Source organism: Halotalea alkalilenta (genome assembly GCF_001648175.1).
Classification (GTDB): Bacteria; Pseudomonadota; Gammaproteobacteria; order Pseudomonadales; family Halomonadaceae; genus Halotalea; species Halotalea alkalilenta_A.
In genome coordinates, this window is record NZ_CP015243.1 from 2,843,212 (window position 1) to 2,956,550 (window position 113,339).

Consider the following 113,339-nt stretch of genomic DNA (forward strand, 5'->3'; position numbering starts at 1 on the left):
GAACTCGCCCACCTCCCTTTCCGGGAGCAGGCCGATCGGATGTGCGAGATCAACGTGCGCATGCAGGTGCAGAATCTGGCCCGCACCAAACTTATCCAGCGCGCCTGGCTGAATGGCCAGCCATTGTCGGTTCACGGCTGGTGCTATAGCCTCCAGAATGGATTGGTCACCGATCTCGAGTGCACCATTTCCGGTTTCGACAAGGTTTCGCAGCTCTACCGGCTGGACTAGACGCCGCGTACGCCGCTCGCCCGACATTCTCGCCGTCTCTTCAATGGCGAGAATCGGGCGGACGGGAGAACTCTCATGCGCCTGGGCTGTCTTACTTGAGCCGGTACCCCACCCGGGGTTTCGCTTCCTCTAACACGACGGTCGCCGCTCCGATGGCTAGGACACTTTTCAACGCTGATTTCACTCCGCCGCGTTGGCTCAAGCACCGACACCTGCAGACGTTGGCACCCTACCTGCTGATGCGGGGCACCCCTCGTCACGAGACCGAGCTGCTCGATCTGCCGGACGGCGACTTCCTCGAGCTCGCCTGGACCGTGCCGGCGCCGAGCGATGCGCGTGCGCCGATCCTCGTCGTGCTGCATGAAGAGGAGGGATCGATCCGTCGCTCGCCTTGCGCCCAGGCACTGCTGTCGATGGCGGCCAGGCGCGGCTGGCGCGGGGTGCTGATGCACTTTCGCGGCTGCGGCAAGGTACCCAGCCGCCATCCCCGCGGTCACCATGCCGGGGATACCGCCGATGCCTACTGGTTCATGAGCATGCTCGGCAAGCGCTACCCGCACGCCCCCAAGGTCGCCGTCGGTCTCTCGGTCGGCGGCAACGTACTGCTCAAGCTGGTCGCCGAACAAGGCGGCGACGGCCTGGATCTTTCCGGCGCGATCGCGGTCAGCGCTCCGCTCGATCTGGCTAGCCGCTCGGATGCGCTCAACATCGGCCACGCCCGTGGCCACCAGCGCCGCCTGCTCAAGCGGATGCGCCGCAAGATCGAGGCCAAGCAGGCGCTCGACCGTTTCCCGCTCGGTATCACCCAGCAGCAGCTCGAACGCCTCGATACCCTGTGGGCGTTCGATAACGAAATCACCGCCCCGCTCTATGGTTTCAGCTCGGCGACCGACTTCTATCGCCGTGCCTCGGCCGGGCCGCTGCTCGACCGCATCGAGCTGCCGACGCTGATCCTCCATGCCGAAGACGACCCCTTCGTCCCTGCGGATATTTTCATGCGCCTGCCGCTGCCCTCCGCCAACGTGCGCATCGAACTCGCCAAGCACGGCGGGCATCTCGGCTTCATCGAACAGCACAAGGGCCTGCCGCGCTCGTGGATGGTGCGTCGCATCGCCGCCCAGCTCGATGCCTGGTCCAGGCTGCCCGAGCTGAAGATGGCCAGACACAGCCTCTGAGCGGCATGCGCCCGGCTGTTGTGAACGAAGCCGTCTCAAACGAAGACGCCCGGATATCTCTGATATCCGGGCGTCTTCGTGATTACCCACCGCGCGGCGGTCGAATCATCGATCAGGCGATCGCGCAGCTCACTCCGGTACCCTTGAGACCGCAATAGCCGGCGGGGTTCTTGCTCAGATACTGCTGGTGGTACTCCTCGGCGTAGTAGAACACCTCCAGCGGACGAACCTCGGTGGTCACCCCGCCCTTGCCGGCCACCGCCAGCGCCGAGGCGTAGGCATCGCGGGAAGCCTCGACGATCTCGCGCTGGGCTTCGTCGAGATAGTAGATCGTCGAGCGATACTGGGAGCCTATGTCGTTGCCCTGTCTCATCCCCTGGGTCGGATCGTGGGCTTCCCAGAAGTGCTTGAGCAAGCGCTCGAGTTCGATCACCTGGGGATCGAACACCACCCGCACCACCTCGGCGTGGCCGGTGAGGCCGCTGCATACTTCTTCATAGCTGGGATTGGGAGTGAAGCCCCCAGCGTAGCCCACCGCAGTGACATAGACTCCCGGCAGCTGCCAGAACAGTCGTTCCGCGCCCCAGAAGCAGCCCAGACCCAGCACCATCTCGGTGTGTCCCGCGGGCCAGGGCGGAATCATCGAGCGCCCGCTTATCTGGTGGATCGCACTGATTTCGACCGCTCGATCGCGCCCCGGCAGGGCACGATCGGCGGATGGCATGACGGTATTGGACATCGGCATTCTCCTTGACTCGGCGCCTATCGCCATCCTACTCGCTCTGTGGATCCGGCGTACGTCCAAAGCTGAATGTATAGAGCAGATCAAGCGCCTGGTAGCCTCCAGACACCGCCTGCAGGTAAAGGTTCTGCATCAGGCGATAGCGCAGCGTCAGCTCGGCCAGTGAAGTGAACATTCCCACCCCATAGCTGACCCGCAGATCCGGGAAGATGTAGCCGCTGACCACCACCTGGCTGGTGTCACCGCTGCCTGCGGTATCGAGCGACAGATCCTGGATACCGAAGGTTTCGCCCAGCGAACCGATCGCGCGCCCGCTCTGCGATACCGACAGGCCGATCAGCGCCGAAGCCAGCGCATTGTCGTCACCCTCCGCGTCCGGCGCGCGCCCCCTGAGCAGGTAGGAGAGCGCGGTGGTTTCGTTCATCGACGGATCGGAGAAGATGCTCAGCTGCGGCGCATCGGCATTGCCGGTGACGCGGATACCCGCGGTGACGTCGTCCTCGATGGTATCGGGGCTGCGAATCGCTTCGAAATCGAGCCTCGGCAGGCTCGGCGGCCCACTGAAGATCACCTCACCGCGGTTGATCAGCAGGTTCTGGCCGAAAGAGGCGAAGCGCCCTTCCTGCAGCGAGATGCTGCCGAACAGCTGCAGCGCGCCGCCACTCTGGCGTACGTTGATCGCCCCGGCGAGACGTGAGTTGAGCCCATAGGCCGAAAGCCGCACGTCGTCGCCCATCACCACCTGGACATTCAAATTGAGATCGATGCCCGCTTCTTCGAGCGCCGAGGCGTCGGCCCACTGATACTCCTCGCCTTCGGCCTGGGCCGCCAATGCCCGATCGATGCTGGCGTCGATCCGCTCGGCCTCTTCGCGAGTGACGATGACTTCGTCGCTCGACGGCGCCTGCGCCGACGCGGGCAGCTGGGCGACCTCGATCCTCGCCCAGGGAATCGTCACCCGGCCGCTGATGTCGAGTCGCTGGGGCGTCGCCAACACATCGATGCTGGGCGCGACCCGCACTCGGCCATAGCCGAGTGCGGCGACTTCGAGCGGCGAATCGGCGCCGCGCAGTGCAAGCGTCGCCCGCCAGTCGCCAGTCGTCGGCCAGTTGGCCTCTCCGCCGAGCGTCCAGCGAGCCTGGTTGGAGGAGATATAGCCATCGAGCACCCCATGGTCCCCCTCCAGGCGCAGCGCGACCCTGGCGTCGTCGAGCGTGACCGGAAGCTGCTCGCCACCGGCGCGTACGCCCGAAACCACCAGCTGGCCGTTGAACCGGGGCTGTTCGAGATCGCCGGAGATGGTGACATCGCCGTCGAGGCGACCTTCAAGCGTATCCAAACCGGCGACCAGCGCCCGATAGGGGGAGAAATCGAGCCCCTCGACCTGCAACCGCCCGCCGAGCTGCCGGCTATCCAGCGGGTCGATGACCCGTGCCTCGAGCCTCAGCTGGCCGGCATCCCTAAGGCGAGCGTCGAGGGTGAGATCCGCCTGCGCCGGGCTCGCCTCCAGGCCGACCCCGAGGCTGAGCGCGGGGATCGAGAACGACTCTCCCGCGGCATCCTCGCCGCTTATCTGCAAATCGCCATCGAGTCGGGCATCCACGTTCCAGCGCTGGCCACCGTTGGACCATTGCGCGCGAACGTCGCCGCCGGCCTCTCCCGCGACCTGCCAGGGCTCAGGCATCCAGGGGTTGGCCGCCTCGAGAGGCAGCTCGCTGAGGCGCAGCGCCGCGGAGCCACTCGCGGCGCTGGCGGTCATCCGCTCGGTGAGGCAGAGCCGGCCTCCCTCCCGCCGCGACAGGCAGAAGGGTTCGACCGTCGCCGAAGCGGCATCGAGATTGGCGACGAAACCCAGCGGAGAATCGAGGCTCAGCTCGCCGCCCTGTTCAAGATCGGCCTCGAGCGACGACAGCTGGCCGCGGTAGCGATTGTTCGCCTGGTCGAGCCCACCGCGCAGGGCGAGTGAGGCGCTGTTCACCAGCGCGTCCTGCCCACCGCTCAGCTCGAGCGAGAGACGGTGATCGCTCAGCCGCCCCTCCAGGGACAGGCCAAGGCGCGCCAGCGCCTGGCCGCCGGCCAGCGCATCGCTGGCATCCAGGCGCAGCTCGAAACGCGGATCCTCGAGCCCGTCGCTGCGTCCTTCCAACGCCAGCCGGGCGATATGGTTGTCGCCATAGCGCAGCTGTTCGCCATTCAAAGTGACCGAACCCTGCGGCTGCTCGAGCGTCCCGCTGACACGGAGCTGGCCTGCGAGCCGGCCGCCGAGCTCGGGCAGCAGCCCGCCCAGGTTCGGTGCGTCGATATGGGCGTTGAGTGCCAGACGCTGGTCGACCACCCCGCTGGCGGTAACCCGATTGGGGCCCTGGCGCAGGTCGAGGCGCTCGATGTTCCAGCGCATCGAACTATCGCCGTCGAGCCGGCCGGCGAGCGACAGCGGCTGGTTCATCAGTTGACCATCGATGGCGAGATTCGGCACCTGCAGCGCCCAGCGCTGATCCGCCTGCTGCTGGAAGGCGAGTCGCGCGCTGCCGTTGAGCAACCCGTTGACTGCTGGCGTGAAGCGCTCGGGGCGCAGCTGATGCAGGGTTAGCTCGGTATCCAGGCTGATCGTCGGCGCCCAGCGCACCTCGCCCTGGCTCTCGATCCGCCCGCCGCCGCTGACCACCTGGAGCACCGACCAACCGAAGCGTTCGAAATCGCCTTCGCCGACCAGACTGAGATCGAGCGGCTGAAGCTCATCGCCCGAAGCGCGACCGGAAATGTCGAGCCGGTAGCCGGCAAGCGATCCATCGAGATCGAGCGCCAGTTCCTCGACCTGGTAACGGGTGACCGGGGCACCGCTTTCATCCTCGCCCGGCATCCCTGGCAGCGGCCAGTCGAGCCGCGGCGAGCGCAGCGCAAGTTCGAACGGCAGCTGCTGATCGAGCAGGTCCGCGCCGGCGTCAAGCCGCGCCGCCACCGGCCCGTCGGCGTTCATATCCACCTCGAGCGCCGCGAGCGAACCGCGCAGACGCAGTTCGACCGATTCGCCCTGCAGCGGTGCCAGTTCGGAGCGGGCGGAGAGATCGAGCGAGAGCGGATAATCGCCGCTCATCTCGAGCTCGAAGGCGAGCTCGGCCTCGAGCTCCGGCCCCTGCAGCGCAAGCCGTTCAAGCCTTACCGATGAGCCCTCGGCATGCAGTGCCAGGTCGATGCGATCGAGCACCAGCGCAGGCTCCCCCTCGAGACGGAAGTCGGTGACCTCGAGCAAGGGCGCCTGTACATCCACGGGCAGCTCGATCCGAGCCAGCGTGATCCGCGCCTGGGGGTCATCGAGCGGCGTGGCGCTCAACGCGGCGAGCGGATTGGCGATCGGCGCGCCGTCGGCCCCGAGCACGCTGCCGGGCGCCACCGCCGGCGCCGCGACCACCGCCAGGGCGGCGGCGATATCGACGTCGGATTCAAGGCTCGGCGCCTCGATCGCGGCGGGCTCCTCGGCCGCATCAAACAGCCGCAGCCGGGGCGAGACGAGCCGGGTCTCGCCGAGGGAGAAGCGGCTGCCCTCGAAGCTCGCCGAGCTTTCGAAGTGCTGCCAGGCAAGCTCAAGTCCTGCCTCGGTCTCGAGCGAAAAGTCATCGAGCACGAGTTCGCGCAGCTCGATCGGCAGCGGCGTGGAAATCCTCTCCAGCGGCGCGCTTTCGCTCTCGCTCTGCTCGGCGCCGGCGGCGGGCAGGCGCACATGCAGGCCATCGCTCGCGAGCCGCTCGATACACAGCCGCCCCCGAAGCAGGCAGTCGCTCGACCAAGAGAGCTCGAGGCGGCGCGCCTCGAGCTGCACGCCAGCGGCATCGAGCGCGACATCGTGAAGGACCAAGGTATCCAGCGGCGCGCCTTCGACCGAACTATAGGAAATCAGCCCTCGCGACTGCGCCTGGCCGAGCAGCCAGGCGGTGCCCCAGGGTGACAGCGCCAGACCGGCCAGCAGCATCACCAGCGCGACCAACCACAGCGCCAGCCAGAACAGCAGGCGGGGAAACAGCATCAGAACTCGGGTCCGATGGCGAAGTGAATGCGCCACGAATTGTCCTCATCGTCGAACGGGTGGGCGATGTCGAAACGGATCGGGCCGACCGGAGAAATCCAGCGCACGCCAAGCCCGGCGGCAGTCTTGAGCGAGGAGTCGCTCCAGCTGTCGAAAGCGTCACCGAAATCGTAGAACGCGGCACTCCACCAGTCTCCGGTGACGCGACGCTGGTACTCGAGCGTGCCGGTGAACATCTGCTGGCCGCCGAGCAGCTCGCCATCGTCGTTGCGCGGCGCCAAGGTTTCATAGGAGTAGCCACGCACGCTGGTATCGCCACCGGCGAAGAAGCGCAGCGAAGGCGGCATACGCGGAAAATCGTCGGTCTCGATCGCCCCGACGTTGCCGCGCACGAAGAAACGGTTGTCGTTGCCGATACTCTCGATCCACTGGGTGGTGAACACACTGCGCAGGAAGGTGATATCTGAGCCGAGCTGGTCGCTCGAGCCCTCGATCAGCAGGTCCTGGCGGTTACCGTGCATCGGGAAGCGCTGGTCGTCGACCGCCGTGCGCCCCCAGCTCACCCCGGGAGTGATCAGGAAGACGTTGTCGCTCTGGTCCGCCTGGGTGAAGTTCTCCTGGCTGACCCGCACATAGACCCGCTGGCTCCAGCCGTTGTCGAACTGCCATACCCGGGCCGGGGTGAAGAACAGCCGCCTGCTGCGGGTATCGTTGTCATCGAGGTTCTCGAACCCGTAGCCGAACTCGTAGCTGTCGCGCAGCGGATCGTCGAGGGGAATCTTGTACATGCCGCCCAGGGTCTGACGCGGCGAAGAGAGATAGAGTCGGTTCTCCCAGCTGTGCCCCAGGTCGTTGCGCCACGGCTGACGCCAGGTGAGCTGCAACCGCGGCCCCACATCGGTGGCGAAGCCGATACCGGTCTCGAAGCGATGGCGGTCGGCGGCGATCAACGAGACATCGACCGGCACCTCGGGCGCAGCGGCACTCGCCTCTTGTTCTCCACCGCCACCTTGGCTGGTATCGTCGGGCGAAGGCGCCTGGGCGCCCGCAGGGGCGCTGGGCTGGGCTTCGCGCTCGAGACGCGGCCTGACCGAGACACTGCGAAACCAGCCCGCCTGGCCGAGTCGACTGTTGTAGAGCGCAAGATCATCGGTCAGGTAGGGATCACCAGGCTGGAAAGGACGCATCGCCTCGAGCCGCTCCTGGCGGATCTGGCTGCCGCTGTAGGAGACCTCGCCGAAGTGGTAGCGCCGGCCACTGTCCATCACCAGGTAGACGTTGGCGCTGTGATCCCAGGGCCTGACTTCGAGACGGTGCACGCGATACTGGGAATTGAAGTAGCCACGCTGCAGCGCCAAGGTGTCGAGCTGGGTCTTGAGCGTCTCGTAGTGGGCGTGCAACAGAGGGCGCCCCTCGTCCTTGAGCAGCTCGCTGGCATCGAGCAGGCGCTGGAAACTGTCGTCCTGGCCGCCCTCGCCTTCGACCCGGACGTAGACGTTGCGCACGATCACCCGCTCGCCGGGCACGATATCGACCACCACGCTGTCGCGATCGCGAAAATCCACGCTGATCTGCGGCTCGTAGTAGCCGAATGCCCGCAGTGCATCGCTGACCCGGCTCATCACCTCGGAGTCGTAGATATCCAGGCGCGCGTTGGCCGGGATATCCAATGCGTCGAGATAGGCCTCGACGTTATCCGCAGCCGGCCCTCCGAGCCCTCTCACCTCGGCGTCGAGTGCCTGGGCGGCCTGGGGCGCCACCAAGGCTCCGAGCAGCCAAGGAGAAAGCCTGAGGGCCCAGGAGGATCTAGTCATCTCGCACATCCCTTTGCTGGCGGCGCCAACTCCATCATCAACGCGCCTCATTCAATTCTCGTTCCAACCCCGCCACGCGGGCGGCGAAGCCGTCCAGCCTCGACTCGATCGCGCTCAACCGGGCATCGAGCGCCCGGTCGCTCTGGTCGAGTGCGTCCATCGACTGGGTGAGCGAAGCGACCAATTCGCTGCGCTGCTGGTCACTGGTGGTCAACCCCGAAAGCTGCGCACTCACCAGCGACAGTGCATCGACCCTGGTTTCAAGCGCGCTCAAACGCTGCGGTTCGAACTCCGGCAGCGCGGCGAGCTCGCGACGGTTCTCCTCGAGCATCGTTGATAGTTCGTCCAGGCGTTGGCGCATTGTATCGAGCTGCTCGGCGTCGTGCTGCCGCTGTGTCGCTACCTCGGCGCTGCGCTGGGCGCTTTCGAGCAGCCCCTGGCGCTCATGCCAGTACACGGCGGCGAGTGCCGCGACGCCGAGGACGGCGATCAGCGACAGCAGCACCGCGGGCCAAGCCACCGCCTTGGCGGGCGGACGATAGCCGGACCTCGGCCTGGCGAGCAGTTCGTCCTCTCCGGGAACGATACTGAAGGTATCGCGGTCGTGCAGAGAAGGTTCGGGCATGGCGCATCCATCTCGTGTTCGGTCCAAGGCGTCGCCAGGGGAGGCCCGCAGCCTCTCCCATGCGCATCAACGGAAGCAAAAACAATACGCTACGATGGTTCAAGAGACCATCGGCAAGGGCCGATTTCGGTTGATTGGCGAATACGCGCATCGCGCTCGCCGAGGCGAAGGCTGGTATCGAGCCGGCGGTTATGTTCGAGCCGCGAGGGGGTTACACTGCCCCATCACGACGCCGCGATACGACAGGCGGGCGTTGTCCGGGCTGTCGCCAAGGACGATGCACCAAAGGCTATGGATCCTTACATGGAGCGGGACATGACGCAGCAATCCACCACGGCCACAGGGCCTCAAGCTTCGCCGCAGCGCAACTTCGATCAGGCCGAGATCGACAAGTTCGAGGCTCTGGCCCACCGGTGGTGGGATCGCGATGGCGAGTTCAAACCACTGCACGACATCAATCCGCTTCGCCTTGCGTTCATCGATGAACAGTGCAACGGCCTGGCCGGGCGGCGCACGATCGACGTCGGCTGCGGCGGTGGCATCCTCAGCGAGGCGATGGCGCGTCGTGGCGCCCAGGTGACGGGGATCGATCTTGGCGAAGCTCCGCTGTCGGTCGCCGAGCTGCACCTCAAGGAGAGCGGCCTGGAGGTGGATTACCAGATGATCAGCGTCGAGGAGATCGCCCAGCGGGAAGAGGCGAGCTACGACGTGGTCACCTGCATGGAGATGCTCGAGCATGTGCCGGACCCGAGCTCGGTGGTACGCGCCTGCGCGCGACTGGTGAAGCCAGGCGGGCACGTGTTCTTCAGCACCATCAATCGCAACCCGAAGTCCTACCTGTTCGCGATCATTGGTGCCGAGTATCTGCTGCGCCTGCTGCCGACCGGCACCCACGACTATCAGCGCTTCATCCGCCCTTCCGAACTCTCACGCTGGGCACGCCAGGCGGGACTCTCGATCGAACGGCTGCGTGGACTGCACTACAACCCTGTGACGCGCCGCTATTGGTTGAACGATGACGTACAGGTCAACTACATGATTCACTGCCAGCGTCCGGCCATCGACGCATGAACGCGGCACGCCCGCGCCCCGGAGCGGTGCTGTTCGACCTCGATGGCACCTTGGTCGATACCGCACCGGATTTGATCGCTGCCACCAATCGATTGCGCCTGGAGCACGATTTGCCACCGCTGCCCTATGCCCAGGTACGCGCGGTGGTATCCAACGGCGGCGCGGCACTGGTCGAGCTGGCACTGGCGCAGCGGCAAGAGATCGATCGGGACGCCGGGCTGCAACGCCTGCTCGCCCTCTATCAAACCAACGTCGCCACGGAGAGCCGGGCGTTTCCCGGGCTGGTCGAGCTGGTCGCAGCGCTGGACGCCCAGGGTGTGGGCTGGGGAGTGGTGACCAACAAGCAGCGGCGCTTCGCGGTGCCGCTGCTGTCGCAGCTGGCGCTGAACCCACGCGTGCTGGTCTGTGCAGACGATCTGTCCGCATGCAAGCCGGACCCCGCGCCGCTGTTCGAGGCCGCAAGGCGCCTGGCGGTGGATCCCGATCGCTGCTGGTACGTCGGCGATCACCTGCGCGACATGCAGGCAGCGGTCAACGCCGGCATGCTGCCGGTAGCCGCGCTCTACGGCTATCTCGGAGCTGACGAACGCCCGGAGAGCTGGCCGGCGAAGCTGCGCTTCACCGACTCAGAGTCATTGGCCGCGGCGATTCTCGCAGCCTGCGGTGAGGCTGCCTGACCACGACACTCAGCCGCTGGTCCGGGAGAGAAAATCCTGGGCCAGCTTGGCCGCATTGCTTTGCGGATGCTCCGCGACTACCTGCCTGAGCAACCGCTGGCTCTCGCTGCCCTGCCCCTGGCGCGCCTTGACCAAGCCGAGCTTGTAGATCGCATCGGCGACCTTGCTACTGCTCGGATAGTCATCGATCACACTCTGGAAGGCGTCGGCGGCATCATCGAGCCGAGACTGCGCGGAATAGAGCTCGCCCAGCCAGTAAAGCGAATTGGGCTTGAGATTGGAGTCGGGATACTCCTGGTTGAAGCGCTCGAACGCCGAGGTCGCTTCACTGAACTGCCGATTCTGTACCAGCGCGAAGGCCTGCTGATAGCTCTGCTCAGCCTGGTCCCCACCGCTGCTGCCCGCTCCCGTGCCGGCTCCCGCGGTCGCCATCGCCGATCCGCGCGCCGCCTGCGCGATCGGGTCATCCGAATCGCTGGACACACCGGAACCCTGAGCCGCGCCCGCCGGAGGCTCACCGCCCTCGAGCTGGGTAAGCCGCTGGTCGAGGTCCATATAGCGCTGCTGGCCGAGCTGGCGCTCCTGCTCCAGCTGATGCTGAAGTTCCTCGATCTGGCCTACCAAGCGATTGATCGCTTCCTGCTGGGTCTGCAGCTGGTTGAATAGCGTCAGACTGCCCGAAGCGGAAGGCTGTGTGGTGGCCGCCTGATTGTAGAAGGAACCGCTACTCTGGGCCCATACGGAAAGCGGGAGCACCAGGGCTCCCGCGCCGCACAGTTTTTTCAAACTGTGTTTCATGCATTACCTCGAGTCTTAGTAGTCGAAGACAACGCGGCGGTTCTGCGCGTAGGCTTCCTCGGTGCGGCCCGACGCTGCCGGACGCTCTTCGCCGTAGCTGACCACTTCGAGCTGGGACGCGTTGACGCCCTGGACGGTCAGGTACTGGCGGACAGCGTTGGCACGGCGCTCGCCGAGACCAAGGTTGTATTCGCGGGTACCGCGCTCATCGGTGTGGCCTTCAAGCACGACCTGAGTGCTCGGATTGGCGCGCAGGTAGGCAGCGTGCTGGTTCAGAACCGATTCGAACTCGGCGCGAATGGTATCGCGGTCGAAGTCGAAGTAGACGGTACGAACGGACGGGATCTGGCCCTGCTGACCCTGGCCGTAACCCTGGCCAGCGGCACCGGTGCTGGAAGAAGTGCCGGAAGTCTGGGCACCGGAAGTCATACCACCCTGATCCCCATCCTGGGTACCGCCGCTGCTGGAACAGCCCGCGATCACAACGACCGAGAACGCAGCAGCCAGCGTCTTGGCGTAAGAGGAAAACTGCATGGTAATCTCCTTGCTCTTAAGAGTGCGAATGACGAATTTCATTCTAGTCGTTTAGTTTAGAAACGGCGACCAGGCCGGTTCCCTGACGTTTCCTTCCGGAGAAGGGATGACGAAAGAGGCCCGTCCGTCCGCCGAAACAGCACCAAGAACCCCTCGGGTTCCCTGCTGAGTGGCATATACCACCATTGTGCCATTAGGCGCAATAGCGGGCGCTTCATCCCAGCCAGTATCGGTCAAGACAGTGACACGATTGGTGGCTAGGTCCTGCTTGGCGACCTGATAACCCCTGTCGGTACGGGTCACCATGAACACCGTCTCGCCATCCGGCGAATAGTGTCCACCAGCATTATAGTTCCCAGTGAAGGTTAGTCGCTGTGCCTGTCCTGCTGCAAAATCGTAACGATAGAGTTGTGGCTGGCCGCTGCGATCCGAGGTGAAGATCAGGCTCGAACCGTCGGGACTATAGTCCGGTTCGGTGTTGATCGCCGAGTTATTGGTCAGGCGCTCCAGGTTACGAGTGGCCAGATCCATCACATAGATGTCCGGCGTGCCGTCCTTGGACAACGACATCGCCATCTTGCGTCCATCCGGCGACCAGGCCGGCGCACCATTGATGCCGGTGAACGAGGTCAGCTGCAGGCGTCGTCCGGTGGCAAGGTCCTGCACGTAGATGGCCGGGCGCCCCGACTCGAACGAGACGTAGGCCAGCTTGCCGCCGTCCGGCGACCAGGTCGGTGAGAGGACCGGCTGATTGGAGGTCAGTACCTGCTGCGGATTGTAGCCATCCTGGTCAGCGACATAGAGCGCGAAGCTGATGTTCGGATCTATCCCCTGGGAGGTGATGTAGGCGATTCGGGTCTGGAACGCGCCGCGGATACCGGTGATCTTCTCGAAGATCTGGTCGGCGACATAGTGCGCGCGCGAGCGCAGCTGGTCGGGGCCTGAAGTGACCACCTCGCCGAGCTCGCGGGCATTACCGAAGATGTCATGCAATTCGTATGTGATTCGATAGCCATTGCCGTTGGGCTCCACCCGGCCGACCACCAGGTAGTTGGCACGCGAAGCCTGCCAGGCCTGGTAGTCGATCTGGTCGCCGGGGGCCGGGTTGCCGACCTGCCGGTCGCGCGGCAGCGGCGAGAACTGCCCGCTGTTGCGCAGATCGTTCTCGATGATCTGGCTAACGTCCTGCGGCAGCTGCTGGCCGTTGGCGGTGAATGGCGCGATCGCAATCGGGATCGCCTGGTCGCTGCTGCGCGTGATCTGAATGTTGAGCTCGGCGCGAGCATAAGCGCTCGCCACCAGCATCATCAGCATACCCGTGAGGGCGACTAATCGTCTCATCACCGTACATCCTCTGGATTGAACGTCAGGACAAAGCTACGGAACTGCTGCTGCGCGGCACTGGGCAGCTGGCTCAATTCGCGGAAAGGTGCGGCACGTTGCACCGCTTGGATCGCCGAGTTGTCGAAAGACGCATTGCCGCTGCTGCTTTGCAAGGTAGCACCGACCAGCTCACCAGTGGCCGGCAACAGCCGCACCCGCACCGTGGCGACCAGGCCGGGGGGGAACCGGACGGTTTGATCCAGCTCTGCTCTACCGCATGGCGAATGATGTTCATCATGCTGTTCGAGGCTTCAGCGGACTGCCGTGCGTTAGCGATCGACTGCTCCTCGCTGCCGATCGCTTGGGCGAGATCGGACTCGCTCGCCGCGGCAGCGGCCTCGGCAAGACGACGCTGTTCGGCCTGTTCCCGCGCGGCGCGCTCTCTGGCGGCCCGCTCCTGCGCGGCCTTCTCGGCGGCGGCCCGTTCCGCTGCGGCTCGTTCCCTTTCCGCCTGCGCGGCGGCGGCCCGCTCCGCCTCGGCTCGCTCCCTTTCCGCCTGTGCGGCGGCGGCCCGCTCCGCCTCGGCTCGTTCCCTCGCCGCCTGCTCAGCGGCGGCCTGCTCCGCCGCGGCCTGCTCTCTCGCCGCCTGCTCGCGCGCGGCGCGCTGGGCCTCAGCCTGCTGACGCTGCGCCTCCTCGCGCTGAGCGGCTTGAGCTGCGGCTTCGGCTGCGGCCTGCTGGCGCTCGGCTTCCTGCTGACGCTCAGCGGCTGCGGCGGCAGCCTGTTCGGCAGCCTCACGCTGAGCCTGCTCGGCGGCCTCGCGCTCGGCCTGCTCTTGCGCCGTCTGAGCCGCGGCCTCCTGCTGGGCTTCGCGCTGGGTATCGTCTTGCTGCGGCGCGCTCTGCCGGGGCGCGCCCTGCTGGGAGTCCCTGAGCTGCTGGGCCTGATCGGTCGCGGTCTCGGTCGAGATCAGCGTGGCACGGACGATGGAGCTCGACTGGTTCTCCGGGGTCGAGCTCGGCCAGCGGATCAAGAGTGCTGCGACCAAGCCGAGGTGCAGGAGCACGGCAAGGATCACAGGCAGCTTGAACTTGGCTTCTTGGGATTGCCTGGACATCAATTCTTCCTCGAGGTCGCTCGAACGACCGAACATGCTCGACGCCTGGTACCTGCGGCAGGTTCCATCATGATCAAACCTTGGCGCTCGCGGCGCTGCGGGCTACCACGCTGCGATGAAGAATGGTGTGGAATTCCTCGGCGAAGTCGCGGTAGGCCGCGATCAGCCGCTCGCTGGACGAGGTGAAACGGTTGTAGGCGATCACCGCCGGGATCGCCGCGAACAGCCCCATCGCTGTGGCGATCAGCGCCTCGGCGATCCACGGCGCCACGGTGGCAAGGGTTGCCTGTTCGGCATCGGAGAGGGTCTGGAATGAGCCCATGATGCCCCATACGGTACCGAAGAGACCGATATAGGGACTCGAAGAGCTGATCGAGGCAAGGATGGGCAGGTGGTGAGTCAACCTCGCCTCCTCGCGGGAAAGCGCGACACGCATTGCGCGCTCGACCTCGAGCAACATCGAAGCCGCCTGCTTGGGGGTGGGCGGCGGCTGGTCCTCGCTGCCGCGCAGCCGGGCGCGAAGGCGATTGAACGACTTGAATCCCGCCTGGAACACATGGGCTGCGCCCTCCGTCGTCTCCGGCTGCTCGCGATTCAGGTCGTTGAGGTCGATCCCCGACCAGAAGCGGGCCTCGAAGCCAGCGAAATCGCGCTCCGCCCGGCGCATGCTGATCGCGCGCTGAAAGATCAGCACCCACGACACCAGTGAAAACACCAGCAGCACCAGCATGACCAGCTTGACGACGAGGCTGGCATTGATCACCAGCGCGACGATCGACATCGAATCTTCCACGTCCATCCTCTCAATCCACCGCGCGCGATATCCTTCGCGCACGCTCGTCACATTTCACCCTCGCGGCACGCCCGAACGGGCCTCAGCCGCAGGGCGCCTCTTCCAACACCGCACGCAGCGGCTCAGGCCAGCGACTCGGCTTGAGCGTACGCACATCAATACAGGCGATATCGACCTCAGCGACGCCAAGCAGTTCATCCACACGGCAAATGCGCTGGGTGAAAGTCAGGCTGCAGCGTCCGAACGCACTCACCTCGACCCCGACATAGAGCTGGTCATCGAGCCGGGCCGGACGCAAGTAGCGACACTCCAGCCGCCGCACCACCAGTTGGAGCCCCTGCCCGAACAGCGACTGCTGAGTGAAGCCATGCAGCCTCAGCCACTCGGTCCGCGCCCGCTCCATGAATTTCAGGTAGTTGGCATGGTAGACGATCGCGCCGGCGTCGGTATCTTCGATATAGACCGTCACCGGCCAGGAAAACGCACTCATGCCGCCCCACCATCACTAAACACGCCCTGGTCATCGGGTTCGATACCGAAATGGCGATAGGCGCCTCGAGTCACCATCCGCCCTCGGGCGGTACGAAGCATGAAGCCCTGTTGAATCAGATAGGGCTCGAGCACATCCTCGATCGTGTCGCGCTCCTCGCCGATCGCCGCGGCCAGGCTATCCACCCCCACCGGGCCGCCGTCGAACTTTTCGATCATCATCAGCAGCAGACGGCGATCCATGTGGTCCAGTCCATGCTGGTCGACGTGCAGCATATCGAGCGCGCGCGAAGCGATGGCGAGATCGATGCGCCCATCGCCCTTGACCTGAGCGTAGTCGCGCACCCGGCGCAGCAGCCGGTTGGCGATTCGCGGGGTACCGCGGGAACGACGGGCGATCTCGAGCGCCCCTTCGGGGTCGGCTTCAAGGCCCAGCAGTCGAGCCGAACGCGCAACGATCGAGGTGAGATCCTCGACGCCGTAGAACTCGAGCCGCTGGACGATACCGAAGCGATCGCGCAGCGGCGAGGTCAAGAGTCCCGCCCGCGTGGTGGCGCCCACCAGGGTGAAGCGCGGCAGGTCCAGCTTGATCGAGCGCGCGGCGGGCCCCTCGCCGATCATGATGTCGAGCTGGAAGTCCTCCATCGCCGGATAGAGCACCTCTTCGACGGTCGATGAGAGACGGTGGATCTCGTCGATGAACAGCACGTCGCCAGGCTCGAGGCTGGTGAGCATCGCGGCGAGATCGCCCGGCCGCTCGAGCACCGGGCCGGAGGTCGACTTGATGTCGACCTCCATCTCGGCGGCGATGATGTTGGCCAGCGTGGTCTTGCCAAGCCCGGGTGGCCCGAAGACCAAGGTGTGATCGAGGCTTTCGCCGCGCCCGCGGGCGGCATCGACGAAGATACCCAACTGCTCGCGCACCGCGGGCTGGCCAATGTAGTCGGCGAGCCTGCGCGGGCGGATCGCATAGTCGACACGCGGCTCGCGTCCCTGCGCCTCGGCCGAGATCAGGCGATCGGGCTCGATCATCGACGTGCCTCGGTGCGGCCGCTACCTATCCGCTGGGCCAAAGCGCTCTTGATCAACGCTTCGGTGGAAAGCGAATGGTCGAGTTCGGCGAGCATCCTGGTCGCCTCGACCGGCTTGTAGCCGAGCGCGATCAATGCCGCTTCTGCATCGACGTAGTTGCCACGGGCGCCAGGGGGATGGAGTTCGCAAGCCTCGCCGTCGAGCAGCCGCTCGAGCGCGCCGAGATCCGGCTGCGCCTCGCGGGTGAGCTCGGGCCAGCGAGTCAATCGATCGCGCATCTCGACGATCAGCCGCTCGGCGGTCTTCTTGCCGACCCCCGGCAGCCGCGTCAGCGCTTGGGCATCCTCGTCCATCAAACAGCGCACGAACTGCCCCCGCTCCATGCCGGAGAGAATCGCCAGCGCCATGCGTGGGCCGACCCCGGCGATGCGGATCAGTTCGCGAAACATCCGCCGCTCGAGTTCGTCGCGAAAGCCATAGAGCAGGTGGGCGTCCTCACGAACGATCAGGTGGGTATAAAGGCGTGCCTGTTCGCCTAGCGCCGGCAGCGAAAGGATGGTGTTCATCGAGGCCTCGAGCTCGTAGCCCACCCCGCCCACGTCGATCACGACCCAGGGAGGCTGCTTTTCGATCAAAATGCCGTGAAGCCGTCCTATCATCCATCCCTCGAGGTACACCCGTTCGCGGTCGCGCTGACGCGCGCCGCGAGTGATAAGAAATTCCGCTGAGTCATCATATCAGGCAGGAAGTGAGAGACCAGGGTCCGATATTGCGCTAGCCGGGACGAAAGGCTCGCCAACCGCGCCCCACATGCCTGCGCGTAACCGAGGCTTCGGCGCGTTTTATCAGTCCTCGGCGGCTATAGCAATGGGTCAGCGCGATAGCGAGGGCGTCCGCCGCATCGGGCTGCGGCAGGCCGTCGAGATGCAGGGTCGAGGCCACCATGCGCTGTACCGCCGCCTTGTCGGCACCGCCGTGGCCGGTAACGGTCTGCTTCACCAGGGTAGCGGCGTACTCGAACACCGGCAGGCCATGATTGGCTGCGCAGACGATCGCACTGCCGCGCGCCTGACCGAGCTTGAGCGCGGAGTCGGCGTTCTTGGCGACGAAGACCCGCTCAATGGCGAATTCCGCCGGGCAGTGAAGTGCGATCAGCTCGCCAATGCCCGCGTAGACCTGGGCCAGCCGCTGGGCGAGCTGATCGGCATCGATACGAATGAAACCGCTGGCGACGTAGCGTGGCGCGCCGACGCCGGCATCGATCACGCCGAACCCGGTGCGCCGCGACCCAGGGTCGATACCGAGCAGGATCACTCGAGCGCCTCGAGCACAGCGTCGCTGAAATCGGCATTGGTGTAGACGTTCTGGACGTCGTCGAGCTCCTCGAGCATGTCGATCAGCTTGATCACCCGCCGGCCCAGCTCCGGATCGTCGATGGTGGTGTAGGTGTCGGGAAACATCCCAACCTCGCTGCTTTCGGGAACGAGCCCCGCCTCGACCAGCGTGTCCTTGACCGCACCGAAGGCCGCCGGCGTAGTGACCACCAGCAGCGTGCCATCCTCCTGCTCGACCACGTCGTCGGCACCCGCCTCCAGTGCGGTCTCGATCACCGCCTCCTCGTCGCTGCCGGCGGCGAAGCCGAGCTGTCCACGCTGGCTGAAGAGGAAGGCGACCGACCCGGAAGTGCCGAGATTGCCGCCTTGCTTGGTGAACGCGTGGCGCACGTCGGAAGCGGTGCGATTGCGATTGTCGGTCATGCACTCGAGCATCACCGCCACCCCTTCGGGGCCGTAGCCCTCGTAGACCAGCTCTTCCATCTGGTCAGTGTCGCCATCGCCTACGCCGCGGTCGATCGCCCGCTGCACGGTGTCCTTCGCCATGTTGCCGCCCAGCGCCTTGTCTATCGCGATACGCAGCCTGGGATTGGCGCCCGGATCACTGCCGCCCTGGCGGGCTGCGACGGTGAGTTCGCGAATCAGCTTGGTGAAGATCTTGCCACGCTTGGCGTCCTGCGCCGCCTTGCGGTGCTTGGTGTTAGCCCATTTGCTATGGCCAGCCACTGATGACCTCCGCTCGCGTCGCGCGCGAACCTTCGATTACCGCATGAATTGCTGCCGGACCCGGCGAGCGCCGGGTCCGGGCACATCACTCGCCGTTCTTCTGGCGAAGACGCAGGTTCAGCTCCTTGAGCTGCTGGGCGCTGACTTCCCCCGGCGCCTCGGTGAGCAGGCAGGCCGCGCTCTGGGTCTTGGGGAACGCGATCACGTCACGGATCGTGCGCGCGCCGACCATCAGCATCACCAGGCGGTCGAGGCCAAAGGCCAAGCCACCGTGGGGCGGGGCACCGAACTGCAGCGCATCGAGCAGGAAGCCGAACTTCTCGCTGGCCTCCTGCTCAGCGATCCCAAGCACCTCGAACACCGCTTTCTGCATCTGCTGATCGTGGATACGGATCGACCCACCGCCCAGCTCGGTACCGTTGAGCACCATGTCATAGGCACGCGACAAAGCGCTGGCGGGATCGGCCTTGAGCGCCTCAGGACTGCACGAGGGCGCGGTGAACGGGTGGTGGCAGGCGGAGAGCCGGCCAGCGTCGTCGACTTCGAACATCGGGAAGTCGACCACCCAGAGCGGCGCCCAGCGCCGGGTGTAGAGGTTCAGGTCCTCGCCGAGCTTGACCCGCAGCGCGCCGATCGCATCGTTGACGATACGGGTCTTGTCGGCACCGAAGAAGACGACGTCGCCGTCCTTGGCCCCTACGCGGTCGAGCAGCTCCTCGATCACGTTCTCCATGAACTTGACGATCGGCGACTGCAGCCCCTCGAGCCCCTTGGCGCGCTCGTTGACCTTGATCCAGGCCAGGCCCTTGGCGCCGTAGACACCGACGAAGCGGGTGTAGTCGTCGATCTGCTTGCGCGAAAGCGCGGCACCGCCCTCGACCTTGAGCGCGGCGACGCGGCCGTCGGCGGCGTTGGCCGGTGCCGAGAAGACCTTGAAATCGACGTCCGCCATCAGGTCCGAGACATCGACCAGCTCGAGCGGAATGCGCAGATCCGGCTTGTCCGAACCGAAGCGGTGCATCGCCTCGGAATAGGGCATCCTCGGGAACTCGGGCAGCTCGACCTCGAGCACGTCGCGGAACAGCCCACGCACCATCGCCTCGGTGATCGACATGATGTCGTTCTCTTCGACGAAGGAGGCCTCGATGTCGATCTGGGTGAACTCGGGCTGGCGGTCGGCGCGCAGGTCTTCGTCACGGAAGCACTTGGCGATCTGATAGTAGCGATCGAGCCCGGCGACCATCAGCAGCTGCTTGAACAGCTGCGGCGACTGCGGCAGGGCAAAGAAGTGCCCTGGATGGGTGCGGCTCGGCACCAGATAGTCGCGCGCGCCCTCGGGCGTGGCCCGGGTAAGGATCGGCGTCTCGATATCGAGGAAGCCGTGCTCCTCGAGATAGGCGCGCACGCTGTGGGTGATCCTGGAGCGCAGTCTCAGCCGTTCGACCATCTCAGGGCGACGCAGGTCGACGTAGCGGTACTTGAGCCGCACTTCCTCGCCGACCTTGCCATGCTCGTCGAGCTGGAACGGCGGGGTCTGCGCGGAGTTGAGCAGCTCGACCCGGCTTGCCAGCACCTCGATCATGCCGGTCGGCATATCGGCGTTCTGGGTACCCTCGGGGCGCAACCGGACTCGACCCACGATCTTCAGCACGTACTCGCTGCGCGCACGGTCGGCGCTGGCGAAGGCTTCAGGCGTATCGGGATCGACGACGATCTGGGCGATGCCGTCGCGGTCGCGCAGATCGAGGAAAATGACGCCGCCGTGGTCGCGGCGGCGGTGGACCCACCCACAGAGGGTGACGTGCTGCTCGACCAGGCTCTCGTTCAGCTGGCCGCAATAATGGCTGCGCATTTCAGTTCCCATTGCGTGATACGTGTCTTTCGCGCCCCGCCGGCGGCGGCGGGGCGTCGGGGGTAGCGCTCAACCGTCCGCGCTGCCCTTGCTCGGCGGCGCGCTGCCGGCACCAGCATCGCCGGCCAGGTTGCGCTTGGAGGAGGACTTGAAGTCGGTCTCGTACCAACCACCGCCTGCGAGTCGGAAGCCCGCCGCGGAAACCACGCGTTCGAGGCTTTCCGCCTTGCAGGCGGGGCACAGGGTCAGCGGCTGGGCGCTCATGCGCTGCAGCTTTTCAAGGTGATGGCCGCAAGCGCGGCATTGATATTCATAGATCGGCATGATCGTTCCACCTGATACACCTCGCCGGCGACGCTCGCGCCACGAGGATGAATGAATGCATTACGGGTTGCACACATTGAGCACGCCATTATAGCGTGCAGCGACGGCCAACGGGCAAGATCAAGCGGAGGAGCGAGGCTGATGCGTGCAGTACTACTGGATGCCACCACCCTGGGCATGGACATCGACCTCGAGCCGCTGCGCGAGTGCGTCGACACCCTCGAAGTCCACCCGACCAGCACCCCTGACGAAGTCGCCGAGCGGCTGCGCGGTGTGCGCATCGCGCTGACCAACAAGGCGCCGATCGACCAGCGGGCGATCGAGGCCGCCCCGGATCTCGAACTGATCTGCGTGCTCGCCACCGGCATCAACAACATCGACCTGGACGCTGCACGGCGCGCAGGAATAGAAGTGCGCAATGTCAGCGCCTATGGCACCGCCAGCGTCGCCCAGCACACCATGGCGCTGGTCCTCGGCCTCGCTACCCAGCTCAATCTGGTGCAGCGCGACCTGGCCCTCGGCGCCTGGCAGCGCAGCCCGCACTTCTCACTGTTCGATCGTCCGATCGTCCAGCTCGCCGGCAAGCGCCTGACCATCGTCGGCCAGGGCGAACTGGGCAGCGAAGTGGCTCGCCTCGCGCAAGCATTCGGCATGCATGTGACCTTCGCCGCGCGCCCCGGCAGCGCGAACGATCCCCGCCCCCCACTCGACACCCTGCTGCCGGAAAGCGACGTGATCAGCCTGCACTGCCCGCTCAACGACCAGACCCGCGGGCTGATCGACAGCCATCGCCTGGCCCTGCTCAAGCCCGGCGCGCTATTGATCAACTGCGCCCGGGGCGGCGTGATCGACGAACTCGCCGCGCTAGAGGCCCTGCGTCGCGGCACCCTGGGGGGATTGGCGGTCGACACCCTGCCCGAGGAGCCACCGCGCGCGGGGCATGCCCTGCTCGATGCGCTGAGCGAGGAGCTCAACCTGCTGGTCACCCCTCACAGCGCCTGGGCGGCACCGGAGGCAAGGGCACGGATCATCGAGCTCACCGCCGACAACATCCGCACCCACTTCGCGCGCTGAGCGCCTGCGCTACAGCCAGCGCCGCCAGCGGAAGAACAGATAGGTGCCGAGCGCCGAGCAGATCATCAACAGCATCGCCAGCAGATAGCCATACTGGTAGTGCAGCTCCGGCATCACGTCGAAATTCATGCCGTAGATGCTGGCGATCAGCGTCGGCGGCAGGAACACCACCGCGGCGACCGAGAAGATCTTGATGATCTTGCTCTGGGCCACATTGGTGAAGCCGATCGCCGCGTCGAGCAGGAAGTTGATCTTCTCGAAGATGAAGGTGGTATGGGGGTTGAGTGAATCGATGTCGCGCAGGATCTCGTTGACGTCGTCGCCGTGGCCATGGACGTCGAGCTGCGCCGGCAGGTGGCGGGCGAGGTTGCGCAGCGAGCGCTGGGTGTCGAGCAGCGACAGCCTCACCACATCGTTGTGGTTCTCCTGCTGGAGAATGTCGCGCAAGGTCTCCTCCAGCGCATCCGGCTCCATCGCCTGGCGGCCGAGTCGCTCGAGCTCGCCATAGATGTGCTCGATCTGGTCGGCCAGCACCTCGACTTTCATCTCGAGCAGCGCGATCAGGATCTCCGCCGGCGTCTGCGGGCGGATGCGCTGGTGGCGCAGGTAGCCACGAAACAGGCGCAGGATGCCGATCTCCTCGTCGCGCAGGCTCATCAGGTAGCGCTCACCGAGGTGGAAGGAGACGTTCAGCCCCTTCGCTTCGCGCTTCTGGCGGAAAGGAAACAGAGAAGTCAGCCGGATGCCCTCTCCATCGATCTGGAAGCGAGAGGAGTACTCGAGTTCGTCGAGCTCATCGACCGTCGGCAGCTCGCCATCGTAGAGCGACTGCACCCAGGCGTACTCCTCGTCGCTCGGATCACAAACGTCGACCCACAGACAGTTGTCCGGCAGGGGGCCCGGCGCGACTTCCTCGTCGACCGTCAGCCCCTCGCCGGTCAGGGTGAACAGTGTGATCATATGACGCTCCTTGTTTATCCCATCCTTCCTTGAAACCGCCCGCTTTCTCGCTGGGGCCGGCGCCAGCATGCCCTCAGCACGCCCATGAGGCAACGTCCTCGCCAGTGCGGTTGACGGCATCGAGGGCTACGACTAATGTTGGCACGCCTCGACCACCGGGCGACACACGAGACCCTCTATCTCATGGACTCACATAGGCGTAGCTCAGACCTATACGTCGATCGCTGCCTAGCTTCATCATCCGCCCCGGATCCCGCCGCCGCCCGCTAGTACGAGCGCCTGCGCGCGAGACGGCGCGCAGGAGAAAGTTCGATGAGCTTCACCGACCTGATGCCGGAAGTGCGCAAAGCGCTCGCCGCCGGCGATCACGCTGCCCTCGAGCGGCTACTCGAAGAGGCGCACAGCGCCGACCTTGCCGAGATCCTCGCCCAGGAGAACGATCCGTTTGGCCTTGCGCTGCTGGCGCGGCTGCCGATCGAAAAGCGCGCTGACGTTTTCTCCTATCTTCCCGCCGACAAGCAGCTCGATCTCGCCGAGCGCCTCGACGACGACGAGCTGGCGCGGCTTTTCACCGAGATGGACCCGGACGACAGCGCCGACGTGTTCAATCTTTTCGAACCGGTGCGGCGCGAACGCATCCTGCGCCGCATGGCGCGGCGCGAGCGCGAGGAAATGCGCCGCTTGTCGAGCTACGAGGAAGGCACCGCCGGGGCGATCATGACCACCGACTACGTCGCGGTGCCGGAGGAGCTCAATATCTCCCAAGCGCTCGACCGGGTGCGCCAGACCGCCCCCGATGCGGAAACCATCTACCAGATATTCATCCTCGACCGGGAACTTCGCCTCACCGGAACGCTGTCGCTGCGCCAGCTGATACTGGCCGACCCCCTGGCACCGCTCAAGTCGCTGATGATCACCGATGTGATCAAGGTCGAAGCCGACACCGAGCAGGAAGAGGTCGCCAAGCTGATCTCCCGTTACGACTTGCTCGCGGTGCCAGTGGTCAACCAGCAGGAGATGCTGGTCGGCATCGTCACCTACGACGATGCGATGGACGTGGTCGAACGGGAGACCACCGATGACTTCCACAAGTCGGGCAGCGTCGGCTCGCTGGACCGCGGCATCGGCCGCACCAGCCTCGTTACCCTCTATCGCAAACGAGTGTTCTGGCTGGTCCTGCTGGTATTCGGCAACCTCTTCTCCGGTGCCGGCATCGCCCACTTCGAAGAGACCATCGCCGCGCAAGTGGCGCTGGTGTTCTTCCTGCCGCTGCTGATCGGCAGCGGCGGCAATGCGGGCTCCCAGGCCGCCACCCTGATGGTGCGCGGCCTGGGTACCGGCGAGATCAACATCCGCGACTGGACCAGGCTGCTTGGCCGCGAACTGCTGGTCGCGGGAACCCTGGGCCTCACCATGGCGATCGCGATCTCGCCGATCAGCATGGTGCGCGGCGGCGCGGGCGTGGCCGAGGCGGTGGCGATCAGCATGGTGGTGATCGTGATCGCAGGCAGCCTGCTTGGAATGTCGCTGCCTTTTCTGCTCGACCGCCTCGGCGTCGACCCGGCCACCGCGAGTGCGCCGCTGGTGGCCACGCTCTGCGACGCCTGTGGCGTACTAATCTATTTCTCGATCGCAACACTGATAATCGGTACTGGTTCGTGACAAAAATGTTGCATTTTTATTACAAATAGATGATGGACCGCAGTAACCGCTCGGCTAAGATGGGGCGAAGCTCACACACGACTTCGCCCCTTTCTCTACCTCGGGTTCCATCCATGGGTTAGATCGGGCGCAAAACGATAAGAGACTCAGGTAACCGGCCATGGAAGCGCTCAACCTCACCTTGTTCGACTTGATCAACGCCACACCCAGCTCTCCCGCCGCCTCGATGCTGCTCGCTCACTTGCTCGCGGTCTACGCGATCTTTCTGGTGCCAGCGCTTTTGGTGGTCGGCTGGCTGCGGCGGGACCAGCGCCAGCATCAGTTGATGCTCTGCGCACTGCTCGCCTGCGGCGTGGCGCTGTCGATCAACTTCGTGATCGGCTCGCTATGGCACCACCCTCGTCCCTTCGTGATGCCTGTGGGCCACACTTTCCTCCAGCACGCACCGGATGCCTCCTTTCCCAGCGACCACATGACGATCATCATGACCGTCGCCTTCAGCCTGCTGCTGCGCCGCGAAGTCCGCCTGCTCGGCCTCGCCTTCGCGATACTGGGTCTCGGGATCGCCTGGTCGCGAATCTATCTTGGCGTCCACTTTCCGCTCGACATGCTCGGCGGCACCGCAGTGGCTCTGGCCAGTGCCTGCCTGGCACGAGTCACCAGCCCAATCTACATGCCGACCCTCTATCGCGTGGCCCGTGGCATTCATCGCCGGCTGTTCGCCACGCTGATCGAACGCGGCTGGGTGTCGCGCTGACATCGTCCCAGCGCGTGGGTAGTTGAGCCCAGCGGGCCAGAAAGCCCTGCATTTACAAAACGTCCCAAGATGATAAAAACATTTAACTAGACTTCAGTTCCATAATCGCTAGTCTGCCGGGCACGCGCAGGCATCGTGAGGGGCACCCTTCGCCTGGCCCAGGTTCAGCTAGCTTAGCGATAATGGGGATGTCTGCGCTCTTGCTGAATCGTTCCTTCAGGCAACGAATCAGCATTTTCCCGGCGGTGAGCCGGCAGATGCCGAGCACAAAAAAACCCAACCGGTGAGGGTTGGGCAGGAAACACTACGAATTCTGGTGACAAGGCTAGATGGAAGCCCGTAAACGATTGCTCAGCCCTTGCGGCTATGCAGCTTGGCCCATCCGAGGCACATCGCCAGCCTCATCACACCCCACCCTACTCTCTATTTGAGCCGGCGGTGGGTTTATTTCCAGCGCCCACGCCCCGAGCGAAATAAAGGCATCACAACCACCTTTGAACTCCGATCATCCAAGGCGAGGCTACTTGCCCTTGGGGGTGGCGGCCGGTTTGAGTTTCTTGAACAGCATGACGACCGCGACGATGATGCCGCCGACGACGATACCGGCGATGAAATTGAACAGCATGGGCATGATGGGCATTATTATTACGCTGATGCTGGGAATACCCAGATCGGTTTCAGCCGCCGCTTCGACGCCATGCTGGATGAAGGGTACGCCGTGCACCAGAATACCGCCGCCGACCAAAAACATCGCAATGGTGCCCACGATGGAAAGCAGCTTCATGAAATACGGGGCCAGCCATAGGATGCCGTTGCCGACGCTCCTGACCAGCTGACTCGACTGCTTGGTGAGGTACAGGCCAAAATCATCCACTTTGACGATGCCGGCGACCAATCCGTACACCAACACCGTAATCCCTATGGCGACGATGGAAAGAACGATGACCTGCGGCACGAACTCACTGCCGGCCACGCTCCCTAGCGTGATAGCGATGATTTCCGCCGACAATATGAAATCGGTCATTATCGCGCCTTTTATTTTATCTTTTTCAAACGCTAAACGATCACTATCATTTTCAATTCGGGCGGCCGCCCTCACCTGCTCCGCCCTATCTTCATTCTTGTGCAAAAAGCGGTGCAGCAGTTTCTCCGCACCTTCATAACAAAGGAAAGCGCCTCCCAACATGAGCAGCGGCGTGATCAACCAAGGCGCCATGGCACTGATCAATAGCGCGACAGGAACCAAGATCAATTTATTGAGAAAGGAACCCTTCGCCACCGCCCATACGATGGGCAGCTCGCGATTCGCGGGAACGCCGGTCAATTGCTGGGCATTCAGCGCCATGTCGTCGCCGACGACACCCGCTGTTTTCTTCGCGGCCACTTTGGTCAATACTGAAACATCGTCGAGCAACGTGGCGATGTCATCCAACAGTGTCAATAAGCTCCCGCCGGCCATCGTTCCATCCCTCATGAAAGCGCAATTAATTAAATGATAATATTGGAACATCTCTAAGGCGTGCGGCTGCCTGTGCGAAGATAGCTCACCATGATAGAAAGGGAAACTTTTTCATCTCACCACGCGCAAACCTGGCATCCAGAGCGCCTCTCAAGCAGCGGTCGACACGTGGCCGTTGATGACCAACAGCGGTTTTCTACTGACGCCGGTCGACAGCTGGATGATCAGGCGTCGTAGCTAAGCCGGTAAGATGCGCCTTCGCGCACGATCCGACCGGTAGCGGGCGCATTGAAATGCATCCCGCTGACGATGAGTCTTTCGGTGGCGACACGATCGAGCAATTGCTTTCGAGTCGAAGCGGCGCGGGCCGGCTCACCATCAAAAGCGATGGTCACTTGCGGGCGTTCGACTTGAATATGCGGGAAATGCACGATGTCTCCCCATATGAGCAGCGCATCTCCATCGTCATTCAGTAGAAAGCCGGTATGTCCAGGCGTATGCCCTGGCAGCGGCACGGCCTGGATGCCGGGTAGGATATCTTCATGATGGAATGGGACCAGCCTGCCGTCGTAGGCGGAAAATGCATTCTTGGCTAATTCGAAATAAGGTTTGAACGCATCTGGCGCTGCGGCGTGAATAGGCTCGTCGGTCCAGAATGCCAGCTCGTCGCGATGAACGAATAACCTTTGCACATTCTTGAAATGGGGCGTTGCCAGTGGCCCTGCCAACCCGCCGATGTGATCGGCATGAGCATGCGTCAAAAGCACCGTATCTATCTGCAACGGATCGATCGCGGCCGCCGCGAGTGCATCCTGGAGCCGCCCTCCCCAACCATTCAGCCCCCCCGGCTCCGCCATCGACCAGTATTGTCTGATCCCCCTTCAGCACGATGTAGGCATTTATATTTATACGCGGAATTGGATCGATCGCGTTATTTCTGAGAATATTCTCGGCATGATCGCTATCGATTTCGTCGAGTAATTCAAATGATACATCCAAATGACCGTCGCTCAGCATGATGACTGTCATGCCGCCAACCTTCTTACGCAATATGGATGGAGCCCCTGGGTCAATCATATGCGCCTCCGAAAATATCAAGGATTAAAGCCATGTGCAGTGTGGCCGACGGTCATGCGTTTCCCCGAGCCGAGGAACATCGATTCAGACCCTTGCTGCCCGCGCTAGTTCACCGCCCCGCTCTCTCCTTGCCTTACCCCTGCCTTCCATGCCTACCGCACCGGCCGGCCGGCCGGCGAAGCCTTACCTGAAAGACGGCGTGGCAACCGCCTTCCGAGCAGGCTAACCGATTGAAAGATGGATACTATGTAGTCAATGATCTCTCTCAATGATCTCTCAGCACCCAGCAGAGGCCCATCCATGATCTACAACTTCGGCTCGGTCAACGTCGACAACGTCTATCGCGTGCCCCATCTGGTGCGCCCCGGCGAGACCCTCGCCAGCACCCACTACGTCCAAGTGCTCGGCGGCAAGGGTGCCAACCAGAGCCTCGCCGCGGCCCGGGCCGGGGCCAAGGTCGAACACCTGGGCGCGATCGGCGCGGCGGACGGCTGGATCCTGGCGCTGCTCGACTCAGCGGGAATCGGCACCCGGCATCTGGCCACACTCGATGACATACCTAGCGGACATACCGTGATCCAGGTGGACGACCAGGCCGAGAACAGCATCGTTTTGTTTCCCGGTGCCAATCGGGCGGTGCCAAATGAACATCTCGAAGCGGCGATCACTGCGGCCCAGCCGGGCGATTGGCTGCTGGCGCAGAACGAGTGCGGCGATCTTTCCCGGGTGATCGAGCTCGCCCTGGCTAAGCGGCTGCGCATCGCGCTCAACCCGGCACCGATGGAAGCAATGATCGCAGGGCTACCGCTCGAGCGGATCGATATGCTGTTCGTCAATCGCGGCGAGGCGCAGATGCTGCTCGCAGCACTTGGCGACCAGGTCGAGGAGCACGATCACCAACGCATGCTCGATCTGCTGGCGGCGCGCTACCCGGGGCTCGAACTGGTACTGACCCTGGGTGGTGACGGCGTTCGATACGCCAATGGCGAACTCCGGCTGGCCCGCCCCGCGTTCCTGGTCGAGGCGCGCGATACCACCGCCGCGGGCGACACCTTCGTTGGCTACTTCCTCGCCGCCCGTCAGCAGGGAGAACGGCCCGAGGCGGCGCTAGCGCTGGCGAGCGCCGCCTCGGCGCTTTGCGTACAGCGCGAAGGCGCCTCGAGCAGTATTCCGGAGCGTGACGAGGTGGACGCGTTCATCGCAGCCCAGGCTTGAGCCGGCGATGTTGGCCGGACGAGGGCCTGCGGCGCGGTTTCCATTTGCCCGCTACAGCGCTTTTCGGCACCATCCGGCGGTCCATCTCCATTGATAGCCGCGAGGAGCGCAGCCGATGAGTATTCCCGTGATCTTCGACACCGACCCAGGTGTCGACGACGCCCAAGCGATTGCCCTGATCATGGCCGACCCCGAGATCGAAGTGGTCGGCTTCACCACGACCTTCGGCAATGTCGATATCGCGACGGCGACACGTAACGCCCTGCTGCTCAGCGAACTCGCCGGCCAATCGATCCCGGTGGCCCAGGGCGCCGCTGCACCGCTGGTCAAGACGCCTCATCCCGTGCCGGATTGGATCCACGGCGCCGACGGCCTCGGCAACCAGCAGCTCCCACCGGTCAACGGCAAGCCGGTCGAGCTCAGCGCCGCTGAATTCATCGTCGCAGAGACCCGTCGCCGCCCGGGCGAGATCACCTTGGTCGCGGTCGGCCCGCTCGGTAACCTCGCCACCGCCCTGCAGCTCGATCCGAGCCTGGTCGATCGAGTCAAACGCGTGGTGGTGATGGGCGGTTCGATCCACAAGGGCGGCAACGTCACCCCTGCGGCAGAGGCCAACATTTTCTCCGATCCCCACGCCGCCGCCCGGGTCCTGACCGCAAAATGGCCACTGACCTTGGTCGGGCTCGACGTCACGCACAAGACGGTGATCGAGCCTGCGCGGATGGCGCGGATCGCACGCGCCCAGGGCGCGCTTGGCGAAGTACTGGAGAAGAGCTACGCGTTCTATGCCGAGTTCTATCGCGGTGCGCTGGGTATCGATGGTTGCTGTCCGCACGATAGCGTGGCGGTGGCCTGGCTGCGGCATCCGGAGCTCTTCACCAGCCAGCGCGGCTATCTCAGCGTGGTCACCGAAGGCCCAGCGGAAGGCCTGACCCTGTTCGCTCCCGAGGGGCGCAAGTATCCAGACCAACGCTGGCAGCAGGGCGGCTTGGTCGATGTCTGTCTCGACCTCGATGGCGTCGCCGCGGTCGATTGGATGGAATCCGTGCTTACCGCCTGAACCAGGCCGACAGCGGCGAGCCGATTGGCGCAGGCAGGCGATCTTGCCTAATCTTAAGAAGACCTGCGCCATTGGCTATCGAAGGAGAGTGTTTTGCCTCACCTCACGTCGGGGGGTCATCCTCCCGTCCCCGCCGCCCGCTCGGAATGTGCATTGCTGCTCGATTTCGACGGTACCCTCACCCCCTTGGTCGATCGTCCCGAAGCCGTCGAACTCGCACCGCACGTGAAGGAGCTGCTGATCGAGCTGCAGCGTCTGCTTACCGGAGCGATCGCGGTGGTGAGCGGTCGGCCGCTCGAACAGCTCGGGCGGTTCCTGCATCCTTTCGCGCCGGTGATGCTGGGCCAGCATGGCGCGCAATGGCAGGACCGGGATGGTCACCATCACACCCTCCCCTTCGATGCCGAGGCGCTGAACGGTGCCCGCGTGCGCCTGGCCGCGCTGAGCGCCCGCCACCCCGGACTGCAGCTCGAAGACAAGGGCGCGAGTCTGGCGCTGCACTATCGCAACGTCGCCGCAGAGCGGCTCGATCGAGCACTCATTGATGCGCATGCCGCCATCGAGGCGGAAGCCAGTCGTCTCGGCAGTCACGTGGTTCACCACGGCAAGTGCGTATTCGACCTGCGCTTGGCGGGCAGCGACAAAGGCCAGGCGGTGGACCGAGTGATGGGTGAGGCGCCCTTCCATGGCCGCAGGCCGGTGTTCATCGGCGATGACCTCACCGATGAAGACGGCTTCCGCGCGGCCGAAGCACGCTCAGGGATCACCATCAAGGTCGGCGAAGGAGAGAGCCGGGCCCGCTACCGCCTGCAGGATCCCGCCGCCGTCCACGCCTGGCTCGCAGCCTGTCTCCATACTTGGCGGGAAACGACGCACTGAGACTCGTTCGATACTTTCCACCGACTCCAGGAGATATCCACCGATGAGCGATTTGATCGTCATCTCCAATCGGGTACCGCCGCCCGAGAGCGGCGAAGGCAACCAAGGCGGCCTCGCGGTCGGCCTGCTCAATGCACTGAAAAGTGGCAACGGCCTTTGGATGGGCTGGGGCGGGGAGATCGTCGAGGAAGGCGAACCCGAGCCGCCGCCCGCCGAGTACTCGTTCGGCGGGGTCGATTTCGCCACTTATCCGCTCAGCCGTGACGATTACGACAGCTACTACACCGGTTTCTCCAATGAAGTGCTCTGGCCACTGTTCCACTACCGCGTCGACAAGATGGCCTACGACCGCCGCAAGCGCAGCGGCTACTTCAGGGTCAACAGGATGTTCGCCGAACGGATCAGCAAGCGGATCACCAAACGGGCGCGGGTATGGGTGCATGACTACCATCTGATCGCGCTGGGCACCTACCTGCGCAAGCTGGCCCCCGACGTACCCATCGGCTTCTTCCTGCACACCCCCTTTCCCCCGTGGCAGGTGCTGCGGGTGCTGCCGGACTATGAAGAACTGCTCGAGGCCTTCACCGGCTACGACTTGATCGGCATGCAGACCGATGGAGATCGCGACAACCTGGTCCAGGCCCTGCGCCATGGGCTCGGCGCGGAAGTGGAAGGAGACCGCGTGCGCTACGGTGATCGCTGCGTCGACATCCGCACCTTCCCGATCTCGATCGACGTCGACGAAGTCGCAGCGCTCGCCGCCTCCGGGCGCGAGTCGCTGCCGAGCAGGCGGCTGTCACGCTCGTTGCTCGAGCGCCCGATGATCATCGGCGTCGACCGGCTCGACTACAGCAAGGGGATCCACCAGCGCTTCGCCGCCTTCGAGCGCACGCTCGAGCTCTACCCGCATCATCGCGACAAGGTGACCTACATGCAGATCGCGCCGCCGTCGCGGGTGGACGTCGACGAATACGTCGAGCTGCGCGCGGATCTCGAAGGGGTCGCAGGCCATATCAATGGGCGCTTCTCCGAGTTCGACTGGACGCCGCTGCGCTATCTCAATCGCGGCTATTCCCGCGAGGTGATCATGGGCTTCATGCGCCAGGCGCGGGTGGGATTGGTCACACCGCTGCGCGATGGGATGAATCTGGTGGCCAAGGAGTTCGTCGCCTCGCAAGCGGAGCAGGACCCTGGCGTGCTGATCATCTCCCATCTGGCCGGCGCTACCGCCGAGCTCGGCGATGGCGCACTGGTGTGCAATCCCAACGATATCGATGGCATGGCCGAGATGATCCATCGCGCGCTGACCATGCCGCTGGCGGAGCGCCAGGAGCGTTGGCGACGGATGATGGATACCCTACGCGGCTATGACATCCACCGCTGGGGCAACGATTTCATGCATGCGCTGGAGCGCCTGCCCAGCGCCAACGATGAAAGCTGAGTGGCAGATGACGCGCCTCGAGAAAACGGTATAACTATCGAATCAAGCCTTTAGCATGTCCCGTGGAAGCTTCTGCAACCGGCGCCATAGCTGCTCTACGCCCGGTTTATGCACCAGCGAACAGCGGTAGAGGCGAATCTCCAGCGGGATATCCCATCGCTCGTCTCCGGCGCGCACCAGCCGCTCGTTGGCGAGCTCTTCACGAATGCAGAAGTCGGGGATCCATGCGACCCCGGCTCCCTGCAGCGCCATCGCCTTCAGCCCCTCCGCCATCGCAGTCTCATACACCGTACGCAAGCGCAAACGCAGAGGATCGTTTTTCAGCATCAGCTTGATGCTGCGACCGAGCAGCGCATCCTGGGTATAGGCGAGAAACGGCAGCGAATTCTCGTCACCGTCGAGATCGAAGCGCGCCCGCCCGCCGTCTTCGGGCACGGAGACCGGCATCAGCTTGACCTGACCGATCGAGAACGACGGAAACGCCTCGTCGTCGAGCTGCATGTTGGCGTCAGGGTCGTAGTAGGCGAGCATCAGGTCGCAGTTACCCTCGCGCAGCAGATGGATCGCATCGCCCACGTTCATCGCCAGGAGTCGGGTCGGCAGCTCCCCCACACCCTTTTGCAGTCTTGAAATCCACTTCGGGAAGAACGCCAGCGCCAGCGAGTGGGCGGCGGCGACATCGAGCTTTTCGTTGGCCATCTCAAGGCCACGAAGATGCCCAAGGCACTCGCTGAGCTGCTCGACCAGGTTGCGCGCGGTGATCACGAACAGCTGCCCCTCCGGCGTCAGGCTCACCGGCGTGGTCGAACGATCGACCAGCACGGTACCGACGGCCTGCTCGAGTGAACGGATCCGGCGGCTGAACGCGGGCTGGGTGACGTGACGCTTGCGCGCCGCGGCAGAGAAGCTGCGCAGGGTTGCCAGCGCAACGAAATCCTCCAGCCACTTGGTTTCTAGGTTCATCTCAATCGACTCGAGTCATGGCGCGCAAGGCGCGATTGCTTCCATTCACTGGATCGGAGAAGCCAGGTAGGCCGCGCGCGACACCAGTTTTCGCCACAGCGGTCGATGGGTGATCTCACCGAGCGACACACGCCGGCAGTGGGCGAAATCTTCCGCCAGCATGGCTTCGACCTCGGCGGCGAAGCGATGGTCGATGACGTATCCGGTGATCTCGAAATTGAGCCGGAACGAACGGTTGTCGAGGTTCACGGTGCCGACCGCAGCGGTATGGTCATCGATCAGCATCACCTTCTGATGGAGAAACCCCGGCTGGTAGCGATGGATCTCTACCCCCGCCTGGATCATCTCGCCGAGAAACGAGAACGCCGAAAGATACACCAGCAGGTGATCCGGGCGCTCCGGAATCATGATCCGTACGTCGACCCCGCGCAATGCGGCGAGCTTGAGGGCGTCCTGCACGCTTTGGTCAGGCACGAAATAGGGGCTGGTGATCCAGAAGCGCCGCTTAGCGGTGTGGATCGCGTTCTGGATCAAAAGCCCAGCGGTCTCCAGTGGGTCGGCCGGCCCCGAGGGCACCACCACCACGTGCTGATCGCTCCCCTCGGCCGCCCGCGGGCGCCAGTCCAGGGCGAGGATCTCGTTGGTGGCCCAGTACCAATCCTCCCAGAACGCCTCCTGCAGCCCGAGTGCGCTGGGCCCTTCGAGCCGCAGGTGAGTATCGCGCCAGGCACCGACACTCGGCTTCTCACCGAGATACTCGCAACCGACGTTGAGCCCGCCCACCCAGCCCTCGCGGCCATCGACCACCAGCACCTTGCGGTGATTGCGGAAATTGACCTGGAGGCGGTGCGGCCAGCCCTTGGACGAGCCGAATGGCGTGACTTCCACCCCCGCATCGCGCAGCTCGGAAAGATAGCGCTCAGGAAGCTTGTGGCTGCCGATCTCGTCGAAGATGAAGCAGATCCGCACGCCGCGCTCGGCGCAGGCGATCAGCCGGCGCTTGAGCTCCTGCCCCAGGCGGTCGTTGCGAACGATGAAGAACTGGATCAGCACGTAGTCGGTAGCACGAGCGAGGCCATCGAACATGCTCTTGAACGAGGCATGCCCATCGATCAAAAGCTCGGCGCGATTACCCGAGGTCAGTGGCATCATCGCCAGCCGTTCGACCGCCCTCACCCGGCCATTGTGCGCCTCGAGATGCGGTAAAAACGGCTCGACCCGCTTGCCGAACCCCTCCAGCACACGGCGCAGCTCGCTGTCACGCTCTTCGCGCGCGCTGACGTAGCCATAGAAGCGTGGACGACCGAAAATCCAGAACGCCGGGACCGCGACGTAGGGAAAAGTGACCAGCGAGATCATCCAGGCAATCGCACCCTGCGAGGTACGGCTCGACATCAGTGCCGTGACGGCGGAAAACACCCCAAGCACGTGGATGATGACGATCAGCGTGCCGCCAATTATCGCTGTCATCGAGCTCCTCGACCGACCAATGGAGGGACGCCTGCGAATCAGACGGTTAGCGTGAGCTAGAGGATAACCGAGGGCTCCTTACGATTCATCCCACCACACCCCGGTATAGCGGCAAACAGCAGCCAATCGAGCGGTTCTTCAGGCCAGACAAGAAAGATAACGGTATAAAATCGCTTCAGTCCAAGCCCCGGACCAGAATCCGAAAGGTAGCCGTGCAAAACGCCCGGCAGCACTCCACCGCCGGCGCTCCGGCTAGCGCTGGCAATGCGGACAGCAATACAGCCGGCGCGAGGCCACCAGCCGTCGCCCGATCGGCGTGCCGCAGGCGTGGCACGGCTCCCCCGCCCGGCCGAACACCGCATGACGCCAGTGCCGGCGGGTCAGGCCCTGCGCGATCATCGGCTCACGCCAGGCCGCGAGGTTGGTCACCCCCGCGCGGCGATAGGCGCGGCGGGTAACGCTCAGAATGCGCTCGGCGAGCATCGCGCACTGCGCGTCGTCGAGCTCACGCGGGCGCCACTCGGGCAGGAGGCCGGCGAAGAACAGCGCCTCCGAGCGCAGATAGTTGCCGATGCCGGCGAGAAAGCCCTGATCGAGCAGCAGCACACCGAGCTGGCGCGACGAAAACTCGCGCAGGCGCAGCCGAGCCACCACATCGGCGACGTCGACCCCGGGGTCGAGCGGTTCAGGACCGAGCCGCGAAAGGAACGGATGGTGCGCCAGTTCCTCCTCTCGCCAGAGCGAGATATCCGAGGCACTGAATAGCCAGGCATCGTGACGGGCGGTGGAAAGCCGCAGCCGAGGGGAACGCGCGGTGACGGGCATCTCGCCGCGCCGGCCGATACGCCAGACACCGTAGAGCTGGTTGTGCGAATAGATCACCGAGCCCTCGTCGAAGCGGCTCAGCAGCGCCTTGCCCCGGCTCGTCACCGAGGTGAGCCGACGCCCTTCCAGCCGCGAGACCTGGGCCTGCAGATGAGGAAAAGCGAACCAAGCCCGCTCGATCACCCGGCCGCCGAGCAGGCGGTCGAGGCGATCGGCGAGACGACGGATCTCGGGACCTTCGGGCATCTCCCGGCTCAGCCCAGCGCGAGCTGACGTTCGTTGAGCAGGTGGAGCCGATCGCGCAGCTCGGCGGCGCGCTCGAACTCGAGATTCTGCGCGGCAAGGCGCATCTGCTCTTCGAGCCGGGCTGCCTCGCGCGCAAGCTCCTGCGGCCCCATCAGCGCCAGTGCCTGGTCGTCGGGGCCGGCCTTGGACGCGCTCGCGCCGCGCTCGTCGCGACGCTTGCTCCTGCGCGTGCCGGGTGCCTGGGCCCCCTCCATGATATCGGCGACGCTCTTGGTCACCGTCCGCGGCGTGATGCCGTGCTCGGCGTTGAATTCGACCTGCTTGGCGCGCCGGCGATCGGTCTCGTCGATCGCCCGACGCATCGAGTCGGTGATCCGGTCGCCATAGAGAATCGCCTTGCCGTTGGCGTTGCGCGCCGCCCGGCCGATGGTCTGGATCAGCGAGCGGGTAGAGCGCAGGAAGCCCTCCTTGTCGGCATCGAGAATCGCCACCAGCGAGACCTCGGGAATGTCGAGCCCCTCGCGCAGCAGGTTGATCCCGACCAGCACGTCGAACTTGCCAAGACGCAGATCGCGAATGATCTCGACGCGCTCGACGGTATCGATATCGGAGTGCAGGTAGCGCACCCGAATGCCGTGCTCATCGAGGTACTCGGTCAGGTCCTCGGCCATGCGCTTGGTCAGGGTGGTGACCAGCACCCGCTCGCCGACCTCGACGCGCAGGCGGATCTCGGAGAGCAGGTCGTCGACCTGAGTCGAAGCCGGACGCACCTCCACCACCGGGTCGAGCAGCCCGGTGGGGCGCACCACCTGCTCGACCACCTGGCCTGCGTGCTCTTCCTCGTAGTTACCCGGCGTCGCCGAGACGAACACCGTCTGCGGCACGATGCCCTCCCACTCCTCGAAGGTCATCGGCCGGTTGTCGAGCGCCGACGGCAGGCGGAAACCGTACTCGACCAGGGTCTCCTTGCGCGAACGGTCGCCGCGATACATGCCACCGACCTGCGGCACGCTGACGTGGGACTCATCGATGAACAGCAGGGCGTCGTCCGGCAGGTAGTCGAAGAAGGTCGGCGGCGCCTGCCCAGGCGCGCGCCCAGAGAGATAGCGCGAGTAGTTCTCGATCCCGTTGCAGTAGCCGAGTTCGAGCATCATCTCGATATCGTAGAGGGTACGCTGCTCGAGACGCTGCGCCTCGACCAGCTTGTCGTTGCTGCGCAGATGATCGAGGCGCTCCTTGAGCTCCGCCTTGATCGACTCGATCGCACCGAGAATGGTCTCGCGCGGGGTGACGTAGTGCGATTTAGGATAGATCGTCATCCGCGGCACCTTGCCGCGCACCTCGCCGGTCAAGGGGTCGAACAGGCTGATCGTATCGATCTCGTCATCGAACAGTTCGATGCGTACCGCCTCGTCCTCGGCATCGGCGGGGAAAACGTCGATCACGTCCCCGCGCACGCGATAGGTACCGCGGCGGAAATCGGCGTCGTTTCTGGTGTATTGCAGCTCGGCGAGCCGGCGCAGGAAGGAGCGCTGGTCGATCAGTTCGCCCCGGTTGAAGTGCATCCGCATCTTCATGTACTGCTCGGGATCACCCAGGCCGTAGATCGCCGACACCGAGACCACGATCAGGGCATCGCGCCGCTCGAGCAGCGCCTTGGTCGCCGACAGCCGCATCTGCTCGATGTGGTCGTTGATCGAGGCGTCCTTCTCGATGAAGGTATCCGACGAGGGAACGTAGGCCTCCGGCTGGTAGTAGTCGTAGTAGGAGACGAAATACTCGATCGCGTTATCGGGGAAGAACGCCTTGAACTCGCCGTAGAGCTGCGCCGCCAGGGTCTTGTTCGGCGCCAGCACGATGGTTGGGCGCTGCAGCCGCTCGACCACGTTGGCCATGGTGAAGGTCTTGCCCGAGCCGGTCACCCCGAGCAGGGTCTGGTGCGCCAGCCCCGCCTCGAGGCCGGCCACCAGCGAATCGATCGCAGCAGGCTGGTCGCCAGCGGGTTGGTAGCGGGATTCGATGCGAAACGGCTTGCTCATGGCACCTGGCTCCTGGGGTGACGCTGAAAGGGCGCAATCACTGTATATATGGCCAGAAACGTTACGATGCAAGGGCGAGCGCCACGACTGCCCGGCAAACGTTCAGCCCTTGACCTTGAAACCGGCGCGCTCTACCGCCTTGACCAGCTGGCCGCGATTGACCTGTCCTTCCACCTCGGCCCACTCGCGCGCGACCTCGACGTTGTCGACGCCGTCGAGTTCGATCAGCGCGGTGGTGAGACGATTGACGTCCTCGACGCTCTTGAGACCCTCGAGATTGAGAGAGACGGCCATGGGTGACTCCTTGATCAAGCGGTTGATGATTCGATTGGCGCCACCATTCTAGCCCCCGCCCCCGAGCCCGGCGATTGAAAAACGCACCATCAACCCGGATATTGGCCCGAATGAACGGACGACCCTGCCAGCAGGTCACAGCTGATGGTCGAACCACTTTCCACTCGCGTCCAGCACGCGAGCCCAGCGGAGATCCACCCGCCATGAGCGATTTCATCCTCGGCGCCCCTGCCCCCTTGAACGTCCATCTCTCACGGCTGGCCGTGGTCGAGGTGGCGGGCAAGGACGCCGAGCGCTTCCTCCAGGGCCAGATCAGTGCCCAAGTGGGCCACGCGGACGATCGCTTCGCCCCTTATGGCGTGTTCTGCACCCCCAAGGGACGAGTGATCGCCAACGTCCAGCTGCTGCGTGCCGAGCCCGAGCGCTACTGGCTGATCACGCCTACCAGCCTGAGCGAGACTCTGCGCGCGCACTTGGCCAAGTACGCGGTGTTCTTCAAGACCGAGATTCGCCAGCGTGACGATATCGGTCTCTACGGGCTCGCCGGGGAAGACAAGCGCATCAACGAATGGCTCGAGGTCGCAACGCTGCCGCGCCGGACCGGCGAGGTACAGCGCGACGACCAGCGCTGGCTGATTCGCGCCCCCGGAGAAGGACGGGTCCTGGCGCTGGGCACCGCGCCAAGCGGCGCCGAGGCGGCTACCCGAGCGATCGAGTCACGCTGGTGGCTGGAGGAGATCCGCCACGGTGTGGCTTGGCTCGAGGCGAGCCAGAGCGACGCCTGGCTTCCGCAAATGATCAACTGGGAAGCGCTCGGCGGGATCAGCTTCAAGAAGGGCTGCTATACCGGCCAGGAAGTAGTCGCCCGCGCCCACTATCGCGGCCAGGTGAAAAAACGCCTGGCACGGCTCGCAGTCGAGGGCGATGCAACGATCGCGGTAGGCGACCCGGTGCTCGATCGCGAGAGCGGCAAATCGGTCGGCACGGTGGTAGCCGTGGAGCCGAACGAGCAAGGTGGCAGCGAAATGCTCGCGGTGGTGACGCTACGAGAAGCGCCTATTGCGCTGAGCGTCGGCAGTGCCGAGGCCGCACGGCTCGAGTTGCCCTACGCAGTGGAACGGCTCGATCCGGAAACCCTGGTGGCGGAGGATTAACACCGGGGGTGCCCGATGCACCCGGCTGCATGGCTTTGGGCTCCCGGCCGGCCAGCAGGGCATGAGCTACGCGCATCAGCCGGCCGGGTGATCGCAAGGGCACGGCTGCGCCGGGGACAATACCCATACAAAAATTATTGACATTATTCCCGCTTCGCTCAAAATGTTTCGAATTGTTACATTTTGACGCACTATGTCACTCACTCATCATGGTGAAGTTGCACGCACCGCGAACAGCCCGCTGGGCACGAGCCGAATCCCAACGCCCTAGACCGCAGCGGATTCGGCCAGCCTCAGCTGCCTTGCAGGCAACCGCGCGTTGAACATTGGAAGTCACTGCCCGGCCATGGAATGGGTCGGCGCCGGCCCGGCGTGCGTCGAGACCATTGCGCTTGAGCGTTAATCCATGACCAGCGAAGCCCCCCGCTCCACTGATCCGATGCCCTCGGCAACCATCGGCGCCGGAGATGAACATTTGCCGGCGTCCGCCGAGGATAGAGCCCGCATCATCAGACGACTGCTCTCGCCTGCGAGGATGCATGGGCCGAACACATTCGGCGGCGTCTTCAAGGAGATCCTGATGAAGACCCTGGCGCACAGGGTGAGAACGCAAAGAAGCGGCCCGTTCAACAACCTCTCAGGCAGGAAAGCACTGGACATCCTGGTCGCGGAAAAGCTCCAGATACCGCTGCAGGAGGCAAAATCGATGTCCAACGACGCGCTGTTCCTGATCCTCCACGATGAACTGCTGTCGGTGGCGATCGAGGATGCCTACTTCCAGATCGCAATCGGCAGCGAGCCCCCATCGCCTTGCGCCCCATAGCCGACGGCCTTTCCACACCAGCGTGGAAGAACCTCAGCCCATTCAGGCCCTGGAGCGGAACAGCGCCCGCACATTGGCGCTGGTGGTCTCACCGAGCCGCGCAGGCTCTAAACCCCTCAGTCGCGCCACCTCGGCGGCCACCAGAGGGAGGTTGGAGGGGGTATTGCGCTGTTCGCGACCGCGCAGTGGCGCCGGCAGCATGTCTGGAGAATCGGTCTCGAGCACGAAGCCATCCTCTGGCAGTGCCGCCACCACGCGCTTGAGCTTTTGCGCACGATCGAAGGTCACCGCACCGCCGATGCCGAGCAAAAAGCCCGCGTCGAGGAAGCGCTCGGCCTGTTGAAGACTGCCCGCGAAGGCATGGATAAGACCTCCCGGCAGCCGTGGATGACGGCTGAGCCGCTGGGCGACCTGGTCATTGAGCCGAACGCAGTGCACTACCACCGGCAGCCGCAGGCGCTCGGCGATCGATAGCTGCGCGTCGAACAGCGCCCACTGGGAATCATCGCACGATCTCGCATCGACTCCGCACTCACCGAGTGCGACGACCCCAGCCGGCCGCGTCGAGAGCAGCCGCTCGAGCGCATCCAGATCGTTGTCTTCGCCCTCGCACCGATGCTCGAACCAGGGGTGCAGGCCGAGGCATACCGATACCTCCGCGTGCCGCTGCGCCAGGGCCAGCAGCGGCGCCCAGCTGGCGCGGTCGGTGGCGGCACAAACGAAAGCGCGGACCCCGTGGGTCCGCGCCGCCTCGATGACCGCCTCACGATCCGAATCGAATGCGTCGGCGGCAAGATGGCAATGGGCATCGATCAGCATCGAAGCGCAGGCCTCAGCTGGCTGGCTGAGCGACCTCGAGCTCGGAGGTGCACGCCGAGCAACGAGTCGCCTTCAGCGGCACGCTGGAGAGGCAGTACGGGCACTCCTTGGTGGTCGGCGCGGCCGCGGCCTCTTCCTTCTGGGTCATACGCTGCAGCTTGGTGATGTTGCGGATCAGCATGAAGCAAACCAGCGCGACCAGCAGGAAGGAGATGGTGGCGTTGAGGAACAGCCCGAAGTTGATCGTCACCGCACCGGCCGCCTGGGCATCGGCGAGCGTGGCGTAGGGCCCTGCGGTGGCGCCATCGCGCAGGGTGACGAACAGGTCGGTGAAGTTGAGCCCCCCGGTGATCAGACCGAGTATCGGGGTGAACACGTCCCGGACCAGGCTATTGACGATCGAGGTGAACGCCGCCCCGATGATGATCCCGATCGCCATGTCGACCACATTGCCCTTGACCGCGAAATCGCGAAAATCCTTGAGAAAGCCTGCCATCATCGTCTGACTCCTTGAATGTTATCTATCTCGGCGCCCAAAAGAACCGGGCGCCTCTGTCTTGTTGGATTATTACCGCTCTTGCGCGGCAACTTTTTGACATTAGTCGCCTTTGGTTCCCGTCGCTAGGGCACTGGGCCGGCCGGAAACGGCGCGTCCGCGCTTGGAACGGACGCGTTCATGCCAGCGCGAAGTCAGTGTTCACGGGTGGCGCGGAACTCGATATCGGGCCAGCGCTCCTGCATCAATTGCAGGTTGACCCGGGTCGGCGCCAGATAAGTGAGAAAGCCCCCGCCGTCGATGGCCAGGTTCTCGGTCGACTTGCGCTTGAGTTCGTCGAGCTTGCGCTCATCGCCATGCAGCCAACGCGCGGTCTGGACGTTGACCGCTTCATACAGGCAGTCGACTTTGTATTCGTCATGCAGCCGATGAGCGACCACATCGAACTGCAGCATGCCCACCGCGCCGACGATCAGATCGTTATTGTTGATCGGCATGAAAACCTGCGTAGCGCCCTCCTCGGAGAGCTGCTGGAGCCCTTTCTGCAGCGCCTTGGCCTTGAGCGGATCCTTCAGCCGTACACGCCGGAAGAGCTCCGGGGCGAAGTGAGGAATCCCGGTGAAGCGCATCATTTCGCCCGCGGTGAAGGTATCGCCGATCTGGATCGTGCCGTGGTTGTGCAACCCGATGATGTCACCCGGCCAGGCTTCATCGACCTGGCTGCGGTCGGCCGCCATGAAGGTCAGCGCATCGGCGATCTTGACGTCCTTGCCGAGCCTCACATGGTGCATCTTCATGTTCTTCTCGTACCTGCCCGAACAGACCCTGAGAAACGCCACCCGGTCACGATGGCGCGGGTCCATGTTGGCCTGGATCTTGAACACGAAGCCGGTGAAACGCCCATCGTCGGGCGTCACCGCACGCTGGTCGGTCTGGTAGGTCTGCGGCGGCGGCGCGTACTCGACGAAGCCATCGAGCATCTCGCGCACGCCGAAGTTGCCCATCGCCGTGCCGAAGAACACCGGGGTCAGCTCACCGCGCCGATAGGCCTCGAGGTCGAACTGGTGCGAAGCCCCCCGCACCAGCTCGATCTCCTCGCGCAGCTCTCGAGCGACCTGGGCGCCAAGCACCGAGTCGACCTCGGCACTGTCGAGCCCATCGATGTGAACGTCGTCGGGGATCCGGTGGCCCTGCCCGGACTTGTAGAAAGACAGGCGATCCTCGAGCAAGTGGTAGACGCCCTTGAAGGCCTTGCCCATGCCGATCGGCCAGGTCACCGGCGCGCATTGGATGCCGAGCACGGTCTCGATCTCGTCCATCACCTCCACCGGGTCACGGGTTTCACGATCCATCTTGTTGATGAAGGTGAGAATCGGCGTGTCGCGCAGCCGACACACCTCCATCAGCTTGATCGTGCGCTCCTCGACGCCCTTGGCGCAGTCGACCACCATCAGGGCGGAGTCGACCGCGGTCAGGGTCCGATAGGTATCCTCGGAGAAGTCCTCGTGGCCGGGGGTGTCGAGCAGGTTGACGATCCGACCGCGGTAGGGGAACTGCATCACCGAGGTGGTCACCGAGATGCCGCGCTCCTGCTCCATCTTCATCCAGTCGGAGGTGGCGTGGCGCGCCTCGCGCTTGCTCTTGACCGCACCCGCGACCTGGATCGCATTGCCGAACAGCAAAAGCTTCTCGGTCAACGTGGTCTTGCCAGCGTCAGGGTGGGAGATGATGGCAAAGGTCCTTCTTAGCCCCGCTTCTTGGGCCTGCTGCGCAACTGACATCTAGGGATCCATTCGATTTCGTGCGTGCCTGCACGCAGATGGGAAAGTGCTATCGGCACCGTACTCCGCCGCCGAAGTCTGTGCGCGCATGATATCGCATCACTGCGTGATCTCGTACTCATCCGGCCCTTGCCCCCCCGGCGACGAGGCCCAAGTACCCCTGTGAGGCTGGACAACACGAGTCGGACTGACCAAGAATCGCGCTTGTCGGTACATCGTTCGGACACTCGTTTCGAAACACCGCGGCGGCGCCCTCCCCAGGGCACCGCCAACTCCTCTTGACCAGCACATCGCTTGGGCGGACACCGTGAGCGCAACACGTGACTATTTGATCGAAAGGGCACGCCGACTCATCGAACAGGAGGAGAAACTCGACCGTCGCGAGCTCGAGGCAGCGCGCCAGTGGGTACTGGCCGTACATCGGCTCTATGCGCGCCTCGGTAGCTGGCTCGATGAGATCAACGCCTCGAGGCTCGCCCACTCCACCGCCGCCGCCGAACTCACCGTCGAGCTCAGCAGCGAAGAGCAAGCGGTGCCGATCGAACAGTTCCGGGTCCATGCCGGCAGCCTGACGGTGACCCTCGATCCAACCCTGTTCGTCGGCGAGCAGCGGGTGATTCGCGCCGGCACCGAAGAACAGGCGCTGCTGCTGGTACGCACCGCCGCGGGCGCGTGGGAGATCGCCAGCCTCAAGGCCTCGGGGCGCCTTTCGAGCCGTCGCGACCCACTCGATCAAGAAAGTTTCTATGCCAGCTTGATCACGCTGCTGGGACTCTGAACGCGACAGGAGGAAAAACCGCCTTTTTCGATATGTAGTAAATTTACAACAACTAGACTTTGGTCTAACATGACCTTGCATTCGAATCGCCCCTCCTCACCCGATGCGAGGCCACTGCCATGCAAAGCGCCCATGAAGTGATGCTCAAGGAAGACCAGCGCATGCGACTGCGTCGTGCCCGTGAAGCCCACGAGCGCAACTTCCCGCAGCAGAAAGTAGCTTGACCCTCGCGCCCCGCGGCGCGCTTCTTCCCCAAGCACGGGCCATCGATCGATCGGTGGCCCGTGCTCGTTTCCAGTCGTGGCCGCTCTCCTCCGGGCCATCGTCCAAGGCGCTCGAGCCAACCCGACGCGACAATGCAACCAACGTGACTAGCCGTTAAGATAGCGGTCCCTTTTCCGGTTTGAGCGGTATCCATGGATCCCACCCAGCCCCCGCTGTCACTGTCGACACCGAGCCAGAACCTGATTCGCCTGACGATCATGCGCGGGATCACCTGGACGGGCTTTTTGATCGCGGTGATCACCGGGATCGAACTGTTGGACTTCAAGCTCGACGTACTGCTGGTGATCTCGACGATTCTCTCGATGGCGGCGTTCAATGTCGCCACCTGGTGGCGCCTGGGCCGCAATCGTCCAGTCACCGCGCGCGAGTACACCTACCACCTGCTGATCGAGATCGCGGGCCTCACCCTGGTGTTCTATCTCACCGGCGGTGCGACCAACCCAGTCGTCACCTACCTGCTGGTGCCGGTCACCATCGCCGCCGCCACCCTGCGCTGGCGCGATGCCCTGCTGATCGCAAGCGTCGCGGTGCTCGCCTACCTGCTGTTGATGTTCTTCTATCTGCCGGTACCGGAGCTCTCCCGCGAGGTGCGCGGGCTGCCGTTCAACCTGCATATCATCGGCATGGGCCTCAACTTCCTGCTCTGCACGGTGCTGGTGACCTTCTTCATCTCGAAGATGGCGCTGGCGCTGCGCCGACGCGACCTGACGCTGTCGCGTACCCGCGAAGCCGCACTGCGCAACGAGCAGGTGATCGCGGTAGCCAGCCAGGCGGCGGGCACGGCCCATGAACTCGGTACTCCGCTGTCGACCATTGCGGTGGTGCTCAGCGAGATGCGCGCGGAGCTCAAGGAGCACCCCGCCCTGCTGCAGGACATCGACCTGATCAAGCGCCAGGTCGAGACCTGCAAGGCGCATCTGCGCGCGCTCGCCGCCAGCGCCGAACGCAAGGCCGACGGCATCGAGCAACTCGATGCCGCGGCCTGGTTCGGAGCAGTGATAAACCGCTGGCTGGTGATGCGCCATGACGTCAGCTACCACTTCGAGGTGGAAAAAGGGCGGCCACCGCAGATCGAGGTCGACACCACGCTCGACCAAGCGGTGATGAACCTGCTCAACAATGCCGCCGACGCCAATCCCGACAACATCGAGCTGCGCCTCTACTGGGACGACGAGCGGGTGTACTTCGAGATTCGCGACTACGGCCCTGGCGTACCGCTGGAGATCGCCGACCAACTCGGCGAGACCTTCGTTTCGACCAAGTCCAAGGGCATGGGGATCGGACTGTTTCTGACCCACTCGACCCTCGATCGTTTTGGCGGCGGCGTGAGCCTGTACAATCACCACGGAGGCGGCACCCTCACAGAGGTGAGCCTGCCCATCGCCGGTGGCATCCAGTAGGTTGGGTCCGCAATACGCGCACGAAAATGCGCACGACCCCACCCTGGACCTGTCCGGGAAAACAAAAACGAGCGTAGACGAAACGGGCCAGACGGCCGGAAGGCGGAAGGCGGAAGCTGCGAACCGAGTTCGCGGGCGCCCCCATCCGTTCCGGCTTTTTCCAAGGGCCCCGGAAAGCACGCTACTTTCGCGGGAAGACCGGCCTGCGCCGGTCACGACAAGAGAACGAGCGCCATGGATCAGCCGATCACCTTTCTGATCGTCGACGACGACGAACTCTTCTGCCAAGTAATGGAGCGAGCGATGAAGCGCCGCGGTTTCGAGGTGATGGTCGCCCAGACCGCCACCGACGCGATGCAGCTCGCCCATCGACACGCCCCGGACTATGCCACCGTCGACTTGAAGCTCGAAGAGAGCTCGGGGCTCAAGCTGCTGCCCGAACTGCTCTCGATCAACCCGAACTGCAAGGCGGTGATTCTGACCGGATACTCGAGCATCTCGACCGCGGTCGAGGCGATCAAGCTCGGTGCCACCAACTACCTGTGCAAGCCGGTGGATGCCGACGAGGTACTGCACGCGCTGCACCACACCTCCCCGGATCCGGACACCGAGATCGCCGAGCACCCGCCCTCGGTCAATCGCCTGACCTGGGAACACATCCAACGCGTGCTCCATGAACACGACGGCAACATCTCGGCCACAGCGCGCAGCCTCGGCATGCATCGCCGCACCCTGCAACGCAAGCTGCAGAAACGCCCCGTCAAACGCTGACCCCCGGAGAGTTTGCATGTCATCATCATTGAGGCTCGAAGAGCGTCTCGACTTCACCCTCGCCCTCGCCCGCCAGGCCGGCGAAACGATCGTCGCCGCCCGCCGCGAGGCAAGCTTCGCCAAGAGCCTCAAACGCGGCGTGGAGCTCGTCACCGACACCGATGTGGCGGTCGACCGGCAGATCGCCGCGGCGCTCGACCAACGCTTCCCCAATGAGAGCCGACTGACCGAGGAGCTGACCCCGGACTCCCGCCAGGTCGATCTCGAGGCGGCGCTTTGGATCGTCGACCCCATCGACGGCACGGTGAACTTCGCCCACGGCCACCACCACGTCGCGGTGTCGATCGCCTGGGCGCTGGATGGCGAGATCCAGCTCGGCGTGGTCCACGCGCCCTTCCTCGATGAAACCTTCAGCGCAATCCGCGGCCGAGGGGCATGGCTCAACGGCGCACCGATCGCTGCCAGCTCCGCCGACGCCTTCGATGAAGCACTCATCGCCACCGGTTTTTCCTATACCCGCGCAGACAGGGCTAAGCAGGTGGCACGCCTTGCGCGCGTACTCGACGCCGGACGCGACGTGCGGCGCAACGGCTCGGCGGCGCTGGATCTGTGCGGTGTCGCCTGTGGCCGCCTTGACGCCTACTACGAAAGCGTCTCGCCCTGGGACTTCGCCGCCGGTCGGCTGATCGCCGCAGAGGCCGGTGCCTTGATCGGCCATCTCGGCCCGGTGCCGGCAGGCATTCCCGCCGAACTGCATGGCGAGGACCTGATCTGCTGCGCACCAAAGCTCGAGGCGCAACTGCGTGCGCTGCTGGCGCAGGCCGATCGCGACTTCGCCGCGGCCTGAGCGGCCGTTGCAAGCGATTGCCGCGCCAGCGACGACGCCAGGCCCGCTCGCCCGCGGCCTGCCGACTGTGCGACAATCGCGCCATGATCAGCACAGCCTTTTCGCGCCCATGCCGCGCATCGACCGCCTGACCGCGCCCTTGAGGGGCGCGGTCAGTGCGCTTCTTCTGTGCCTCACCACCCTCTTCTGGGGCGTGCCGCTGTGCCTGCTCGCGGCGGCGAAGCCGCTGGCATTGAGCCCCGCGCTGCGCCGGGCGGTCACCCACGGCCTCGATGAAACCGCTCAGCGCTGGCTCTCGACCAACCTCGTCTGGATACGCTGGTGGCTCAACCCGCGGATCGAGGCGACGATTCCAGCGGGAGTCTCGATCGACGCCTGGTGGCTGGTGATCAGCAACCATCGCAGCTGGACCGATATCTTCGTGCTCCAGCACGCGCTGTGCCGACGGCTTTCACCGCCGCGCTTTCTGGTCAAGCGCGAGCTGCGCTGGCTCCCCATCGTTGGCCTTGCATTCTGGGCGATGGAGTTCCCACTGCTGCGCCGCAGCCGGGACGCTTCCGAGCGAGACCTGCGACAGATGCAAAGGATGTGCGAGCTCGCCCAGCGCTCTCCGACGACGTTCTACGTCTTCGCCGAAGGCACTCGCTTCACCCGGGCCAAGCATGACGCCCAGCGAAGCCCCCATGCCCACCTGCTCAAACCCCGGGCGGGTGGCTGCGCCCAGGTGGCCGCGCTGCTCGGTGACCGACTTGCCGGCGTCCTCGATGCCACGCTGGTCTATCGTACGAGGCAAGGGGAGCCTCTACGGGTCGGCTTCTGGGACTTTCTTTGCGGGCGCACCCCACCGATCGAGCTTCACATCCAGCAGCGAGCGCTGCCCGAGTGGACGCGCCACGGTGACTATCTCAACGACGAGCACTACAGGAAACGCTTCCAAGCATGGATCAACTCGCTTTGGCAGGAAAAGGATCACCTGCTCGCGTCGCGCTCCCGCATCTCGGGTATTGGCTGACCCTGCTGCTGGTCGTGCTGATCGCCGGTTGTGCCAGCAGCGGCGGCGGTAGCGCCGGCAGCGGTGGTGGCTGGTACGTAGTGCAACGGGGCGATACGCTGCACGGCATCGCCAATCGCGCGGGCGTGCCGCTTTTGAGGGTGCAACGCTTCAACCCGACGATCTCTCCGGACCGCCTGGAGGTTGGACAGCGCCTGCGCCTGCCCGATGGAGAGGAGCGCGCCCCCGGCAGCGGCAGCTATCAATATCGCGTCCGTGCGGGCGACACCTTCACTGCGCTTGCGAACCTCTTCTCCACCAGCGCCGGCGCGATCCAGCAGGCCAACCCCGGGCTCTCCCCCAGCCAGTTGCCGGTCGGCCGGTTGATCTCGATTCCTCGCACCACCACCTCCTCCGGCGGCGTCGACATCAACCGCCAGCGGGCGATCGCCGCCAGCCGGGCCGCGCCCGCCGCACCGCTGCCGCGGGGCGTAGGCAATTGGCCTTGGCCGCTGCGCGACGCCCAGGTCAGCCGTGAGTTCGGCGCCGACGGACGCGGCTCGCTCCAGCCGATGCTGCTCACCGCGGGCTCCGACCTGGATGCCAAGGCGGTCTATCCCGGCACCGTCCGCTTCGCCGAGGAGATGCGCCAGCTCGGCCGGGTGGTGATCATTCACCATGCGAACGATCTACAGACGGTCTATGCTCAATGCGCGAGTCTTGAAGTTAGCGTTGGTGCCCAGGTCGCGCCCGGCACCCCGGTTTGTCGCTTGGCCCGTGATCCATCGACCCAGAGAGCTGAGTTGCTGTTCGACGTGCGCAACGCGGGCAAGCCGGTCGATCCGCGACGACTGCTGAGGTGATCAGGTCGTGACCTCTTCGTTCCAACTCAGCCATGGCGTCGGTTCCGCCGCCGGTATCGATCCCCTCTCCAGGGGGTCGGTCGAGCAGGTGCCCTGCCGGGTCGCCTTCGTCAGTGAGACTTGGCAACCCGAGATCAACGGCGTCACCCATACGCTCGGGCAGCTGGTCGCTCAGCTCGGCGCTCGCGGCTATCCGATGCAGCTGGTACGCCCTCGTCCCGAGGATGGCGGCCGTGATCCGGCGATGGAAGCGGAGCTCCAGGTCAAAGCGCTGCCGGTGCTCGACTACGATGGCGTGCAGATGGGTATCACCAGCCCCCGGCGGCTGCGCGATCACTGGCGTACGCATCGCCCGGACGTGATCTACATCGCCACCGAAGGGCCGCTTGGCCTGATCGCGCTGCGCGTCGCCCGCCGGCTCGGCATTCCGGTGGTCAGTGGCTTCCATACCAATTTCGACCACTACAGTCAGCACTACATCCTGCTGCGCATCGTACGGCCCTTCGTACGCACCTTCCTCAAGCGCTTCCACAACCGTACCCAGATCACCCTGGTGCCGACCAGCGCCCAGGCCGAGCGCATGACCAAGGCGGGCTATCGCAACGTGAAGGTGATGGGACGCGGCCTGGATCCAGCGCGCTTTTCACCGCGTTTTCGCGATCTGGCGCTGCGCAAGACCTGGGGTGCCGGCGACGACGACTGCGTGGCGCTGCACGTCGGGCGCCTGGCGGTGGAGAAGAACGTCACCTTGCTGATCGAGGCGCTCGAGGCGATGCGCGCGGCCAATCCTGACCAGATCGCGGTGATCGTCGGCGATGGGCCGCTGCGCAAGGAGGCCGAGCGTCGCCTGCCGTGGGTTCACTTCGCAGGATTCCTGCGCGATCAGGCGCTGGCCAGACATTACGCCAGTGCCGACCTGTTTCTCTTCCCTTCGCTTTCGGAAACCTTCGGCAACGTCGTCACCGAGGCGATGGCCAGCGGCCTGGCCACGCTCGCCTTCGACTATGCGGCGGCCGGTGAGCTGATCGAGCGCGGTCGTGAAGGTGTCACCGTGGCGTGCAATAATCCCGCCGGTTTCGTCGCCGCGGCCACCGAGCTCGCCGCCGACACCGAGCGAGTCCGGGCCCAGGGCCGCGCCGCCAGCGCACGGGTCTCTTCCCTCGGCTGGGAGCGAATCGCCGAGACCTTCATAGGACATCTGCATCAGGCACAGGAGGTGGGGGATGCGCGAAAAGATCTATCCGCTGTTTAAGCGCCTCGACATGATCGAGTGGCGAGCCTGCAATCGCATCGCCCGGCTCGGTGCCTATCGGCCGCTGCTCTGGCTGTTTCGTGTCGCCAGCCGGCTCGGCGACTACCCCGCCTGGGTCGTGCTGTGCTTCAGCGTGCCGCTGTTCCTCGGTGCGCGGGGCTGGCTGCTGGCCGTGAGCTGGGGACTCTGCGCGGCCTTTGGCGGCCTGCTCTATCGCCTGCTGAAGAACCAACTGTGTCGTGAACGGCCCTACATCTCCTTCGACATCATCCCGTGCACGATGCCGCCGCTCGACCGCTACAGCTTTCCAAGCGGCCACACCCTGCATGCGGTGATGTTCACTACCCTGGTCGCCTACTACGTGCCGGCGCTATTGGTAGTGGTGATTCCCTTCTCGGTGACGGTGATCCTCTCGCGGGTGATCCTCGGCCTCCACTATCTTACCGATGTCGCCGCCGGCGCCTTGATCGGCTTCGCCATCGCACGGCTCGGCATCCTCGCCATCGATAGCTCCTTCCCCGGCTGGTTCTGAGCCGGCCGTGACGATCGAAAGCTGGCAGCGTGTCCACCCGGTCCATGCCTTGTGGTATCGACGTAACCCGTTCGATGAGCGCAGCACTCTGCGGCTGCTGCGCTCGCTCGACGAGGAACTCGACTGGCAGCGGCCCGACATCACCCTGTTCGGCAAGCGCCACCCCATCCCCCGCAGCCAGGTATGGATGGGCGCCCCCGATCGGCGCTATCGCTACTCGCGCACGCTCTTCATCCCCTCACCGTGGCGCGCGGACCTCGCCGAGCTGTGCCAACGCGTCGACGCGCAGGCCAAGGCGCTGGCCGCTTCGCTGGGCTGGCCGGTGCCAGCGCCGCTGGACAGCGTGCTGATCAACCGCTATCAGAATGGCGACCAGCGAATGGGCTGGCACAGCGACGACGAGCCCGAGCTCGGCTTCGATCCGCTGATCGTCTCGCTGAGCCTCGGCGCCGCCCGGGTGATGCGCTTCAGACCCCGCCCCGGTACCGCGGGCGAGCCATTCGGCCTGAGCCTAGAACACGGCGCCCTGCTGGTGATGGGCCCCGGAGTGCAGCGGGCACTGCAGCATGCGCTGCCACCCAGGAAAGGCGCGGGACTGCGGATCAACCTCACCTTCAGAGCGATCCGCCATCCCGCCGGCTGAATCAGCCGCGATGGTAGCGAGCCGGTACGAACGGCAGCTTGACCACCTCCATCGGTAGCCGCTTGCCACGCACCTCGGCATAGAGCTTGGTGCCGAGCGCCGCTGCCTGTGCCCGCACATAGCCCATCGCCACCGGCTGCCCGACGGTGGGGCCGAAGGTACCCGAGGTGACCCTGCCTACCTCGCGCCCTTCGCCGTCGAACAGCGTGGTGCCCTCGCGTATCGGCGCACGCCCCTCTCCAAGCAGCCCCACCCGGCGCTCGAGCTCGTCGCGCGCGGCCAACCGCGGCAGGATCACGTCCGCACCGGGGAAGCCGCCTTCGCGTTCGCCGCCCTGGCGACGGCACTTGGCCAATGCCCAGACCAGCGAGGCCGACACCGGATCGGTGTGCTCGTCGATATCGTGACCGTAAAGGCACAGGCCCGCCTCGAGGCGCAGCGAATCCCGCGCGCCCAGGCCGACCAGCTCGACCTCAGGCTCGCCCAGCAGGCGGCGCGCGAACGCCTCGGCGTAGGCCGCCGGCAGCGAGATCTCGAAGCCGTCCTCACCGGTATAGCCCGAGCGGCTGATCCACAGGGTTTCACCCTCGACGTCGAAGCGCGCGTGCTGCATGAACAGCAGGCGGTTGGCTTCGGGGCAGATTCTCTCCATCACCGCCTGGGCCTGCGGCCCCTGCAGGGCGAGCAGCGCGCGATCGTCGAGCGCCACGACATCGACGCTCGGATCGAGACCGATGCGCAAAAGCGCGATGTCCTGGTCCTTGCAAGCCGCGTTGACCACCAGGTAGAGGTGGTCCCCCGCATTGACGGTCATAAAGTCGTCATAAAGGCCGCCCTCCGGGTTGGTGAAGAACGAGTAGCGCTGGGCGCCCTGCTCGAGGTCGATGAAGTCTCCCGGCGCCAGCGCTTCCAGCGACTGCGCCGCGTCGCGTCCGCGCAGCAGCACCTGACCCATGTGGGAGACGTCGAACAGCCCGCAGGCGGCGCGGGTGTGTTCGTGCTCGCGCTTGACCCCCAGCGCGTACTGCACCGGCATTTCGTAGCCGGCGAACGGCACGAACTTGGCGCCGTATTCGGCATGAAGGGAGTAAAGCGGCGTGCGCTTGAGGCTACACATGGAGGAATCTCCGGACGGATGGATGAGAAGGACGCCACCCTGCGGCGCTATGAAAACGACAGGTTAGCCCGAGCACGGGGCGTGGAGAATATCGCCGGGCAAAAATTTCCTATCGGAAACTTTTATCGCTCATCACACACCGTGCCCGAGCCGCCGCCGCGTCGCTTCATCGGCCACTGGACAGATCGCGGCACAGACCACACTCTGGCAGTGTCGGGCACGGTCGATCGGCAGCGAACCCAGCTCCCATCCCGCGTGGAGATGCCCACCGGGCACCGGCGAAGAGAATTGGCCGCACTCCTCGAAGTCACCCTGCGACGCTAGTCGATGGAGAGGGTTTGCGGCATAATGCGACGAGTTTCTTCAACCAAGAAAAGTTTCTCATAGGAAATAAGCGATGAGCGAGATCCCCCAGCAGCTGCGCTACGCCGAAAGCCATGAATGGGTGCTCGACAATGGCGATGGCACCGTCACCATCGGCATCACCGACCACGCCCAGGAGGCCCTCGGCGACGTGGTCTTCGTCGAACTTCCCGAGATCGGCCGCAGTCTCGCCGCCGGTGACGAGTTCGGCGTGATCGAGTCGGTCAAGGCCGCCTCCGATCTCTATGCGCCGGTCGCCGGCGAAGTGATCGAAGTCAATGCCGAACTCGAAGACGCCCCCGAGAGCGTCAACGAGCACCCCTATGCCGATGCGTGGCTGCTCAAGCTGCGCCTCACCGATGCCGAGGCGCTCGAACAACTGCTCGACGCCGAAGGCTACGCGCGCCTGCTGGACGCGCAGTAAGCCGTTGGCACGGCCTCCGCCCCAACGGCGCGGAGGCCGCCCTTTTCCTTACATTCCGTCGCAGGTAACTTCATGGCTCTCGACACTCGGGCGCTGGCTGATCTGGCCGCTCACGACGATTTCATCTCCCGCCACAATGGCCCACGCAGCGAAGACGTCGCTGCGATGCTCGCGGTGCTCGGTGAGCACGATTTTGCCGGACTGCTCGACAAGACCATCCCGGCCGACATCCGTCTCGGCCGCGAACTCGCGCTCGAAGCACCCAAGGGCGAGCGCGAGACGCTCAGCTACTTGAAGAGCCTGGCCAAGCGCAACAAAGTGTTCAAGAGCTACATCGGGATGGGCTACTACGACACCCTGATGCCGGCGGTGATCACTCGCAATGTGCTCGAGAACCCGGGTTGGTACACTGCCTACACGCCCTACCAGCCGGAAATCAGCCAGGGCCGGCTCGAGGCGCTGCTCAACTTCCAGCAGGTGATCATCGACTTCACCGGCATGGAGCTGGCCAACGCCTCGCTGCTCGACGAAGCCACCGCCGCCGCCGAAGCGATGGCGCTGTGCGCACGGGCGAACAAGAAAGCCAGGAGCTGCAACGCCTTCTTCGCCGCCTCGGACCTGCTGCCGCAGACCCTCGATGTGCTGCGCACCCGCGCTGCCTATCTGGGCTTCGAGCTAATCATCGATCGTCCCGAGCGGATCCAGGAGCACCAGGTGTTCGGCGCCCTGTTCGGCTACCCCGCCGAACAGGGCGAGATCCACGACCTGCGCGCGCTGATCGAACTCGCTCATGCCCAGGAGGCGATGGCCTGCGTGAGCGCCGACCTGATGAGCCTTGCGCTGCTCGAGGCGCCGGGACGATTCAAGGCCGATGTGGTGCTCGGCAACTCCCAGCGCTTCGGCGTGCCGATGGGCTTTGGCGGCCCTCACGCCGCCTACTTCGCGGTCAGCGACGCGCTCAAGCGCTCGATTCCCGGCCGAGTGATCGGGGTCTCCCGCGACAGCCAGGGCAACCAGGCGCTGCGCATGGCGATGCAGACTCGCGAGCAGCACATCCGCCGCGAAAAGGCGACCTCGAACATCTGCACCGCCCAGGCGCTGCTGGCCAACCTCGCCGGCTTCTATGCGGTCTATCATGGAGCGGAAGGCATCACCCGGATCGCCAGCCGCATTCACCGGCTCACCCACCTGCTCGCCGAGGGCCTCGCCGCCAAGGGCGTCACCCGGGTCAACCGCCACTACTTCGATACCCTCACCGTCGAAGGGCTCGAGGTCGAAGCGGTGCGCGGCCGCGCGCTCGCCGCCGGGATCAACCTGCGCTATCGCGAGGACCGAAGGATCGGGATCAGCCTCGACGAGACCACCACCGCACAGGATCTCCAGGCGCTGTTCGACGTGCTGCTCGGAGCAGAGCACGGCCTCGGCGTCGCCGAGCTCGACCGCCTGCATCGCGATGGCCATGGCCTGCCCATCCAGGCGCTGCGCCAGAGCGAGTTCCTCACCCACCCGACTTTCAAGCGCTATCGCAGCGAAACCGAGATGCTGCGCTACCTGAAACGGCTGGAGAACAAGGACCTGTCGCTGGCCCATGCGATGATCCCGCTCGGCTCGTGCACGATGAAGCTCAACGCCACCACCGAGATGATCCCGGTGACCTGGCCCGAGTTCGCCGACATCCACCCGTTCGCCCCGCGCGACCAGGTCAGCGGCTACCTGCAGCTGATCGACGAGCTTTCCCACGCGCTGCTCGAGGTGACCGGCTACGATGCGCTGTCGATGCAGCCCAATTCCGGCGCCCAGGGCGAGTACGCGGGGCTGGTGGCGATCCGACGCTACCAGGCGGCCCAGGACCAGGGGCATCGCGACGTCTGCCTGATCCCGAGCTCGGCGCACGGCACCAACCCGGCTTCGGCGGCGATGGCGCAGATGAAGGTGGTGGTGGTCGAGTGCGACAGCCTCGGCAACATCGACATCGACGATCTGCGGGCCAAGGCCGAGCAACACGCCGAGCGGCTCTCGGCGATCATGCTCACCTACCCTTCCACCCACGGGGTGTTCGAGGCGAGGGTGCGCGAGGCATGCGAGATCGTCCATGCCCAGGGCGGCCAGGTCTACATCGACGGCGCCAACATGAACGCCCAGGTCGGGCTCTGTCGCCCCGGTGACTTCGGCGGCGACGTCTCGCATCTCAACCTGCACAAGACCTTCTGCATCCCCCACGGCGGCGGCGGCCCTGGGATGGGGCCGATCGGCGTGAAGGCGCACCTCGCGCCCTACCTGCCGAACCACGCGGTGACCCCGCTCGAGGGCATCGAGCCCGACAGCCACGCGGTCTCCGCGGCGGCCTACGGCAGCGCCTCGATCCTGCCGATCTCATGGGCCTACATCAAGATGATGGGCGCGCGCGGCCTGCGCGAAGCGACCGAGCTTGCGATCCTCAACGCGAACTACATCGCCAAGCGGCTCGACGGTCATTTCGAGGTGCTCTACAAGGGCGAGTCGGGGCGTGTGGCGCATGAGTGCATCATCGATGTTCGCCCGCTCAAGGCGATCAGCGGTGTCAGCGAGGAGGATATCGCCAAGCGTCTGATCGACTACGGTTTCCACGCACCGACCATGTCGTTCCCGGTCGCCGGCACGCTGATGATCGAGCCGACCGAGTCGGAGTCGCGCTACGAGCTCGATCGCTTCTGCGACGCGATGATCGCGATCCGCGAGGAGATCTCCCGGGTCGAGAGCGGTGAATGGCCGCGCGACGACAACCCCTTGGTCAATGCCCCGCACACGCAGCGCGACCTGTCCGGCGAATGGTCCCACCCCTATTCGCGCGACACCGCCTGCTTCCCCTCGGCCGCAACGCGCATGGCCAAGTTCTGGCCGGCGGTGAACCGGGTCGACAACGTGTTCGGCGATCGTAACCTGGTCTGCAGCTGCGCACCGATCGACGCCTACCGCGACTGACGCCCGGCCCACCCCCACCGCCCATCGGCTCGGCCGATGGGCGGTGCATTCGACAGCCCCTCGAATCACTTCTTCAGTGCGATCCGCTGCCCGGCCCACTGCCGCCATTCAAGCGCCTCAGCCGCGTCGATGCCGTGGTCGATCCGCGCGACGACGCGATCAGCGAAGGGCGTTGAGCGTCCGCTCGCCACATCGATGTTGATCAACAGCTGTTCGCTCGCCGCGCAGAGCCTGCGCTCGGCTCCCAGGTACATCAGATGGCAGAGCCTCAACCGCTTGGCGTCGTGCTCGACCAGCCGGCTGCCGACTTCGATTCGCGCGCCGAGCCTGGCCTCGGCGAGAAAGTGAAGATGCGCCTCGAGGGTATAGAGCGTATGGCCGAGCAGGCTGCGTCCACGCTCATCCAGGCCAATCCGATTCATCATTTCATCGCTCGCCATGCTCATCGGCAGCAGATAGAAGGCGTCGCGCATATGGCCGTTGTAGTCCACCCAGGCCTGATCGACTTCACCGACGTAGCAAGGCGCACTCCAGGGGCGAGTCACAGCGTCTCCTCGATGCCGTGGGCGCGGCGCGTGCGCTCGAGCGCCTCCTGGACTGCGATCAGAGCGTCGTCGCGAAACCGCTCGAGCTCGCCGATGCTCTTGGCGCCCAGCTGCGCCGAGGTGCCGTCGACCACCCGGTCGATCAGCGTCTCGCTGAGCTCCGGCGCTTCGAGGTAGCTCCAGGGAAGCTTGAGCGCGGGACCGAACTGGGCCATGAAATGGCGCATGCCGGCATCGCCTCCGGCCAGCGTATAGGTCAGGAAGGTCCCCATGAACGACCAACGCAGCCCCGCGCCGAAGCGAATCGCGTCGTCGATCTCGCCGCTGGTGGCGACGCCATCGTTGATCAGGTGGAGCCCTTCGCGCCACAGCGCCTCCAGCAGGCGATCGGCGATGAACCCCGGGACTTCCTTCCTCACCTGCAGCGGGCGCATGCCCAGGCGGCGATAGAACGCCGCCGCGCGCTGGCGGCTCTCATCGCTGGTCCGCTCACCGCCGACCACCTCGACCAGGGGCAGCAGGTAGACCGGATTGAACGGGTGCCCGACCAGGCAGCGCTCTGGATGCCGGGCATCGCGATAGAACTCGCTCGGCAGCAGTCCCGAGGTCGAGGAGCTGATCAAGGTAGTGGGATCGGCGCTGGCGCTCAACCTGGCGTGGAGCTCGCGCTTGAGCTCGAGGCGCTCCGGCGCGCTCTCCTGAATGAAGTCGGCGCTCGCGGCGCACTCCTCGAGGCTCTGAGTGAAACGCAGCCGGTCACGCGACGCCGTCGCATCGATGCCATTGGCCTCGAGCGTTGGCCAAACGGCATCGATACGCTGCCTCAGCGCGGCTTCGGCGCCTGCGGCGGGGTCCCATACCAGTACGTCCAGCCCGTGGGTCAGGGCGCGAACGATCCATCCCGAACCGATCACTCCCGTGCCTACCGCGGCGAAGACCTCGATCTCAACGGGGGTGTTGTTCTGCCTCGGTGACATCGATAGGCTCCTGGATCAGCGTGGAGAGAGGCCGAGGCGCTCGCGCCCTTCGGCCGGTGTCAGTACCCGCCCTCCCAAGCGGGCGATGATCTCGCCGACCCGCTGCACCAGCGCCGCGTTGGTGGCCGGCACCCCGCGGTCGAGCCAGAGGTTGTCCTCGAGCCCTACGCGCACGTGGCCTCCCAGCAGCATCGACTGCGCGGCCATCGGCATCTGCATGCGGCCAATCCCGAACCCTGCCCACTGCGCTCCCGGCGGCAGGTTGTCGACCATGGCCTTCATCGTTGTGGTATCGGCGGGCGCCCCCCAGGGAATGCCGAGGCACAGCTGGAACAGCGGCGCGTCCAGAAGCCCCTCGGCGAGCATCTGTTTGGCGAACCACAGGTGTCCGGTATCGAAGATCTCGAGCTCGGCCTTCACGCTCAGCTCGGTTATCCGCCGCGCCCCGGCGCGCAGCTGCGCTGGCGTGGAGACATAGATCGAATTACCATCGCCGAAATTGAGCGTGCCGCAGTCCAGCGTGCAGATATCGGGAAGCAGTTGCGCGACGTGGCGAAGACGGGCCAGCGGCCCGACCAAATCGGTGCCGGGACCGAACAGCATCGGCTCCTCGTCGGGCCCGATCTCGAGATCCCCGCCCATGCCAGCGGTGAGGTTGATCACCACCTGCTCGTCGCTTTCTCGGATTCGCTCGACCACCTCGCGATAGAGCTCGGGATCGCGGCTCGGCGCACCGCTTTCGGGATCGCGAACGTGCGCGTGGACGATGGTCGCTCCCGCCCTGGTGGCCTCGATCGCTTGCTTGGCGATCTGCCTGGGCGTGACGGGAACATCGGGATTTCGCTGGGTCGTGTCGCCGGCGCCGGTAAGCGCGCAGGTGACGATCACATCGCGGTTCATTGCCATCTCCTGGGATCGGCTCGGCGCCAGCTTGCGCCTGGCTGGTCCCAGACAGTCTATGGACCTTGCCGAGCGCGCGATTGCAATCCTCCGACACCGAGTTTCAATCCGTCGACATCGAACCCAGCAGCACGCCCACCTCTCGCCGGAGCCGGTAATGCCATGACGGTCGGACTCGAATTCCTGCTCCTGCCCGGCTTCTCGATGCTCGGCTTCACCTGCGCGATCGAACCGTTTCGCGTCGCCAACCGCTTCCGCCCGGGCAGCTATCGCTGGCGCCTGCGCAGCCTCGACGGCGCGCCGGTGACCGCGAGCAGCGGGCTCTCGCTCAACGTCGAAGCAGGTATCGGGGAGATCGATGCCACCGGCCCGCCCTCGAGCGGAGCGATTCTCTTCATCGTCTCGGGTTTCGAACCGCTGGATGCTTATTCGCCAGCGCTCAAGCGGCTCTTGCATCGATGGGCCCGAAGCGGCGCCGTGCTGGGAGGCGTCGATACCGGAAGCTTCATGCTCGCCGAAGCGGGCCTGCTCGATGGCCATCAGGCTACGCTGCACTGGGAAACGATCCCGGCATTCGAAGAGCGCTACCCACGCGTCCAGGTCAGCCAAGCGCTCTATCAGATAGACCGCCAGCGCATCACCTGTGCGGGAGGTACCTCGGCACTCGATCTGATGCTCGCGCTGATCGCCACTCACCAGGACCATGCGCTTGCGCTCGAGGTGTCCGAACAGTTCGTGCTGGGCCGGATCCGCAGCCGACAGGATCATCAGCGAACCCGCACCGCCATGCGCTACGGCATCACCAATCCTCGCCTGGTCTCAATCGTCGAAGAGCTCGAGCGGTGCTGCGACACGCCCTTGGATACCGCGGACCTGGCGCGACGCCACGGCATTTCGGTGCGCCAGCTCGAGCGCCTGTTCAAGCACCAGCTCGCCAAGACGCCGACGCTGTTCCACCTCGAGCTGCGGATGCAAAGGGCGCGGCAGTTACTACGCGAAGGGGGGGCGAGCGTGCTGGAGGTCGCGATCGCCTGCGGTTTCACCTCCTCCTCTTACTTCTCGCGCTGCTATCGCGCCTGCTTCGGCCTTCCGCCAAGCCGCGACCGGCGAGCCGCGGCGAGCGATATCGATGGCGGAACGCGCCCGCGCTGAGAGTGCCTTACCCGCGCACCATCGGCACCGACCCATCGAAGCTTCGATGGGCCGTATCACGGCGACGGCACGACGGTGTCAGTGGATCATTCGCCCGCTCGCGCCAAGCCCGGTCTGGGAACGGACGAACTGATCGTCGAATCTCGACCGGTCGCGCGCGCCCGCCTCGCTACGATCGGTGACCGAGAACAGCCAGATCCCGGTGAAGGCGACGATCATCGAGAACAGCGCCGGATAGTCGTAGGGATAGATCGGCTCGGCGTTGCCGAGGATCGACACCCAGATGGTCGGGCCGAGGATCATCAGCGCGATAGCGGTGGCCAATCCGAGTCCACCACCCCACACCGCGCCTCGGGTGGTCAGCCGGCGCCAATACATCGACAGCAGCAGTACCGGGAAATTGCAGCTTGCGGCGATGGAGAACGCCAGCCCGACCATGAAGGCGATGTTCTGGTTCTCGAAGGCGATACCCAGCAGGATCGCGACCACGCCCAGCACCACCACGGTGACCTTGGCGATCCCCACCTCGACACGTTCATCGACGTTGCCGCCTTTGATCGCCCCGGCGTAGAGATCGTGGGAGATCGCCGACGCCCCCGCCAGCGCCAGCCCTGCGACCACCGCGAGGATGGTGGCGAAGGCCACCGCCGAGATGAAGCCGAGGAACAGGCTACCGCCGACGGCCTCGGCAAGGTGCACCGCGACCATGTTGGTGCCGCCGATCACTGCGCCATTGGCGTCATGGAAGGTGGGATTGGTACTGACCAGCAGGATCGCACCGAAGCCGATGATGAAGGTGAGGATGTAGAAGTAGCCGATGAAGCCGGTCGCGACGAATACGCTCTTACGCGCCTCCTTGGCATCATTCACGGTGAAGAAGCGCATCAGGATATGCGGCAGGCCCGCGGTGCCGAACATCAACGCAAGCCCCAGCGAGATCGCCGAAATCGGATCGGACACCAATCCTCCCGGGCTCATGATCGCCTCGCCGCTGGGATGCACCGCGATCGCCTCGCGAAACAGCCGCTCGGGGCTGAAACCGACGTGGTAGAGCACCATCAGCGCCATGAAGGTGGCGCCGAACAGCAGGATCACCGCCTTGATCATCTGCACCCAGGTGGTCGCCAGCATGCCACCGAACAGCACGTAGCAGACCATCAGCACCCCGACCAGCACCACCGCGACATGGTAGTTGAGGCCGAACAACAGCTGGATCAGCTTGCCCGCCCCGACCACCTGGGCAATCAGATAGAGCGCCACCACCGCAAGCGACCCGAAGGCGGAAAGCACCTTGACCTGGCGCTGGTTGAGCCGATAGGAGGCTACGTCGGCGAAGGTATATCGCCCGAGGTTCCTGAGCCGCTCGGCGATCAGGAACATGATCATCGGCCAGCCGACCAAAAATCCCATCGAGTAGATCAGCCCATCGTAGCCTGAGGTGAACACCAGCGCCGAAATACCCAGGAAGGAGGCCGCCGACATGAAATCCCCGGAGATCGCCAGGCCGTTCTGGAACCCGGTGATCTTGCCCCCGGCGGCGTAATAGTCGCTCGCGGTGCTGCTGCGCTTGGAAGCCCACCAAGTGATGTAAAGGGTCGCGGCAACGAAGACCAAGAACAGGATGATCGCCGGCACGTTGACCCCGGTGATCCCCGCTTCACCGCTCTGGGCCAAGGCGGCGGCGGGAAGCGATGCGAGAAGCGCGCCGAGCGCGATGCTTTGGCGTTTCATCATTTCACCTCCGCCAACAGCTCGGCGGTCAAGCGATCGAACTCGCCATTGGCCCTGCGCACGTAGACACCGGTCAGGATGATCGCGATCAAGATCAGCCCGATTCCCACGGGAACGCCCCAGGTAATCACCGTATCGCGCCCGAGCGGCGTGCCCAGCAGATGAGGAGCGAAGGCGATCAGCAGGATGAAGAGCAAGTAGAGACTAAGCATCAGCGCACTGAGTATCGCCGAGAAGCGCCCTCGTTTTCTGACCAGCTCATCGAAGCGCGGATCACCCAATATGCGGCGGTATCGTTCGTTGTATTGTTCCATGCACCACTCCCCGGTCGATACGCTTTCCGGGCGAGTCCCGTGCCCGCCCCTAACGCATCCTGGGCGATTAGCCCAAAGTTCGCTGCCGACTTTGGTCGAGATATCGACCAAGGGCGTAAACCACCGGCAATGGTGCATCCTTCTACCGCTTCCCCGCTCTTTCTAGTCCAAAACCGCCGCCACGGCATCGAGGATCACCTCCGCCACCTCCTGCGGCCGGGAGATGTAGACCATGTGGCTCGCCTCGATCTCGACCGTTTCCCCACCCGAGCGCGCATACATCCAGCGCAATAGCTCGGGATCGAGAACCCGGTCCTGCGTCGTCACGATCTGGAAGCTCGGCTTCTCACGCCAGGCCGCGCGGGTGAACTCCACCGAGAAGGGCTCGAACGTCATCGGCTTCGAAGAAGCCGACATGAAGTCGGTCAGCTCCTCCGGCAGGTCGGCCGCCAGAGCCTGGTGATAGTTTGCGGGGTCGGGGACGAAATGCTGCTCGTCGAGCAGCTTGGTTTCGAAGGTCATCGGATAGCGCTCGGTCAGCGATGCCAAGGTCTCACCCGCGTCGGGCTGGAACGCCGCGACATAGACCAGCGCCCCGACCCGCTCGTCGAAGCCGGCCTCGGTGATCACAGCACCCCCGTAGCTGTGGCCGACCAGCACCGTCGGGCCATCCTGCTGCGCGAGGATCAAGCGGGTCGCGGCCACGTCATCCTCGAAACTGGTATGCGGCAGCTGCACCACGCTGACCGACAGCCCCTGGCGCTTGAGCAGATCATGAACGTCACGCCAGCCGGAGCCGTCCATCGTTGCCCCATGCACCAGCACGACGTTCTTCGCATCGGCCAGCGCCGGTCCGGATAGCGTCATGGCCGCAAGGCTGAGCGCTGCGAGTTTGCGTATCATGCTTTTTTCCTTTGTGGCTGGTCCTGCGAAACCGCCGCGGGAGGTCGCTTCGGAAGATAAGCGATGACCGGTTCAGAGACTAGATAGTAGAATTTGCATGAACTTATGAATGAGATGGATGAATGGATCGCATCATCCTGCGCGATCTCGCCGTGTTCGAGACCGTGGCGCGCCACAGAAGCTTCACCGCAGCCGCGGCCGAACTCGGGCTTTCGCAGTCCGCGATCAGCTATGCCGTAGGCCAGCTCGAACAGAGACTCGGCGTGGCGCTTCTCGCCAGGACCACGCGCAGCGTCGCTCCCACCGAGGCGGGAAAGCGCCTGCTCGGGACGCTGGTGCCGGCGCTCGGCAGCATCAGCGACGAGCTGTCGATGCTGCAGAACATGCGTGAGACGATCTCCGGCACCGTCCGGCTGACCATGACCCGGGTTTGCTACGACGAAGTGCTACGGCCAATTCTCGGCGACTTCCTCGACCGCCATCGCGGAATTCATCTCGATCTGTCGATCGACGACGGCCTCAACGATCCGGTGGCCGACGGGTTCGACGGGGGGATCCGCTTCGGCAACCTGGTGGCGAAGGACATGGTCGCGCTTCCACTCACCAAGGCGTCGCCGATCTCCATCGTCGGCGCGCCCGACTATCTTCGCGCCCACGGCGCACCACAAACCCCGGAGGATCTCAAGCAGCACCGCTGCCTGGGCTACAGGTTCGCAAGCTCCCGGCTGCATCGATGGACGCTGGGGAAAAATGGCCAGTGGATCAGGTTCCGGCCTGAAACGGTGCTGGTCCTGAACGACGGCGAGGCGATCAGGATGGCGGCGCTCGACGGCCTGGGTCTCGCCTACGTTTTCAGCAGTCAGGTCGCCGACGACATCGCCGCGGGTCGCCTGCTACCGGTGCTCGAAGCCTGGCTGCCGGATTTGCCGGGCTTCAGTCTCTACTATCCTGGTGCTCGCCAGACCTCACCGGCCTTCCGCGCACTTATCGAGCATCTCCGGGGCGCAACCGCCGAACGATCCTGAGAGGGAGTGAGGTGCCGGCCACTCCGCCCGTGGCAAGGTGAGCCAGTCGAATCTCCGAGCCCTCCCCGCCGAGGGTCGCGCCATACGAAAAGGCCGACGCTTCGGTAGCGTCGGCCTGGGCGGTTTCCACCGGCGAGGCGCTCGCAATCAACGCGGGCGCCTCGCCTGCAGGGTTCACTTGGACCCGGGTGGCGCTGTGTGGCCGAACGACGTTCGATCTCTCTGGGATTTCGAATCGAAAAGCTCTCAGAGCGCGAGCCGCCTGGGCAGCTGCTCTTCCCCGTAGGTGCTCGAGATCCAGGAGGGGAAGCGATCGTGACGCTCCCACACTTCGTAGTGCAGCCGCGAGAGCATCACCGGATCATCGAGCAGCGAGAGCCGCAGGCCGTTTTCGAGCTTGTCGGGGCCGGCGACCAGCGCGTGACGCACGATCGATTGCCGCTGCGCCTCCAGCGCCTCCGACTCACCGTGACGTGCCACCCCCATCGCACACGCGAGCGCATTGGCCGCGGGGGAAACCACGCTTTCGACGAAGCTCGGTGCCGCGTGCCGCTCGCGCGCGATCGCGGTGAACTTCCAGGTCCGGCGCAGCTCGCGCGGCGGGTTGGACTCCTCGGGGATGCGGAACAGCCGTCTGCGCCTTGCACCGAGGCCAAGCCCGACCTTACTGGTGATCACCGATACCGGGATCGACACCACCAACGCACCGACGATCGGCGAGAGCCACATCAAGAAACGCGGGTCGAGCATGAATACCCCAGCGATCCAGAGAATCCCGAACAGGGTCTGGCCACCATGGCGCCGGGTCGCCTCGCCCCAGCTGGTCTCGCTGCTCTCGCGGTCGGGGGACGTCCACTTCGCCTTGATCCCGAACAGCGCGGCGAGCACGAAGCGGGTATGGAACAGCATCCGCACCGGTGCGAGCAGCATCGATACCAGCGATTCGATCACCATACTGACGAACAGTCTGAGCGTGCCACCGAACTGCGACGCCCCTTTCACCGCGATCAGGATGACGCTTAGGAACTTGGGCAGGAACAGCAATGTGAGCGTGGTGCAAAACAGCGCCACCGCGCGCCAAGGGTGCCACTCGGGCCAAGTGGGAAACAGCTGCATCGGCTGGGTGAAGTACTGCGGTACCGAGAAGGTGGTGACCGCGAGCATCGCAGTGGAAAGCGCCAGGAACAAAAACCACAGCGGCGCGGAGAGATACGACATCACCCCGGTGAGGAACACCGCACGGTGCACTGGGTGCATGCCCTTGACCAGGAACAGCCGGAAGTTCATCAGGTTGCCGTGGCACCAGCGACGATCGCGCTGCAGCTCATCGATCAGGTTGGGCGGCATCTCTTCATAGCTGCCCGGCAGGTCATAGGCGATCCATACCCCGTAGCCGGCGCGACGCATCAGCGCCGCTTCGACGAAGTCGTGGGAGAGGATCTCGCCGGAGAGCGAGCCCTTGCCCGGCAGCGGCGCCAGCGCGCAGTAGCGCATGAACGGATCGACCCGGATGATCGCGTTATGGCCCCAGTAATGGGACTCACCGAGCTGCCAGAAATGCAGCCCCGCGGTGAACAGCGGCCCGTAGACGCGAGTGGCGAACTGCTGCAGACGCGCGTAGAGGTTATGCGCCCCCGCGGCGATCGGCGCGCTCTGGATCAAGCCGGCGTTGGGATGCGCTTCCATCAGCTGGACCAGACGCTTGAGGCAGGCGCCGCTCATCACGCTGTCGGCATCGAGCACCACCATGTAGCGGTAGTTGGCACCGAAGCGGCGGCACCAGTCATCGATGTTGCCGCTCTTGCGCTTGACCCGCCGACGGCGGCGGCGATAGAAGATCCGCCCGAATCCCTCGACCTCGCGACAAAGCCTGAGCCAGGCGTGCTGCTCCTCGACGCAGATATCGGGATCATAGGAATCACTGCAGACATAGACGTCGAAATGCTCGAGCTGGCCGGCATCGGCGAGCGACAGATAGGTCGCCTTGAGTCCGGCGAAGACCCGGCTGACGTCCTCGTTGCAGATCGGCATCACCAGCGCGGTACGCGCATCCGCTGCGATCGGCGCCTCGGTGTCCACTTCATCTGCATTGATCGAATAGCGATCGCGCCCGGTGAGCAGCTGGAAAAAGCCCATCAGCGCGGTCCAGAACCCGGACGAGACCCAGGCGAACAGCAGGCCGAACAGCACCATCACCGAGAACTCGAGCGGCGTACGCCCATCCTGCGGCAGCACCGTGCTCATGTAGCTGATCGCCAGCACGCTCTGCGCCACCACCAGCGCCAGCAGCAGCACCCGGCGGGCCATCCCGACCTTGCGCCAGCGCGGCTTCGCCGGCCGCTCGCTCGCCTCGCGCTTGCTCATCCATGGCTGGGCCTTACCCATGCGCAGCCGGATGCCCTTGATCACCCGGGCGATCGGCCCGGTGGTCCATGGCTTCGGCGCGATAGGGGTGCGGTTGATCGGCGGCGTGGTGGCAAGCTGCACCCGCCCCGCCCGATCGAACCCGAGCACCGAAGGCGGCGCCAGGCGATCGACGCCGTAGATCAGCTCGAGGCGGTGAAGAACCGAGACGCTCGCCGGGTCGTCCTCGCGCGTGGCGCCGCCGCCGAGGCGCTGGTGCACCTCGGCGAGGGAGAGCTCCTGCTCGGCATGGCCGAGCAGTTCGCGCCGCGCCTTGATTCCCCGCGCCTGGAGCGCCAAGCGCTCCAGGTAGTCACGGGCGGGGTTGAAGGGAGTGGGAATCTGATCAGGCATCAGGCTGCTTCATGAGGCTCCAGGTTTCAGACAGCCGCCTACCGGTGCCGTCCTTGATGAAGGCGCGCAGATCGATGGCCCTCGATGCGTCGTTCGGCTTGACCCGCAGGATCATGCGATAGCCGTCGGTCACCGGATTGCGCTTGACCTCGGCGGCGACCACTTCGCCATTCTCGCCCGCATCGACTTCGGCGGTGACGCCGGCATTGCTATCCAGCCCCTTGAGGTTCGGGCCGCGGAAGTCGACCACATAGGCGGTGGAGCCATCGGGCTCGCGCACCAGGTTTGCCTGGCGCACTTCGCCCTGGGAGCGGCGAGTCTGGTCGACCCAGGCGATATCCGGGTTCTGCAGCCGCTGCTCGTTGCGGGTGAAGGTCATCCGATAGGAGAACTCCTGCGGCGTGCCGACCTCGGGCTGCTGGGCCGGACGCCAGAAGGCGACGACGTTGTCATTGGTCTCATCGGGGGTCGGGATCTCGACCAGTTCGACGCTGCCCTCGCCCCAGGTGTTGGTCGGCTCGATCCATACGCTCGGGCGCTGGTCGTAGCGATCATCGAGGTCCTGGTAGTCGTCGAAATCATGGCTGCGCTGCATCAGGCCGAAACCGCGCAGTCCTGCGGCATCGATGTTGGAGATACTCAACCGGCGCGGATTCATCAGTTGGCGCCACAGCCACTGGTCGTCATCGGGGCCGCTGCTGGTGCGCACGACGAGCCCCGAGGCGTCGTGAATCGCCGGGCGATAGTTGAGCGTCGAGGAAGGCTGCGACGGACTGAACAGGTACATGCTGGTGAGCGGCGCGACGCCGAGCTTGGTGACCTGGTGACGCAGGAAGATCTGCGACTTGACGTCGACGATGGTGTCGTCACCCGGACGCACGACGAACCGATAAGCGCCGGTGGTACTCGGCGAGTCGAGCAGTGCGTAGACCACCAGATAGCGGTCGTCGCTCTTGGGCTTGGCGACCCAGAACTCGCGAAAGCGCGGGAACTCCTCGCCGGAGGAGAGCGCGGTATCGATCGCGAGTCCCCGGGCGGAGCTGCCGTAGCGCTGATCGGTACCGATCGCGCGGAAGTAGCTGGCACCGAGGAAGACCATCACTTCCTGCTTGTTGCTGCCCTTGATCGGGTAATTGATCTTGAACCCGGCGAAACCGCCGATATCGCTGAGCGAGGCCGGATCGACCTGGCTGTCGCCGAAATCGAACTGGTCCGGGCTGTAGTGCAGCTCGCGCACCTGCTCGCCATCCACCTCGTTGATCTTCACCGGCAGGTCGTAGTGCATCCCCTGGTGGAAGAAGCCGAGATCGAAAGGCAGGTTCTCACCACGCCAGAGCGAGTACTGGTCCTTGAACTTGATATGGGAGTAGTGCTCGAAATCGAGATCCTGCAGCGCGCTGGGCAGGTTGCTGGACGGCGCCGAATAGCTTCGCTGGGATAGTTCACGGGCCTGCTCGGCGACATCGTCGAAATCGAACGCGAGCGCGAAATGGGGACCGACCAGACCGATCACACCCAAAGAAAGTGCGGCGACCCGCTGGAGCAGCGCGGAGGAGCGCTCGGGATGACACGGTTGAAAGCGAAAAGGCACGAAAAACTCCTCTTGATACCTGGATGACGGTGCCCGCGGACCGCCACCGTCTCGTCCCGGCGCCTCGCGACAGACCGGGCTAGCCTGCGATTTCTTTGCGGCGGCCGCTATTTAGCATCACATGCCTGGGCGATGGCAAACGTGAGATTTGTTTGCCACTCGACCCTTGCTGTGTAAAAAAAAGCATACCCTAAAAGCTTAGCGTATCCAGCGGGTAAGCAGGCGTGTGAATCGCTCACCGCGCCAATGTTTGCGCCCTGCCTGCAGCGGCGAAAGAACGCCGCGGCGCCACGTTGATCACCGGCGAAAAGAGAGACCACGGCTTCGGATCATCGTGCGCTCGAATCACCGTCGTGCGGATTCGACGACCCAGGCGCCCAGTACAAAAGCGGCAACACCACACCGATGGCGATCAGCGCCATCGCCAGCTGCGCTGGCAGCGGCGTGGCCAATAGCAAGGTCGCCAGCAGCGCGCCACCGCTCAGCTGCAGCGTACCGAACAGCGCCGCGGCGGTGCCGGCCCGGTCGGCGAAAGGCTCGAGCATCAGGCTCAGCGTCGCCCCCAGCGCCAGCGAGAAGCCGATCGTCAGCGTCGCCACGGGGAGCATGAACACCAGTGCACCGAGCGGCAGCAGCGCCCAACCGAGCAGATTGAGCACGCCGGAAGCCACCAGCACCCACATGCCGATGCGCATCAGCCGCACGCGCCCGAGTCGGTCGAGCAGACGCGGCGCGAGAACGAAGGCGACGATATTGACCATCGCATTGGCGCCGAACCAGAGGCTGAACACCATCGGCGAGTGGCCCAGCCGCTCGACCAGGATCACCGGCGCGCTGGCGACGAAGACCAGGATCATCGCCATGCCGGCGAGCGCGAGCCCCGCGTAGTAGTAGAAGCTTCCGCTCGACAGCACCGGCGCATAGCGGTGCCAGCGATAGATCGGGCCACCGGCTCGGCGCCCGGGCGCCAAGGTCTCGTCGAAGCGCAGCGCGATCGCACCGGCCAGCAGTAAAGCGAACAGCGCCATGAACACGAAGGTGCTGCGCCAGCCGAGGTGGATCGCGAGAAAACCACCGAGCGCCGGTGCCAGCGCCGGGACCACGCAAAGCGCACCATTCATGTAGCTGTAGAGTCGCGCGCCCTGCACCGGAGAGAACCGATCACGCACCGCGGAGAAGGCGACCAGCGAGGCCGCGCAAGCGCCGAGCCCCTGGATCCCACGAGCGAGATAGAAAAGCGTCAGTTCCTGCGCGAACACGCCCAGCAGCGACCCGGCCGCGTAGCCGAGCACGCCCGCCAGCACCACGGGCCGCCGGCCGAAGCGATCGGCCAATGGCCCGATCAATGCCTGCCCGAAACCAGCGACGAACAAGAACAAGGTGATGCTCACCTGCAGTGATTCGATCGAGCTGGAGAAATCCCGGCCCATATCGGGCAGCGCCGGCAGGTAGATATCGATGCCCATCGGCATCAGCATGACGAAGGCCATCAGCAGGGCGATGAGCCAAGAGGTACGATCTGCAGACACGCGAACTCCGCTTGATCAGAAAGTAGAACATCCCACAGCGAGACCGGGCAGCCTCGCCCTGCGCGAGGCGTCGGTCAAGCGTGGGTCGCGCGGTGCGTCCCAACATGCATCGGGCACATCGAGCGACGATGGAATCGGGGACCCATGGCGACGGGCGACTATGCTGCCTCGAAGACACGAGGTAAATAGGAGCAGCGAAGATGATCAGACTTCCGGTCGGGGCACGGTTCTGCCTTGGGCTTGGCGCGCTCGCGCTCAGTGCTTGCGGGCCACAACCCGAGCGCTTCGAAGACGGTGAAAGCGGCCTTGCCATCACCGTGCCCGAGGGCATCGAACGTGGTCCGTTCGAGCCTGGCTACTTCACCGACCAGGGTTGGAAGCTGCAAGCCGAACAGCCCGGGCGCTCGATCATCGCGCTGCGTCTGGCGGATTCCGACGACATCGCCCAGGCCGAACTACGCGTTGGCGAAAGCAACGACCCTCAAGCGTTGGCTCGCTGCATGGACGCTCCAGCGACGGCCACCGCCTCTTCCGCGAGCAGTGAACGAATCATCGACGGCGCTCGCTTCGAGCGCTTCGACATCGATGACGCCGGTATGAGCCACTACCTGCACGGGCACGCCTATCGCGCAGTGGTGGAGGGCCGCTGCTACGCCTTCGATGCGCTGGTCTTCGGGGTGAACGGGGAGGTCTTCGACCCGCCGCGCGAGTCGCCGTTCTCGAGCCCGGACGCCCTCGCCCGGCTCGATGCGCTGCTCGATGGCGTGTCGTTCGAGCCCTCGCGCTGATCTTTCGCGCTCGATCCTGGATAATGCGCCAACCCTCGGCCGGTACGCCGGACCCCAAGCCCCTTGAGCGGAGCATGCATGAAATACGTAGGAGCCCACGTCAGCGCGGCGGGCGGCGTCGACCAGGCGGTCGCCCGCGCTGTCGAGATCGAGGCAACGGCGTTTGCCCTGTTCACCAAGAACCAACGCCAGTGGAACGCCAAGCCCTTGGAAGAAAAGAGCATCGAAGCGTTCAAGGCGGCCTGCGCCGAGCATGGCTATGGGCCACACCAGATCCTTCCCCACGACAGCTATCTGATCAACCTCGGCCATCCCGAACGCGAGGGGCTCGAGAAGTCACGCGCCGCCTTTCTCGATGAGATGCAGCGCTGCGAGCAGCTGGGCATCACCCTGCTCAACTTCCACCCCGGTAGCCATCTCAACAAGATCGACGAGCACGACTGCCTGGCGCGGATCGGGGAATCGATCAACCTCGCCCTAGACGCCACTCGGGGCGTCACCGCGGTGATCGAGAACACTGCGGGCCAAGGCACCAATCTGGGCTTTCGCTTCGAGCAGCTCGCCGAGATCATCGAACATGTCGAGGACAAATCACGGGTAGGCGTGTGCATCGATACCTGCCACGCCTTCGCCGCCGGCTATGACCTGAGGAGCGAGGCGAGCTGCACCGCGGTGATCGACGAGCTCGACGCGGTGTTAGGACTGAACTATCTCAAGGCGATGCACCTCAACGATGCCAAGAGCACGCTTGGCAGCCGGGTCGATCGGCACCATAGCCTGGGGCGCGGCAACATCGGGCTCGACGCCTTTCGCTGTCTGATGAACGAGCCGCGGATCGACGAGATCCCGATGATCCTCGAGACCATCGAACCCGAGATATGGGACAAAGAGATCCGCTGGCTGAAGGCACAGATGCCCACCTGACATTCTCGCGGTCCCCGCCCTGGCGCCGGGCCGCGAGCCGCACAAGGAGTGCAAGCACGATGCAAGATTTCTTCAACGCCCTGGGGCGGACGATCGGCAATGCGATCCGTTTCGTCGTCGAGCTGCTCGGCGGTTTCTTCTCCGGCATCAGCGACGCGGCCAGAGGGTTCGTCCATGGGCTGACCGGGGCGCTCGGCGTCAGCGACTCGGTGGCCAGCATCGTCGTACTGGTGATCGGCCTGATGCTGCTCTACACCGGGATACGCGCCCTGCTGCGCCGCTCGCTGGTGGCGGGGGTGATCTGGCTGCTGCTCGGGCTATTGGTGCTCAGTTGGCTGATCAGCTAGGACACGAAAAAAAGACCGCGGTGGAAACACTCTCCACCGCGGTAATCAGGGATGTCGGCAGGGAACCTCGAACCGACAAAACTTAATATAGATTGAAAATGTGCAAACGATAGGGAGAAAACGTCACACTTTTTCGATTTGTGCTATTCACACCGCCAGCGACTCGCCGCTTCCAACCACCTCGCCACGCTCGACCATCGCCCGATTGAGCGCCGAGATCACCGCTTTCAGCGACGCGCTGACGGTATCGCCATCCTCCGCCATGCCGCACACCCGCCGGCCCTCGACGCTGAGCTGGACGAAAGCGATCGCATTGGCGTCGCTACCCTCGCCGAGCGCGTGCTCGCTGTAGTCGATCACGCTCACCCGCTGCCCGCTCATGCGCTCCCATCCCGCCATGAAAGCAGAGATCACCCCGTTACCTTCGCCTTCGACGATCACCTCTTGCTCACCATGGGCCAAGACGACCCTGAGCTGCTCGCCATCGCCGCGATCGCTGCGATAACCCTTGAGCCGATAGGGCGCCGCGACGGCGTACTCGCGCACCAGGATCGAACGCACATCGTCGCTCGAAAGCTCGCCGCTCCTACGCTCGCTTTCGCGCTGCACGTGGGGAGCGAGTTCGAGCATCATCCAGCGCGGCAGGCTGATGCCGTGATCGCGCTCGAGCAAAAACGCCATGCCCCCTTTGCCCGACTGGCTGTTGACCCGGATCACCGCCTGGTAGTCGCGGCCCAGGTCGCGCGGGTCGATCGGCAGATAGGCGACCTGCCAGGGCTCGTCTTCGCCCTGGCGCTTGAGCGACTTGCGGATCGCGTCCTGGTGGCTGCCGGAGAAGGCGGTGTAGACCAACTCGCCGACATAGGGGTGACGTGGGTGCACCGGCAGTTGGGTGCACTCGGTGACCACCTCGATGATTTCGTCGGGGCGGGAGAGGTCGAGCTTCGGATCGACGCCCTGGCTGTAGAGGTTCATCGCAAGCGTGACGATATCCATGTTGCCGGTGCGTTCGCCATTGCCGAGCAGCGTACCTTCCACCCGCTCGGCACCGGCGAGCAGCGCGAGCTCCGCCGAGGCCACCGCGCCGCCACGATCGTTGTGGGTGTGCACCGAGATGATCACGCAGTCGCGCCGGCTGATGTGGCGGCAGAAATACTCGATCTGATCGGCGTGGTGGTTGGGGCTTGCGACCTCCACCGTGGTCGGCAGGTTGAGGATCACCTTGTTCTCGGCGGTGGGCTGCCAGACGTCGAGCACCGCTTCGCAGATTTCCAGCGAGAAATCGATCTCGGTGCTGGAGAAGCTCTCCGGAGTGTACTCCAGGCGCCACTCGGTCCCCGGGCGGGCATCGGCGCGCTCACGCACCCAGCGCGTACCCTGGCGGGCGATCTCGATGATCCCGGCGCGGTCCATGCCGAACACCCGCTCACGCTGCACCGGCGAGGTCGAATTGTAGAGATGCACGATCGCCCTGGGCACACCATGCAGCGCCTCGAAGGTCCGCTCGATCAGGTGCTCGCGGGCCTGCACCAGCACCGCGATGGTGACGTCGCCAGGAATCTGGTCTTCGTCGATCAACCAGCGCACGAAGTCGTAGTCCGGCTGGCTCGCCGAGGGGAAGCCGACCATGATCTCCTTGATCCCCACCGCGACCAGCAGCGCCCAGAGGCGCTTCTTGTGCTCCACGCTCATCGGCTCGAGCAGCGCCTGGTTGCCATCACGGAGATCCTCGCTGACCCAGATTGGCGCCTTGGTGATCTCGGCATCGGGCCAGCGGCGATCGAACGACGGCACCTTGGGCGCGGGACGGTACTTGCGATGATCGAAGGCACCGGAACGGGCGTTGAACATGATCACTCCTCGACGAAAATGACGGCGGTGAGGCGCAAAGAGGCCCCGACGCTTGAACGTGCATAGTATATGCCGCGCACGAACGACTTATATTGCTTAAAAATCCCCACAAACCCACCTTTATGGCATCATGTTGCAGACAAACGAGAAATATTGAAATCCACCCCCTCGAGAGCGAGCCCAGATGAACGCCGCCGAGCCCCTCTACAGTCTCGATCGCTTCGATCGCCACATCCTCGAACTGCTGCAGCGCGAAGGCAGGATCAGTAACCAGGACCTGGCCGACCGTATCGGCCTCTCCCCCTCACCCTGCCTGCGCCGGGTTCGCGCACTGGAGGAGAGCGGGTTGATCACTGGCTATCGCGCCGAGGTCGATGCAAAGAAGCTGGGCCTGAGACTGATGGCGCTGCTCTACATATCGATGGACCAGCACACCCCCGAGCGCTTCGCCAATTTCGAAGCGCGCATCCGCGAGCTGCCCCAGGTGCTCGAGGCCCTGCTGATCACAGGCCAAGAGGCCGACTACCAGCTCAAGGTGATCGTCCGCGACATGGACGACTACCACGACCTGCTGCTCAATCGCATCACCCGGATCGAAGGCGTCACCGGCGCCCACTCGAGCTTCGTGCTCCGCCGGGTGCTCGAACAGCCGCTGCCGATGGGCTGAACGGATCACTGGGGAATTTACTTCCAGGCCCGTTGGTCCCGAGGGCAGCGAGGTTCGACAAGCTCACCACATGCTTTGAACGCGCATCGAGGGAGCGAACAGCGGGTGGACCGTCGGCGGCTTTCACGGCCCCCTGCCCGTTCGTCCCGAGGGCGAGGAACGAGCATCGAGGGATCGAGCGGCGGCGATGAGGCCTGGTTCGATCCCAGGCGCTCACCAGCAGCGAGGCCTGAAAGGAACTTCAAGGAGGATCGAGGTGCGGATCATCATCTTGGGGTTGTGCTTGCTGGCACTGCTCGGCCACGCCCGGGCAGAGCTGCCGCAAGGGGCATCCGAGCTCAGCTTTCAGCGCAGCGATGGCGAGCGCATGGTGTTGTTCACCTACCGCCCCGCCGGTGCCGGCCTCGATGCACCGGTGGTGATCGTGCTCAGCGGCCTGCTGCGCAATGCCGCCACCTACCGTGACGAGTGGCGCGAGGCTGCGGATCGCTATGGCTACGTCGTGGTGGCGCCGCGCTTCTCCCAGCGCGCCTATCCCGGTGCCGAGGGCTACAACCTCGGCCGGCTCAACGATCGGGACGGCCAGCCGGCCCCTCGGGAGAAATGGGCCTTCACCGCCATCGACGAACTGTTCGAGTGGCTGCGCAGCAGCGGCCACACCTCGCGCCAGCGCTACTATCTCTACGGCAACAGCGCAGGCTGCCAGTTCGTCCATCGCATGCTTACCCTGCTGCCCGACGCCAGGGTAGAAGCCGCGGTATGCGCGGCGGCCGGCTGGTGGACGCTACCGGATCGGCACATCCCCTGGCCCTACGGACTCGCCGACGCACCGGTCGAAGTCGGGTCGAAGGAGCTCGCCGAGCTGTTCGCACGGCCGCTGCTGGTCACCGTTGGCGCCGAAGATGACGCTGACGCGACGCCGCCGCCCCGGCACAGCCCAGGCGCGGATGCCCAGGGCAGCGATCGCCGGCAGCGCGCGTGGTTCTATTATCGCAGTGCCCACCGCGAGGCCAGCGATCTCGGCCTGCCGTTCGCCTGGTCGTTCAGCCGGCTGCCGGGCGTTGCCCACAGCGGTGCGCGAACCTCGCGCTATGCGGCGGTCCAGTTCGACGCCTTCGAGCGCCTCGGGCGCTTCGATCTCGACCAGCCCCAGCCCCAGCGCTGACCGCGCAAAACCAAACGCCCCGGCCTTGCACCGCCGCCAGAGCTGGACCAGCGTCCAACTTCAGGTAGCGGTGCAAGGCCGGGGCGTTATCGCCGGATTACGCTTATGCCAGCGCTTTCTCGATCACCTCGAACAGGTTGCGCGACAGCGGCTCGCGGCGGATCCGCTCGAGCTCGGCGCGCATCAGCGACTGGCGCTTGGCGTCGAGGCGCTGGAAACGCGTCAGCGGCGTGACGATCCGCGCCGCGATGTCGGGATTGAGCCGGTTGAGCTCGATCACCACGTCGGCGACCAGCCGGTAACCCTCGCCGTCGAGACGGTGGAAGTTGACCCGGTTGAGATTGGCGAAGGCGCCGATGAGCGCGCGCACCTTGTTGGGGTTCTTGATCGAGAACGCCGGGTGGCGCATCAAAAAGCGCACCCGGTCGAGCACATCGGGCTGGGGCCGGGTGACCTGGATCGCGAACCACTGATCCATCACCAACGGATCGTGGGCCCAGCGCTCGCCGAACGCCTTGACCGCCGGATCGCCAAGCTGGTGGGCGTCGCTGTGGGCGAGCAGGGTCAGCGCCGCACGTACGTCGGTCATGTTGCGGTCCTGCTCGAACTGGTGCTGGGCGAGATGCAGCGCCTTCTCCCCTCCGGTGGCACAGAGATAGCCGAGCGCGACGTTTCTGAGCGAGCGCTGGGCGATCTGCTCGAACGACGGTGCGTAAGGTGCCTCGCTCTGGTTGGCCTCGAACAGCGCCCTGAAGCGCGGCTCGAGCGCCTCGCCCAGTGCCCTGGTGACGAAACGCCGCGCCTGGTGGATGGCGTCGATGTCGATCGCCTCCTGCTCGCCGGCGATATAGGCCTCGGAGGGCAGCTTGAGCATCTCGGCCAGCACCGCGAGATCGTCGCTCGGCGTGTCGAGCAGGTGGGTGAACACATCGAGCAGGGTCGGATCGAGCCGCGGCTCGGCACCAGCCTGCAGTGCAAGCATCACCTCTTCGATCGCCGCCAGGGCGAGACGCTGCCCCGCGTCCCAGCGGTTGAAGCCGTCCTCGTCGTACTTGACCAGCAGCGCGAGCTGCTCACGGTCGTAGGGGAACCTGAGCTTCACCGGTGCGGAGAAACCGCGCAGCAGAGAGGGTACCGGCGCGCTCGGCACGCGCTCGAAGCGAAACTCGTGCTCGGCCTCGAATAGCTCGACCACGGTATCGGTGCCGCGCGACTCACCATCGAGCCACAGCGGTATCGCCGCGCCACCGGCGTCGAGCAGACCGAGCCGCAGCGGCAGGTGCAGCGGCAGCTTCCGCTCCGCCGGCTGCCCAGGGGTCGCAGGCGTATGCTGGCGCACCTTGAGCCGATAGACCTGCGCTTTGGCGTCATACTCGCCTTCGACATCGAGCACCGGCGTCCCAGCCTGGGCATACCAGCGCATGAACCGGGTGAGATCGACATCTCCCGCCTCGCTCATCGAGGAGACGAAATCCTCGACCCGCACCGCCTGGCCGTCGAAACGGGAGAAATAGAGATCCGCCCCGGTGCGAAAGCGCTCGGCACCGAGCAGCTGGCGCAGCATGCGCACTATCTCGGCGCCCTTCTCGTAAACCGTCAGGGTGTAAAAGTTGGAGATCTCGATGAAGCTCTCCGGGCGCACCGGGTGGGCGGTGGGGCCGGCGTCCTCGGCGAACTGCATGGTGCGCAGCACGCTGACATCCTCGATGCGCTTGACCGGTGCGGAATTGACGTCGGCGGAGAAACTCTGGTCGCGGAACACGGTGAAGCCTTCCTTCAGCGCCAGCTGGAACCAGTCGCGGCAGGTGACCCGGTTGCCCGACCAGTTGTGGAAGTACTCGTGGGCGACGATACCCTCGACGCGCTGGAAGTTGGCATCGACGGTGGTCGCCGGATTGGCCAGCACCGCGGAGCTGTTGAAGATGTTGAGCCCCTTGTTCTCCATCGCGCCCATGTTGAAATCATTGACCGCGACGATCATGAACAGATCGAGGTCGTACTCGCGCCCATAGGCCTCTTCGTCCCACTTCATCGCACGCTTGAGCGCGCCCATCGCGAACTCGGTCTTGTCGAGGTTCTCCCGCTCGACCCAGATCTGGAGCGTCACTTGGCGGCCACTGACGGTGGTGAAGTGATCCTCGACCTTCTCGAGCGCGCCGGCGACCAAGGCGAACAGATAGCTCGGCTTGGGGAAGGGATCGCGCCAGGTAACGAAGTGCCGACCGTTGGGCAGCTCGCCCGACTCGGTCGGGTTGCCGTTGGACAAAAGCACCGGCAGGCGTTCGCGATCGCCGATCACCGTGGTGGTGAAGGTCGCCATCACATCGGGCCGATCGGGATAGTAGGTGATCCGACGAAAGCCCTCGGGCTCGCACTGGGTGCAGAACATCGAGCTCGAACGATACAACCCCTCGAGCGCGGTATTGGCGGCCGGGTCGATGATCACCTCGGTGGTCAGCTCGAAGCGCTCCGGCACCTTGGCGATCACCAGCCGCTCTGCGTCGAGGCGATACTCATCCTCGTCCAGCGGCTGGCCTTCGATCGCGATGTGGGTCAAGCGCAGCGCAGTGCCGAACAGCTCCAGCGGCAGCCCCGCCTCACGCTGTGGATGACGGCGCATCTTGAGCCGGGCGGAAACACGGGTCGCGTGATCGTCGAGATCGAACTTGAGCGCCACGTCATCGACCAGATAGGCCGGAGGAAGATAGTCCTTGAGATGAATCGCTTGAGGTTCGGCCATTGAAGGTTCCTGCGCTGCCTGAGAGTGTAGGTAGAGAGCGTATTCGACATCGGCGCACGATATCGGCTAACGACATTCGGCGCATCAGGCCCGCGCGCCCACATAGGACATCATAGGGGAAAAAGCGAGTAAAATCAGAGCGCCGTTGTCAGCCTGAACCCCTCACACCAAATCGTTCGCATTCTAAGCTCCTGCGTCCCTACCCCCTTCGACCTAATTGAAACTTATCCATTCGACGCCGAACCTGATCTTGGGCGCGGCATCGATTCGAGGACGAATCCTTCGCGCGGCCCCAGCTTTCAGAACGCGAACGCTGATCGACTCGCCCGCCATCGGATCATTCTGCGCCGGTTGTCATGCCTTACCACGTTTCCCTACTCGGAGCGCAGCTTTCATGCAGCCCAGCAGACAGCCCAGGAAAAAAGCCGACGATCTCGAAACCATCGCACGTCGCTCGGGAAGGCTACACCGCATGGCCGCCAGACTGCCGACCTACATGGCCGACCTGCGCGAGCGCCCGTCGTGGATCGCAATGTTCGTACTCGCGCGAATCATGCTGTTTCGCCGCCTGCACTGGCGCCGCGCGAGGCCTTATCGAGCGGCCGATACACCGAATCGCGCTAGCCTGTTCGAACGGGTCGAGCCGCAGCAAGTCGTGGAGCAGGTACGTACCCAGGGAATCCATGTCGGGCTGGTACTGCCGGAGGATATCTGCGCAGAAATCCTCGATTTCACCCGCCGGGAGACCTGCTTTGGCAATTTCGATCGCCGGCTGGAGCTCGACGCCACGCAGTACGCCGAAGCTGAAGTGCGCTTCGGTCGCGCCCTGCTCAGCGGTCACTACTTCGAGAAAGTGCTCGACTGCCCCGCGGCGATGCGCGTGCAGCGCGACCCGCTGCTCCACGAAGTCGCCGCGCGCTACCTGGGCGATCGGGCGCGCGTGGTCAGCACCCGGCTGTGGTGGAGCTTCCCGTCACAGCAAGCGTCCGACGCGGACAAGAACCTTGCCTCCCAGGATCGCTATCACTTCGACCTCGACGACTGGCGGATGATCAAGTTCTTCTTCTACGTAAGCGGTGTCGAACCGGACCAGGGGCCCCACGTCTATCTTCGCGGCAGCCACAAAAAGCGCAGCCTGCGCCACCAATTCAGCCCGCTGGTCGGCCACAGCGCCGATGAAGTCTACGCAGACTACGGCAAGGACAACGCCCTGACCCTGCTCGGCGGACCGGGCTACGGTTTTGCCGAGGACCCGTTCGGCTTCCATATGGGGACCGTGGCCCAGCGCGCGCCGCGACTGATGCTGGAGGTCGGCTTCGGCGTCTCGCCGCCCTCGCGTCGCCGCTTCCACGGCGAGCCGGTGATTCGCTGAGCCGTCGACCGCCCGTGCGACGTTGCAACGCCGGAATCCGATAGGCCGCGCTCAGTTGGCGTCACCCCGCTGATCGCGGCTCGGAGATGGACGGCTGAGGACGAACGCAGCCACCGCGACCAGCACTGCGAGCACCGCCCAGAACACCAGGTTGAAGCCGGTGTGCAGGTAGATGATCACAAGGCTCGAGCTCATCATCACCACCGTCAGGCACTTCGCCAGCGGCGATATCGCTCGCTCGCGCTCCCAGGCCTCGATCGCCGGGCCGGAGAACCGATTGGCACGAATCCAGCGCTCCAGGCGCCGCGAACCGCGGGATGCGCAGATCGCGGCGAGCAGGAAGAAGTCAGTGGCCGGCAGCAGCGGCAGGAAGATGCCAACCACGCCGATCGCGAAACACAGCACGGCGAGACCCACCCACATGGTCCTGGCCCAGCGACTGCGGCTGCGTCGAGGGCGCGGCGCATCCACCCCGATCGGCTGGTCTTCCGGCTCGCTGCCTGGTTTACCCCCCATTGACCCTCCCCCGACGCTGCATAGCGCTTTGGAATCCTGGAAATAACTCTTTTTCACTGTGAACTTCCGCGACGACGGCCTAAGGTGGCCGACACCCTGAACTCGGCTCCCGCCGCTGGAGCGAGGATGATAAACCATTTCATTAACGCAGCCTTGGGCTGACATTGATCGCACCATCGCGATCGAACTTTCGCGCGGAACTTGCCATGCTCTGGTCGCTGTTCACTTTGATCGCCGCATTCTCCCAAGCGCTGCGCAATGCCCAGCAGAAGCGCCTTAGCGGCGAAATCGATGCCCTCGGCGTCACCCTGGCCAGGTTTCTCTGGGCACCGCCGCTGGCATTCGGCTATCTCGGCTTGCTCTACGCCCTGGACCCTGCGCCACTGCCCGGTTTCAGCCTCGGCTTCATCCTTCCAGCCAGCGCAGGCGCCCTGGCCCAGATCATCGCCACCCTGCTGATGGTGCGGCTCTTCCAACGCCGCAGCTATACCGCAGGCGTCGGCCTGGCGAAGAGCGAGGCGCTGTTCGCCGCGCTCCTCGGAGTCGCCTTCTTCGCCGCCCAGCTCGGCGTGGTGGGCTGGCTCGGCGTCGCGTTCGGCGCAGTAGCGGTGTGGTTGCTCAAAGGGCGCAGTGCTCCGGGTGAGCTCGATCTCACCACGCTTGCGCTCGGGCTCGGCAGCGGGGTGTGTTTCGCCCTGACCACCCTGCTGGTACGCCAGGCCACGCTGACCCTGGACGCGCCATTCATGCAGGCCGCCGCTTGGGCGCTGGTATGGAACGTCTGCCTGCAAGTAGTGGTGCTGATGGCCTGGTTAGCGATCCGTTCACCCTCGACGATCGGCAAGCTGCTCGCACGCCCGCGTGCGGTGTTCGGCGTCTCCCTGAGCAGCTCGCTGGCATCGCTGTGCTGGTTCTCGGCACTGACGCTCCAGGACGCGGCGCTGGTCAAGACCCTGGGACAGGTGGAGGTGCTGTTCACCCTACTGCTCTCACGCCACTGGCTGCGCGAACGGGTGGGCGGCCGCGAGCGCCTCGGGCTTTTGCTGGTGGCACTCGGCGCGCTGCTGGTGCTATGGCCCTCGCTAGCCGCGCATATCTAAAGCGAACCGACGCCGCCGCGAGCCCCCTCCCGTTCGAGCAGTGGGGGCGCCAGTCGAGGGATCGAGCGGCGGCGGTGAGGCCGTGGTTCGACTGCCCTCATCCCTCGGACGCTTTCCATGAACCCCCTCCGAGTTCTCCTCGACAGGGGGATGATCAGGGGGGAGATTGGGCGGTCGTCATATCGTTCTTCCTCAACTTTCAGGCAGAAGCATTTTGAGCTTCAGTCTGGATAGGCGTCACGGAGAACCCGAGCTGCTTGGCGAGTCGACGCATGGAACGTTGTTTGGTTTCCAGCGCCTGTGCCTCGTAGTACTGGAGTCCGTGTTCGACATAGTCCAATCCTTTGACCATGACGCGCCAGAACAGCGCCGCGAGTTTGCGCGCCAGGGCGATATTGGCGATCAATCCACCTCGGCGACCCGCCATCCGACGGTAAAAACCGCCCAGCGCAATGTGTTTGCTGCGAGCGAGGCTGCGGGCCATGACGCAAAACAGGCGCCCAGCACGATTACGCCTGCGCTTGGCCGAGCGTTGGCGCTTACCGCTCTGATGACTCCCGGGGGCCAGCCCGGCCCAAGCGGTGAAGTGTTTCTCGGTCGGCCACTGGGTCAGGTCGGTTCCCACTTCACCTATGAGTTGCAGGACGCTGTAGTCCGTATGGGCGGGAAGCACGGTGAGATCATTGCCTCCACACAGAGCCACCAGCATCGGATGCAGGTCATCGATCTGGGGTGCATTGGCACCGCCTCGCTTGTGCGCCTTGGACGGCGGCGACGTCGGAGGATCGACGTCGATCGAACGGAGCACCGCTTCGATCTGTTGGTCGCAAGCCCTGATCAAACGCTGGTAGTGCTCCCAGCTTTCCAGCGCCTGGCGCAACGCAAACAGATGCTCCTCGGCCCAGGTCCCTTGCAGAGAGGCTTTGATCCGTTCGGCCTTCTGCTGGCGGATCTGCACGTCGCACAAAGCCAGCAGTCGCTCAGGATCGCGTTCACCCTCGAGCATCGACCGGATCACCGCCATGCCGCTGCGGCCCACCAGGTTGCTGATGACATCGTGCAATTTGATGTTCATCCGCTCCAAGGCCTTCTGCAGATGCTGCACATGCCCTGCGGCCAGCGTGATGTGGTCCTGACGCAGTCGCAGGTAATCCTGCAAGCGCCGGATCTCGGCTGGGGGCACGAAGCCTGCCCGCAAGAGTCCGTGCGCGTGCAACGTCGCTCCCCACTGGCAATCCTTCATATCCGTCTTGCGACCCGGCAGATTGCGGGTGTGCTTACCGTTGACCATCAGCACCTGTAGCTTCGCGGCTTCCAGCACGCTGTACAGAGGCAGCCAGTAAATCCCCGTGGCCTCCATGGCCACCGACTTCACCTTCTGCGACAACAGCCAGTCGCGTAGCTCATGCAGCTGTGCCGTGAACGTGCCGAAGACCTTCGGCTCCCCCCCGGCAATCGACACATACATCTGCTCGCTGCCGACATCCACGAAGGCTGCCAATGGATCCAATACCGGTAAGTGGGCCATCTCATAGCTCCTGGGAACGGGTCGATGGAGAAAGGGTTACCGCAAGCCCGGTCGTGTTCTGGGAAGACAAATCTTTCCAACGGGAAGCCAGGCTCACCATAATGCGCAGCAGCCCACGACCAGAGCCATTCTCACCACCGGGCACCCGGCACCAAAAGACATGCGGCCACGCTGCTTGCGGCAACACAGCCATGCTACTCGGGTTCAAGGTCCATGCGCAGTGCCATCGCGATGGCACAGGAGGCTCACCACGAGCGGTTCCTTCCACTGCCCTCATCCCTCGGGCGCTCACCGCGAACGGGCAGGCATCAGGTTCGGCGCCCTTTCCCCACCCGTTCGTCCCGAGCGGCGCCCACGCGCCAAGATCGAGCACCCGCTCAGCGATGGGGGCGCCAGTCGAGGGATCGTGCGGCGGCGATGAGAAATGGGGTCGGCGAAACGCGAACGCTCTCGCGGGGAGTGCTTAGTCCAGGGGTGCCGGCAGCGGCTTCGACATTCGCCATGCCGCACAGCCGTCGCTGTAGTAGTCATCGATCCAGTGCAGGGTGCGGTATCCCATACGGCGGTAAAGACCCAGCGCTCGGCGGTTGTCGGCGCGAACCTCCAGCACCAGTTCGCTGGCGCCGTGCTCGAGCGCGCGGCGTTCGAGTTCGACCAGCAGTCGACGTCCCTGGCCGCTGCCGCGCATGGCCGGATGCACGCAGAGCGAGTAGAGACGAGCCCTGTGGCTGTTGCTGCGCAACAGCAGGGTGCCATAGGCGAGGATGCGCTGCGGCGGTGCGCATGTGCCGGCGACGTCCTCGAGCACGACGGTCACGGCGCGGGCGCGGCTGAGCAGATAGCGCAGCTGGCGGCGATTGAAGCGATCGCCGTCGAAGCTGTCGAACTCCAGCTCCTCGAGTTCGTCGAGGTCATCGGGGTGCGCGGTACGCAGTTCGAGCACTACGCTGGCGGTGGCGTCGGTCATTGGGGGTCCGTGGCTCCAGGGCGACGGACGCCATGATGGCGAGCGCTTGTCCCTGGCGCAAGGCTAGCGCATGCTGGGCTCCTCGCGCACCGCCTCTATACGGGATCAGCACCATGTCACGCTTGCGCATCGTCGTCGATCGGATCAGCGATTGGCGCCCTTTCTATCCCAGCGACGATGTCATCACCGCGCGGGACTTCCTCGCCCTGGATGCCTCCGACAAAGCCACCCATGTGATCAACCTGTGCGGCGAGCTCGGCTATCTCGGCACCGGCTACTACGTCTCGCTGCTCGCCCAAGCCCGCGGCCAGCGAGTCCAGCCCAGCGTCGAGACGCTCAACCAGCTGTCGCGCAAGGCGCTGACCCACCTGGAGCTCGACGGACTCGACGCGGTGATCGCCGAACAAGCCAAACGCGGCCTGCTGGAAGGCGACCAGCTGCGCCTGCGGCTGTTCTTCGGCGACAGCGGCCTGCCCGGCCTCGAGCGGCTCGGCCGCTGGCTGTTCGAGCGGATGCCGGCACCGATCCTCGAAGCGCGCCTGGGGCGACGCGGCGAAGGCTGGCGGCTCGAACGGCTCAAGCCGCTGCCGCTCGAGGCCCTGCGCGAAAACGAAGAGGAGCGCTTCGCCCGTGCGCTCAATCGACATTCGCGCCAGGTCTGGCGTACTCCGGCGGCACGCAGGCGTTACCGCTTCGACCTGGCGATGCTGGTCGACCCGGGCGAGACCCTGCCCCCGAGCAATCGCGCGGCGATCAAGCAGTTCATCCGCGCTGGCCGGCGGCTCGGCATCGACGTCAGTCTGATCACCCGCAAGGATGAGGGGCGCCTGGCCGAGTTCGACGCGCTGTTCATCCGTGAGACCACCAATCTCGACCATCACACCTACCGCATGGCCAAACGTGCCGAGCACGAAGGGCTGGTGGTGATCGACGACCCGCGTTCGATCCTGCGCTGTACCAACAAGGTCTATCTCCATGCCCTGCTCGGCACCCACGACATACCGGCCCCCCGCGGCCGCCTGCTGCACCGCGGCGATCTCCCCGCGCTGCGCCGGCTGGCGGCGACTTTAAGCTATCCCCAGGTGCTCAAGGTACCGGACGGGGCCTTCTCTCGCGGCGTGGTCAAGATCGAATCCAGCGAGCAGCTGGTGCGCGAGGCGAGCACGTTGTTCGAGGACTCCGCGCTGCTGCTGCTGCAGGAATGGATGCCCACCGAGTACGACTGGCGCATCGGCGTACTCGACGGCAAGGTGCTGTTCGCCAGCCGCTACTACATGGCGCGTGGCCACTGGCAGATCTACGACCACAGCAAGGGCAAGGTACGCAGCGGCGGCTTCGACACCATCGACCCGGCCAGCGTGCCGGCCAAGGTGATCAAGGCGGCGCTCAGGGCCACCCGACTGATCGGCGATGGTCTCTACGGCGTGGACTTGAAGCAAAGCGAAGAGCGGGTGGTGGTGATCGAGGTCAACGACAACCCCAATATCGATGCCGGTGTGGAGGACGTGTTTCTAGGCGGCGAGATCTACACCCGAGTGATGAAGGTGTTCCTCGAGCGGATGGAAGCGCGGCGGCGCGCACTGGCGCCAGCGCAGTCAGGCGCGAATTCGGGCGGCTGACCGCCGCTCGAGCTCGGTCACTCCCGCCACTTGATCCGCTCGGCCTCGGGTTCGCCGCCACGCTCGTCATCGCGATGCTTGGTGCGGTCCAGGTAGCCGGTACGCTGCTGCTCGGGAACCTGGTGCTCGCGCTCGTACTTGATCATCGCCTCGAGACAAAGCGCCAGCTGCTCGCGGCTAAGCATCCGCCCATCGGGCCATTTGCGCAGCTCCACCGCGCGCCTGAGATTGTGATAGATCTCCGGGCTCATCTGCTGCGCCATCTTGTCGAAGGTCATCTCGCTCATCGTCATCTCCTAGAAATCACTCACCGGGCCACAGCCCGCGCATGAACCGCCAGCGCCGCGGCAAGGCCTGCTAGCAAGCCTCCGAGATGGGCCTCGTTGGCCACGTTGCCGAAGCCGATCCAGACCGCCAGCGGAGTCATGCACAGTACCAGCCAGCCCAGCATGAACAGCATCAGCATCTGGGGCAGATGATAGCCGCTCGCCGGGGCCTGGCGCGCGCGCAGCCAGACGTAGCCGAGCAGCCCATAGACGACCCCGGACATGCCACCGAACAACAAGCCTCCTGCGGCGTACTGGGCGAGGTTGCCGACCAGCGCGGTGATCGCGACCAGTAGCGCCAGCGCCAGCGTACCGCCGCGCAGCTCGATCTGACGGCCGAAGTACCAGACCCACATCAGGTTGAACACCAGGTGACTCACACCGAAATGCATCAGTGCGGGGGTGAACAGGCGCCAAAGCTGGCCGCTGGCCAGCGTCGCGCCGAGCCCAGCGCTGCCGACACCGCTGGCGGAAAAGGTCAGCGGCGCGATCGCCAGCGCCTCGACCATCATCAGTTGAAGGCCCTGCATCAGCAGGAAGATCACCACGCAGACCGCCACCAGCGCCGTGGTGAGCGGCGCGCTCGAAAGCGTCGCAACGGCTCTGCCGCCGCCCCGTGCGGCCTTCGGGGGAACCGCCACGTCGAGGCGCTCGCCGGCCTGCCAGCGCTCGGCCAGCTCGCGCGCCTCAGCGAGGCGAGTGGCATCGGTGAGCACGATCCACTGGCCCTCCCCATCCTCGCGATAGTAATGGTTGATCCTCGCCGACCACAGCGCGCGGCGCAGCGGCGCGAGGTCGAGCCGGGGAGGGAAACGCATCACGGGTGGTGGCATTGGCGGGGTCCTGACGGTGCGAGACGAAAAGCGCTTGCATGGTAACCGATCGGCATCCACGGCGAGAACCGGGGAGCGCAGGAGTGTCGCGGACAAAAAGAAACCCGGTGGGAGAACCGACCGGGCTAGAGCAAGGGATCATTCAAGGGAACACTTACTCTGACGGCGGCCCACGGAGAAAGTTCACCGGTGACAAAAAAAAATCAAATCAACCTCGGGCGGCGTCGATCCAGACCAGGCGATCGGCGTCGAGCCGGCGCTCGCCATCGAAGCGATAGGCCACCAAGGCGCCGCCATTCACTGCGCTGTAATCGAGACAGGCCAGGTTCGCCGCGATCAGCGCCGGCACGCCGCGGCACCAGTAATGGCCGACGAACAGCGGCGGCTGATCATCGCCATAGGAAACCAGCCGACGCTTGGCGCTCTCATCCAGCGGTCGACGCTCGAGATCGTCTGGCAGCGGGTCCGGCTGGAACACCACGTCGCCGTAGCGCTCGGGGCCCGGAATCCAGAAGCTGGTGCGAAAACTGTGTCGCTCGATGCCATCGTGCGAGGTGATCGTACGCGCTCCCGGCAGGCGCAGCTGCGGCCCGCGGGTCAGCCGATCGAACAGCTGGTGGAAGAAGCTCTGCGGGTCGCTCGCCCGTTCGAGCATCATGTGGTCGATCCGGCCATCGGGGTGGCTGGCGAGGAAAGGCTGCACCAGCGACGGATCCCAGCAGGCATGGACGGCGCGAAAGCGCTCTCCCTCGACGCACAGCGGTCGCTCGAGCATCCACCCCAGCGTGTCTCGCCACTGCGCTTCATGACCGCTGTACTGCTCGAGGGTAGCCTTGTGCACCCGCGGCACCCGGGCGCCGCCGGGGTGGAGAAACGCACGCAGCGCACTGATCTCGTGGTTGCCGAGCAGCGCCTCCGCGCTGCCGGCCGCGACCATCTCCCGCACCAGCTCCACCGTCTCGCGAATCTCCGGCCCGCGATCGATCAGATCACCGAGGAACAGCGCGCGACGATGCGCATGCCGCCATACGCCATCGCGTCCACGGTGGTAGTCGAGTCGTTCGAGCAGTCGCTCGAGCAGGCTGGCGCAGCCGTGCACGTCGCCGATCAGATCGACCCCGCCGCCCTGCGCCACCGCGATGTTCATTGCCCGTTGTTGCTCCAGCCAAGCTTGCTGCGACAGCTCTCGTAGTAGCTGTGCCCAAGTGGGTGAAGCAACTTGAGCCGCTCGGGCTTGCGCCTGATCCTCAGCACGTCGCCCGCATGGGTCAGCAGCTGGGTCTGGCCGTCGCAGCTGAGCAGTGGTTGCTGGTCGAGCTTGCCGCATACGTGAAGCCGGATCTCGCTGTCGGCCGGGACCACCAGCGGCCGGCTCGACAGCGTATGCGGGAACATCGGTACCAGCACCACCGCATCGAGCTTCGGATGCAGGATCGGACCACCGGCGGACAAGGCATAGGCGGTGGAGCCGGTGGGCGTTGCGATGATGATGCCGTCGGAGCGCTGGCGATAGACGAACAGGTCGTCGATGTAGAGGTCGAACTCGATCATCCGCGCAACCTGCCCGGGGTGGACCACCACGTCGTTGAGCGCATGGGCGCGAGCCACCGAGACGCCTTCGCGTTCGACCGTCGAGTCGAGCAGAAAGCGCTCCTCGAGCTCGAAGTGTCCGCTGAGCAGCTCGGCGAGCTTGAGCTCCATGTCGTCGGGAGAAATGTCGGTGAGAAAGCCGACTCGCCCTTGGTTGACGCCAACCACCGGCGTGCCGCTGGTGCACAGGCTACGAGCGGCGCCGAGCATGCTGCCATCGCCGCCGACCACGATCGCCAGGTCACAGTTCGCTCCCAGCGTGGCCAGGCCGGCGCGCATGATATGCTGATTGGGCACCGCCTCGTCGGCTGCGGCATCGATGTATTCGACGCCCTCCTCGAGCACGACCCGATGACCGCGAGCGAGCAAGAAGCGCAGCAGCCGGCGCAGGGTTTCGTCGGTGTAGCGGCTGCCTGGACGGCCGATCAGGCCGACCGTTCTGAATTGGGCCATGGAAGCTTTCCACTGATGGTTCGAGGGCGTGGCGATGCGGGCCATTATGCTGACTGCTGCTCACCGGGAGCAAACCGGATGACGTTGCCCTGCGATCTGAGATTACCCGCCAGCGCGCACGCGGACCTCGCCTGGCTGCTCGATGCCCCGCCGCTGGCCCAGCCCGAGGGCACCCGCTACCCTGCGCTGGACGCGCTCGGCGTGCTCGACCCGAGCTGGCGCCGCGGCCGCGCCGAGGAGGAGCCGCCCTTCGCCGCCTGGCTCGACGAGCGTCCGAGCCGGCGGCTGGGCGAGTACGTCGAACGGCTGTGGCAGTGGCTGATCGCACGCGCCCCCAACGCCGAGCTTATCGCCGCCAACCAAGTGCTGCGCGTCGACCAGCGCACCCTCGGCGAACTCGATTTGCTCTATCGGCGCCGCGACGCCCCCCACCGGCTGATTCACCTCGAACTGGCGATCAAGTTCTATCTTGGCCTCGAACCCGGCCCCGGCGCGCCCGATTCAGCCCGGCGCTGGATCGGCACCGATGGCCGCGACAGCCTCGAGATCAAGCTTCGCCATCTCACCGAGCAGCAGACCCGGCTGCTCGACACCCCGCTCGCCCGCGCCGCGCTGGACCAGCGGCTGGGTGCCGCGTTGGCGGCTGAAACCGCAGGGCCGATCGAGCGCCAGTGCGCGATGCTCGGCGTGCTCTTCCATCCCTGGCCCGACGCACTGCCCGCCCCCCGCGACGCCAAGCCCGGGCATCTCGTCGGACGCTGGCTGCACTGGAACCAATGGCCTGCGTTTCGTGCACGCTGTGCACCCGCGTATGGATTTCGTCTCGGCATGCCCCACGCACTGCATCCACCGCGCGACGCCAAGCTGCAACCGATCGATGCAATCGAACGCCAGCTCGCAGGGCACTTCGACCAGAGCGAGGGCCCCCGGCCGCTGCGGCTTGCCCTGTTCGACCCGGACGGCGAGCCGCTGATGCCGACGATCGTCACCGCCCAGCGCTGGCCGCTGCGCGTGCCGCTGTGACCCTCAAGCGATCGCCAAGCGGCGGCGCCTGCGGGTCCACCACAGGTTGAGCCACAGCGCGAAGCCGATCACCAACGCAGAGAGGGTCAGCCTCAGCACGTCCGCATCCCGGTTCCAGATCAGCACATTGACCGCCAGGCCCGCGGGCTTCAACGCCTCGTTCATGATCGCAAGCGTACCGGCATCGACGCGACGCGCGCCCTCGTTCCAGAAGAAGTAGCCCAGGCCGGAAGCGATCAGACCGAGCCACAGCAGCACGCTCCACTGCACCGCCGTCGTCGCCGGTCGCGAAGCGTCACCGAAGAGCACGAAAGCAGGCACCACCAGGATCGCGGCGCCGACGTAGAACCAGCCGAACTGATGCAACGCGGAGAGCTTGGTACCATCGACGGCGGCGAGCCCGGGCAGGCGCCGATAGGCGACCTGGCCGAGCGCGAAACAAAGATTCGAGGCCTGGACCATCCAGAACCCTCGCCAGAAGCCCGGCTCCACGCCCGGATGGCTGATCAACAGCGCACCGACCACCGCAATCGCGGCGGTGCCCAGGTAGAATGGCGAGAACCGCTTGGCCAGCGCGTCGTCGATCAGGGTCACGTAGATCGGCGTCAGGATGGTGAAGAGCAGCACCTCGGGCACGCTGAGCAGTTCGAAGGATTGATAGTAGAAGATGTACATCGCACCGATCTGCACCGCGCCGACCGCCATCAGACCGCACGCCGTACGCGGCGCGATGCGCCGCGGTCGCAGCAGCGGCAGGAACAGCAGCAGCGCGAGCAGGATGCGCACCAGCACCGAGAAGTAGCTATCCACCTGCCCTGAGAGATAAACGCCAATCAGGCTGAATGAGAACGACCACAAGAGCGTGACGCCCAGCAAGTAACCCATCGAGTGGTAAACCTTTTTGGAAATCTAAAGTTGACGACGATTATACGCCTTGGCGAGCGCATCAATGCAATCACCCGAATGGAATTCACCGCCCGCCCCCTGCCCGGCTCGAAGACCGGTTGGAACGGACGTGGCGAAGGCCGGGTCACCACCCATTCAGTCCTGGAGGGCGCCCGCCGAGTAGTGAGGCTCGACGAAGCCGGCGAGTTCTTCAGCGAGCAGCACCCTCGCCCGGTGGCATTTCGCAATCGTTATCGACTGACGTGGTTCGATGACCGCCTGCGGCTGCACCATGAACGCCGCGGTGAGGCCAACGCGGTATGGCTGTTCGACCTGGTGGAGCACGACGATGGCACCGATTCGCTCCACAGCGAACAGCCCCATCCCTGCGGCAGCGACAGCTACAGTGCAACGCTGACCCTGACCCCGAGCGGCTTCTCGTTGAGCTGGAAGATCGAAGGGCCGCGCAAGAACGAGTGCCTGTCGTACCGCTACAGCTGAGCGCACCATCCCATGTCTCCAGATCCGCTTCGCTCGCTCAGGATGCTCGGAAATATCTCGAACCACGGCCTTGCCGCCGCCGCGCGATCCCTCGACTGGCGCCCCCATTGCCGAGCCAGCACCCGGTCTTGGCGCGTACAGGCGCCGCTCGGGACGAACGGGCGGGGGTATGGTGCCGAGCCAGAACCCACCCCGCTGGTGCGCTGGTGGTGAGAAGTGAGGGACGAGCCACCCGGGCCGTTCGTGCCCTTCGACTCGCTTCGCTCGCTCAGGATGCTCGGAAATATCTCAAACCACGGCCTTGCCGCCGCCGCGCGATCCCTCGACTGGCGCCCCCATTGCCGAGCCAGCACCCGGCCTTGGCGCGTACAGGCACCGCTCGGGACGAACGGGCGGGGGTATCCGAGCCAGAACCCACCCCGCTGGTGCGCTGGTGGTGAGGAGTGAGGGACGAGCCACCCGGGCCGTTCGTGCTCTTCGACTCGCTTCGCTCGCTCAGGATGCTCGGAAATATCTCGAACCACGGCCTTGCCGCCGCCGCGCGATCCCTCGACTGGCGCCCCCATTGCCGAGCCGGCACCCGGCCTTGGCGCGTACAGGCGCCGCTCGGGACGAACGGGCGGGGGTATCCGAGCCAGAACCCACCCCGCTGGTGCGCTGGTGGTGAGGAGTGAGGGACGAGCCGCCCGGGCCGTTCGTGCCCTTCGACTCGCTTCGCTCGCTCAGGATGCTCGGAAATATCTCGAACCACGGCCTCATCGCCGCCGCGCGATCCCTCGACTGGCGCCCCCATTGCCGAGCCAGCACCCGGCCTTGGCGCGTACAGGCGCCGCTCGGGACGAACGGGTTCATTGGTCCGTTCGTGGTGAGCCGGCGAGGGACGAGCCGAGTCGAACCACGGCCTTGCCACCACCGCGCGATCTCTCGATGCCAGTTCCTCGCCCTCGGGGCGAACGCTTCTGGCGGCTCAACCCAGTGCGATCACCCAGTCTTCGCCAAGCACTCCTTGGCGCTGGCTCTGACGGGTGATCAGCACCGGCTCCGGCGCGTGGACATGGAGATACTCCCCCGGCCTGCCGGTTACGCGGATCAACACTTCGACATCGCCCTTCTGCCGACGCAGCACCTCGAGATGCTCGATCAGCTCGGAGGTTTTCATCTGGATTCTCCATCTCGGCCCGCTCGGGCTCGATCATCACTGACCGAGATGACACCAAGATGATGCCGGGGCGATGAATCGCCCCTGGCCGGATCCGCTCCGCGGTGAGCGCCACTGGCGTACGTGGTCATTCACCGCCTGAGGGGATACTCCAGCGTGAACTCCCGCACCGTCTTGCGCTCCACGTACGGCGCCGATTCCCTATCGAATATGCCGAAGTGGGCGGAGTCGAGATGCGCCTGGAATGCCGCAGCGTCCCTATAGACTTCGTAGAGACAGATGCGCTGCGGATCGGACTGATCGGTAAGGACATCGAAGACCTCGCATCCCGCTTCCTTCTCGAGCGACGCTCGGGCGTTGGCCAGCATCAGCGGCATGAAGTCGTTCCTGCCGCCGGGCTTGAGCTTGAAGTCCACCGTGATGATGTAGCGACTCATGGAATGTCCGTGCCTCCTAGGTGGGTGCATGCGGCCGAGCGGGTCACGCGCGCTGAGCGGCAAGTTCCGCCAGTACTGCGCGAGTAATCGCGAGCGTGCCATCCTCGCCGCCGAACTCCACCGGGCGAATCCGCTCGGCATAGGCGCTATCCACCGCCGCGTGCAAGGCGTCGCTGGCGTCGGCGAGACAAGCGATGGAGTGCCGCTGCGCCAGCCAGTCCAGCATCATCGCGGTGGAAAGCAGCATCGCCGTGGGGTTGGCGATACCCTTGCCGGCGATGTCGGGGGCGCTGCCGTGGGCGGGTTGGAACAGAGCGTGCTGGTCGCCGATCTCGGCGCACGGCGCCAGCCCCATACCGCCGACGAGACCGCCGCCCAGATCGGAGATGATGTCGCCGAACATGTTCTCCATCACCAGCACATCATAGGCCCAGGGCTTGCGGATCAGGTCCAGCGCGATGGCGTCGATGTAGGCGCGGTCGGCGGCTACCGTGGGAAAGTCCGAGGCGCGCTCGTCGAAGATCTTCCTGAAAAACGCCATCGCGACGAAGACGTTCGATTTGTCGACGCAGGTGACGCCGCCAGGCCGCCCGCGCCTTTGCTGGCGTCGTTCGGCCAGGCGGAAGGCGAAGTCGAATAGCCGCTCGCTGGTGGCGCGGGTGATCCGCAGGGTTTCCTCTGCCACCTGGTCGTGTTCGACGACGCCCTTCCCGCGCGAGTAGAAAAGCCCCTCCGTCGATTCACGGATGATCACGAGATCGATCTCATCCGACCTCGGGTCGGCGAGGACGCGCGGCGTATTCGGCAGTCGCCTGACCGGGCGCACGCCGGCATAGAGGCCGAACTCCCGACGCATCTCGAGGTGGGGGGCGATCTCCGTGCCGTCGGGATAGCGCACGTCCGGCAGCCCCATCGCACCGAACAGGATGGCATCCGCGCGGCGAGCGGCTTCGAAGCTCTCATCGGACAGCGCGGTGCCGGTCTGCGCATAGTGCAGGGCACCGCCTGCGTGGGTATGCTTGCGCAGTCGAAATCCGAAGCGCGCCTCCAACTGCTCGAGCACCGCGAGCGCGCTGTCCATGACCTCAATGCCGATGCCGTCTCCCGGCATCACGACGATATCGAGTTGGTTCATTTTCATCGCTCCTGTCGGCTTTTCAGCAGCTCGGCCCGGTGACCGGGCGCACGTGCGCGAATCTTGGATTGGCCCGAAACACCTCGGCTCGCTCGCCGCCGGCGCGCAGCTCATCGCCGATCACCCGCTCTATGCGCAGGAGCTCCTCGGCGTCTTCGACCACACTGGCGATCATTTGCTGCGGCACGACGACGACGCCGTCACCATCGCCCAGGATGTAGTCGCCCGGCGCAACCTGGACCAGGCCACCGCCGCTGCCCGGCAGGGTCACCGGGATACCAGCGGCCACCGCGCGCCAGCGCCTGGCGCCGTTGACCGGAGTGAGCGCGCTCTGCACGCAGGGCAGCCCGAGTGCCCGGATCTCCTCGGCGTCACGAATCGCCCCATCCGTCACCACTGCCTGACAGCCCGCGCGCTGGAGGCTGTAGGCGACGAAGCCACCGAGCAGCGCGCCGGTTCTGTAACCGCCGGATGCGATCACCAGGATCGATCCAGGGAAGGTGATGCTTTCCATCGTCTCGACAGGGAGCGCCGGCGACACGGTCCGGGCATTGAGGATCGGCTCGCCGCGCAGGGTCGCGGCCCGCCCGGCGAAGCGCTTGCCCGGCGAGAGCGCGAACAGCTCGGCCGAAAGAGCGTGGCAGGGGATCCCGGCTTCATCGAGCACGTCGCTGACCTGCCCTGACTCCAGCTTGGCCAAACGGCCGAGCCACTGATCGTTTCGTTCGGTCATGTCCGGGCCTCCAGTTGATCGATCAGGTCGGCGTCACTGCCAAGCGTCCCTGCGAGGCTTACCACCTCATCCACCACCGACCGGCCGATCGGGATGCCCTCCTCCCTGTGCTTGATTTCCTTGCGATCCTCGATCTCGCCGGGCATCAGTATCTCCTCGGTGCCGGGAGCGAGCGTCGAGGCCTTCATGATCCCGATGTATTCATCCATCCTCTGCTTGAACATGCCGATATCGATGAATGCACCGATGTCGATCGCGATGACGAAATGCCCGTTGCGCTGCGGCGCATCGAGATCGTCATAGAGATTGGTGAGCTCCTGGCCGAACTTCCCACCGGTCAGCAGCCCGGAAAGGATTTCGCAGGCCAGGATCAGCCCCCATCCCTTGTGTCCACCGATCGGCAGGATCCAGCCGCCCTTCTTCACCCAGTTGGGATCGTTGGTAGGATTCCCATCGCGATCGACCAGCCAGCCGTCCGGCAGGGTCATGCCCTTTTCGGCGTAGTAAAGGATCTTGCCGCGCGATGACATGCCAAGCGCCGCATCGAGAATGATCGGACGCGCCTTTTCGGTCGGCACACCGATCGCGATCGGCAACGGGCCCGTCAGCATGGTCTTGCCGCCCCAGACGGGCATGATCGGTGAGCCGTTGGTCGTCGCGATACCGATCATGTCGGCTGCGATCGCCCGCTTCACGTAGTAGGCGTTTTCGCCGTTGTGATTGGAGTTGCGAATGCCCACCGCGGCGATGCCGGTGCGTTTCGCCTTGTCGATCGCCAGATCCATCGCGCTCGAGGTCAGTACCGCCCCCAGCCCCTCCTCGCCATCGATCAGCGCGGTCGCAGGCGTTTCGCTGACCACTCGTCCCCGCGAGCCAGGCTTGAATCCCCCCCGCTGCAGCCGCTCGATGTACACCGGTAGGCGCATGACGCCGTGTGAATTCATCCCGCGGACATCGGCCGATACCAGGGAGTCCGCGACGATCCTCGCATCCTCGACCGCCACCCCCACCCGGGTCAGCATGTCGGCGACCAGCGTTTCAAGCTTGGCGGCGTCGATCAGATAAGTCCCGTCATCTCGAATTTTCATCGTGCTTTTACTCCTCATTGAGGATTGGTATGAGGCAGGGCCTCGCTAGCCAAGCACCAGCCTTGGCAACCACAGCGACAGGTCCGGCCAGACGGTGATCAGCAGAACCACACCGATTCCAGCGAGCAAAAATGGGAAGGAGGCGACAGCGCCCCGCTCGAGCGGCACGTTTCCGATCTTGCAGGCCAGCGCCAAAACGATGCCGACCGGCGGGGTGAGCAGGCCAAGACAAAGGTTGGCCGTGACGATCACGCCGAAGTGCACAGGGTCAATGCCGATCTGCTGGGAGACGGGGAAGAGGATCGGCAGCACCATGATCTTCGCCGCGTTGACCTCCATGAACGTGCCCAGGAGCAGCAGTACGAGGTTGACCAGCATGAGAAACGCCAGCGGAGTGTCCGCCACGGAGAGGATCCAGGTGGCTATCGCCTCCGGGGTTCGGGTATGGGCCAGGATCCAAGCGAACAGCCCCGCCGCCCCGATGATGATCATCACCACCGCGGTCGACTGCACGGTACTGCGAACGCTTTCGAGAAAAGTGCTCAGGTTCATCGAGCGGTATATCAGGCCAACCCCCATGGCGTAGAGCACGGCGATGGCCGCGGCTTCCGTCACCGTGAAGATGCCCATGCGGATACCGAACAGGATGAATACCGGCAGCAACAGCGCCAGGCTCGCCGCGCGCGCGGTGACGACGACCTCCTTCAGCGGCGCGGGCGGAAGTACCGGCATTTCCTCGCGATGGGCCTTCCAGATCACCACCGCCAGCATCGCCGCGGCCCATAGCAGCGAGGGTATGATCGCCGCCATGAACAGCCGGATGATGGAGGTATCGGTGATGAACCCGTAGAGGATCCAGGCGATCGACGGCGGAATCATCGGCGAGAGGGGCGCCGACGCCGCGGTCACCGCAACGGAGAACGCGGGCGTATAGCCCGAGCGGACCATGGCGGGGATGAACGTCCTGCCGAGTGCGCTGGTATCGGCGACGGCCGACCCGGAGATGCCGCCGAAAAGCACCGATGAGAGGACGTTGGACATCGCCAGGCCGCCGCGAAACCGGCCGACTACGGCATTAGCGAAACGCACCAGGCGATCGGCCAACCCTCCCTGGCTGATGAGTGCGCCGGTGAAGAGGAAGAAGGGGATCGCAAGCAGCGAAAAGCTGTCCATCCCGGAGAATATGCGCTGGGGAATGATCAGCGGATTGACGCTGCCACCGAATAAGATGGTCAGCATGCTGCCCGAGAGCAAAGCGAACCCGACGGGTACGCCGATCAACAGCAGGATGGTGAAAGAGACCGCGAGAATGACGAGCATCGTTGCTGCCTCAGCGAGCGGCACGGCGGCCGAGAATGAATAGGGCGATCAGCAAAGAACCGATCGGGATGGCGGCATATGCCCAGCTCATCTGCACGTTGAGGCCCGTCGAGACCCGACGCGCCCCGGAGACGGCAAAACCATATCCGTAAAAGGCGAGCGCGCCGGACATGCATACGACGATGCTGTCGCGGATGAATTCGATCAGCCGTTGCAGCGGCAGGGGCAGCAGATCGACGAGAACCGTCACCGAGATATGGCCGCCGTGTTCGAGGACGTAGGCGCTGCCGAGCATGGTGACCCAGACCAGCAGGAATCGAGCGAGCTCTTCCGACCAGATCGTCGGCGCTCCGAGGACATAGCGGGCGAAGACCTGCCAGACGATGGAGGCGACCATGATCAGGAACAAAGCGATCAGGATCTTGTCGAGACTTCGCTCGACAAGAGAGAGTAAGTAATTCATGCGAGATACCCCTATGGGGACAGGACGGCAGTCGAATGGCCGCCTGATCGTTTATGGGTCAGATGCGACCTACGTCCTGGAATTTATCTATCCACTCCTGCATGTCTTGCGGAAACTGATCCTTCATCGGCTCCAGTTTTACCTGGAATTCCTCCACGTCCGGGCGAATGATGGTAACACCATGCTGCTGCAGATTTTCTTCGTATCCCTCCAACAGGATGAGCAACTGCTCGCTGCCCCATTGCATTGCCTTTTCCCCCTCCTCGACCAGCACCCGCTGTACATCATCCGGCAAACTTCGGAAGTAGGCAGCATCGAAAATGAAGGTGTAATAGGCATTCACATGCCCGGTGGTGATGACATAGGGAACGGCTTCGTAATATCGTGAACGTACTTGTGCCTCCAGCGGATTCTCGGCGGCATCGATGATCCCTTGCTGGAGCGCGGTATAGACATCGAGGCTCGGCATCGGTGTCGGGCTTGCGCCAAGCGTTTCCCAGGTCGCACGAAATATCCGCTGGTTGGGGACTCGGATCTTCAATCCGACGAGATCTTCGGGTGTGCGCACTTCCCGGTTGGCGGCCAGCTCCCGCGGGCCTCTATAGCCTGCCCCGACGAGCTTGAAGCCGGCACGCTTCTCGAGTTCGTCGTGGAACTGCTGGCCGACACCGCCCTCCACCATGACCTGCGTGAAGTGCTCATAATCGCGAATCAAGTAAGGATAGGAGCCAAGGCTCGCCAAAGGTTCGTAGCCATCCAGGTTGCCGACTTCCTGGATGACGATGTGCGTGGTACCGAACTGCAGCGCCTCGATGGTGTCCTCGGCGCTGCCGAGTGCGCCCGAGTAAGACATCCTGATCTGGACATCATTATCGGTACGCTGTGCAACGGCTTCGGCGAATCGATCTCCGACCTTGGCCCATAGATTGTCCTGAGGAGCAATCGTTGCGGCCTCCAGTCGATAGGTCTGGGCGGATGCTGGTTGCACGGCAATAATGGCCACGGTCGCAAGCGAAGCGATATAGAAATGGCGCAGAATACCCATTTGGTAGATCCTCCCAAATGTGATTGATGGTGCCTGCCAAATGCTCCATGAGGTCTGTGTTATGACATGCGCTAACATAGCGAGTATATTAGCGTTTAGTACTGTCCTTTCCTTTCAATAGCCATGCGGAGCTGGGAATGACCAATGGGAAGTCTCGTCGGACCAGGATGGCGGCCAAGCAGGCGAGCATGGCCGATGTAGCGGATCGTGCCGGCGTATCGATGATCACAGTGTCACGCATGTTGAGGGAGCCCTCCCGCGTGGCGCCGGAAACCAGAAGGCGTATCGAGCAGGCGATGGCCGAGGTTGGCTACGTGCCAAACCTGGTGGCCGGTGGCCTTGCCGCGACACGAACGCGGATCGTCGCGGCGATCGTGCCCTACATCCAGCACGGCGTTTTCGCCGATGCGGTGCAGGGATTGACCGATGGTCTCAGACAGGCGGGATACTGCGTGCTGCTCGGCAGTTCAGGGGGGGTCGCGAAGGAGGAGGAGACGATCATCCGAACGCTGCTCGGCCATCGCCCGGCGGGCCTGGTCATCCAGGGGGCCAATCATACCGATGCCACGCGCGCGCTACTGGTCAAGGCGAACATCCCGATCGTCGAGATGGGCACACTCACCGACACCCCCGTCGACATGTGCGTCGGCTACTCGAACCGTGAGGCCGCCTGCGGCGCGGTGGGCCATATGATTGCCACCGGCTGCCGCAGGATCGGGCTGGTGGTCGCGCCGATCGCCAGCAATGACCGTCATTCGCAACGCCTGATGGGCTATGTCGATGCCTTGGAACGGGTCGGTATCACGCATGATTCCTCGCTGGTAGCGACCGCGCGCGGATTCAATTTCAACGATGGGTGCACAGCGGTAGCATCGCTCTTGGATCGCCATCCAGACCTCGACGGACTGTTCTGTGCCTCCGATATCTGGGCGATGTCGGCACTCGCCGAGTGCCGCAAAAGAGGCATCCAGGTACCGGCGGAGCTGTCCGTCTGCGGCTTCAACGACCAAGAGTTCTCCAGCGAGCTTTCCCCTCCTCTGACCACGGTGCGCGTGCCACGCCTGGAGATCGGCGCGCACGCGGCGGAGTTGATCATCGCAAGGCTCAGCAACCAGCCGATTGCGGCCAGGAAGACGGATGTCGGTTTCGAACTGGTGCTGCGGGAAAGCACTCTACCGGCGTCCTGATCCAGCTCTCGTGCGATTTGCGCGCCCGCGTTTCTTCAAGGCTCAGCGCGGGTCGCCCGCGTCGAATACTTTGCCAGGGTTCATCAGCTCGAAGGGGTCGAGGGCGCGCTTCAGCGCCAACATGACATCGATCGCCTCTTCGCCGCATTCACGCTTCAAGTAGCCGATCTTGCCGGTACCGATGCCATGTTCACCGCTACAGGTGCCGCCCACCGAGAGCGCCTTATCGACGATCTCCGAGTTGATCCGCGCGACTTCGGCCATCTCCTCCGGCCGTGCGGGGTCGACCGAAAACACCGCGTGAAAATTGCCATCGCCGACGTGGCCAAGGATCGCTGCGGGCACCTGGGTGGTGTCGAGGGCGGCCTGGGCATGCAAAATGCATTCGCTGAGTCGCGAAACCGGTACGCAGACGTCAGAACTCCACCCCCGGCCACCGGGACGCTGGGCGACGATGGCGTAGAACGCATCCTTGCGCGCAGCCCACAAACGCTCGCGTGCCTCGATCTCGCTGGCCCATTCGAAGCCCACCGCACCCTGCGCGGCGGCGATCAGTTCGACCTTTTCGATCTGCTCGGCCACCGCCGCGGCTGAGCCGGCGAATTCGAACACCAGCGTATCCCGCATCGCGAGCGAGAGCCCCGAATAGGCGTTGACCGCCTGCACCAGGCGCCGATCCATCAGTTCCATCCGCGCGATCGGCACGCCCTGCTGCACCACCGCGATGGCGGTGTCGACCGCGTCCCCCACGCAAGGAAATCCACAGACAGCGACCGAGCTGGTCTCGGGTATGGCGTAGAGCCGTAGAGTGACTTCGGTGATGATGCCAAGCGTACCCTCCGAGCCCACCAGCAGACGGGTGAGGTCATAACCGGCGGCGGACTTGCGCGCACGGCCACCGGTCTTGATCACCCGGCCATCGGCCAGCACCACGGTCAGCGCCAGTACGTTCTCACGCATGGTGCCGTAGCGCACCGCATTGGTTCCGGAGGCGCGGGTGGCGACCATTCCGCCCAGCGTCGCACCGACTCCCGCATCGATCGGGAAGAACAGGCCTTCGGCGATCAGCGCTTGGTTGAGATCCTCCCGGGTGACGCCGGCCTGCACGGTGCAGTCGAGATCGCTCGCACTGGCCCGCAGCACCCGATTCATCCTCGAAAGATCGATGCTGAGCCCGCCTCGCTGGGCGCTCAGCTGCCCTTCGAGCGAGGTACCCGCGCCGAAAGCGACAAGCGGAATCCGCTCGCGCGCGCACAGCGATACCGCGAGCGCCACTTCCTCGGTGCTCTCGGCAAAGAATACCGCGTCGGGGTTCGCCGGCGTGTGGTGCGCCTTGCCACCGGCGTGTGCGATCAGCGTCGCGGCGTCGGTGGTGAAGCGATCTTTGAAGCGTTCGCGGAGTTCGCTGAAGGCCTTGCTTCGTTCATGCATCGCCGCTCTCGCTTCTTCCCGGTTCGAAAGTGGATTCGCCCTGCGCGCAAGGCAAGCGTTCATCCGCCCCCCATTGCGACCAGGAGCCGTCATAGACCGCTACGTCAAGCTTGCCGAGCCGATAGAGCGCGAACGCCAGCGCGCAGGCGGTGACCCCCGAACCACAGCTGGCGATGACCGGCGCGTTCCAATCGAGCCCGGCGGTCTCGAAACGCGCACGGAGCGTGCGCTGGTCGAGCATCTGGCCGGTAGCGGGATCGCTCAGCCGATCGAATGCCAGGTTGAGGCTGCCTGGTATGTGCCCCGCGCGCAGGCCAGGGCGTTTCTCCGCTTCGGCGCCGGTGAACCGAGAAGCACTGCGCGCATCGATCAGCTGGGCGCGGTGTGAAGCGAGGTTCTCCTCCACCGCTGTCTTGTCGCTGACCAGCTCCGGCCTGAAGCGCGCGCGGAACTGACGCGGCATCCATTGCGCTGGTTGCGCTGTGACCTCGCGACCTTCGGCGAGCCATTTTCGCAAACCGCCATCGAGCAGCCTCACCCGCCGATGACCGAACACCTCGAGCGTCCACCAGGCGCGCGCCGCGGACATCAGCCCTGGGGTGTCGTAGACCACGACCAGCGTATCGTCATCGATTCCCAGCTCGCCGATCAGCCTCTCGGCCAGTGCGGGGTCGGGCAGCATATGGGGCAGCGACGACCCCGGATCAGCGAAAGCATCGATGTCGAAAAAACGCGCGCCTTCGATATGCCGCTGGGCATAAAGTTCGCCACCGGTGGGCGTCACGCCAGGCAAGGTGTAGGTGGCATCGAGCACCACCAGCGCATCGTCCTGCAGATGGCGCGCAAGCCAGTCGGTGGATACCAGCGGATCTGGTGAAGAAGTCATCAAAGCTTCCTGCATGTATGAGAGTGAGCGAAGACAGCCATTCGTCGGCCACCAATGACGGCGCGACCGGCCTACAGCACGGTGGAGAGAAAAGCGCTGGTGCGTCCGTGGCGCGGTGCGTCCAGCACCTGGCTCGGCGGGCCGGACTCGATGATCCGGCCTTGGTCCATGAACACGATCTGATCGGCAACCTCGCGGGCGAAGCCGATTTCATGGGTCACCACCATCATGGTCATGCCGCTGCGAGCCAGCGACTTCATCACCTGCAGCACGTCACCAACCAGCTCCGGATCGAGCGCGGAGGTCGGTTCATCGAACAGCATCACCTCCGGCTCCATCGCCAGCGCCCGCGCAATCGCGATACGCTGTTGCTGGCCGCCGGAAAGTTCGCGAGGCCACGCCGCCGCGCGATCGGCGAGACCGACTTGGGCGAGCAGACGCTGGGCACGCGCGATGGCCACCGCCTTTGACTCGCGGCGTACCAGCAGCGGCGCCTCGATGAGGTTTTCGATCACGGTCCGGTGGGGAAACAGATTGAAGTGCTGGAACACCATGCCGATACGCGCGCGCTGGCGCGCCACCGCGCGAGCGCTAAGCTCGTGCAGCCGGTCGCCGTCGCGACGATAGCCGATCAGCTCACCGCCGACTTCGATGGTGCCCGCATCGACGCTCTCGAGGTGATTGACACAGCGCAACAGGGTCGACTTACCCGATCCGGATGGCCCGAGCACCACGCAGACGCTGCCCGCGGGAATCGCAAGCGAAACATCGTCGAGCACGCGGGAAAAACCAAACGACTTGCTCACTCGGGAGATCTCGATCGCAGCACTCATCGGTGCACTCCCCGCCGGGGAAGCGCACGGCGTAGCAGCCATTGCCACGACATCGCACTCTGCTGCGCGGCGCCGCGACCGTAGTGACGCTCGATCATGAACTGGCCGATCGACAAAATCGTGGTCATCGCCATGTACCAGATCGTCGCCACCATCAGCAGCGGAATCACCTCATAGGTGCGCTGATAGATGATCTGCGCTGAATAGAGCAGATCCTGCAGTGCAATCACCGACACCACCGCGGTGGTTTTGAGCTGCCCGATCACCTCGTTACCCGCCGGCGGCAGGATGGTGCGCATCGCCTGGGGCAAGACCACCCGACGGAAACCCTGGAGCGGGGTCAGCCCCAAAGCCCGAGCGGCGTCGAGCTGGCCCGTATTGACACCGAGAATACCGGCACGAACGATCTCGGCGGCATAGGCCGCCTGGTGCATCACCAGGGCGATCACGGCGGCGCTGAATGGGCTGATCACACTGTTGGTCGGTGCCGACCACAGCTCGCCGAGACCGGGAATGGACAGCCCCAGCCGAGGATACAACGCGGCGATGTTGTACCAGAGGAACAGCTGGACCAGCATCGGCACTGCGCGAAACAGCCAGGTGTAGGTCCAGCTCACCGCGACCAGGACCGGGTTGGCGCTGAGCCGCATCAGTGCCAGTACGATGCCACCAGCGAAGCCGAACACGACCGAGATGAAGGTCAGCTCGATGGTCATTCTCACCCCTGCGAGAATCGAGTCGCTGGTGAGATTGCGCGCCACCACCTCCCACTCGAAATTGGGATTGCGAACCATCGAATTGATCATCAGCGCGACGACCGCCAGTGCCACGACCGCGGAGCACCAGCGCCCGTAATGGCGCTTGCGCACCACCTTCAGCGGCGCCGCGGCAGGCTCAGCGGCCATCGAGGATCTCCTGGTTGGACTTGGCCTCGCTCACCGCGCCATAGCCGATCTCCCAACGATCGAGGATCCGTCGATAGGTACCGTCGTCGATCAGCGATTGCAGCGCTTGACGCACCGGCTCGGTGAGCTCGGAGTCCTTGCCGAGGCCGATGCCGACGAAACTTGGCGGCACCTCGAACTCTCCGCCCAGAACCAGCGCACCGCGAGAGGCCGACGCCTGGTACTTGAGCCCTTCGTAGGGACCGAAGAATGCCGGCGTACGTCCGCTGACCACCGACTGCACGCCTGACGGGCGGTCGGGGAACAGCGGTATGTCGATCTTCTCTTTGCCTTCGGCGACGCAGCGCTCGCTCTGCTGCTCGAGCACCGCCACGTTCTGGGTACCGGAGCCACCGCCGACGGTCCTGCCGCAGAGCTGGCCCAACTCGGTGAGAAGCTCGTCGCCGGCATCGCTGCGAACCACCATACCGAGGCGGTTATTGTTGAAATAGCCGACGAAATCGACCCGTTGGAGGCGCACCGAATTGACGTCCAGATTGGCCAGCGCAGCATCGTAGCGCCCGGTGCTCAGTCCCGGAATGATGTTGTCGAAACCACCCGCATCGTTCCAGCGGGGCTTAAGCCCTAAGCGATGCGCGATGGCGGTCATCACATCGATTTCCCGGCCCTCGAGCGAACGGTTGTCTTCGCCATAGAACACCGTCGGCGGAGTGTTGGGATTGGTTCCGATATTGATGAATCCAGCCTGTCGTATGGAATCAGGAAGGATCGCTTCGAGCGCCGGGTCGGCACTGACCTCGAAGTCGGTCTTGATCGGCACGTTGGATTGCTGCGCCTGCGCGGTGGCGCAGACCGACAAGGCGAGAGTCATGGTGAGGGCGAATCGTCTCAATATGGTCATCAAGCGTGCTCGTCATCTAAGGGGCGCAGATTGGCGAAGTTCTCGGCCACGCTGGGCAAGCCGAGATTCTCGCGCAGGGTGTCGAATTCATAGTTCTCGCGGAACAATCCACGGCGGCGCAGCTCGGGAATCACCAGGTCGACGAACAGCTCGAGCTGGCCGGGCAGGACGGCGGGCATCACGTTGAACCCATCGGCACCGCCCTGCTCGAGCCAGTTCTCGAAATCGTCGGCGATATCATTCGCGTCACCGACCACCACCCGGTGCCCGCGGGAGCCTGCCGCTACCGCCGCCAGCTGGCGCAGCGTCAGCCCCTCGCGCGCAGCCAGGTCGGTGAGCAGACGCACACGGCTCTGGCCGCCCTCCACTTCGCCAACCTCCGGCACTGGTGCATCGAGGGGATAAGCGGACAGATCGAAACCGAAACGCGCGGAGAGCTGCTGGATGCCGTTGTCGATGTCGACCCACTGATTGAGCTGCTCCCATGTCCGCTGGGCCTCGGCGCGGTCGTGCCCAACGATCGGCATCACCCCAGGCAGCACCAGCAGATGGTCTGGATTGCGCCCTGCCGCCGCGACCAGCCGCTTCTGGCTGCGGTAGAACGCCTGCCCTTCTTCCAGGGTGGCGGCAGCGGTGAACACCACTTCGGCGGTCTGCGCGGCGAGGCGCTGTCCAGCGGCTGAGGAGCCGGCTTCGATGATCACGGGCCGCCCCTGGGGCGAGCGAGCGATGTTCAGCGGACCCTCGACGGAAAAATGCTCACCGCGGTGGTTAGCTGGGTGGATCTTGTCGTCATCGGCATAGATCCCGCGTGCCTTGTCGCCCACGATCGCGCCCTCCTCCCAGCCATCCCACAGTGCATGGGTCACTTCGAGAAACTCCTGAGCCAGCGCATAGCGATCGGCGTGGCTCGGCAGGTCCTCACGGCTGAAATTACGGGCAGCCCCTTCGGAAAAGGAGGTGACCACGTTCCACGCCGCGCGGCCATGGCTGATGTGGTCGATCGAGGCAAGTGCGCGCGCGAGGTGGAATGGCTGGTCGAATGTCGTCGAGGCGGTCGCGGCCAGACCGATGTGGCGGGTACGCCCGGCGAGGGCGGCGAGCAGGGTGAGCGGCTCGAGCCGTGACATCGTCGACGGCAGCCTATGCACGCTGGTGGCCAGCGCATCGCCGACGAAGAACATATCGAAGCCCCCACGCTCCGCGGTTTCGGCGATCCAGCCGAACCAGTCGATATCGGTCGGTGAGCCCTTCGCCTCGGGATGGCGCCAGCCACCTACGTGGTGTCCCAGCGCCTGCACGAAGAGGCCAAGCCTCAGCTGTCGCCGAGGCTTGCTGTCAGAGTTGCTCATGGAGTGCTTCCGTTCAGGGTAAGAAATTCGAGCAGAGCGTCGATGTCCCGATCACCCCGCAGCGCCAGATGGTGGCGGAGCCGGTTCAGCGCCGGTCCCTCAAGCGTCTCGGCGAGCTTGGCGTCGATATCGACCGGCCGCGCCACGACCTCGGCCCTGGTCACCCGCTCGATTAGTTCGCGCTTGGAGGTGAGGCGCAGGATGATGCGGTGAAAACGCGCGTCGGGATCGAGCGCGTCCGGCGGCGCAGCGGGATCTTCCTCGCGCACCACCCGCGCAGCCAGCGCGGCCAGGCGGACATCCACCGGCCCTTCGACGAAACGAGAAAGCGCCACCCCGCCCTCCAGCAGCGCCGCGGCGATTACGTATTCGAGACTGAAGCGCGCCTCGACACCGTTTTTGGGTAGGCGAATGAACGGCGCGACATCGGCACCGGGCGGAAACTGCACCACCACGTGCTCGATCAATTCGTCCAGACGATCGGCGCCATAGGCCTCGACCAACCGCACGCGCAGCGCCAGCGCGGCATCCGCGGCACCATGGGTGCCGCCGCAGGTAGGGTAGCGCTTGAACTCGAGACCCGGCGTGACGATGCGCCATGGCGCTCCCCAATCCGCCAGCAGTCTCTCGGGACGAGCAGCGCCGAGCCCCAGGGTGTCGAGAAAACCCGGCAACACCTCTTGGTTGGCGGGAAAATCGAGCGCTGCCAGCCTTGCTGACTCATAGCCCGCCCGAGCCGCAAGGCCAGCATGCAAGGGTTTGGCGGCCGAGCCGAACTGCGCACGCAAACCGGCGGCCTGGGTCGCCGCAAGGCCGAGCGCTATCGAAGTCCGCTCGATGTCGAGACGATGCAGTCTGGCGACCGCAGCGGCGGCCGCAATGGTGCCAAGCGTCGCCGTCGAGTGGAAACCAGCGACATAGTGGCGCGAGCCTATCGCCAACCCCAATCTTCCAGCGACTTCCACCCCCAGGATGTAAGCGCTGAGAAAGTCTTCGCTCGACCCAGGGCGCCGCTCCCATGCCGCCAGCAGAGCGGGAAGGACTACCGTGCTCGGATGCCCCCGCATGCCCGCATGATAATCGTCGAAATCCAACGCATGGCCGAGATAGCCGAGCAGCACCGCCCGATCTCCAGGTTCACCATGGGCAAACGTCTCGCGCACCGCGCCCAGGCCCGAATCGGGTACCAAAGCGGTGGCAACAGGTAGCGCGGAGGCGATGAAATCAGCCACCCCGCGGCGTGCTGCCGCCCGCGCCGAAGCATCCGATGGGGAGGAACGCTGGATGGCGAACGCCAGCGCGTTGGTAAGACGCCCAGGACTCGGTGAGCAAGTACGGGAAGTATTCATGTCGCGAGGATCAAGGTCGAAAAAGTCCCACTGTAGACAGCGCCAATATCAAGGCCCGCCCCTATCGAATGTTTGAATGCTGATGCAAAACAGAGCGGCGAGGAGAACGGGGCACCATAGTACCTGCCGATTCGAGGGCGTTGAATTTCAACCAGATATCAATTTTGAATCTCTTATTCTCAATCCATGGATATCGATATTCACCTTCCCACATCGAAGACCCGGCGCCGTGCGAACGGGTTGGACGCTCCTGGTTCGGCGCCATACCTTCCACCCGTTCGTCCCGAGTGCAGCGTGGTTCGATGGGCTTGCGCGCATCTCGATCCCGAGCCAGTCGAAGGGTCGAGGGACATGCACGACGACGTCGAGGGATCGCGCGACGGCGATGAGGATGCATCTAAGGGCTCGAAGGCATTTCGAGGCGCGCTTAACGCGCCATTAGTCGGTACATTGATGGGATCAGAAATGAACAACATCACGGCTTAATATAAAAACTGAAACAATTCTCGCGCTAATCTACACTTATCACTCACGAGCCAAGGAGGCGATAGACTTCGATGACCATCATGGATGGGTTGTCCAAACGGCGGTCCGCTGCCGACGATCAGCAGATCAAGGCCTTCGAGCAAGAACTCGAGCGGGTCCGAGCCATCTCGGTCAAAGGCTACCGGCTGCCGGCGAAGAAGCCCCGCTAGCGCGACGTCGTCAGTGGGTGACGGCTGCGCTCTTTCCTCACTCTTGCTTTCATAGCTGGTTTTTCCACAGCTGAGCCGCGCGCATACGCAGGGCGTGGCGATCGATCTTGTTGGTCCCGGCCAGTGGCAATGCGTCGAGCATCCAGATCCGGCGCGGATGCTGGTAGGCCGCGGCGTGCTCCAGGCTGAATGCCTTCAACTCCTCCTCGCTCGCAAGCGCCTGGGCGCGCAGCACCACGAAAGCGACCGGCTTGTAGCCCTTGATCTCGTCCTCGACCGGCACTACGCAGGCTTGCTGCACCGCAGGGTGGCCCTCCAGCATCTTCTCGATCTCGCCGGGGTAGATGTTCTCGCCACCGCTGACGAACATGTCATCGCGGCGCCCGACGAAGGTGTAGAAACCTTCGGCGCCGCGATGGAACACGTCTCCGGTGACATAGTAGCCATCCGCGGTGAACGGGCTCGCCAGGTCGGGGCGGTGATGATAACCGGACATCAGCCCTGGGCTTTTCAGCTCGAGCACCCCCTGGTCACTCTCCTTACCCTGCTCGTCGCGCAGGCGCAGGCTGACCTCGGGATGGGCGCAGCCCACCGCCAGCGGCGGGGTCACAAGCCCCGCGGGGTGCGCCGCGAACACCACAGGCCCACCTTCGGTGGTGCCGTAGGCGTTGATCACCCGCGCGTTTGGCAGCAGGCGGTGGATCTGCTCCAGCAGGCTGGCGCTCACTGGGGCCGAGCCCATCCTCACCACCCGTACCGAGGAGAGATCCACGCTCTCCAGAGGCTCGCGCAGGATCATCGCGATCATCGGCGGTACCGCGGTGAGCCAGGTGCAGCGATAGCGCTCTATGGCCTGCAGGTAAGCCTGCGCGGTGAACTGCGCGAGCAGCACCGTGGTCGCCCGGGAGGCAAGACTCAGCAGCGCCAATGCCAAGGCGTTCATGTGGTAGAACGGCGCGGCGATCAACGCCCGCTCATTGGACAGCGATGTCGCCTGCAGGCGGGTGCGCACCACCCACAGGTGGGCTGCGTGGCTGAGCACCACGCCCTTGGGCTTGCCGGTGGAGCCGGAGGTATAGAGGATCATCGCCGGCTCCTCCCCCTGCGGCTGGAACATCTCAAGCGGCCCTGGGTCGAGCAGCTGCGACAGCCGGTCTGGTCCCTCTCCTTCGAGCATCAGGCGATCGACGCCATCGGGTGCCAGGGCCAGTCGCGCCTGGTCACAAAGCAGCAGCCGGGCGCCGCTGTCATTGACCACATACTCGATCAACGCCCTGGGCAGCTTGTAGTTGACCGGCACCGAAACCAGCCCGGCGCGCATGGTGCCGAGTACCACGGCGAGATATTCCACCGAGTTGGACGCCAGGATCGCGATACGCTCGCCCCGCGCATAGCCACGGGCGAGCAACCCGCGGGCGACGGCGTTGGCCAGCTCATCGAGCTGGCCAAAGCTGTAGCGGGACGCCCGCATGGCGCTATCCAGACCGATGAAGGCGAGTTGATCACGGTCGACGCTGGCGTCGAGGACGCCAGCCAAATTGCGGGTGGATGGATTCATTGGACGAACTCGAGCAGAGTGGCAAATGCGGGAATAGAGACGACTACACCCGCCGGCGTGGGGCCATGCGCCAACCCCAGGGCTGAGGCGCGCTGAGCAAGCAGCGACGGGTCGGCGCAGCGCAGGCTGATGGCGGCGAAGCGTTCAGGAGGCTGCACTCCCATCCAGGCGAGCACGCCGAAGCGCGCCACCAGCGCCTGCGCATCGACGATATCGAGCTGGAAGTCGCCATCGAAGCCGCCAAGCCTGGCATAGCGCCGGGCGCTCTCCTCGGGCTCGGCGCTCACCACGGTGAGCCGTGCAATGCCGCTGACGCCGTTGGCATGGCCGAGCCACTCCCGCCGCCAGACCAGTTCAGGAGTCTCGTGGTGGCAAAAGTAAACCCGGCCCGCGGCGAACTCACCGGGAAGGCGAACCGTGGCGAAACGCGCCTCCTGCTCGACGCCATCGACTTCCACCGGACGAGAGAACCGCTGCACCGGCTGGGCCGCAAAGCCCTGGCGCACCAGCCTCTCATGGGTCGCGATGGGATCATCGCAGGCGAGCACCAGGCCATCGATGCCGACCGGGCTTTCCAACACTTCCTGACGCAGCCTGTCGGTACCCGAGGGCAGGCCGATCAGCTCCAGATAGCCTTGCTCGAACACGATCAGATGGTTGATCGACCCCAGCGAATGGTAGCCGCGTGGGGTCAGGGTGAAACCGAGTGCGGCGAAAAGCTCGGCGGCGGCATCGGTGTCGAAGCGGGTATTGATCACCAGGTGATCGAGTTCGGCGCTCATCGTTGAGCCCTAGGCCTTCGCCGGGGCGGAATCGGGCGTGGAATACACTCCGCGGCCGCTCGCCACCAGGCGCCCTTCGCTATCGAAGACCTGCGCCTCGGCTACCGATACCTGCCTGCCGAACTTGATCACCCTACCGGTCGCACGCAGGTCGCCCTTCGCCGGACGATGGTAGTCCACGCGCAGATCGATGGTGGGCACTCCCCTACCGGTCTTGGAGACCAAGGCCCAGTCGGCGGTCAAATCCACCAGCGCGGCGAGGATCCCCCCGTGGGTATAGCCGCCCTCGAGGTTGACGACCCATTCTTCGCGCCATTTGGCGCTCAGTTCGATACTGCCCTCGCCAACGGACACCACCTGCAGCCCGAGCCATTGATGGTAAGGGCCCTTGAGCAGCCTGGCCTGGATATCGGCGGGGGTTGGAATTGCTTCGGTCATTGTCGATCTCGCCTAGTGAGTCATGGATGAGCTGATGGAAAGCGTCATGTGCCCACTCAGGGCGCCACGATCACCTTGCCCAGCACCTCGCGGTCACGGATCAGCGCCAGGCCCTCGGCCGCCTGCGCCAACGGCAGCACGCGGTCGATCGCCGGGTCCACCTTGCCGGTGGCGATGAGTTCGAGCAGCGCGACCAGGTCCTCCTCATAGAAGCTGTTGGAGCCTTTGATATTGAGCTCGAAGCTCCAGACGTAGCGCAGATCCTCGGCCGGGGCGTAGCCCGCCGTGGCACCGCAGACCAGCAGGGTGCCGCCGCGCTTGAGACACTTCAGAGACGGCACCCAGGTGTCACCGCCGGTGAAGTTGATCACCACGTCGACGCCGCCCTCGAAAGTGCGCCGCTGAGGCTTGCCATACTGGCCGATCGCCCATTTCGAGAAGTCGGTGGTCCGGTAGTTGACCACCTGGTCGGCCCCCAGCGCCTTAAGCTGCTCGCCCTTCCTCTCGCTGCCGGCGCAGGCGATCACCTCGGCACCGAGCAGCTTCGCCAGGATCACGCAGGCAGTACCCACCCCGCCGCTGGCACCGAGGATCAGCACGCGATCGCCCGCCTTCACCGTGGCATGGGTGATCAGCATCCTGTGCGCGGTACCATAGGCCACCGGCAAGGCTGCCGCCTGCTCGAAGCTCACCGCATCGGGCAGCCGGATCAGCTGCCGAGCATCGACCAGCGCATACTCCGCCATGCCGCCATCGGTCATCTCCCCCATCAGTCCGACACCGGGCTTGAGCGGGTTGACCAACACCCGATCACCCACCTGCCAACCCTCGACACCTGCTCCCACCTCGCTCACCGTGCCGGCCAGGTCGAGACCGATCACCACCGGCAACGGCACCTTGATGCCGGGCATCCCATTGACCGTGAACACATCGTGATAGTTGAACGACGAGGCACCGACGCGAACGACGACATGTCCTTCGCCAGCCGCCGGCACCGGCTTGTCGGTGACCACGTGCAGGCGGTCCAGGTCGCCATGCTCATCGAGCACCAGCGCTTTCATGGTTTTACTCACGTCTCTCGTCTCCTCGGTCATCGCAGCTGCTCGGCTTGAGCATAGGGTTGGGTGGCGAACAGGCTGTCGTCGAGCTCACCCCTGATCAGGCCGCTGTCGGCGAACACCTGATGCTGGCGCTTGAGCGTCTCGATATCCTCCGGCTCGAAGGCCACTCGGTTCATCGCATTCCACTGGCCGACATAGACCCGCGCGTCATGCTCCGGCAGATTGGCACTGCTTTGCAGGATCGAGACCACCTCGTCGGGATGCGCCTCGCCCCATGCCAGGGTGTCACGCAGCGCCGCGATCACTCGTGCGACGGTCTCGGGGTGCTCATCGACCAGTCCAGCGTTGACCGCGCCAACGCCGATGTAGGGCACGGAATCGGAATCGGTCAGCTTGCGCCACTCCTCGGCGAAGCTGCCGAGCCGCTTGACCTTCAATTCATCACCGAGCTGGGCGATGGTCACCGAGCGCAGCGCGGCACCGTCCACCTGCTTCTGGACCAGGAACTGGGCCAGGCGCGATTCGTTGCCGCCGACCAGCGAGAAATCATTGCTGCCGATGCCGTAATTGCCCGCGAGCACGGCGCTTGCGATCACCGCGACCGATGAACCGGCAGGCGACATCCCGATCTTCTTGCCGCGCAGCTCGTCCAGCGACTCGATCGACGAGTCCTCCGGCACCACGAACTGAACGTCGGCGGGCTGGGTGGCGGCGAAGATCTTGACCGGCACGCCTTCGGCCGCGGTACTGAACACGCCGGCCAACGGCGCACCAAAGGCAAGGTCGATCGAACCGGCGGCGAGCGCGCGCATCGGTGCGTTGACATCGGGGAAGTGAACGAACTCGGCATCGATCCCGCGTTCGGCGAGGAAATCCTTGGACTCCAGCACCGAGCCATAGCCGAGACTGACGCCGCTGGTCCAATAGCCGATGCGGACTTTCTCCGCGGCTTGGACCGAAAAGCTCAACAGGGGGGTCACTGCCAGGACAGCGACGGCAAGCACCTTACGCATGGGACGACTCCTTGACGATCAGCGACTAGGGGTTTTCCAACGAAATAACCAGCGTTCCAGCGGTTTGAGCACTCCCGCCTCGAGCAGCAGCATCAGCGCGACCAATAGCAGCGTCCATGCGAACACCTGATCGCTCTGGACCAGGTCGGCGGCTTGGCGAAGTCGATAGCCGATACCGTCGGACGCGCCCAGGGTTTCAGCCACCAGCGACACGCGCCAGCCAAAACCGAACGCGAGACGCGCACCGGAGAAGAAGTACGGCAGGATGCTCGGCAGCGAGATCTTCACCAGGATCTGCCAGCGCGACATGCGAAACGAACGCGCCAGATCGATGAACTGGCGCTCCACGGTCTGTGCGCCCTGCCAGACGTTGGTGAGGATCAACGGCATCGCGGTCATGAACACCACGAAGATCGTGGTCGCGTCCGAAATACCGAACCAGATGATCGCGAAGATCGCCCAGATCGCTGAGGACACGGTGTTGAGCACGGCGAGGATCGGCTCGAAGAAGCGAGCCAGCGCCCGGCTCGATCCCAGCGCGAGGCCGAGC

107 protein-coding genes and 1 pseudogene (2 of these 108 only partly in view) are annotated in these 113,339 nt (G+C 64.7%); 39 read left to right on the forward strand and 69 right to left on the reverse strand.

The window, feature by feature from the left end; genetic code table 11:
- Positions 1–231: the 3' end of a carbonic anhydrase gene (locus A5892_RS12700; protein WP_064123118.1), read on the forward strand. Its footprint begins 423 nt before the window's first position; 231 of the gene's 654 nt are visible here — the last part of the coding sequence; its start codon lies beyond the left edge, outside the window; its stop codon occupies positions 229–231.
- 152 nt (positions 232–383) lie between these two features.
- Positions 384–1,406, forward strand: coding sequence for a hydrolase (locus A5892_RS12705; protein ID WP_064123119.1), 1,023 nt, complete (start codon positions 384–386; stop codon positions 1,404–1,406).
- Between the two features lie 112 nt (positions 1,407–1,518).
- Here the strand turns inward: A5892_RS12705 and msrA are convergent, their stop codons facing one another.
- From msrA to A5892_RS12725, 4 genes are read right to left on the reverse strand one after another with little or no spacing between them, the layout of a single operon-like run.
- A complete protein-coding gene (gene msrA / locus A5892_RS12710; protein WP_411431753.1) occupies positions 1,519–2,145 on the reverse strand; it encodes a peptide-methionine (S)-S-oxide reductase MsrA in 627 nt (208 codons plus the stop codon).
- 34 nt (positions 2,146–2,179) lie between these two features.
- Complete coding sequence (tamB, locus tag A5892_RS12715; RefSeq protein WP_064123121.1) at positions 2,180–6,169, reverse strand: autotransporter assembly complex protein TamB; 3,990 nt, start codon at positions 6,167–6,169, stop codon at positions 2,180–2,182.
- Positions 6,169–7,983, reverse strand: coding sequence for an autotransporter assembly complex protein TamA (gene tamA / locus A5892_RS12720; RefSeq protein ID WP_150123540.1), 1,815 nt, complete (start codon positions 7,981–7,983; stop codon positions 6,169–6,171). Before tamA ends, tamB begins: the two co-directional genes overlap by 1 nt.
- A gap of 37 nt (positions 7,984–8,020) precedes the next feature.
- Positions 8,021–8,608: a hypothetical protein gene (locus A5892_RS12725; protein ID WP_064123122.1), complete on the reverse strand. Its 588-nt coding sequence runs from the start codon at positions 8,606–8,608 to the stop codon at positions 8,021–8,023.
- 315 nt (positions 8,609–8,923) lie between these two features.
- On the opposite strand from A5892_RS12725, the gene ubiG reads away from it, so the two are divergent.
- Positions 8,924–9,679 carry a bifunctional 2-polyprenyl-6-hydroxyphenol methylase/3-demethylubiquinol 3-O-methyltransferase UbiG gene (ubiG, locus tag A5892_RS12730; protein WP_064123123.1) on the forward strand — a complete coding sequence of 252 codons (756 nt, stop codon included), beginning with the start codon at positions 8,924–8,926 and terminating at the stop codon, positions 9,677–9,679.
- The gene (locus tag A5892_RS12735; RefSeq protein WP_064123124.1) at positions 9,676–10,356 is read left to right on the forward strand and encodes an HAD family hydrolase; all 681 of its coding nucleotides are present in this window, start codon (positions 9,676–9,678) and stop codon (positions 10,354–10,356) included. Before ubiG ends, A5892_RS12735 begins: the two co-directional genes overlap by 4 nt.
- 9 nt (positions 10,357–10,365) lie before the next feature.
- On the opposite strand, the gene ybgF is transcribed toward A5892_RS12735, so the two are convergent.
- The 13 genes and pseudogenes from ybgF to A5892_RS12795 form a co-directional block, all read right to left on the reverse strand.
- Complete coding sequence (gene ybgF / locus A5892_RS12740) at positions 10,366–11,154, reverse strand: tol-pal system protein YbgF (protein ID WP_064123125.1); 789 nt, start codon at positions 11,152–11,154, stop codon at positions 10,366–10,368.
- Between the two features lie 15 nt (positions 11,155–11,169).
- Entirely contained in the window at positions 11,170–11,688 is a 519-nt protein-coding gene (gene pal, locus A5892_RS12745; protein ID WP_027350379.1) for a peptidoglycan-associated lipoprotein Pal, read from the reverse strand.
- A 51-nt stretch (positions 11,689–11,739) separates the two neighbouring features.
- Positions 11,740–13,029 carry a Tol-Pal system beta propeller repeat protein TolB gene (gene tolB, locus A5892_RS12750; protein ID WP_064123126.1) on the reverse strand — a complete coding sequence of 430 codons (1,290 nt, stop codon included), beginning with the start codon at positions 13,027–13,029 and terminating at the stop codon, positions 11,740–11,742.
- Positions 13,029–13,232, reverse strand: coding sequence for a TonB family protein (locus tag A5892_RS20785; RefSeq protein ID WP_223302658.1), 204 nt, complete (start codon positions 13,230–13,232; stop codon positions 13,029–13,031). Before A5892_RS20785 ends, tolB begins: the two co-directional genes overlap by 1 nt.
- Before the next feature lie 86 nt (positions 13,233–13,318).
- Positions 13,319–14,164 (reverse strand): annotated as a pseudogene (gene tolA, locus A5892_RS12755) (cell envelope integrity protein TolA); the annotation flags it as partial.
- 37 nt (positions 14,165–14,201) lie between these two features.
- Complete coding sequence (gene tolQ / locus A5892_RS12760) at positions 14,202–14,927, reverse strand: protein TolQ (protein WP_064123127.1); 726 nt, start codon at positions 14,925–14,927, stop codon at positions 14,202–14,204.
- 76 nt (positions 14,928–15,003) lie between these two features.
- On the reverse strand, positions 15,004–15,411 hold the full coding sequence (gene ybgC, locus A5892_RS12765; RefSeq protein WP_064123128.1) for a tol-pal system-associated acyl-CoA thioesterase: 408 nt from the start codon (positions 15,409–15,411) through the stop codon (positions 15,004–15,006).
- A complete protein-coding gene (gene ruvB / locus A5892_RS12770) occupies positions 15,408–16,442 on the reverse strand; it encodes a Holliday junction branch migration DNA helicase RuvB (protein WP_064123129.1) in 1,035 nt (344 codons plus the stop codon). The genes ybgC and ruvB overlap by 4 nt, the downstream gene beginning before the upstream one ends.
- Positions 16,439–17,101 carry a Holliday junction branch migration protein RuvA gene (ruvA, locus tag A5892_RS12775; RefSeq protein ID WP_064123130.1) on the reverse strand — a complete coding sequence of 221 codons (663 nt, stop codon included), beginning with the start codon at positions 17,099–17,101 and terminating at the stop codon, positions 16,439–16,441. Before ruvA ends, ruvB begins: the two co-directional genes overlap by 4 nt.
- 115 nt (positions 17,102–17,216) lie before the next feature.
- On the reverse strand, positions 17,217–17,756 hold the full coding sequence (ruvC, locus tag A5892_RS12780) for a crossover junction endodeoxyribonuclease RuvC (RefSeq protein WP_064123131.1): 540 nt from the start codon (positions 17,754–17,756) through the stop codon (positions 17,217–17,219).
- On the reverse strand, positions 17,753–18,502 hold the full coding sequence (locus A5892_RS12785) for a YebC/PmpR family DNA-binding transcriptional regulator (protein ID WP_064123132.1): 750 nt from the start codon (positions 18,500–18,502) through the stop codon (positions 17,753–17,755). Before A5892_RS12785 ends, ruvC begins: the two co-directional genes overlap by 4 nt.
- Before the next feature lie 85 nt (positions 18,503–18,587).
- A complete protein-coding gene (aspS, locus tag A5892_RS12790; protein WP_064123133.1) occupies positions 18,588–20,354 on the reverse strand; it encodes an aspartate--tRNA ligase in 1,767 nt (588 codons plus the stop codon).
- Between the two features lie 69 nt (positions 20,355–20,423).
- Complete coding sequence (locus A5892_RS12795; RefSeq protein WP_064123134.1) at positions 20,424–20,678, reverse strand: FmdB family zinc ribbon protein; 255 nt, start codon at positions 20,676–20,678, stop codon at positions 20,424–20,426.
- 141 nt (positions 20,679–20,819) lie between these two features.
- Here A5892_RS12795 and A5892_RS12800 point away from each other — a divergent pair, with 141 nt between their 5' ends.
- The gene (locus A5892_RS12800; protein ID WP_064123135.1) at positions 20,820–21,752 is read left to right on the forward strand and encodes a D-2-hydroxyacid dehydrogenase; all 933 of its coding nucleotides are present in this window, start codon (positions 20,820–20,822) and stop codon (positions 21,750–21,752) included.
- Positions 21,753–21,761: 9 nt separating this feature from the next.
- Here the strand turns inward: A5892_RS12800 and A5892_RS12805 are convergent, their stop codons facing one another.
- Positions 21,762–22,712, reverse strand: coding sequence for a magnesium and cobalt transport protein CorA (locus A5892_RS12805; protein ID WP_064123136.1), 951 nt, complete (start codon positions 22,710–22,712; stop codon positions 21,762–21,764).
- A 312-nt stretch (positions 22,713–23,024) separates the two neighbouring features.
- On the opposite strand from A5892_RS12805, the gene mgtE reads away from it, so the two are divergent.
- Both mgtE and A5892_RS12815 read left to right on the forward strand, forming a co-directional pair.
- Positions 23,025–24,374 (forward strand): magnesium transporter, encoded by a 1,350-nt coding sequence (mgtE, locus tag A5892_RS12810; protein ID WP_064123137.1) that lies wholly within the window; start codon positions 23,025–23,027, stop codon positions 24,372–24,374.
- A gap of 160 nt (positions 24,375–24,534) precedes the next feature.
- Complete coding sequence (locus tag A5892_RS12815; protein ID WP_064123138.1) at positions 24,535–25,131, forward strand: phosphatase PAP2 family protein; 597 nt, start codon at positions 24,535–24,537, stop codon at positions 25,129–25,131.
- 520 nt (positions 25,132–25,651) lie between these two features.
- Here the strand turns inward: A5892_RS12815 and A5892_RS12820 are convergent.
- Entirely contained in the window at positions 25,652–26,641 is a 990-nt protein-coding gene (locus A5892_RS12820; protein WP_317627695.1) for a DUF808 domain-containing protein, read from the reverse strand.
- 173 nt (positions 26,642–26,814) lie between these two features.
- On the reverse strand, positions 26,815–27,447 hold the full coding sequence (locus A5892_RS12825) for an MBL fold metallo-hydrolase (protein ID WP_223302659.1): 633 nt from the start codon (positions 27,445–27,447) through the stop codon (positions 26,815–26,817).
- A 520-nt stretch (positions 27,448–27,967) separates the two neighbouring features.
- Between A5892_RS12825 and A5892_RS12830 the strand changes: the two genes are divergently transcribed.
- From A5892_RS12830 to A5892_RS12845, 4 genes are all read left to right on the forward strand, one after another.
- A complete protein-coding gene (locus A5892_RS12830; protein WP_064123140.1) occupies positions 27,968–28,882 on the forward strand; it encodes a ribokinase in 915 nt (304 codons plus the stop codon).
- A gap of 115 nt (positions 28,883–28,997) precedes the next feature.
- The gene (locus A5892_RS12835; RefSeq protein WP_064123141.1) at positions 28,998–29,942 is read left to right on the forward strand and encodes a nucleoside hydrolase; all 945 of its coding nucleotides are present in this window, start codon (positions 28,998–29,000) and stop codon (positions 29,940–29,942) included.
- A gap of 153 nt (positions 29,943–30,095) precedes the next feature.
- Positions 30,096–30,821, forward strand: coding sequence for a trehalose-phosphatase (otsB, locus tag A5892_RS12840; RefSeq protein ID WP_190295607.1), 726 nt, complete (start codon positions 30,096–30,098; stop codon positions 30,819–30,821).
- Between the two features lie 43 nt (positions 30,822–30,864).
- Positions 30,865–32,262, forward strand: coding sequence for an alpha,alpha-trehalose-phosphate synthase (UDP-forming) (locus A5892_RS12845; protein ID WP_064123143.1), 1,398 nt, complete (start codon positions 30,865–30,867; stop codon positions 32,260–32,262).
- Positions 32,263–32,304: 42 nt separating this feature from the next.
- Here the strand turns inward: A5892_RS12845 and A5892_RS12850 are convergent, their stop codons facing one another.
- The 5 genes from A5892_RS12850 to A5892_RS12870 form a co-directional block, all read right to left on the reverse strand.
- Entirely contained in the window at positions 32,305–33,225 is a 921-nt protein-coding gene (locus A5892_RS12850) for a LysR family transcriptional regulator (RefSeq protein WP_064123144.1), read from the reverse strand.
- A gap of 45 nt (positions 33,226–33,270) precedes the next feature.
- Entirely contained in the window at positions 33,271–34,695 is a 1,425-nt protein-coding gene (gene cls / locus A5892_RS12855; protein ID WP_064123145.1) for a cardiolipin synthase, read from the reverse strand.
- Between the two features lie 252 nt (positions 34,696–34,947).
- On the reverse strand, positions 34,948–35,766 hold the full coding sequence (nei, locus tag A5892_RS12860) for an endonuclease VIII (RefSeq protein WP_064123146.1): 819 nt from the start codon (positions 35,764–35,766) through the stop codon (positions 34,948–34,950).
- 8 nt (positions 35,767–35,774) lie between these two features.
- Positions 35,775–37,805, reverse strand: coding sequence for an excinuclease ABC subunit UvrB (uvrB, locus tag A5892_RS12865; protein ID WP_064123147.1), 2,031 nt, complete (start codon positions 37,803–37,805; stop codon positions 35,775–35,777).
- A 102-nt stretch (positions 37,806–37,907) separates the two neighbouring features.
- Positions 37,908–38,099 (reverse strand): heavy-metal-associated domain-containing protein, encoded by a 192-nt coding sequence (locus A5892_RS12870; RefSeq protein ID WP_027350403.1) that lies wholly within the window; start codon positions 38,097–38,099, stop codon positions 37,908–37,910.
- Positions 38,100–38,302: 203 nt separating this feature from the next.
- Between A5892_RS12870 and ygfZ the strand changes: the two genes are divergently transcribed.
- Together ygfZ and A5892_RS20280 are read left to right on the forward strand one after the other, a co-directional pair.
- A complete protein-coding gene (ygfZ, locus tag A5892_RS12875; RefSeq protein ID WP_064123148.1) occupies positions 38,303–39,253 on the forward strand; it encodes a CAF17-like 4Fe-4S cluster assembly/insertion protein YgfZ in 951 nt (316 codons plus the stop codon).
- Between the two features lie 580 nt (positions 39,254–39,833).
- Positions 39,834–40,076, forward strand: a complete 243-nt coding sequence (locus tag A5892_RS20280) for a hypothetical protein (RefSeq protein WP_150123542.1) — start codon at positions 39,834–39,836, stop codon at positions 40,074–40,076.
- A 42-nt stretch (positions 40,077–40,118) separates the two neighbouring features.
- On the opposite strand, the gene A5892_RS12885 is transcribed toward A5892_RS20280, so the two are convergent.
- The 3 genes from A5892_RS12885 to A5892_RS12895 form a co-directional block, all read right to left on the reverse strand.
- Entirely contained in the window at positions 40,119–40,895 is a 777-nt protein-coding gene (locus tag A5892_RS12885; protein WP_064123150.1) for a TatD family hydrolase, read from the reverse strand.
- A gap of 13 nt (positions 40,896–40,908) precedes the next feature.
- On the reverse strand, positions 40,909–41,394 hold the full coding sequence (gene mscL / locus A5892_RS12890) for a large conductance mechanosensitive channel protein MscL (protein ID WP_317627696.1): 486 nt from the start codon (positions 41,392–41,394) through the stop codon (positions 40,909–40,911).
- A 191-nt stretch (positions 41,395–41,585) separates the two neighbouring features.
- A complete protein-coding gene (locus A5892_RS12895) occupies positions 41,586–43,172 on the reverse strand; it encodes a peptide chain release factor 3 (RefSeq protein WP_064123151.1) in 1,587 nt (528 codons plus the stop codon).
- A 307-nt stretch (positions 43,173–43,479) separates the two neighbouring features.
- On the opposite strand from A5892_RS12895, the gene A5892_RS12900 reads away from it, so the two are divergent.
- The 9 genes from A5892_RS12900 (at position 43,480) to A5892_RS12940 (ending at position 51,534) form a co-directional block, all read left to right on the forward strand.
- Positions 43,480–43,950, forward strand: a complete 471-nt coding sequence (locus A5892_RS12900; RefSeq protein WP_150123543.1) for a hypothetical protein — start codon at positions 43,480–43,482, stop codon at positions 43,948–43,950.
- Positions 43,951–44,366: 416 nt separating this feature from the next.
- A complete protein-coding gene (locus A5892_RS12905) occupies positions 44,367–45,635 on the forward strand; it encodes an ATP-binding protein (RefSeq protein WP_064123153.1) in 1,269 nt (422 codons plus the stop codon).
- Between the two features lie 234 nt (positions 45,636–45,869).
- Positions 45,870–46,406 (forward strand): response regulator transcription factor, encoded by a 537-nt coding sequence (locus tag A5892_RS12910; RefSeq protein ID WP_064123154.1) that lies wholly within the window; start codon positions 45,870–45,872, stop codon positions 46,404–46,406.
- A 16-nt stretch (positions 46,407–46,422) separates the two neighbouring features.
- Complete coding sequence (locus A5892_RS12915; protein WP_064123155.1) at positions 46,423–47,253, forward strand: inositol monophosphatase family protein; 831 nt, start codon at positions 46,423–46,425, stop codon at positions 47,251–47,253.
- Positions 47,254–47,362: 109 nt separating this feature from the next.
- On the forward strand, positions 47,363–48,265 hold the full coding sequence (locus A5892_RS12920; protein WP_064124492.1) for an acetyltransferase: 903 nt from the start codon (positions 47,363–47,365) through the stop codon (positions 48,263–48,265).
- Positions 48,193–49,107 (forward strand): M23 family metallopeptidase, encoded by a 915-nt coding sequence (locus A5892_RS12925; protein ID WP_082890449.1) that lies wholly within the window; start codon positions 48,193–48,195, stop codon positions 49,105–49,107. Before A5892_RS12920 ends, A5892_RS12925 begins: the two co-directional genes overlap by 73 nt.
- A 7-nt stretch (positions 49,108–49,114) precedes the next feature.
- Complete coding sequence (locus A5892_RS12930) at positions 49,115–50,359, forward strand: glycosyltransferase family 4 protein (RefSeq protein ID WP_223302660.1); 1,245 nt, start codon at positions 49,115–49,117, stop codon at positions 50,357–50,359.
- Positions 50,331–50,891, forward strand: a complete 561-nt coding sequence (locus A5892_RS12935) for a phosphatase PAP2 family protein (RefSeq protein WP_064123156.1) — start codon at positions 50,331–50,333, stop codon at positions 50,889–50,891. The genes A5892_RS12930 and A5892_RS12935 overlap by 29 nt, the downstream gene beginning before the upstream one ends.
- Before the next feature lie 7 nt (positions 50,892–50,898).
- Positions 50,899–51,534, forward strand: a complete 636-nt coding sequence (locus A5892_RS12940) for an alpha-ketoglutarate-dependent dioxygenase AlkB family protein (protein WP_064123157.1) — start codon at positions 50,899–50,901, stop codon at positions 51,532–51,534.
- Position 51,535: 1 nt separating this feature from the next.
- On the opposite strand, the gene gcvT is transcribed toward A5892_RS12940, so the two are convergent.
- Complete coding sequence (gcvT, locus tag A5892_RS12945) at positions 51,536–52,651, reverse strand: glycine cleavage system aminomethyltransferase GcvT (RefSeq protein WP_064123158.1); 1,116 nt, start codon at positions 52,649–52,651, stop codon at positions 51,536–51,538.
- An 18-nt stretch (positions 52,652–52,669) separates the two neighbouring features.
- On the opposite strand from gcvT, the gene A5892_RS20285 reads away from it, so the two are divergent.
- The 3 genes from A5892_RS20285 to gcvP all read left to right on the forward strand — a co-directional run bounded on the left by A5892_RS20285 (position 52,670) and on the right by gcvP (position 56,399).
- Positions 52,670–52,975: a hypothetical protein gene (locus tag A5892_RS20285; RefSeq protein WP_150123545.1), complete on the forward strand. Its 306-nt coding sequence runs from the start codon at positions 52,670–52,672 to the stop codon at positions 52,973–52,975.
- Positions 52,976–53,048: 73 nt separating this feature from the next.
- The gene (gene gcvH / locus A5892_RS12950) at positions 53,049–53,438 is read left to right on the forward strand and encodes a glycine cleavage system protein GcvH (protein WP_064123159.1); all 390 of its coding nucleotides are present in this window, start codon (positions 53,049–53,051) and stop codon (positions 53,436–53,438) included.
- Between the two features lie 72 nt (positions 53,439–53,510).
- Entirely contained in the window at positions 53,511–56,399 is a 2,889-nt protein-coding gene (gene gcvP / locus A5892_RS12955; protein ID WP_064123160.1) for an aminomethyl-transferring glycine dehydrogenase, read from the forward strand.
- Positions 56,400–56,464: 65 nt separating this feature from the next.
- Here gcvP and A5892_RS12960 read toward each other — a convergent pair whose 3' ends face one another.
- From A5892_RS12960 to A5892_RS12970, 3 genes are read right to left on the reverse strand one after another with little or no spacing between them, the layout of a single operon-like run.
- Positions 56,465–56,944 carry a thioesterase family protein gene (locus A5892_RS12960; RefSeq protein WP_064123161.1) on the reverse strand — a complete coding sequence of 160 codons (480 nt, stop codon included), beginning with the start codon at positions 56,942–56,944 and terminating at the stop codon, positions 56,465–56,467.
- On the reverse strand, positions 56,941–57,921 hold the full coding sequence (locus A5892_RS12965; RefSeq protein WP_064123162.1) for an L-carnitine dehydrogenase: 981 nt from the start codon (positions 57,919–57,921) through the stop codon (positions 56,941–56,943). Before A5892_RS12965 ends, A5892_RS12960 begins: the two co-directional genes overlap by 4 nt.
- Before the next feature lie 15 nt (positions 57,922–57,936).
- Positions 57,937–58,821, reverse strand: coding sequence for a 3-keto-5-aminohexanoate cleavage protein (locus tag A5892_RS12970; protein WP_064123163.1), 885 nt, complete (start codon positions 58,819–58,821; stop codon positions 57,937–57,939).
- Positions 58,822–58,983: 162 nt separating this feature from the next.
- Between A5892_RS12970 and A5892_RS12975 the strand changes: the two genes are divergently transcribed.
- Positions 58,984–59,973: a GlxA family transcriptional regulator gene (locus A5892_RS12975; protein ID WP_064123164.1), complete on the forward strand. Its 990-nt coding sequence runs from the start codon at positions 58,984–58,986 to the stop codon at positions 59,971–59,973.
- A gap of 78 nt (positions 59,974–60,051) precedes the next feature.
- Here A5892_RS12975 and A5892_RS12980 read toward each other — a convergent pair whose 3' ends face one another.
- The 3 genes from A5892_RS12980 to A5892_RS12990 all read right to left on the reverse strand — a co-directional run bounded on the left by A5892_RS12980 (position 60,052) and on the right by A5892_RS12990 (position 62,921).
- Entirely contained in the window at positions 60,052–61,704 is a 1,653-nt protein-coding gene (locus A5892_RS12980; protein WP_064123165.1) for a cation acetate symporter, read from the reverse strand.
- Positions 61,704–62,018, reverse strand: a complete 315-nt coding sequence (locus tag A5892_RS12985) for a DUF485 domain-containing protein (RefSeq protein ID WP_064123166.1) — start codon at positions 62,016–62,018, stop codon at positions 61,704–61,706. The genes A5892_RS12980 and A5892_RS12985 overlap by 1 nt, the downstream gene beginning before the upstream one ends.
- A gap of 162 nt (positions 62,019–62,180) precedes the next feature.
- Positions 62,181–62,921 (reverse strand): alpha/beta fold hydrolase, encoded by a 741-nt coding sequence (locus tag A5892_RS12990; protein WP_064123167.1) that lies wholly within the window; start codon positions 62,919–62,921, stop codon positions 62,181–62,183.
- Positions 62,922–63,043: 122 nt separating this feature from the next.
- Here A5892_RS12990 and A5892_RS12995 point away from each other — a divergent pair, with 122 nt between their 5' ends.
- Positions 63,044–63,946, forward strand: a complete 903-nt coding sequence (locus A5892_RS12995) for a LysR family transcriptional regulator (protein ID WP_064123168.1) — start codon at positions 63,044–63,046, stop codon at positions 63,944–63,946.
- Positions 63,947–64,192: 246 nt separating this feature from the next.
- Here A5892_RS12995 and mdoH read toward each other — a convergent pair whose 3' ends face one another.
- The 3 genes from mdoH to A5892_RS13010 all read right to left on the reverse strand — a co-directional run bounded on the left by mdoH (position 64,193) and on the right by A5892_RS13010 (position 69,823).
- Positions 64,193–66,703: a glucans biosynthesis glucosyltransferase MdoH gene (gene mdoH, locus A5892_RS13000; protein ID WP_064123169.1), complete on the reverse strand. Its 2,511-nt coding sequence runs from the start codon at positions 66,701–66,703 to the stop codon at positions 64,193–64,195.
- Positions 66,696–68,294 carry a glucan biosynthesis protein G gene (locus tag A5892_RS13005; RefSeq protein WP_223302661.1) on the reverse strand — a complete coding sequence of 533 codons (1,599 nt, stop codon included), beginning with the start codon at positions 68,292–68,294 and terminating at the stop codon, positions 66,696–66,698. Before A5892_RS13005 ends, mdoH begins: the two co-directional genes overlap by 8 nt.
- A gap of 329 nt (positions 68,295–68,623) precedes the next feature.
- Positions 68,624–69,823 carry a multidrug effflux MFS transporter gene (locus A5892_RS13010; RefSeq protein WP_223302662.1) on the reverse strand — a complete coding sequence of 400 codons (1,200 nt, stop codon included), beginning with the start codon at positions 69,821–69,823 and terminating at the stop codon, positions 68,624–68,626.
- Between the two features lie 200 nt (positions 69,824–70,023).
- On the opposite strand from A5892_RS13010, the gene A5892_RS13015 reads away from it, so the two are divergent.
- From A5892_RS13015 to A5892_RS13025, 3 genes are all read left to right on the forward strand, one after another.
- On the forward strand, positions 70,024–70,611 hold the full coding sequence (locus A5892_RS13015) for a hypothetical protein (protein WP_064123170.1): 588 nt from the start codon (positions 70,024–70,026) through the stop codon (positions 70,609–70,611).
- Positions 70,612–70,689: 78 nt separating this feature from the next.
- Positions 70,690–71,535, forward strand: coding sequence for a deoxyribonuclease IV (gene nfo / locus A5892_RS13020; protein ID WP_064123171.1), 846 nt, complete (start codon positions 70,690–70,692; stop codon positions 71,533–71,535).
- Positions 71,536–71,594: 59 nt separating this feature from the next.
- Positions 71,595–71,882 carry a hypothetical protein gene (locus A5892_RS13025; RefSeq protein WP_027350433.1) on the forward strand — a complete coding sequence of 96 codons (288 nt, stop codon included), beginning with the start codon at positions 71,595–71,597 and terminating at the stop codon, positions 71,880–71,882.
- A gap of 147 nt (positions 71,883–72,029) precedes the next feature.
- On the opposite strand, the gene A5892_RS13030 is transcribed toward A5892_RS13025, so the two are convergent.
- A complete protein-coding gene (locus tag A5892_RS13030) occupies positions 72,030–73,733 on the reverse strand; it encodes a 2-isopropylmalate synthase (RefSeq protein WP_064123172.1) in 1,704 nt (567 codons plus the stop codon).
- Positions 73,734–73,917: 184 nt separating this feature from the next.
- Between A5892_RS13030 and A5892_RS13035 the strand changes: the two genes are divergently transcribed.
- Positions 73,918–74,400 carry an Lrp/AsnC family transcriptional regulator gene (locus A5892_RS13035; RefSeq protein WP_064123173.1) on the forward strand — a complete coding sequence of 161 codons (483 nt, stop codon included), beginning with the start codon at positions 73,918–73,920 and terminating at the stop codon, positions 74,398–74,400.
- A gap of 256 nt (positions 74,401–74,656) precedes the next feature.
- On the forward strand, positions 74,657–75,565 hold the full coding sequence (locus A5892_RS13040; RefSeq protein WP_082890450.1) for a hypothetical protein: 909 nt from the start codon (positions 74,657–74,659) through the stop codon (positions 75,563–75,565).
- 103 nt (positions 75,566–75,668) lie between these two features.
- On the opposite strand, the gene pepN is transcribed toward A5892_RS13040, so the two are convergent.
- Complete coding sequence (gene pepN, locus A5892_RS13045; protein WP_064123174.1) at positions 75,669–78,305, reverse strand: aminopeptidase N; 2,637 nt, start codon at positions 78,303–78,305, stop codon at positions 75,669–75,671.
- Between the two features lie 472 nt (positions 78,306–78,777).
- Between pepN and A5892_RS13050 the strand changes: the two genes are divergently transcribed.
- Positions 78,778–79,677: a hypothetical protein gene (locus tag A5892_RS13050; RefSeq protein ID WP_223302663.1), complete on the forward strand. Its 900-nt coding sequence runs from the start codon at positions 78,778–78,780 to the stop codon at positions 79,675–79,677.
- A 51-nt stretch (positions 79,678–79,728) separates the two neighbouring features.
- Here A5892_RS13050 and A5892_RS13055 read toward each other — a convergent pair whose 3' ends face one another.
- Entirely contained in the window at positions 79,729–80,193 is a 465-nt protein-coding gene (locus tag A5892_RS13055) for a YbaN family protein (RefSeq protein WP_082890451.1), read from the reverse strand.
- A 206-nt stretch (positions 80,194–80,399) separates the two neighbouring features.
- Here A5892_RS13055 and A5892_RS13060 point away from each other — a divergent pair, with 206 nt between their 5' ends.
- Positions 80,400–81,293 carry an EamA family transporter gene (locus A5892_RS13060; RefSeq protein ID WP_064123176.1) on the forward strand — a complete coding sequence of 298 codons (894 nt, stop codon included), beginning with the start codon at positions 80,400–80,402 and terminating at the stop codon, positions 81,291–81,293.
- A 199-nt stretch (positions 81,294–81,492) separates the two neighbouring features.
- Here the strand turns inward: A5892_RS13060 and A5892_RS13065 are convergent, their stop codons facing one another.
- Positions 81,493–82,821, reverse strand: coding sequence for an IS110 family transposase (locus A5892_RS13065; protein ID WP_064121411.1), 1,329 nt, complete (start codon positions 82,819–82,821; stop codon positions 81,493–81,495).
- Positions 82,822–83,284: 463 nt separating this feature from the next.
- Complete coding sequence (locus A5892_RS13070) at positions 83,285–83,788, reverse strand: GNAT family N-acetyltransferase (protein WP_064123177.1); 504 nt, start codon at positions 83,786–83,788, stop codon at positions 83,285–83,287.
- A gap of 113 nt (positions 83,789–83,901) precedes the next feature.
- Here A5892_RS13070 and A5892_RS13075 point away from each other — a divergent pair, with 113 nt between their 5' ends.
- On the forward strand, positions 83,902–85,407 hold the full coding sequence (locus A5892_RS13075) for a RimK family protein (protein WP_064123178.1): 1,506 nt from the start codon (positions 83,902–83,904) through the stop codon (positions 85,405–85,407).
- A 17-nt stretch (positions 85,408–85,424) separates the two neighbouring features.
- On the opposite strand, the gene A5892_RS13080 is transcribed toward A5892_RS13075, so the two are convergent.
- The 4 genes from A5892_RS13080 to A5892_RS13095 all read right to left on the reverse strand — a co-directional run bounded on the left by A5892_RS13080 (position 85,425) and on the right by A5892_RS13095 (position 88,609).
- Positions 85,425–85,694 carry a YeaC family protein gene (locus A5892_RS13080; protein WP_064123179.1) on the reverse strand — a complete coding sequence of 90 codons (270 nt, stop codon included), beginning with the start codon at positions 85,692–85,694 and terminating at the stop codon, positions 85,425–85,427.
- A 20-nt stretch (positions 85,695–85,714) separates the two neighbouring features.
- Complete coding sequence (locus A5892_RS13085) at positions 85,715–86,566, reverse strand: rhomboid family intramembrane serine protease (protein WP_223302664.1); 852 nt, start codon at positions 86,564–86,566, stop codon at positions 85,715–85,717.
- A 208-nt stretch (positions 86,567–86,774) separates the two neighbouring features.
- The gene (locus A5892_RS13090; RefSeq protein WP_150123547.1) at positions 86,775–87,713 is read right to left on the reverse strand and encodes a metallophosphoesterase; all 939 of its coding nucleotides are present in this window, start codon (positions 87,711–87,713) and stop codon (positions 86,775–86,777) included.
- A complete protein-coding gene (locus tag A5892_RS13095; protein ID WP_064123180.1) occupies positions 87,710–88,609 on the reverse strand; it encodes an NAD(+) kinase in 900 nt (299 codons plus the stop codon). Before A5892_RS13095 ends, A5892_RS13090 begins: the two co-directional genes overlap by 4 nt.
- 78 nt (positions 88,610–88,687) lie before the next feature.
- Here A5892_RS13095 and A5892_RS13100 point away from each other — a divergent pair, with 78 nt between their 5' ends.
- Positions 88,688–89,632 (forward strand): DUF1853 family protein, encoded by a 945-nt coding sequence (locus A5892_RS13100; protein ID WP_064123181.1) that lies wholly within the window; start codon positions 88,688–88,690, stop codon positions 89,630–89,632.
- Between the two features lie 3 nt (positions 89,633–89,635).
- On the opposite strand, the gene A5892_RS13105 is transcribed toward A5892_RS13100, so the two are convergent.
- Positions 89,636–90,517, reverse strand: coding sequence for an EamA family transporter (locus tag A5892_RS13105; RefSeq protein WP_027350446.1), 882 nt, complete (start codon positions 90,515–90,517; stop codon positions 89,636–89,638).
- A 30-nt stretch (positions 90,518–90,547) separates the two neighbouring features.
- Here A5892_RS13105 and A5892_RS13110 point away from each other — a divergent pair, with 30 nt between their 5' ends.
- Positions 90,548–91,018 (forward strand): DUF6314 family protein, encoded by a 471-nt coding sequence (locus A5892_RS13110; RefSeq protein WP_150123548.1) that lies wholly within the window; start codon positions 90,548–90,550, stop codon positions 91,016–91,018.
- A gap of 967 nt (positions 91,019–91,985) precedes the next feature.
- On the opposite strand, the gene A5892_RS13115 is transcribed toward A5892_RS13110, so the two are convergent.
- The 8 genes from A5892_RS13115 to A5892_RS13150 all read right to left on the reverse strand — a co-directional run bounded on the left by A5892_RS13115 (position 91,986) and on the right by A5892_RS13150 (position 98,398).
- Complete coding sequence (locus tag A5892_RS13115) at positions 91,986–92,177, reverse strand: hypothetical protein (RefSeq protein WP_064123183.1); 192 nt, start codon at positions 92,175–92,177, stop codon at positions 91,986–91,988.
- Between the two features lie 131 nt (positions 92,178–92,308).
- Positions 92,309–92,614 (reverse strand): putative quinol monooxygenase, encoded by a 306-nt coding sequence (locus tag A5892_RS13120; RefSeq protein WP_064123184.1) that lies wholly within the window; start codon positions 92,612–92,614, stop codon positions 92,309–92,311.
- Positions 92,615–92,657: 43 nt separating this feature from the next.
- Positions 92,658–93,749 (reverse strand): isocitrate/isopropylmalate dehydrogenase family protein, encoded by a 1,092-nt coding sequence (locus tag A5892_RS13125; protein WP_223302665.1) that lies wholly within the window; start codon positions 93,747–93,749, stop codon positions 92,658–92,660.
- 22 nt (positions 93,750–93,771) lie between these two features.
- Entirely contained in the window at positions 93,772–94,482 is a 711-nt protein-coding gene (locus tag A5892_RS13130) for an RraA family protein (protein WP_064123186.1), read from the reverse strand.
- Positions 94,479–95,570, reverse strand: a complete 1,092-nt coding sequence (locus A5892_RS13135; RefSeq protein ID WP_064123187.1) for an Ldh family oxidoreductase — start codon at positions 95,568–95,570, stop codon at positions 94,479–94,481. Before A5892_RS13135 ends, A5892_RS13130 begins: the two co-directional genes overlap by 4 nt.
- Before the next feature lie 45 nt (positions 95,571–95,615).
- Positions 95,616–96,890 (reverse strand): TRAP transporter large permease, encoded by a 1,275-nt coding sequence (locus A5892_RS13140; protein WP_064123188.1) that lies wholly within the window; start codon positions 96,888–96,890, stop codon positions 95,616–95,618.
- A gap of 10 nt (positions 96,891–96,900) precedes the next feature.
- Positions 96,901–97,353, reverse strand: coding sequence for a TRAP transporter small permease (locus tag A5892_RS13145; RefSeq protein WP_064123189.1), 453 nt, complete (start codon positions 97,351–97,353; stop codon positions 96,901–96,903).
- Between the two features lie 58 nt (positions 97,354–97,411).
- A complete protein-coding gene (locus A5892_RS13150; protein ID WP_064123190.1) occupies positions 97,412–98,398 on the reverse strand; it encodes a TRAP transporter substrate-binding protein in 987 nt (328 codons plus the stop codon).
- 137 nt (positions 98,399–98,535) lie between these two features.
- On the opposite strand from A5892_RS13150, the gene A5892_RS13155 reads away from it, so the two are divergent.
- Positions 98,536–99,585, forward strand: coding sequence for a LacI family DNA-binding transcriptional regulator (locus A5892_RS13155; protein ID WP_064123191.1), 1,050 nt, complete (start codon positions 98,536–98,538; stop codon positions 99,583–99,585).
- A 42-nt stretch (positions 99,586–99,627) separates the two neighbouring features.
- Here the strand turns inward: A5892_RS13155 and A5892_RS13160 are convergent, their stop codons facing one another.
- The 7 genes from A5892_RS13160 to A5892_RS13190 all read right to left on the reverse strand — a co-directional run bounded on the left by A5892_RS13160 (position 99,628) and on the right by A5892_RS13190 (position 107,242).
- On the reverse strand, positions 99,628–101,016 hold the full coding sequence (locus A5892_RS13160) for an FAD-binding oxidoreductase (protein WP_064123192.1): 1,389 nt from the start codon (positions 101,014–101,016) through the stop codon (positions 99,628–99,630).
- Positions 101,009–101,902, reverse strand: coding sequence for a sulfurtransferase (locus A5892_RS13165; RefSeq protein ID WP_064123193.1), 894 nt, complete (start codon positions 101,900–101,902; stop codon positions 101,009–101,011). Before A5892_RS13165 ends, A5892_RS13160 begins: the two co-directional genes overlap by 8 nt.
- Positions 101,903–101,973: 71 nt before the next feature.
- Positions 101,974–102,735 carry an amino acid ABC transporter ATP-binding protein gene (locus tag A5892_RS13170; RefSeq protein WP_064123194.1) on the reverse strand — a complete coding sequence of 254 codons (762 nt, stop codon included), beginning with the start codon at positions 102,733–102,735 and terminating at the stop codon, positions 101,974–101,976.
- The gene (locus A5892_RS13175) at positions 102,732–103,640 is read right to left on the reverse strand and encodes an amino acid ABC transporter permease (RefSeq protein WP_064123195.1); all 909 of its coding nucleotides are present in this window, start codon (positions 103,638–103,640) and stop codon (positions 102,732–102,734) included. Before A5892_RS13175 ends, A5892_RS13170 begins: the two co-directional genes overlap by 4 nt.
- On the reverse strand, positions 103,630–104,541 hold the full coding sequence (locus A5892_RS13180; RefSeq protein WP_064123196.1) for an ABC transporter substrate-binding protein: 912 nt from the start codon (positions 104,539–104,541) through the stop codon (positions 103,630–103,632). Before A5892_RS13180 ends, A5892_RS13175 begins: the two co-directional genes overlap by 11 nt.
- Positions 104,541–105,893: an LLM class flavin-dependent oxidoreductase gene (locus A5892_RS13185; protein ID WP_064123197.1), complete on the reverse strand. Its 1,353-nt coding sequence runs from the start codon at positions 105,891–105,893 to the stop codon at positions 104,541–104,543. The genes A5892_RS13180 and A5892_RS13185 overlap by 1 nt, the downstream gene beginning before the upstream one ends.
- A complete protein-coding gene (locus tag A5892_RS13190) occupies positions 105,890–107,242 on the reverse strand; it encodes an MmgE/PrpD family protein (protein ID WP_064123198.1) in 1,353 nt (450 codons plus the stop codon). The genes A5892_RS13185 and A5892_RS13190 overlap by 4 nt, the downstream gene beginning before the upstream one ends.
- Positions 107,243–107,799: 557 nt before the next feature.
- Here A5892_RS13190 and A5892_RS20505 point away from each other — a divergent pair.
- Positions 107,800–107,937, forward strand: a complete 138-nt coding sequence (locus tag A5892_RS20505; protein ID WP_190295608.1) for a hypothetical protein — start codon at positions 107,800–107,802, stop codon at positions 107,935–107,937.
- Positions 107,938–107,986: 49 nt separating this feature from the next.
- Here the strand turns inward: A5892_RS20505 and A5892_RS13195 are convergent, their stop codons facing one another.
- The 6 genes in view from A5892_RS13195 to A5892_RS13220 are tightly spaced (at most 56 nt apart) and all read right to left on the reverse strand, a layout consistent with a single transcriptional unit that may run on beyond the window.
- Positions 107,987–109,495 carry a class I adenylate-forming enzyme family protein gene (locus tag A5892_RS13195; protein ID WP_064123199.1) on the reverse strand — a complete coding sequence of 503 codons (1,509 nt, stop codon included), beginning with the start codon at positions 109,493–109,495 and terminating at the stop codon, positions 107,987–107,989.
- The gene (locus A5892_RS13200; RefSeq protein WP_064123200.1) at positions 109,492–110,277 is read right to left on the reverse strand and encodes a VOC family protein; all 786 of its coding nucleotides are present in this window, start codon (positions 110,275–110,277) and stop codon (positions 109,492–109,494) included. The genes A5892_RS13195 and A5892_RS13200 overlap by 4 nt, the downstream gene beginning before the upstream one ends.
- 9 nt (positions 110,278–110,286) lie before the next feature.
- Positions 110,287–110,715 (reverse strand): PaaI family thioesterase, encoded by a 429-nt coding sequence (locus A5892_RS13205; RefSeq protein WP_064123201.1) that lies wholly within the window; start codon positions 110,713–110,715, stop codon positions 110,287–110,289.
- Positions 110,716–110,771: 56 nt separating this feature from the next.
- On the reverse strand, positions 110,772–111,788 hold the full coding sequence (locus A5892_RS13210; RefSeq protein ID WP_064123202.1) for a zinc-binding dehydrogenase: 1,017 nt from the start codon (positions 111,786–111,788) through the stop codon (positions 110,772–110,774).
- A 17-nt stretch (positions 111,789–111,805) separates the two neighbouring features.
- On the reverse strand, positions 111,806–112,789 hold the full coding sequence (locus A5892_RS13215) for an ABC transporter substrate-binding protein (protein ID WP_064123203.1): 984 nt from the start codon (positions 112,787–112,789) through the stop codon (positions 111,806–111,808).
- Positions 112,790–112,807: 18 nt separating this feature from the next.
- Positions 112,808–113,339: the 3' portion of an ABC transporter permease gene (locus A5892_RS13220; RefSeq protein ID WP_223302666.1), read on the reverse strand. Its footprint extends 245 nt past the window's final position; the window shows 532 of its 777 coding nt (coding positions 246–777); the start codon falls outside the window, past its right edge; its stop codon occupies positions 112,808–112,810.

Coding starts and splice junctions, on each gene's coding strand:
- A5892_RS13195 (WP_064123199.1), bottom strand. CDS start 109,495: ATGAATCCATCCACCCGCAATTTGGCTGGCGTCCTCGACGCCAGCGTC.
- A5892_RS12830 (WP_064123140.1), top strand. CDS start 27,968: ATGATCTACAACTTCGGCTCGGTCAACGTCGACAACGTCTATCGCGTG.
- A5892_RS13060 (WP_064123176.1), top strand. CDS start 80,400: ATGCTCTGGTCGCTGTTCACTTTGATCGCCGCATTCTCCCAAGCGCTG.
- tamA (WP_150123540.1), bottom strand. CDS start 7,983: ATGACTAGATCCTCCTGGGCCCTCAGGCTTTCTCCTTGGCTGCTCGGA.
- A5892_RS13085 (WP_223302664.1), bottom strand. CDS start 86,566: ATGCCACCACCCGTGATGCGTTTCCCTCCCCGGCTCGACCTCGCGCCG.
- A5892_RS13125 (WP_223302665.1), bottom strand. CDS start 93,749: ATGAACCAACTCGATATCGTCGTGATGCCGGGAGACGGCATCGGCATT.
- A5892_RS13050 (WP_223302663.1), top strand. CDS start 78,778: ATGGCCGCCAGACTGCCGACCTACATGGCCGACCTGCGCGAGCGCCCG.
- A5892_RS12850 (WP_064123144.1), bottom strand. CDS start 33,225: ATGAACCTAGAAACCAAGTGGCTGGAGGATTTCGTTGCGCTGGCAACC.
- A5892_RS12825 (WP_223302659.1), bottom strand. CDS start 27,447: ATGGCGGAGCCGGGGGGGCTGAATGGTTGGGGAGGGCGGCTCCAGGAT.
- mgtE (WP_064123137.1), top strand. CDS start 23,025: ATGAGCTTCACCGACCTGATGCCGGAAGTGCGCAAAGCGCTCGCCGCC.
- A5892_RS13205 (WP_064123201.1), bottom strand. CDS start 110,715: ATGACCGAAGCAATTCCAACCCCCGCCGATATCCAGGCCAGGCTGCTC.
- A5892_RS12885 (WP_064123150.1), bottom strand. CDS start 40,895: ATGCTGATCGATGCCCATTGCCATCTTGCCGCCGACGCATTCGATTCG.
- uvrB (WP_064123147.1), bottom strand. CDS start 37,805: ATGAGCAAGCCGTTTCGCATCGAATCCCGCTACCAACCCGCTGGCGAC.
- A5892_RS13120 (WP_064123184.1), bottom strand. CDS start 92,614: ATGAGTCGCTACATCATCACGGTGGACTTCAAGCTCAAGCCCGGCGGC.
- A5892_RS20280 (WP_150123542.1), top strand. CDS start 39,834: ATGAAGACCCTGGCGCACAGGGTGAGAACGCAAAGAAGCGGCCCGTTC.
- A5892_RS12820 (WP_317627695.1), bottom strand. CDS start 26,641: ATGTTCCAATATTATCATTTAATTAATTGCGCTTTCATGAGGGATGGA.
- ruvA (WP_064123130.1), bottom strand. CDS start 17,101: ATGATAGGACGGCTTCACGGCATTTTGATCGAAAAGCAGCCTCCCTGG.
- msrA (WP_411431753.1), bottom strand. CDS start 2,145: ATGTCCAATACCGTCATGCCATCCGCCGATCGTGCCCTGCCGGGGCGC.
- A5892_RS12805 (WP_064123136.1), bottom strand. CDS start 22,712: ATGATCACACTGTTCACCCTGACCGGCGAGGGGCTGACGGTCGACGAG.
- mdoH (WP_064123169.1), bottom strand. CDS start 66,703: ATGCCTGATCAGATTCCCACTCCCTTCAACCCCGCCCGTGACTACCTG.
- gcvP (WP_064123160.1), top strand. CDS start 53,511: ATGGCTCTCGACACTCGGGCGCTGGCTGATCTGGCCGCTCACGACGAT.
- A5892_RS12895 (WP_064123151.1), bottom strand. CDS start 43,172: ATGTCAGTTGCGCAGCAGGCCCAAGAAGCGGGGCTAAGAAGGACCTTT.
- ubiG (WP_064123123.1), top strand. CDS start 8,924: ATGACGCAGCAATCCACCACGGCCACAGGGCCTCAAGCTTCGCCGCAG.
- ybgF (WP_064123125.1), bottom strand. CDS start 11,154: ATGAAACACAGTTTGAAAAAACTGTGCGGCGCGGGAGCCCTGGTGCTC.
- A5892_RS12845 (WP_064123143.1), top strand. CDS start 30,865: ATGAGCGATTTGATCGTCATCTCCAATCGGGTACCGCCGCCCGAGAGC.
- mscL (WP_317627696.1), bottom strand. CDS start 41,394: ATGATGGCAGGCTTTCTCAAGGATTTTCGCGATTTCGCGGTCAAGGGC.
- A5892_RS12990 (WP_064123167.1), bottom strand. CDS start 62,921: ATGATACGCAAACTCGCAGCGCTCAGCCTTGCGGCCATGACGCTATCC.
- pal (WP_027350379.1), bottom strand. CDS start 11,688: ATGCAGTTTTCCTCTTACGCCAAGACGCTGGCTGCTGCGTTCTCGGTC.
- A5892_RS13030 (WP_064123172.1), bottom strand. CDS start 73,733: ATGTTCAACGCCCGTTCCGGTGCCTTCGATCATCGCAAGTACCGTCCC.
- aspS (WP_064123133.1), bottom strand. CDS start 20,354: ATGCGCAGCCATTATTGCGGCCAGCTGAACGAGAGCCTGGTCGAGCAG.
- cls (WP_064123145.1), bottom strand. CDS start 34,695: ATGACAGCGATAATTGGCGGCACGCTGATCGTCATCATCCACGTGCTT.
- A5892_RS20285 (WP_150123545.1), top strand. CDS start 52,670: ATGGATGAGAAGGACGCCACCCTGCGGCGCTATGAAAACGACAGGTTA.
- A5892_RS13165 (WP_064123193.1), bottom strand. CDS start 101,902: ATGACTTCTTCACCAGATCCGCTGGTATCCACCGACTGGCTTGCGCGC.
- A5892_RS13025 (WP_027350433.1), top strand. CDS start 71,595: ATGCAAGATTTCTTCAACGCCCTGGGGCGGACGATCGGCAATGCGATC.
- A5892_RS13130 (WP_064123186.1), bottom strand. CDS start 94,482: ATGACCGAACGAAACGATCAGTGGCTCGGCCGTTTGGCCAAGCTGGAG.
- A5892_RS13090 (WP_150123547.1), bottom strand. CDS start 87,713: ATGAACATCGCGGTGGCGCAGGGCGGCGGGGTCGATCTGATCGGCGAC.
- A5892_RS13150 (WP_064123190.1), bottom strand. CDS start 98,398: ATGGGTATTCTGCGCCATTTCTATATCGCTTCGCTTGCGACCGTGGCC.
- ybgC (WP_064123128.1), bottom strand. CDS start 15,411: ATGAGTGCGTTTTCCTGGCCGGTGACGGTCTATATCGAAGATACCGAC.
- A5892_RS12905 (WP_064123153.1), top strand. CDS start 44,367: ATGGATCCCACCCAGCCCCCGCTGTCACTGTCGACACCGAGCCAGAAC.
- A5892_RS13145 (WP_064123189.1), bottom strand. CDS start 97,353: ATGAATTACTTACTCTCTCTTGTCGAGCGAAGTCTCGACAAGATCCTG.
- A5892_RS13035 (WP_064123173.1), top strand. CDS start 73,918: ATGAACGCCGCCGAGCCCCTCTACAGTCTCGATCGCTTCGATCGCCAC.
- A5892_RS13135 (WP_064123187.1), bottom strand. CDS start 95,570: ATGAAAATTCGAGATGACGGGACTTATCTGATCGACGCCGCCAAGCTT.
- A5892_RS12835 (WP_064123141.1), top strand. CDS start 28,998: ATGAGTATTCCCGTGATCTTCGACACCGACCCAGGTGTCGACGACGCC.
- A5892_RS12995 (WP_064123168.1), top strand. CDS start 63,044: ATGGATCGCATCATCCTGCGCGATCTCGCCGTGTTCGAGACCGTGGCG.
- A5892_RS12870 (WP_027350403.1), bottom strand. CDS start 38,099: ATGGCCGTCTCTCTCAATCTCGAGGGTCTCAAGAGCGTCGAGGACGTC.
- tolB (WP_064123126.1), bottom strand. CDS start 13,029: ATGAGACGATTAGTCGCCCTCACGGGTATGCTGATGATGCTGGTGGCG.
- A5892_RS13140 (WP_064123188.1), bottom strand. CDS start 96,890: ATGCTCGTCATTCTCGCGGTCTCTTTCACCATCCTGCTGTTGATCGGC.
- A5892_RS13180 (WP_064123196.1), bottom strand. CDS start 104,541: ATGACCATATTGAGACGATTCGCCCTCACCATGACTCTCGCCTTGTCG.
- A5892_RS12970 (WP_064123163.1), bottom strand. CDS start 58,821: ATGAACCGCGATGTGATCGTCACCTGCGCGCTTACCGGCGCCGGCGAC.
- tolQ (WP_064123127.1), bottom strand. CDS start 14,927: ATGGACGTGGAAGATTCGATGTCGATCGTCGCGCTGGTGATCAATGCC.
- A5892_RS13055 (WP_082890451.1), bottom strand. CDS start 80,193: ATGGGGGGTAAACCAGGCAGCGAGCCGGAAGACCAGCCGATCGGGGTG.
- A5892_RS12980 (WP_064123165.1), bottom strand. CDS start 61,704: ATGAAACGCCAAAGCATCGCGCTCGGCGCGCTTCTCGCATCGCTTCCC.
- gcvT (WP_064123158.1), bottom strand. CDS start 52,651: ATGTGTAGCCTCAAGCGCACGCCGCTTTACTCCCTTCATGCCGAATAC.
- ygfZ (WP_064123148.1), top strand. CDS start 38,303: ATGAGCGATTTCATCCTCGGCGCCCCTGCCCCCTTGAACGTCCATCTC.
- A5892_RS12800 (WP_064123135.1), top strand. CDS start 20,820: ATGCGTGCAGTACTACTGGATGCCACCACCCTGGGCATGGACATCGAC.
- A5892_RS12735 (WP_064123124.1), top strand. CDS start 9,676: ATGAACGCGGCACGCCCGCGCCCCGGAGCGGTGCTGTTCGACCTCGAT.
- A5892_RS13100 (WP_064123181.1), top strand. CDS start 88,688: ATGACGTTGCCCTGCGATCTGAGATTACCCGCCAGCGCGCACGCGGAC.
- A5892_RS12705 (WP_064123119.1), top strand. CDS start 384: ATGGCTAGGACACTTTTCAACGCTGATTTCACTCCGCCGCGTTGGCTC.
- A5892_RS12910 (WP_064123154.1), top strand. CDS start 45,870: ATGGATCAGCCGATCACCTTTCTGATCGTCGACGACGACGAACTCTTC.
- pepN (WP_064123174.1), bottom strand. CDS start 78,305: ATGGCCGAACCTCAAGCGATTCATCTCAAGGACTATCTTCCTCCGGCC.
- A5892_RS13080 (WP_064123179.1), bottom strand. CDS start 85,694: ATGAGCGAGATGACCTTCGACAAGATGGCGCAGCAGATGAGCCCGGAG.
- A5892_RS13095 (WP_064123180.1), bottom strand. CDS start 88,609: ATGGCCCAATTCAGAACGGTCGGCCTGATCGGCCGTCCAGGCAGCCGC.
- A5892_RS13185 (WP_064123197.1), bottom strand. CDS start 105,893: ATGAGCAACTCTGACAGCAAGCCTCGGCGACAGCTGAGGCTTGGCCTC.
- A5892_RS13065 (WP_064121411.1), bottom strand. CDS start 82,821: ATGGCCCACTTACCGGTATTGGATCCATTGGCAGCCTTCGTGGATGTC.
- A5892_RS20505 (WP_190295608.1), top strand. CDS start 107,800: ATGACCATCATGGATGGGTTGTCCAAACGGCGGTCCGCTGCCGACGAT.
- A5892_RS13115 (WP_064123183.1), bottom strand. CDS start 92,177: ATGAAAACCTCCGAGCTGATCGAGCATCTCGAGGTGCTGCGTCGGCAG.
- A5892_RS13015 (WP_064123170.1), top strand. CDS start 70,024: ATGATCAGACTTCCGGTCGGGGCACGGTTCTGCCTTGGGCTTGGCGCG.
- A5892_RS13155 (WP_064123191.1), top strand. CDS start 98,536: ATGACCAATGGGAAGTCTCGTCGGACCAGGATGGCGGCCAAGCAGGCG.
- ruvB (WP_064123129.1), bottom strand. CDS start 16,442: ATGATCGAGCCCGATCGCCTGATCTCGGCCGAGGCGCAGGGACGCGAG.
- A5892_RS13160 (WP_064123192.1), bottom strand. CDS start 101,016: ATGCATGAACGAAGCAAGGCCTTCAGCGAACTCCGCGAACGCTTCAAA.
- A5892_RS13200 (WP_064123200.1), bottom strand. CDS start 110,277: ATGAGCGCCGAACTCGATCACCTGGTGATCAATACCCGCTTCGACACC.
- tamB (WP_064123121.1), bottom strand. CDS start 6,169: ATGCTGTTTCCCCGCCTGCTGTTCTGGCTGGCGCTGTGGTTGGTCGCG.
- A5892_RS12815 (WP_064123138.1), top strand. CDS start 24,535: ATGGAAGCGCTCAACCTCACCTTGTTCGACTTGATCAACGCCACACCC.
- A5892_RS12915 (WP_064123155.1), top strand. CDS start 46,423: ATGTCATCATCATTGAGGCTCGAAGAGCGTCTCGACTTCACCCTCGCC.
- A5892_RS13105 (WP_027350446.1), bottom strand. CDS start 90,517: ATGGGTTACTTGCTGGGCGTCACGCTCTTGTGGTCGTTCTCATTCAGC.
- A5892_RS13190 (WP_064123198.1), bottom strand. CDS start 107,242: ATGAATACTTCCCGTACTTGCTCACCGAGTCCTGGGCGTCTTACCAAC.
- A5892_RS13170 (WP_064123194.1), bottom strand. CDS start 102,735: ATGAGTGCTGCGATCGAGATCTCCCGAGTGAGCAAGTCGTTTGGTTTT.
- nfo (WP_064123171.1), top strand. CDS start 70,690: ATGAAATACGTAGGAGCCCACGTCAGCGCGGCGGGCGGCGTCGACCAG.
- gcvH (WP_064123159.1), top strand. CDS start 53,049: ATGAGCGAGATCCCCCAGCAGCTGCGCTACGCCGAAAGCCATGAATGG.
- A5892_RS13075 (WP_064123178.1), top strand. CDS start 83,902: ATGTCACGCTTGCGCATCGTCGTCGATCGGATCAGCGATTGGCGCCCT.
- A5892_RS12935 (WP_064123156.1), top strand. CDS start 50,331: ATGCGCGAAAAGATCTATCCGCTGTTTAAGCGCCTCGACATGATCGAG.
- A5892_RS12795 (WP_064123134.1), bottom strand. CDS start 20,678: ATGCCGATCTATGAATATCAATGCCGCGCTTGCGGCCATCACCTTGAA.
- A5892_RS13070 (WP_064123177.1), bottom strand. CDS start 83,788: ATGACCGACGCCACCGCCAGCGTAGTGCTCGAACTGCGTACCGCGCAC.
- A5892_RS13175 (WP_064123195.1), bottom strand. CDS start 103,640: ATGGCCGCTGAGCCTGCCGCGGCGCCGCTGAAGGTGGTGCGCAAGCGC.
- A5892_RS12725 (WP_064123122.1), bottom strand. CDS start 8,608: ATGCCCGAACCTTCTCTGCACGACCGCGATACCTTCAGTATCGTTCCC.
- A5892_RS12975 (WP_064123164.1), top strand. CDS start 58,984: ATGACGGTCGGACTCGAATTCCTGCTCCTGCCCGGCTTCTCGATGCTC.
- A5892_RS13215 (WP_064123203.1), bottom strand. CDS start 112,789: ATGCGTAAGGTGCTTGCCGTCGCTGTCCTGGCAGTGACCCCCCTGTTG.
- A5892_RS12965 (WP_064123162.1), bottom strand. CDS start 57,921: ATGTCACCGAGGCAGAACAACACCCCCGTTGAGATCGAGGTCTTCGCC.
- A5892_RS12925 (WP_082890449.1), top strand. CDS start 48,193: ATGGATCAACTCGCTTTGGCAGGAAAAGGATCACCTGCTCGCGTCGCG.
- A5892_RS12920 (WP_064124492.1), top strand. CDS start 47,363: ATGCCGCGCATCGACCGCCTGACCGCGCCCTTGAGGGGCGCGGTCAGT.
- nei (WP_064123146.1), bottom strand. CDS start 35,766: ATGCCCGAAGGTCCCGAGATCCGTCGTCTCGCCGATCGCCTCGACCGC.
- A5892_RS12985 (WP_064123166.1), bottom strand. CDS start 62,018: ATGGAACAATACAACGAACGATACCGCCGCATATTGGGTGATCCGCGC.